The organism is Liquorilactobacillus sicerae (genome assembly GCF_029916425.1).
In the GTDB taxonomy this organism is placed as follows: Bacteria; Bacillota; Bacilli; order Lactobacillales; family Lactobacillaceae; genus Liquorilactobacillus; species Liquorilactobacillus sicerae.
This window is the reverse complement of record NZ_JAHAVQ010000001.1, coordinates 1-115,343: the sequence shown is the minus strand read 5'-3', so window position 1 is coordinate 115,343 and position 115,343 is coordinate 1. Positions and strand designations below refer to the sequence as shown.

The 115,343-nt window shown below is 38.1% G+C and carries 111 protein-coding genes, 5 tRNA genes, 2 rRNA genes, 1 other RNA gene, 1 riboswitch and 1 other annotated feature; of the genes, 18 read left to right on the top strand and 101 right to left on the bottom strand.

Features of this window, described 5'->3' with window-relative positions; all coding sequences use genetic code 11:
* Nucleotides 1–166: 166 nt before the first annotated feature.
* The gene (locus KH893_RS00595; protein WP_281164224.1) at nt 167–565 is read right to left on the bottom strand and encodes a Spx/MgsR family RNA polymerase-binding regulatory protein; all 399 of its coding nucleotides are present in this window, start codon (nt 563–565) and stop codon (nt 167–169) included.
* A 482-nt stretch (nt 566–1,047) separates the two neighbouring features.
* Here KH893_RS00595 and KH893_RS00590 point away from each other — a divergent pair, with 482 nt between their 5' ends.
* Both KH893_RS00590 and KH893_RS00585 read left to right on the top strand, forming a co-directional pair.
* Nucleotides 1,048–1,506 carry a hypothetical protein gene (locus tag KH893_RS00590; RefSeq protein ID WP_281164223.1) on the top strand — a complete coding sequence of 153 codons (459 nt, stop codon included), beginning with the start codon at nt 1,048–1,050 and terminating at the stop codon, nt 1,504–1,506.
* 14 nt (nt 1,507–1,520) lie between these two features.
* A complete protein-coding gene (locus KH893_RS00585) occupies nt 1,521–2,078 on the top strand; it encodes a M15 family metallopeptidase (RefSeq protein WP_281164222.1) in 558 nt (185 codons plus the stop codon).
* An 83-nt stretch (nt 2,079–2,161) separates the two neighbouring features.
* Here KH893_RS00585 and nrdG read toward each other — a convergent pair whose 3' ends face one another.
* Together nrdG and nrdD are read right to left on the bottom strand one after the other, a co-directional pair.
* Nucleotides 2,162–2,752 (bottom strand): anaerobic ribonucleoside-triphosphate reductase activating protein, encoded by a 591-nt coding sequence (gene nrdG / locus KH893_RS00580; protein WP_281164221.1) that lies wholly within the window; start codon nt 2,750–2,752, stop codon nt 2,162–2,164.
* Nucleotides 2,753–2,763: 11 nt separating this feature from the next.
* Complete coding sequence (gene nrdD / locus KH893_RS00575) at nt 2,764–4,914, bottom strand: anaerobic ribonucleoside-triphosphate reductase (protein ID WP_281164220.1); 2,151 nt, start codon at nt 4,912–4,914, stop codon at nt 2,764–2,766.
* A 252-nt stretch (nt 4,915–5,166) separates the two neighbouring features.
* Between nrdD and KH893_RS00570 the strand changes: the two genes are divergently transcribed.
* Entirely contained in the window at nt 5,167–5,736 is a 570-nt protein-coding gene (locus tag KH893_RS00570) for a TIGR01440 family protein (protein WP_281164219.1), read from the top strand.
* A gap of 59 nt (nt 5,737–5,795) precedes the next feature.
* Here the strand turns inward: KH893_RS00570 and tsaE are convergent, their stop codons facing one another.
* Genes tsaE through KH893_RS00555 form a run of 3 tightly spaced genes read right to left on the bottom strand, consistent with a single transcriptional unit; the run spans nt 5,796 to nt 8,041 of the window.
* A complete protein-coding gene (tsaE, locus tag KH893_RS00565) occupies nt 5,796–6,314 on the bottom strand; it encodes a tRNA (adenosine(37)-N6)-threonylcarbamoyltransferase complex ATPase subunit type 1 TsaE (RefSeq protein ID WP_281164348.1) in 519 nt (172 codons plus the stop codon).
* A 23-nt stretch (nt 6,315–6,337) separates the two neighbouring features.
* Nucleotides 6,338–7,312 (bottom strand): phosphate acetyltransferase, encoded by a 975-nt coding sequence (pta, locus tag KH893_RS00560; protein WP_281164218.1) that lies wholly within the window; start codon nt 7,310–7,312, stop codon nt 6,338–6,340.
* A gap of 36 nt (nt 7,313–7,348) precedes the next feature.
* On the bottom strand, nt 7,349–8,041 hold the full coding sequence (locus KH893_RS00555; protein ID WP_281164217.1) for a uracil-DNA glycosylase: 693 nt from the start codon (nt 8,039–8,041) through the stop codon (nt 7,349–7,351).
* 148 nt (nt 8,042–8,189) lie between these two features.
* On the opposite strand from KH893_RS00555, the gene KH893_RS00550 reads away from it, so the two are divergent.
* Genes KH893_RS00550 through KH893_RS00540 form a run of 3 tightly spaced genes read left to right on the top strand, consistent with a single transcriptional unit; the run spans nt 8,190 to nt 10,185 of the window.
* A complete protein-coding gene (locus KH893_RS00550) occupies nt 8,190–9,056 on the top strand; it encodes a Cof-type HAD-IIB family hydrolase (protein WP_281164216.1) in 867 nt (288 codons plus the stop codon).
* Nucleotides 9,057–9,084: 28 nt separating this feature from the next.
* Complete coding sequence (locus KH893_RS00545; RefSeq protein ID WP_281164215.1) at nt 9,085–9,600, top strand: LURP-one-related/scramblase family protein; 516 nt, start codon at nt 9,085–9,087, stop codon at nt 9,598–9,600.
* Between the two features lie 15 nt (nt 9,601–9,615).
* Nucleotides 9,616–10,185 carry a GNAT family N-acetyltransferase gene (locus KH893_RS00540; protein ID WP_281164213.1) on the top strand — a complete coding sequence of 190 codons (570 nt, stop codon included), beginning with the start codon at nt 9,616–9,618 and terminating at the stop codon, nt 10,183–10,185.
* Between the two features lie 47 nt (nt 10,186–10,232).
* On the opposite strand, the gene KH893_RS00535 is transcribed toward KH893_RS00540, so the two are convergent.
* From KH893_RS00535 to rpoN, 10 genes are all read right to left on the bottom strand, one after another.
* Nucleotides 10,233–11,354, bottom strand: coding sequence for a 3D domain-containing protein (locus KH893_RS00535; RefSeq protein WP_281164212.1), 1,122 nt, complete (start codon nt 11,352–11,354; stop codon nt 10,233–10,235).
* 211 nt (nt 11,355–11,565) lie between these two features.
* Nucleotides 11,566–12,012 carry an SsrA-binding protein SmpB gene (gene smpB, locus KH893_RS00530; protein WP_345803720.1) on the bottom strand — a complete coding sequence of 149 codons (447 nt, stop codon included), beginning with the start codon at nt 12,010–12,012 and terminating at the stop codon, nt 11,566–11,568.
* A 50-nt stretch (nt 12,013–12,062) separates the two neighbouring features.
* On the bottom strand, nt 12,063–14,393 hold the full coding sequence (gene rnr / locus KH893_RS00525) for a ribonuclease R (RefSeq protein ID WP_281164210.1): 2,331 nt from the start codon (nt 14,391–14,393) through the stop codon (nt 12,063–12,065).
* Nucleotides 14,394–14,487: 94 nt separating this feature from the next.
* Nucleotides 14,488–14,724, bottom strand: coding sequence for a preprotein translocase subunit SecG (gene secG, locus KH893_RS00520; protein WP_281164208.1), 237 nt, complete (start codon nt 14,722–14,724; stop codon nt 14,488–14,490).
* Nucleotides 14,725–14,870: 146 nt separating this feature from the next.
* A complete protein-coding gene (gene eno, locus KH893_RS00515) occupies nt 14,871–16,196 on the bottom strand; it encodes a phosphopyruvate hydratase (RefSeq protein WP_281164207.1) in 1,326 nt (441 codons plus the stop codon).
* Between the two features lie 99 nt (nt 16,197–16,295).
* A complete protein-coding gene (gene tpiA / locus KH893_RS00510; RefSeq protein WP_281164206.1) occupies nt 16,296–17,051 on the bottom strand; it encodes a triose-phosphate isomerase in 756 nt (251 codons plus the stop codon).
* A 41-nt stretch (nt 17,052–17,092) separates the two neighbouring features.
* Complete coding sequence (locus tag KH893_RS00505; RefSeq protein ID WP_281164205.1) at nt 17,093–18,283, bottom strand: phosphoglycerate kinase; 1,191 nt, start codon at nt 18,281–18,283, stop codon at nt 17,093–17,095.
* Nucleotides 18,284–18,389: 106 nt separating this feature from the next.
* Nucleotides 18,390–19,403, bottom strand: coding sequence for a type I glyceraldehyde-3-phosphate dehydrogenase (gap, locus tag KH893_RS00500; RefSeq protein WP_281164204.1), 1,014 nt, complete (start codon nt 19,401–19,403; stop codon nt 18,390–18,392).
* Nucleotides 19,404–19,462: 59 nt separating this feature from the next.
* Nucleotides 19,463–20,491 carry a sugar-binding transcriptional regulator gene (locus tag KH893_RS00495; RefSeq protein WP_281164203.1) on the bottom strand — a complete coding sequence of 343 codons (1,029 nt, stop codon included), beginning with the start codon at nt 20,489–20,491 and terminating at the stop codon, nt 19,463–19,465.
* 241 nt (nt 20,492–20,732) lie between these two features.
* The gene (rpoN, locus tag KH893_RS00490; RefSeq protein ID WP_281164202.1) at nt 20,733–22,037 is read right to left on the bottom strand and encodes an RNA polymerase factor sigma-54; all 1,305 of its coding nucleotides are present in this window, start codon (nt 22,035–22,037) and stop codon (nt 20,733–20,735) included.
* Between the two features lie 84 nt (nt 22,038–22,121).
* Between rpoN and KH893_RS00485 the strand changes: the two genes are divergently transcribed.
* Both KH893_RS00485 and clpP read left to right on the top strand, forming a co-directional pair.
* Nucleotides 22,122–22,193 (top strand) — tRNA-Arg (locus tag KH893_RS00485).
* 370 nt (nt 22,194–22,563) lie between these two features.
* A complete protein-coding gene (clpP, locus tag KH893_RS00480) occupies nt 22,564–23,157 on the top strand; it encodes an ATP-dependent Clp endopeptidase proteolytic subunit ClpP (protein ID WP_281164201.1) in 594 nt (197 codons plus the stop codon).
* A gap of 37 nt (nt 23,158–23,194) precedes the next feature.
* On the opposite strand, the gene whiA is transcribed toward clpP, so the two are convergent.
* From whiA to KH893_RS00335, 29 genes are all read right to left on the bottom strand, one after another.
* Entirely contained in the window at nt 23,195–24,142 is a 948-nt protein-coding gene (whiA, locus tag KH893_RS00475) for a DNA-binding protein WhiA (RefSeq protein WP_281164200.1), read from the bottom strand.
* Between the two features lie 17 nt (nt 24,143–24,159).
* A complete protein-coding gene (locus KH893_RS00470; protein WP_281164199.1) occupies nt 24,160–25,182 on the bottom strand; it encodes a gluconeogenesis factor YvcK family protein in 1,023 nt (340 codons plus the stop codon).
* The gene (rapZ, locus tag KH893_RS00465) at nt 25,179–26,063 is read right to left on the bottom strand and encodes an RNase adapter RapZ (protein ID WP_281164198.1); all 885 of its coding nucleotides are present in this window, start codon (nt 26,061–26,063) and stop codon (nt 25,179–25,181) included. The genes KH893_RS00470 and rapZ overlap by 4 nt, the downstream gene beginning before the upstream one ends.
* Nucleotides 26,064–26,182: 119 nt before the next feature.
* Nucleotides 26,183–26,656: an S-ribosylhomocysteine lyase gene (locus KH893_RS00460; RefSeq protein ID WP_281164197.1), complete on the bottom strand. Its 474-nt coding sequence runs from the start codon at nt 26,654–26,656 to the stop codon at nt 26,183–26,185.
* A gap of 70 nt (nt 26,657–26,726) precedes the next feature.
* Complete coding sequence (uvrA, locus tag KH893_RS00455) at nt 26,727–29,564, bottom strand: excinuclease ABC subunit UvrA (RefSeq protein WP_281164196.1); 2,838 nt, start codon at nt 29,562–29,564, stop codon at nt 26,727–26,729.
* A gap of 1 nt (nt 29,565) precedes the next feature.
* Nucleotides 29,566–31,587, bottom strand: a complete 2,022-nt coding sequence (gene uvrB / locus KH893_RS00450; protein WP_281164195.1) for an excinuclease ABC subunit UvrB — start codon at nt 31,585–31,587, stop codon at nt 29,566–29,568.
* A 576-nt stretch (nt 31,588–32,163) separates the two neighbouring features.
* Nucleotides 32,164–33,600 (bottom strand): nicotinate phosphoribosyltransferase, encoded by a 1,437-nt coding sequence (locus KH893_RS00445; protein ID WP_281164194.1) that lies wholly within the window; start codon nt 33,598–33,600, stop codon nt 32,164–32,166.
* A 216-nt stretch (nt 33,601–33,816) separates the two neighbouring features.
* Nucleotides 33,817–35,544 (bottom strand): phospho-sugar mutase, encoded by a 1,728-nt coding sequence (locus tag KH893_RS00440; RefSeq protein ID WP_281164192.1) that lies wholly within the window; start codon nt 35,542–35,544, stop codon nt 33,817–33,819.
* 110 nt (nt 35,545–35,654) lie between these two features.
* Entirely contained in the window at nt 35,655–36,587 is a 933-nt protein-coding gene (trxB, locus tag KH893_RS00435) for a thioredoxin-disulfide reductase (protein WP_281164191.1), read from the bottom strand.
* A gap of 91 nt (nt 36,588–36,678) precedes the next feature.
* Nucleotides 36,679–37,692, bottom strand: coding sequence for an NAD(P)H-dependent glycerol-3-phosphate dehydrogenase (locus tag KH893_RS00430; RefSeq protein ID WP_281164190.1), 1,014 nt, complete (start codon nt 37,690–37,692; stop codon nt 36,679–36,681).
* Nucleotides 37,693–37,703: 11 nt separating this feature from the next.
* Nucleotides 37,704–38,543 (bottom strand): prolipoprotein diacylglyceryl transferase, encoded by an 840-nt coding sequence (lgt, locus tag KH893_RS00425; protein WP_281164189.1) that lies wholly within the window; start codon nt 38,541–38,543, stop codon nt 37,704–37,706.
* A 13-nt stretch (nt 38,544–38,556) separates the two neighbouring features.
* Nucleotides 38,557–39,501, bottom strand: a complete 945-nt coding sequence (gene hprK, locus KH893_RS00420; RefSeq protein ID WP_281164188.1) for an HPr(Ser) kinase/phosphatase — start codon at nt 39,499–39,501, stop codon at nt 38,557–38,559.
* 31 nt (nt 39,502–39,532) lie between these two features.
* Nucleotides 39,533–39,886: a phage holin family protein gene (locus tag KH893_RS00415; RefSeq protein ID WP_281164187.1), complete on the bottom strand. Its 354-nt coding sequence runs from the start codon at nt 39,884–39,886 to the stop codon at nt 39,533–39,535.
* 16 nt (nt 39,887–39,902) lie between these two features.
* Nucleotides 39,903–40,217, bottom strand: a complete 315-nt coding sequence (locus KH893_RS00410) for a PspC domain-containing protein (RefSeq protein ID WP_281164186.1) — start codon at nt 40,215–40,217, stop codon at nt 39,903–39,905.
* A 69-nt stretch (nt 40,218–40,286) separates the two neighbouring features.
* Complete coding sequence (gene phoU, locus KH893_RS00405) at nt 40,287–40,967, bottom strand: phosphate signaling complex protein PhoU (RefSeq protein ID WP_281164185.1); 681 nt, start codon at nt 40,965–40,967, stop codon at nt 40,287–40,289.
* Nucleotides 40,968–41,091: 124 nt separating this feature from the next.
* Entirely contained in the window at nt 41,092–41,841 is a 750-nt protein-coding gene (locus KH893_RS00400) for a phosphate ABC transporter ATP-binding protein (protein WP_281164183.1), read from the bottom strand.
* A 13-nt stretch (nt 41,842–41,854) separates the two neighbouring features.
* The gene (gene pstA, locus KH893_RS00395; protein ID WP_281164182.1) at nt 41,855–42,748 is read right to left on the bottom strand and encodes a phosphate ABC transporter permease PstA; all 894 of its coding nucleotides are present in this window, start codon (nt 42,746–42,748) and stop codon (nt 41,855–41,857) included.
* Nucleotides 42,745–43,644: a phosphate ABC transporter permease subunit PstC gene (pstC, locus tag KH893_RS00390; protein ID WP_281164181.1), complete on the bottom strand. Its 900-nt coding sequence runs from the start codon at nt 43,642–43,644 to the stop codon at nt 42,745–42,747. Before pstC ends, pstA begins: the two co-directional genes overlap by 4 nt.
* 18 nt (nt 43,645–43,662) lie before the next feature.
* Nucleotides 43,663–44,517 (bottom strand): phosphate ABC transporter substrate-binding protein, encoded by an 855-nt coding sequence (locus tag KH893_RS00385; RefSeq protein ID WP_281164180.1) that lies wholly within the window; start codon nt 44,515–44,517, stop codon nt 43,663–43,665.
* Nucleotides 44,507–45,940 carry a two-component system histidine kinase PnpS gene (gene pnpS, locus KH893_RS00380; RefSeq protein ID WP_281164179.1) on the bottom strand — a complete coding sequence of 478 codons (1,434 nt, stop codon included), beginning with the start codon at nt 45,938–45,940 and terminating at the stop codon, nt 44,507–44,509. The genes KH893_RS00385 and pnpS overlap by 11 nt, the downstream gene beginning before the upstream one ends.
* Nucleotides 45,900–46,622: a response regulator transcription factor gene (locus tag KH893_RS00375; protein ID WP_281164178.1), complete on the bottom strand. Its 723-nt coding sequence runs from the start codon at nt 46,620–46,622 to the stop codon at nt 45,900–45,902. The genes pnpS and KH893_RS00375 overlap by 41 nt, the downstream gene beginning before the upstream one ends.
* Nucleotides 46,623–46,638: 16 nt before the next feature.
* Nucleotides 46,639–47,787, bottom strand: coding sequence for a PDZ domain-containing protein (locus tag KH893_RS00370; protein WP_281164177.1), 1,149 nt, complete (start codon nt 47,785–47,787; stop codon nt 46,639–46,641).
* 206 nt (nt 47,788–47,993) lie between these two features.
* Entirely contained in the window at nt 47,994–48,881 is an 888-nt protein-coding gene (ftsX, locus tag KH893_RS00365) for a permease-like cell division protein FtsX (RefSeq protein WP_281164176.1), read from the bottom strand.
* Nucleotides 48,874–49,557 (bottom strand): cell division ATP-binding protein FtsE, encoded by a 684-nt coding sequence (gene ftsE / locus KH893_RS00360; protein WP_281164175.1) that lies wholly within the window; start codon nt 49,555–49,557, stop codon nt 48,874–48,876. Before ftsE ends, ftsX begins: the two co-directional genes overlap by 8 nt.
* Nucleotides 49,558–49,655: 98 nt before the next feature.
* Nucleotides 49,656–50,775 (bottom strand): peptide chain release factor 2 gene (prfB, locus tag KH893_RS00355; RefSeq protein ID WP_281164174.1). Its coding sequence is split into 2 segments (ribosomal slippage): nt 49,656–50,702 and nt 50,704–50,775, totalling 1,119 coding nucleotides; the frame shifts between segments, so codons are not numbered across the junction.
* Nucleotides 50,776–50,900: 125 nt separating this feature from the next.
* Nucleotides 50,901–53,264, bottom strand: a complete 2,364-nt coding sequence (secA, locus tag KH893_RS00350; RefSeq protein WP_281164173.1) for a preprotein translocase subunit SecA — start codon at nt 53,262–53,264, stop codon at nt 50,901–50,903.
* A 159-nt stretch (nt 53,265–53,423) separates the two neighbouring features.
* Nucleotides 53,424–53,978, bottom strand: coding sequence for a ribosome hibernation-promoting factor, HPF/YfiA family (hpf, locus tag KH893_RS00345; RefSeq protein WP_281164172.1), 555 nt, complete (start codon nt 53,976–53,978; stop codon nt 53,424–53,426).
* Nucleotides 53,979–54,088: 110 nt separating this feature from the next.
* Complete coding sequence (locus KH893_RS00340) at nt 54,089–54,775, bottom strand: ComFC family protein (RefSeq protein WP_281164170.1); 687 nt, start codon at nt 54,773–54,775, stop codon at nt 54,089–54,091.
* The gene (locus tag KH893_RS00335) at nt 54,738–56,090 is read right to left on the bottom strand and encodes an ATP-dependent helicase ComFA (RefSeq protein WP_281164169.1); all 1,353 of its coding nucleotides are present in this window, start codon (nt 56,088–56,090) and stop codon (nt 54,738–54,740) included. The genes KH893_RS00340 and KH893_RS00335 overlap by 38 nt, the downstream gene beginning before the upstream one ends.
* Before the next feature lie 44 nt (nt 56,091–56,134).
* On the opposite strand from KH893_RS00335, the gene KH893_RS00330 reads away from it, so the two are divergent.
* Nucleotides 56,135–56,773 carry a YigZ family protein gene (locus tag KH893_RS00330; RefSeq protein ID WP_281164168.1) on the top strand — a complete coding sequence of 213 codons (639 nt, stop codon included), beginning with the start codon at nt 56,135–56,137 and terminating at the stop codon, nt 56,771–56,773.
* 64 nt (nt 56,774–56,837) lie between these two features.
* Here KH893_RS00330 and KH893_RS00325 read toward each other — a convergent pair whose 3' ends face one another.
* The 4 genes from KH893_RS00325 to groES form a co-directional block, all read right to left on the bottom strand.
* The gene (locus tag KH893_RS00325; protein WP_281164167.1) at nt 56,838–57,926 is read right to left on the bottom strand and encodes a glycosyltransferase family 4 protein; all 1,089 of its coding nucleotides are present in this window, start codon (nt 57,924–57,926) and stop codon (nt 56,838–56,840) included.
* Between the two features lie 141 nt (nt 57,927–58,067).
* Nucleotides 58,068–59,900: an APC family permease gene (locus KH893_RS00320; RefSeq protein ID WP_281164165.1), complete on the bottom strand. Its 1,833-nt coding sequence runs from the start codon at nt 59,898–59,900 to the stop codon at nt 58,068–58,070.
* A 188-nt stretch (nt 59,901–60,088) separates the two neighbouring features.
* Nucleotides 60,089–61,714: a chaperonin GroEL gene (gene groL, locus KH893_RS00315; protein ID WP_281164164.1), complete on the bottom strand. Its 1,626-nt coding sequence runs from the start codon at nt 61,712–61,714 to the stop codon at nt 60,089–60,091.
* A gap of 51 nt (nt 61,715–61,765) precedes the next feature.
* Nucleotides 61,766–62,050 carry a co-chaperone GroES gene (gene groES, locus KH893_RS00310; protein WP_010580290.1) on the bottom strand — a complete coding sequence of 95 codons (285 nt, stop codon included), beginning with the start codon at nt 62,048–62,050 and terminating at the stop codon, nt 61,766–61,768.
* 175 nt (nt 62,051–62,225) lie between these two features.
* On the opposite strand from groES, the gene KH893_RS00305 reads away from it, so the two are divergent.
* Nucleotides 62,226–62,873 (top strand): CPBP family intramembrane glutamic endopeptidase, encoded by a 648-nt coding sequence (locus KH893_RS00305; RefSeq protein WP_281164163.1) that lies wholly within the window; start codon nt 62,226–62,228, stop codon nt 62,871–62,873.
* A 2-nt stretch (nt 62,874–62,875) separates the two neighbouring features.
* On the opposite strand, the gene KH893_RS00300 is transcribed toward KH893_RS00305, so the two are convergent.
* Nucleotides 62,876–63,523 (bottom strand): redox-sensing transcriptional repressor Rex, encoded by a 648-nt coding sequence (locus tag KH893_RS00300; RefSeq protein ID WP_281164162.1) that lies wholly within the window; start codon nt 63,521–63,523, stop codon nt 62,876–62,878.
* A 238-nt stretch (nt 63,524–63,761) separates the two neighbouring features.
* Between KH893_RS00300 and KH893_RS00295 the strand changes: the two genes are divergently transcribed.
* Nucleotides 63,762–65,705, top strand: a complete 1,944-nt coding sequence (locus tag KH893_RS00295; RefSeq protein WP_281164161.1) for an ABC-F family ATP-binding cassette domain-containing protein — start codon at nt 63,762–63,764, stop codon at nt 65,703–65,705.
* Nucleotides 65,706–65,741: 36 nt separating this feature from the next.
* Here KH893_RS00295 and tsaD read toward each other — a convergent pair whose 3' ends face one another.
* From tsaD to KH893_RS00210, 17 genes are all read right to left on the bottom strand, one after another.
* A complete protein-coding gene (gene tsaD / locus KH893_RS00290; RefSeq protein WP_281164160.1) occupies nt 65,742–66,770 on the bottom strand; it encodes a tRNA (adenosine(37)-N6)-threonylcarbamoyltransferase complex transferase subunit TsaD in 1,029 nt (342 codons plus the stop codon).
* Nucleotides 66,770–67,339: a ribosomal protein S18-alanine N-acetyltransferase gene (gene rimI / locus KH893_RS00285; RefSeq protein ID WP_281164159.1), complete on the bottom strand. Its 570-nt coding sequence runs from the start codon at nt 67,337–67,339 to the stop codon at nt 66,770–66,772. Before rimI ends, tsaD begins: the two co-directional genes overlap by 1 nt.
* Nucleotides 67,314–68,048 (bottom strand): tRNA (adenosine(37)-N6)-threonylcarbamoyltransferase complex dimerization subunit type 1 TsaB, encoded by a 735-nt coding sequence (gene tsaB, locus KH893_RS00280; RefSeq protein ID WP_281164158.1) that lies wholly within the window; start codon nt 68,046–68,048, stop codon nt 67,314–67,316. The genes rimI and tsaB overlap by 26 nt, the downstream gene beginning before the upstream one ends.
* Nucleotides 68,049–68,210: 162 nt before the next feature.
* Nucleotides 68,211–68,735 (bottom strand): folate family ECF transporter S component, encoded by a 525-nt coding sequence (locus tag KH893_RS00275; protein ID WP_281164157.1) that lies wholly within the window; start codon nt 68,733–68,735, stop codon nt 68,211–68,213.
* 39 nt (nt 68,736–68,774) lie between these two features.
* Nucleotides 68,775–68,871: riboswitch (THF riboswitch) on the bottom strand.
* A 35-nt stretch (nt 68,872–68,906) separates the two neighbouring features.
* Nucleotides 68,907–69,671 carry an acyl-[acyl-carrier-protein] thioesterase gene (locus KH893_RS00270; RefSeq protein ID WP_281164156.1) on the bottom strand — a complete coding sequence of 255 codons (765 nt, stop codon included), beginning with the start codon at nt 69,669–69,671 and terminating at the stop codon, nt 68,907–68,909.
* A 6-nt stretch (nt 69,672–69,677) separates the two neighbouring features.
* Nucleotides 69,678–70,559 carry a 16S rRNA (cytidine(1402)-2'-O)-methyltransferase gene (gene rsmI, locus KH893_RS00265; RefSeq protein WP_281164155.1) on the bottom strand — a complete coding sequence of 294 codons (882 nt, stop codon included), beginning with the start codon at nt 70,557–70,559 and terminating at the stop codon, nt 69,678–69,680.
* Nucleotides 70,556–70,897: a DNA replication initiation control protein YabA gene (locus KH893_RS00260; protein ID WP_281164154.1), complete on the bottom strand. Its 342-nt coding sequence runs from the start codon at nt 70,895–70,897 to the stop codon at nt 70,556–70,558. The genes rsmI and KH893_RS00260 overlap by 4 nt, the downstream gene beginning before the upstream one ends.
* A gap of 24 nt (nt 70,898–70,921) precedes the next feature.
* Nucleotides 70,922–71,905 carry a DNA polymerase III subunit delta' gene (gene holB / locus KH893_RS00255; protein WP_281164153.1) on the bottom strand — a complete coding sequence of 328 codons (984 nt, stop codon included), beginning with the start codon at nt 71,903–71,905 and terminating at the stop codon, nt 70,922–70,924.
* A gap of 12 nt (nt 71,906–71,917) precedes the next feature.
* Nucleotides 71,918–72,247, bottom strand: a complete 330-nt coding sequence (locus KH893_RS00250; RefSeq protein ID WP_281164152.1) for a cyclic-di-AMP receptor — start codon at nt 72,245–72,247, stop codon at nt 71,918–71,920.
* A 21-nt stretch (nt 72,248–72,268) separates the two neighbouring features.
* The gene (gene tmk / locus KH893_RS00245) at nt 72,269–72,910 is read right to left on the bottom strand and encodes a dTMP kinase (protein WP_281164151.1); all 642 of its coding nucleotides are present in this window, start codon (nt 72,908–72,910) and stop codon (nt 72,269–72,271) included.
* 132 nt (nt 72,911–73,042) lie between these two features.
* Nucleotides 73,043–73,285 carry a YaaL family protein gene (locus KH893_RS00240; protein ID WP_281164150.1) on the bottom strand — a complete coding sequence of 81 codons (243 nt, stop codon included), beginning with the start codon at nt 73,283–73,285 and terminating at the stop codon, nt 73,043–73,045.
* A gap of 16 nt (nt 73,286–73,301) precedes the next feature.
* A complete protein-coding gene (recR, locus tag KH893_RS00235; RefSeq protein ID WP_281164149.1) occupies nt 73,302–73,901 on the bottom strand; it encodes a recombination mediator RecR in 600 nt (199 codons plus the stop codon).
* Between the two features lie 25 nt (nt 73,902–73,926).
* Nucleotides 73,927–74,238 (bottom strand): YbaB/EbfC family nucleoid-associated protein, encoded by a 312-nt coding sequence (locus KH893_RS00230; RefSeq protein ID WP_281164148.1) that lies wholly within the window; start codon nt 74,236–74,238, stop codon nt 73,927–73,929.
* 23 nt (nt 74,239–74,261) lie between these two features.
* Nucleotides 74,262–75,965 carry a DNA polymerase III subunit gamma/tau gene (gene dnaX, locus KH893_RS00225; protein WP_281164147.1) on the bottom strand — a complete coding sequence of 568 codons (1,704 nt, stop codon included), beginning with the start codon at nt 75,963–75,965 and terminating at the stop codon, nt 74,262–74,264.
* Nucleotides 75,966–76,039: 74 nt separating this feature from the next.
* Nucleotides 76,040–76,126: signal recognition particle sRNA small type (ffs, locus tag KH893_RS00220), an RNA gene on the bottom strand.
* 49 nt (nt 76,127–76,175) lie between these two features.
* On the bottom strand, nt 76,176–76,655 hold the full coding sequence (locus tag KH893_RS00215; RefSeq protein WP_281164146.1) for a nucleoside deaminase: 480 nt from the start codon (nt 76,653–76,655) through the stop codon (nt 76,176–76,178).
* 12 nt (nt 76,656–76,667) lie between these two features.
* On the bottom strand, nt 76,668–77,273 hold the full coding sequence (locus KH893_RS00210; protein ID WP_281164145.1) for a class I SAM-dependent methyltransferase: 606 nt from the start codon (nt 77,271–77,273) through the stop codon (nt 76,668–76,670).
* Nucleotides 77,274–77,425: 152 nt separating this feature from the next.
* Between KH893_RS00210 and nrdH the strand changes: the two genes are divergently transcribed.
* From nrdH to nrdF, 3 genes are all read left to right on the top strand, one after another.
* Nucleotides 77,426–77,656, top strand: a complete 231-nt coding sequence (gene nrdH, locus KH893_RS00205) for a glutaredoxin-like protein NrdH (RefSeq protein WP_281164144.1) — start codon at nt 77,426–77,428, stop codon at nt 77,654–77,656.
* Nucleotides 77,657–77,765: 109 nt separating this feature from the next.
* A complete protein-coding gene (nrdE, locus tag KH893_RS00200; protein WP_281164143.1) occupies nt 77,766–79,937 on the top strand; it encodes a class 1b ribonucleoside-diphosphate reductase subunit alpha in 2,172 nt (723 codons plus the stop codon).
* Between the two features lie 18 nt (nt 79,938–79,955).
* Nucleotides 79,956–80,939 (top strand): class 1b ribonucleoside-diphosphate reductase subunit beta, encoded by a 984-nt coding sequence (nrdF, locus tag KH893_RS00195; RefSeq protein WP_281164142.1) that lies wholly within the window; start codon nt 79,956–79,958, stop codon nt 80,937–80,939.
* 144 nt (nt 80,940–81,083) lie between these two features.
* Here nrdF and mprF read toward each other — a convergent pair whose 3' ends face one another.
* The 16 genes from mprF to KH893_RS00115 all read right to left on the bottom strand — a co-directional run bounded on the left by mprF (nt 81,084) and on the right by KH893_RS00115 (nt 95,250).
* Nucleotides 81,084–83,657, bottom strand: coding sequence for a bifunctional lysylphosphatidylglycerol flippase/synthetase MprF (gene mprF, locus KH893_RS00190; RefSeq protein ID WP_281164347.1), 2,574 nt, complete (start codon nt 83,655–83,657; stop codon nt 81,084–81,086).
* A 123-nt stretch (nt 83,658–83,780) separates the two neighbouring features.
* Nucleotides 83,781–84,149, bottom strand: coding sequence for a 50S ribosomal protein L7/L12 (gene rplL / locus KH893_RS00185; protein WP_010581452.1), 369 nt, complete (start codon nt 84,147–84,149; stop codon nt 83,781–83,783).
* Between the two features lie 50 nt (nt 84,150–84,199).
* Entirely contained in the window at nt 84,200–84,709 is a 510-nt protein-coding gene (gene rplJ, locus KH893_RS00180) for a 50S ribosomal protein L10 (protein WP_281164141.1), read from the bottom strand.
* Between the two features lie 30 nt (nt 84,710–84,739).
* Nucleotides 84,740–84,876 (bottom strand) — a sequence feature (ribosomal protein L10 leader region).
* Between the two features lie 57 nt (nt 84,877–84,933).
* A complete protein-coding gene (gene rplA / locus KH893_RS00175) occupies nt 84,934–85,623 on the bottom strand; it encodes a 50S ribosomal protein L1 (protein ID WP_281164140.1) in 690 nt (229 codons plus the stop codon).
* A gap of 101 nt (nt 85,624–85,724) precedes the next feature.
* Entirely contained in the window at nt 85,725–86,150 is a 426-nt protein-coding gene (rplK, locus tag KH893_RS00170; RefSeq protein WP_010581455.1) for a 50S ribosomal protein L11, read from the bottom strand.
* A gap of 118 nt (nt 86,151–86,268) precedes the next feature.
* Nucleotides 86,269–86,820 (bottom strand): transcription termination/antitermination protein NusG, encoded by a 552-nt coding sequence (nusG, locus tag KH893_RS00165; RefSeq protein WP_281164139.1) that lies wholly within the window; start codon nt 86,818–86,820, stop codon nt 86,269–86,271.
* Between the two features lie 104 nt (nt 86,821–86,924).
* Nucleotides 86,925–87,092 (bottom strand): preprotein translocase subunit SecE, encoded by a 168-nt coding sequence (gene secE / locus KH893_RS00160; RefSeq protein WP_281164138.1) that lies wholly within the window; start codon nt 87,090–87,092, stop codon nt 86,925–86,927.
* 10 nt (nt 87,093–87,102) lie between these two features.
* Entirely contained in the window at nt 87,103–87,252 is a 150-nt protein-coding gene (gene rpmG, locus KH893_RS00155; protein ID WP_281164137.1) for a 50S ribosomal protein L33, read from the bottom strand.
* Between the two features lie 55 nt (nt 87,253–87,307).
* Complete coding sequence (locus KH893_RS00150; RefSeq protein WP_281164136.1) at nt 87,308–87,850, bottom strand: YacP-like NYN domain-containing protein; 543 nt, start codon at nt 87,848–87,850, stop codon at nt 87,308–87,310.
* A gap of 2 nt (nt 87,851–87,852) precedes the next feature.
* A complete protein-coding gene (gene rlmB / locus KH893_RS00145; RefSeq protein WP_281164135.1) occupies nt 87,853–88,602 on the bottom strand; it encodes a 23S rRNA (guanosine(2251)-2'-O)-methyltransferase RlmB in 750 nt (249 codons plus the stop codon).
* On the bottom strand, nt 88,599–89,003 hold the full coding sequence (locus KH893_RS00140; protein WP_281164134.1) for a Mini-ribonuclease 3: 405 nt from the start codon (nt 89,001–89,003) through the stop codon (nt 88,599–88,601). The genes rlmB and KH893_RS00140 overlap by 4 nt, the downstream gene beginning before the upstream one ends.
* Nucleotides 88,996–90,420: a cysteine--tRNA ligase gene (cysS, locus tag KH893_RS00135; RefSeq protein WP_281164133.1), complete on the bottom strand. Its 1,425-nt coding sequence runs from the start codon at nt 90,418–90,420 to the stop codon at nt 88,996–88,998. Before cysS ends, KH893_RS00140 begins: the two co-directional genes overlap by 8 nt.
* 87 nt (nt 90,421–90,507) lie before the next feature.
* Entirely contained in the window at nt 90,508–92,001 is a 1,494-nt protein-coding gene (gltX, locus tag KH893_RS00130; protein ID WP_281164132.1) for a glutamate--tRNA ligase, read from the bottom strand.
* Between the two features lie 106 nt (nt 92,002–92,107).
* Nucleotides 92,108–93,229, bottom strand: coding sequence for a PIN/TRAM domain-containing protein (locus KH893_RS00125; RefSeq protein WP_281164131.1), 1,122 nt, complete (start codon nt 93,227–93,229; stop codon nt 92,108–92,110).
* Nucleotides 93,230–93,259: 30 nt separating this feature from the next.
* On the bottom strand, nt 93,260–94,630 hold the full coding sequence (gene radA, locus KH893_RS00120; protein ID WP_281164130.1) for a DNA repair protein RadA: 1,371 nt from the start codon (nt 94,628–94,630) through the stop codon (nt 93,260–93,262).
* Nucleotides 94,631–94,710: 80 nt separating this feature from the next.
* A complete protein-coding gene (locus KH893_RS00115; protein WP_281164129.1) occupies nt 94,711–95,250 on the bottom strand; it encodes a dCTP deaminase/dUTPase family protein in 540 nt (179 codons plus the stop codon).
* A 128-nt stretch (nt 95,251–95,378) separates the two neighbouring features.
* Between KH893_RS00115 and rpiA the strand changes: the two genes are divergently transcribed.
* On the top strand, nt 95,379–96,062 hold the full coding sequence (gene rpiA, locus KH893_RS00110) for a ribose-5-phosphate isomerase RpiA (RefSeq protein ID WP_281164128.1): 684 nt from the start codon (nt 95,379–95,381) through the stop codon (nt 96,060–96,062).
* 60 nt (nt 96,063–96,122) lie between these two features.
* Nucleotides 96,123–97,457: a C1 family peptidase gene (locus KH893_RS00105; protein WP_281164127.1), complete on the top strand. Its 1,335-nt coding sequence runs from the start codon at nt 96,123–96,125 to the stop codon at nt 97,455–97,457.
* 64 nt (nt 97,458–97,521) lie between these two features.
* Here KH893_RS00105 and KH893_RS00100 read toward each other — a convergent pair whose 3' ends face one another.
* The 3 genes from KH893_RS00100 to KH893_RS00090 all read right to left on the bottom strand — a co-directional run bounded on the left by KH893_RS00100 (nt 97,522) and on the right by KH893_RS00090 (nt 100,704).
* Nucleotides 97,522–98,202, bottom strand: a complete 681-nt coding sequence (locus tag KH893_RS00100) for a 2,3-bisphosphoglycerate-dependent phosphoglycerate mutase (protein WP_281164126.1) — start codon at nt 98,200–98,202, stop codon at nt 97,522–97,524.
* A gap of 148 nt (nt 98,203–98,350) precedes the next feature.
* Nucleotides 98,351–99,511: a C40 family peptidase gene (locus tag KH893_RS00095; protein WP_281164125.1), complete on the bottom strand. Its 1,161-nt coding sequence runs from the start codon at nt 99,509–99,511 to the stop codon at nt 98,351–98,353.
* Between the two features lie 245 nt (nt 99,512–99,756).
* Complete coding sequence (locus tag KH893_RS00090; protein ID WP_281164124.1) at nt 99,757–100,704, bottom strand: AEC family transporter; 948 nt, start codon at nt 100,702–100,704, stop codon at nt 99,757–99,759.
* A gap of 189 nt (nt 100,705–100,893) precedes the next feature.
* Between KH893_RS00090 and KH893_RS00085 the strand changes: the two genes are divergently transcribed.
* Entirely contained in the window at nt 100,894–102,114 is a 1,221-nt protein-coding gene (locus KH893_RS00085; protein WP_281164123.1) for an LCP family glycopolymer transferase, read from the top strand.
* A 137-nt stretch (nt 102,115–102,251) separates the two neighbouring features.
* On the opposite strand, the gene KH893_RS00080 is transcribed toward KH893_RS00085, so the two are convergent.
* The 4 genes from KH893_RS00080 to nadE form a co-directional block, all read right to left on the bottom strand.
* Nucleotides 102,252–103,247, bottom strand: a complete 996-nt coding sequence (locus tag KH893_RS00080) for a beta-ketoacyl-ACP synthase III (RefSeq protein WP_281164122.1) — start codon at nt 103,245–103,247, stop codon at nt 102,252–102,254.
* 84 nt (nt 103,248–103,331) lie between these two features.
* A tRNA-Leu gene (locus KH893_RS00075) sits at nt 103,332–103,418 on the bottom strand.
* Between the two features lie 50 nt (nt 103,419–103,468).
* Nucleotides 103,469–103,915: a SprT family protein gene (locus tag KH893_RS00070; protein WP_281164346.1), complete on the bottom strand. Its 447-nt coding sequence runs from the start codon at nt 103,913–103,915 to the stop codon at nt 103,469–103,471.
* 14 nt (nt 103,916–103,929) lie between these two features.
* Nucleotides 103,930–104,757 (bottom strand): ammonia-dependent NAD(+) synthetase, encoded by an 828-nt coding sequence (nadE, locus tag KH893_RS00065; protein WP_281164121.1) that lies wholly within the window; start codon nt 104,755–104,757, stop codon nt 103,930–103,932.
* Nucleotides 104,758–104,926: 169 nt separating this feature from the next.
* On the opposite strand from nadE, the gene KH893_RS00060 reads away from it, so the two are divergent.
* Nucleotides 104,927–105,664, top strand: a complete 738-nt coding sequence (locus KH893_RS00060; protein ID WP_281164120.1) for a WecB/TagA/CpsF family glycosyltransferase — start codon at nt 104,927–104,929, stop codon at nt 105,662–105,664.
* Between the two features lie 102 nt (nt 105,665–105,766).
* Here the strand turns inward: KH893_RS00060 and KH893_RS00055 are convergent, their stop codons facing one another.
* The 11 genes from KH893_RS00055 to KH893_RS00005 all read right to left on the bottom strand — a co-directional run.
* Nucleotides 105,767–106,468: a GntR family transcriptional regulator gene (locus KH893_RS00055; RefSeq protein WP_281164119.1), complete on the bottom strand. Its 702-nt coding sequence runs from the start codon at nt 106,466–106,468 to the stop codon at nt 105,767–105,769.
* A gap of 21 nt (nt 106,469–106,489) precedes the next feature.
* Complete coding sequence (gene nagA / locus KH893_RS00050; RefSeq protein WP_281164118.1) at nt 106,490–107,626, bottom strand: N-acetylglucosamine-6-phosphate deacetylase; 1,137 nt, start codon at nt 107,624–107,626, stop codon at nt 106,490–106,492.
* A 3-nt stretch (nt 107,627–107,629) separates the two neighbouring features.
* Nucleotides 107,630–108,436 (bottom strand): pyrroline-5-carboxylate reductase, encoded by an 807-nt coding sequence (gene proC, locus KH893_RS00045; RefSeq protein WP_281164117.1) that lies wholly within the window; start codon nt 108,434–108,436, stop codon nt 107,630–107,632.
* Nucleotides 108,437–108,550: 114 nt separating this feature from the next.
* Nucleotides 108,551–108,633: transfer RNA gene (locus tag KH893_RS00040), tRNA-Tyr, on the bottom strand.
* 65 nt (nt 108,634–108,698) lie between these two features.
* Nucleotides 108,699–110,171, bottom strand: a complete 1,473-nt coding sequence (locus tag KH893_RS00035) for a peptide MFS transporter (protein WP_281164116.1) — start codon at nt 110,169–110,171, stop codon at nt 108,699–108,701.
* 565 nt (nt 110,172–110,736) lie between these two features.
* Entirely contained in the window at nt 110,737–110,940 is a 204-nt protein-coding gene (locus KH893_RS00030; RefSeq protein WP_281164115.1) for a hypothetical protein, read from the bottom strand.
* Between the two features lie 52 nt (nt 110,941–110,992).
* Nucleotides 110,993–111,211: a hypothetical protein gene (locus KH893_RS00025; protein ID WP_281164114.1), complete on the bottom strand. Its 219-nt coding sequence runs from the start codon at nt 111,209–111,211 to the stop codon at nt 110,993–110,995.
* A gap of 862 nt (nt 111,212–112,073) precedes the next feature.
* Nucleotides 112,074–112,146 (bottom strand) — tRNA-Thr (locus KH893_RS00020).
* 2 nt (nt 112,147–112,148) lie between these two features.
* A tRNA-Glu gene (locus KH893_RS00015) sits at nt 112,149–112,220 on the bottom strand.
* A 99-nt stretch (nt 112,221–112,319) separates the two neighbouring features.
* A 5S ribosomal RNA gene (rrf, locus tag KH893_RS00010) occupies nt 112,320–112,436 on the bottom strand.
* 74 nt (nt 112,437–112,510) lie between these two features.
* A 23S ribosomal RNA gene (locus KH893_RS00005) occupies nt 112,511–115,343 on the bottom strand; the annotation flags it as partial.

Genomic DNA, 115,343 nt, shown 5'->3' with positions numbered 1-115,343 from the left:
TTCCGAAGCACCCTCTCGCTTTATAATAACTAAAATTTGAAAATTGTAAAGCTCTTAACTCAAAATTATTAAGCAATCTAAAGAAAGTTTTTATAATCAAAAAACTGCTAGCATCAATCTAGCAGTTTTTCACTAAAACTTTACGTTACATTCCAAAAAGTGTAAATTAAATTCCCGCCATTTGCTGAATCCGTTTCAATTCTAATGCTCGCACTTCACGTGGTAAGAAGCGCCGAATTTCATCTTCGTTATATCCAACTTGCAAACGTTTTTCATCCATAATAATCGGTCTTCTCAATAAACCAGGATTTTTTTCGACTAATTCAAAAAGTTTTTGTAATGGGATATCATCCAAATCAATATGCAACTTTTGATAGGCTTTTGAGCGCTTGGAGATAATCTCTTCCGTCCCATTTTCAGTCATTTGTAAAATTTGTTTAATTTCATTAATGCTTAACGGTTCGGAAAAAATATTACGCTCTTTGAAAGGAATATTGTGTTCCTTCAACCACGCCCGTGCTTTACGACAAGAAGTGCAACTTGGTGATGTATATAGAGTAACCATATTTTTTCGCTCCTTTAGATTGAACCAGCTAACAATTAACATTGCCTACAAGCTTATTATACTACTTGTTTCAAAAAATTGATACCTTTATTTTTAAAAAAGACAAATTCTTTTTTAAAGTTTGTGATAAAAGTATTTATAAACCCTTAGCTAGCATGAAAATCAAAGTGAAATCATTTTTGGAGTCTATGGTTGATTATAATACACATAAGAAAAATATTCTGTTAAGTATAAGTTATACTGATTTAAAAAATTATTTATGACTTTTTTTAATCGACTGATTGTAACTTTTTTGGTGGGTTGTGATTGCTTAAATGATCCATCCAGTTCCTGTAATCGGATTCAAAAGTTATGTTCCCTAAAGGTTTCATCAAACTTATCAACTAACAAGTTTCAAAATAATTGGTCTTTAAACTCAATTAAACTATAATCAGAGTATAGCATAGTACTAAAGCGTTTGCGCAGGTTGGAGATGAAATTTAATGAAAAATTTTAATTTGACTTTTGGGTCAGAAAATATTTTGAAGCAAATTATTATAGCTCATCCAGAACGCCAGTTGAAACTGCTTATTTCGTTGACGAATGAAGAAAATTTGATGTTATTTGATTTTTCTGACTTACCAACAATCTTTAAAGCAGGTCTAAGTTACCAAGTAATTGAGCAAAAGTTCGTTTGGCTGGAAAAGAGTCTTTATTGTTTCGACTACTTCAAACTCAATACAATTGAGCAAAAAGAGTTTCAACAGTTGAAAAGAATCTTGTTAGACAATTTAAATAATTATCTTTTAGGGCAGCAGTCACAACATGATTTTGAATTCGTAATTATTTCTAGTTGGCAAAATCTAAAAGATTATCACCATTGGAAAAATCAGAGTTCTTTTTGGGAGTCTAAAGCAGAGTTTTTAAATAGTCAATATACGAGGGTCTTCCAAGCCATTTAAAAAAGAGGAAAGTTATGCAAAAAACAGATTTAGGTTTTACCAACGTTCAAAAATTAGCCCCAACAATTATTGTTGATTTACGCTATGCAACTCCTAATAACTTTACTCATCAAGTGATTTATGATTTTAAGATTGCTATCGCCCGAACTGGTACCGCTAAAAAGTTAGCTCAAGCTAGTCAGAAATTATTGTCAGCTGGCTATCGAATCAAAATTTGGGATGCCTTTCGTCCAGTAACTGCCCAAAAAAAGCTTTTCCAGGTTCATCCTGACCCAACCTTTGTTGCTCAACCCGATCCAAACTTCAGTCACCAAAAAGGGGTGACCTTTGACTTAACTTTAACTGATTTAGTAGGAAATGAATTAACAATGCAAAGCGGCTTTGATGATTTTTCAAAAAAGGCCCACCGAAATTATCCCCGAACCGCTCTTCAAGAAAAAAACTATCAGTTATTAAATCAGGCTATGTTAGCAGCCGGATTTGTTGGTTATTCGGATGAATGGTGGGATTATCGTGATAAACAAATGGATGAATATCCGCCATTACAGGCAAATCCGATTGATTACGCTTAATTAAAAAAGCAATTGGAAAATTAATTTTTCCAATTGCTTTTTTCTGACGTTTTTAAATAATTATGATCAAATACTAACCGATCCTATCTTAAAAGTCGATCCCACAAAACAATTTGACCCGCTTTTAATGACTTGGGAACATCGATTATCCGCTGATTCGAACTTCCTCTAAATTGCAACGTCAAGTCTTTCTTCGCCAGCTCAAAACGACCATCAACTAAAATATCGATCAATGATAAAAGTTCCAATTTATCAGCTGAATCCCTTAACAGTTCATCCCAATAATAACCACTCCACGACCAAACATCTTTTGTATGACCATAGACTCTCCTTAGTCGCTTAACAAGTTGAATGCAAACTTGAGTATTCAAAAACGGTTCACCACCCAGCAAAGTTAGGCCCTGACAATAGGGCTGCCCAAGATCTTTAATAATTGCATCTTCTAAATCTTGCGTATAAGGAGTCCCGTAATGAAAACTCTGAGCTGCTTTGTTATAACATCCCGGGCAGGCAAACTTGCAACCACTGACATAAAGACTGCAACGCACTCCTTCACCATCAACGAAATTAAAGGGCTTGTAATCAGCAATATACTGCTGACTTAAATCGCTGGCCAGCCATTCCTTAGGCTGCGGATCACGTGGCCTACGAATATTTTTTGCTTGTTTGGTCATCTTCATCATCCTTAATTGAATAAGTTTTTCGCACGAGAAGCAATTTCAACATGGCGACCATGAACCATCGGACGAACCAGCGGATTCCCTAAATAACCGCAAGTCCGTTTGACACAATCACAAGTCTTAGGATCGTGATTGCCACAGGTTGGACACTCAAATCCTCTTTCAGTTGCTTTAAACTCACCTTCAAAGCCACATTTGAAGCAATGATCGATTGGTGTATTAGTCCCCAAGTAACCCACTTTATCATAAGCCCAGTCCCAAACAGCTTCCAAAGCTTTCGGATTCTGCTTCAAATTAGGATATTCACAATAATGAATAAAACCACCTGATGCATACTTCGGATAATCCATTTCAAAAGTAAGCTTTTCAAACGGAGTTGGATGTTTACGAACATCATAATGGAAACTGTTAGTGTAATAATCCTTGGCAGTAATATCCGAAATTCGACCAAAACGTTCAGAATCTAACCGACAGAAACGATCAGTCAATGATTCACTTGGAGTTGAGTATAAACTGAAATGGTAGTCATATTCATCTGACCATTCAACACACTTTTTCTTCATTTGCTTAACAATTTCAAGGGTGAACTTATGAGCTTGCTGATTATGTTCCCAATTAGATCCATAAAAAACAGTTCCAACTTCATATAAACCAATGTAACCTAAAGAAACCGTTGCTCGCCGATGCTTAAATAACTCATCAACGTCATCCTCGGGTTTGAGCCGCTTACCAAAAGCACCGTATTCATATAAAATTGGCGCATTATCCGGTCGAGCTTGTTTAACCCGGTTTACTTTGAAAACTAAAGCTTCCTTGCAGGTTTGCATTCGTTCATTGAAAATCTCCCAAAAAAGCTGCTTGTCTCCTTGAGATTCAAGCGCAATGCGTGGTAAATTAACCGTCACGACACCCAAATTCATTCGACCAGAGTTAACCTCATGACCATTTTCATCTTTCCAGCCCTGTAAAAAGCTCCGGCATCCCATTGGAACTTTAAAACTGCCAGTGATCTCTTTAATCTTATCGTACATTAAAATATCTGGATACATCCGTTGGGTTGCACATTCAACAGCTAATTCCTTAATATCATAATTAGGATCTCCAGGATGCAGATTTAAGCCCTGTTTCAAAGTGAAAATTAATTTAGGAAAAATTGCGGTTCTTCTTTCCTTACCTAAGCCAGCGATCCGAACTTTAAGAATTGATCTTTGAATTTCACGTTCAATCCAAGAAGTGCCTAATCCAAAACCAATTGTGGTGAATGGTGTCTGACCTTGAGACGAAAAAAGCGTGTTGATTTCATACTCTAAGCCTTGCATTGCATCATAAATATCCTTCTTAGTCCGTTCAGTAGCAAACTTTTTCTGTTTTGCTGGATTATCAATATAACCCTGAGCTGCCTTAAGGTGCTTAGTATAATTTTTTTGAGCAAATGGCGCTAATAATTCATCAATGCGATCGGCTGAACAACCACCATATTGACTAGAAGCAACGTTAGCGATAATTTGCGACATCTGTGCCGTAGCTGTTTGAATGGAATGTGGGCTTTCCACTTCAGCATTTCCAATTTTAAAGCCATGAGTCAACATTTCTTTAAAGTCGATCAGGCAGCAATTAGTCATCGTGCTCCAGGGAGTGTAATCTAAATCATGATAATGGATATCACCGCGTAAATGAGCCTTGGCTACATGTTCCGGCATCATTTTCAAGCCTAATGTTTTAGCAACTGCGCCTGCTGTCAAATCTCTTTGTGTATTAAAAACCCGACTATCTTTATTTGCATTTTCATGAACTAAAGCCGGATCTTTTTGCTGCAATCTAACTAATCTGCTGGTTGGATCAGTTGCCTTTTGCCATTCAGCTTGACGCCGTTTATGTTCTTCAACAAAATTAATTGCTTGTTGATTGAGTCCCAACTTGTTCAAGGCAACAACCATTTCACGATAAACATCAGCGGCAGCAACTATGGGACGATTTAAATTTTCTAAAACTTCATTAATTACTTTTTTTTGTAGAGTATCAGTAACTTTTAACTGATTTAAAACTAAACCCAACTTATAAGCAGCAAATGGGCGTTTAGCACCATCACGCTTAACCAAAACTGTTGGCACTTCAATTGCTTTATTTTTCACTTCAACTTCCTGTTTCGGTGCCATTTTCGTCCCCTCCATTTATTCTTTAATAACTACATTCTATATCCGTTTCAGTCCAAAAACAATATATATTGTTTATTAAAGTTTGATATATACCATATATTGTGTAAGATGGAACTTGATTTAAGCCAATCACTATCAGCTTTTGATAATGCTCAAACTTTCGCAAGAAAAATTCATTTATGCTAAATCTGGTCAAAGTTTAGTTAAGCGTTATAATAAGTTTAATGATTTTTTGGTAAAGGAGAGATTTATTTGGAAGTCAAACTAGATGAGCTTAAAAGAAAAGTTATCGCTGGAGCCAGTGAGCTGTTGCAAGTTGCTCAATTAGAAGCTGATGATATTTTTGTACTTGGTTGCAGTACTAGCGAAATTCAAGGTGATCGAATTGGTAAAAATTCAAACCTTGAAATTGGTCAAACAGTTATCAAAGCTTTATTATCACTGCTTAAGCCGCAAAAAATCCAACTAGCAGTCCAAGGGTGTGAGCATCTTAATCGTGCTTTGGTTGTTGAGAAAAAAGTAGCTCAAGCCAATAATCTTGAGATAGTTTCAGTCTACCCAGCACTTCATGCTGGTGGAGCAGCTCAAGTAGCAGCTTTTGAATACTTTGAAGAACCAGTTGAAGTTGAACATATCATTGCGCAAGCCGGAATGGATATCGGCGATACTTCAATTGGGATGCAGGTTAAATTTGTCCAGATTCCTGTGCGGACTTCAATCAAGGAAATTGGCGCCGCTCACACTACTTATTTAAGAAGCCGTCCGAAATTGATTGGTGGTCAAAGAGCAAAATATCAATGGGAAGATCCAGTAAAAAAATAGCCAAAGAACCAGCTATGACAAATTAAGTCGTTCATAGCTGGTTTTTTGATAGTACAAATTCATTTAGGATCTGTCACTATTGAATATGTCAGTGTAGGAAATTCCTTTTTTAATAAACTGATAAATTTCACTTGTTGCCGCTGATAATGATCTCCAACAGCCAACAGCTCAATTTCTCTTCGGGAATCGTCAATTTCATTTGTTTGCCGCAAAATCTTAATCAGTAAAAAGGTCCTCGGTAAATCATCAAGTATAAACTGTGGCCACTCAACCACACTAACGCCACTACCATTAAAATATTCCTCTAAGCCTAAATCATTGCCACCAGTCTTTTCAAGACGATAAACATCTAAATGAAATAGTGGAATTCGACCTTGATGGTATTCATTTACAATATCAAAAGTTGGGCTCTTGATTCGATGATCGATTCCCAGTCCAAGTGCAAGACCTTTGGTAAAAGTTGTTTTACCAACGCCCAAGTCACCTTTTAACAAAATTACATCATTTGGCTGGAGCAATCTTGCTAGCAATTGTGCGATTCGTTGTGTTTCTGCAAAATCTCTCGTCAAAATTCTCAGCAAATCCGCTCACACTTTCATTTTTAATTATTAATTGCCTGCAAAGCTGTGATCACAGCCACTTTATAGACATCATCTTCACTTGCACCCCGGGAAAGATCCGAAACCGGTTGATTCAAGCCTTGCAGAATCGGTCCAATCGCTGTAAATCCTCCCATACGTTGAGCAATTTTATAGCCAATGTTACCAGCTTGCAGTTCTGGAAAGACAAAAACATTCGCTTGACCAGCAACTTTAGAACTTGGAGCCTTTTTAGCGGCGACACTAGGAACAAAGGCCGCATCAAATTGTAACTCACCATCAATTAGTTCAGTCGGCGCTAGTTGCTGAGCAATCTTGACAGCTGCAACAACTTTGTCAACAGCTGGCGATTTAGCTGAACCTAGCGTTGAAAAGCTTAACATTGCGATTCTAGGATCAATCTTAAATAATCTTGCTGTTTTAGCACTTTCAACCGCTATTTCGGCTAATTGCTGAGCATCTGGATCAATATTGATTGCACAATCAGCAAACAAATAGCGTTCTTGACCGCGAACCATGACAAAAGCTCCACTCGTTCTGGAAATACCCGGTTTGGTTTTAATAATCTGTAGGGCTGGCCGAACCGTATCCCCAGTCGGATGAGCCGCCCCAGAAACCAGGCCATCAACTTCACCAAGGTAAACTAACATTGTCCCAAAATAATTAACATCTCGTAACATTTGTCGTGCTTGTTCTTCAGTATTTTTACCTTTTCGGCGTGCAACAAAAGCTGCAACCATCTTATCAAAACTTGTAGCAGGATAAGCCGCCGGATCGATCGTTTGAACTTCAGTCGGTAACGTTTGCCCCGCATATTTTTCAATTTCAATCCTTTTGCCCAGAATGACTGGTTTTAAAATTCCATCTTGAGCTAATCGAACAGCGGCTTTGACAATCCTGCCATCATTTCCTTCTGGGAAAACGATTTTTGGGGATGCAGATTTAACCTTTGCAATTAATTCTTCAAACAGATCCATTATTTTTCCTCCTTAACATTTTTCAAGCAACTTCAATTAGTCAACTTTCCCGGGATCAGCTGGCAACCGCCAGTCGACTGGCTTTTCTCCCATCGCCAATAAAGCAGCATTCGTCTTCGAAAAAGGACGTGATCCAAAAAATCCACGATTAGCAGATAACGGACTAGGATGAGCAGATTTCAATACAATATTAGTTTTAGTGTCGATCAGTTTGATTTTATCTTGTGCTGCTTTGCCCCAAAGAATGAAAACAACTGGCCTTTGCCGAGTTGATAAAGCAGCAATTGCTTTATCAGTTAGTTGTTCCCAACCTTTTCCATGATGCGAAAACGCTTGACCATCGCGAACTGTCAAAACTGAATTCAACAACAAAACACCTTGATCGGCCCATTTCTTTAAATAGCCATGATTAACCGGTTTAATTCCTAGATCATTTTCCAATTCTTTGTAAATATTGATCAGTGATGGCGGCAACTTTACTCCTGGTAAAACCGAAAAACTGCAGCCATGCGCCTGATGCGGGCCATGATATGGGTCCTGTCCGAGAATGCAGACTTTGACCGCTTGAAAGGGAGTCCACTCAAACGCTTGAAAAATATGATACATATCGGGATGTATCTGCTGGGTAGCATATTCTTTTTTTAAAAAATCATGTAATTTTAAATAATAGTTTTTTTCAAACTCTGGACCTAAAACTTCCTGCCAATCATTATGAATGAACGTTTTCATAATTTCACCTCGAATTTATTTTAACATAAAATACTTTGCTTGAGTGGCGACAAATTACTTTGACTGCTTAAGGAAAGATGCTAAAAAAAAACACGTTTTCATGGTAGAATGAAGTAAGAGCCTACTATTATTAAGTGAGGGATTGAAAATGATCCAAATTATAGCTTCTGATATGGATGGAACCCTATTAAATGACAAAATGACAATTTCTCCCGAAAATGCAGCTGCTATCAAGCAAGCACAGGCTGCCGGCGTCCATTTTATTGTTTCCTCGGGTCGGCAATACAATGAAATTAAGCCATTGCTTCAAGATGCTGGTATTAATTGCCCGATGATTACTTTAAATGGCGCACAAGTATTTGATGAAACTGGAAAACTTTTGAGTTCTGCCCCGATCAGCAGTCAATTAGCAACGAAAATCATGCATTTTTTAAAACAACAGAAATTGTATTTTGAAGTCATTACTTCACAAGGCATTTATTCTGATAACCGTTCCAAGCGGATTGAAAACTTTGCTGAACTCCTAACGCGCATCAATCCAGAAACGCCTTTTAAACTAGCTGTTTCATTTGCTGCAGCAAGAATGGAATTGATGAAGATCAACTATACCGACAATTATTTTGAATTGATCAACACACCGCATTTGAAAATTTACAAGATCGTTGCTTTTAGCAATGAAGGAAAAAAAGTTCTTGATCCGATCAAAGATAAAATTAAAAAGATTGATTCGTTAGTAATTACTTCATCAGCAGCTTCAAATCTTGAAATCAACCAAATCAATGCACAAAAGGGTATCGCTTTACAAAAATATGCTGATCAACTAAATATTCCCATGGATAATGTAATGGCGATTGGTGATAACAATAACGATCTCTCGATGATTCGTATTGCTGGGGTAAGTTACGCAATGGATAATGCTATTGAGAGCGTTAAACAAGCTGCTAAGCGCTTAACTGTTTCTAATCTTCAACATGGTGTGGCCGTTGCTATTCGACAAGTTTTAAAAGAAGGATAAGTTTAATTCAAAAAGGGGGCGTCGACTATTGCGTACACTTTATGCCCGCAAGTATCGTATGTCTCATCAAGGCGCGACAACTGTAACTGACAAAAATTTTGATACCATCTATTTGGTTGTTGGTAAATGGGGCCGCCATGGTGATGTTTTATCTGTCTACGCGATATCCGGCGAACTCTTGGCTGAGATTCGCCAAGTTGGATTTGGAATTTTTCCACGATTTAATTTGTATTTCAAGCACCGTTTTATCGGCAAGTTACGTAGATATCACTTCGGCAAAAAGGATCTGTTAGTTGTCAAAGAATTAAACTGGTTTGTCGTTGGCGATATTTACTCACTTAATTACCGAATCTTTAAGGGAAGAACACAAATTATGCAGTTGCATGAAGTCCTGCTTGCAAACGGTCGTTTTCTACAGCTTAAAATTGATTCGGTTCACCATGAACCAATCTGTTTGTGTATTGTTGCAATTTTAAATTACTTTGCCCAAAAACCAGCTGGTAAAGTAAAAAAAGTTTATGAAATTAACTTTAATTTTGATTAGGAAGTGCCTTTTATTTTGATAATTCGTTCTGCTAAAAAAGATGATGCTGTGCAAATCGTTCCGCTTTTTAAAATTATTTTAAATGAGATGGAATTGCCATCATTAAAAAAAATTCCCGTTGCAAAACTCGATTACGTCATCGAAAAATCTTTCGCATCACCACAATATCTCAGTAGCCTAGCGCAAACGCTAGTAGCTGAGATTAGTGGCAAAGTGGCTGGTTTTGCCTGGGGATACCCTGATAAAAATGAACACCAAGTTGATGAGGTTATGCGGTCTTTTTTCCCGGAAGTCGGCTTACCTGCTAATACCCAAATTTTTGATGATGATGAGGCTTTTCCAGCTGAGTGGTACCTGGACTCAATTGCTGTCTTGCCAGAATTTCAAGGACAAGGAATTGGAACTGCTCTGTTGAGAAAGTTACCTCAAATAGCAAAAAATTATGGTAAAACAAAAATTGGTTTAAACGTTGATTGGGCAAATCCGGGTGCTAATAGATTATATCGCAAACTTGGTTTTATTAAAATTGGGACGACTAGATTGAGTCAACATGAATATGATCATTTGATTTTAAAACTAAATTAAAAAAAGGATGTTCAACTTATTCAAAATCTAATAGTTGAACATCTTTTTTAGTTAAGAACTTTAACAGTAACGGTCCTTCTTCCCCAACTTGAAGCTTGCTGAACACTTGAAAAGTGCAAATCAATAATATTACCCTTGATTGCTCCACCAGTATCGCCAGCAATTGCTACTCCATAACCAGAAACCCAAAGCAAACTTCCTAAGGGTATCACGCTTGGATCAACAGCCACACATTTTGGATTCTCACTAAGATTAATCCCTAAAGCACTATAACTGCTAGCACCAGCTTCAGCACTAGAATAGCCAGTTGCTTGCATTGTCAAACTTTTATCATTGCTATTATTACTGTTATCATTTGCACTGCTTGAAGTTGACTGAGCTGAAGACTGAGTTTGACTAGCTGTCGTTGAACTACTCGTTTGCTTAGCCGTTTGATTTTGATTTTGTTGTGCAGCGACCGCCGAACTTTGAGCTGCTTGTTCAGCCGCTTGTTGTTTTGCTTGAACATTCTTAGCCCAGGTTACTTTATTAGCTAGTAATTTTATCTCATTTTGATTATCTGCAACCATTTGTTTTAGACTACTGATTGATTCACTCATTTTTGACTTGTCGACTGCCAATTCTTTAGCCTGTTCAGCTTGTTGGACTTTTAACATCGACAGCTGTTTTTTGGTAGTTGTCAATTGCAGAACACTCTGTTTAACAGCTGAAAAGCTTTCATTGTATACCGCTTGCAATTTACTCAGCGCGATAAGGTTTCCGACCCACTGACTAAAGTTCTTTGAGTTTTCTAGGAAACTCAAACCACTTTGTGTCCCCTTTTTCTGTTGTAATTCCCTTAGCCGCTGTTTTGCTTCAACTATGCGTTGCTTTTTTTCACTTTCTGCTTGTTGCAGTTTTTGATTAGTCCTTGCTAATTTCTGTTCAGTGATTTTCTGATGCTGATTAACTTTTGTTAACTGTTGATAAATATCATTAACTGAGGCTATTTTGGCAGCTAACTGATTATTATTTTGATCAAGTTTATTCTTGGCAGTTGATTCTTGCTGCTGCAAGTCACCAATCTCATCAGCCATAATCTTTTGATTTACTACGACTAAGCTAATACAAGTTAAAAGAATAATCAAAATATTTTTAAATCCCCAGGTTTTGAAACCTTGTTTTTGCATAAAAACGCCTCTCATATTATGTTTATAACTTACATATCTTTTATAAACATATTTTTTTCGACACCTCATACCTATCCCTTGTTATATTATAATTATCAATTATTTAGTAGAGGTTGCATTCAAGTTACAAATTATTACCATCCAGTGTCAAAAAGTTAAAAAAAAAGAACCTCCCTTAGAAAAGTTCCTAAAGTGATTCAATAAAGCTTAACTAGCCATAATTTTTCAAAACCCGTTGAATTTGTCGTTGCTGATCACGCTTCTTAATCGTTTCGCGCTTATCATATTCGTGTTTACCTTTCGCAACTCCCAGCAAAACTTTAGCGAAACCATGTTTAAGATAAACTTTCAAGGGAATTAAGGTAACTCCTTTATCATTCAACTGGTTAGCTAGATGTAAAATTTCTTTTTTATGCAATAATAATTTGCGATTTCTTAATGGATCATGATTAAATTGGTTACCTTGAACATAAGGAGAGATGTGAACATTCATCAACCAAACTTCACCGTTTCTGATTTGAGCAAAACCATCTTTCAAATTTACTCTCCGAGCACGAACTGATTTGATCTCCGTTCCTGTCAAAACCATCCCAGCTTCAAAAGTAGCCAAAATATTATAATCATGATTTGCTTTTTTATTTTGAGCTAATGGACGCATCAGAAACTGATTTTTCTTTAACAATTATCTCACTCCCCTCCCTTAATAAATCAATGCGAATTTTTAAACTTATCCTTAAATGGTTTAAAGCCCGTACGTTGGTTTGAATGGAAACTCTTTTTACCATTCCGACCTGTGCGACGATGGTTATTGAACCTCTGACTCTGCTCAGAACTACCGTATTTTTTTAACAAATCGGTTTTAGGTGCAGCTTGAGGGTTCAAAATTTTGAAATTAACTTCCTTTTGATCAACATCAACTGATAAAAGTTTAACTTTGATTGGTTGACCGATTCTAAAGGTCCGTTTTGTTCTTCTGCCAACTAAGGCCATTTGTTTTTCCAAATATTCATAGAAATCATCATGCATCTCACTGATATGCACTAGTCCTTCAACCGTATTTGGTAAAGCAACAAAAATTCCAAACTTAGTCACTGAACTGACTATTGCATCAAATTCTTCACCAACATGATCAGCCATGTACTCAGCCTTTTTCATTGCATCAGTTTCTCGTTCCGTATCAACTGCTTTTCGCTCCATTTGTGAACTATGAACAGCGATTGTTGGGATTTGATCTTTAACTTCCGCCTGAACAGCCTCACTAGTACCGTTCTCTGAGTAATACCTGATCAAACGGTGGACCAACAAGTCTGGATAACGTCTAATTGGTGAAGTAAAATGTGTATAATCAGCTGCCGCCAAGCCAAAATGTCCCAATGGTTCTGGTGCATACTTAGCCTGTTGCATTGAACGTAGCAACATTGTTGAAACCATTGTCTCCTCTGGTTTACCGGCAACTTTTTTAATAATTTCTTGCAGCATTTTTGGCCGAATATCCTTCAGTGAGCCCTTAACTTGAATCCCAATACTTGAAAGAGCCTCAAAAAATGATAGCATTTTTTCTGGCTTAGGATTTTCGTGAATTCGATAAATAAACGGAACACTTAATTTTCGAAAATGTGCTGCAACTGTCTCGTTAGCAGCCAACATAAATGACTCAACCATTTTTTCGCCAATTCCCCGGTGACGTAAAACAATGTCAACTGGATGACCTTTGGAATCAAGAATAATTTGTGCTTCATCATCTTCAAATTCAATTTCTCCACGTTGACGGCGCATTTTTTTCAAAACCTTATGCAACTCCGCCATCGTTTCAAACATCGGAACTAATTGCTGATATCGTTCCATTGTCTTTTCATCATGCGACTCTAAAATATTATTAACTGCTTTGTAAGTCATTCGTTCGCTTGTCTTGATGACACTTGGAAAGATTTCATGTCGAACTACTTGTCCCAACGGATTAATTTCCATCTCGCAACTCATTGCCAAGCGTTCAACTTGGGGATTCAAAGAGCAAATTCCGTTCGAAAGTTTTGGTGGCAACATTGGGATGACACGATCAGCTAAGTAAACCGAAGTACCTCGTTTAAATGCCTCATCATCTAATGGTGTTCCTGGAACAACATAATGAGAAACATCAGCAATGTGCACTCCTAGATGAAAATTTCCATTTGACAGTTTCCAGGCAGTAACTGCATCATCTAAATCCTTAGATTCAATGCTATCAATCGTGACTAAATCTTGCTGCGTTAAATCACGACGGCCACGTTTTTCCTCTTCAGTTACTTGATCTGGAATATTTGCAATTTGGTGCATAATATCCTCAGGAAATGTCGTTGGCAAATCATGTTGGTAAACAACTTGTAGAATATCAATCCCAGGATCATTGACGTTACCAATAACCTTTGTAGCTATCCCCTTTAAAATTCCTGGTAAATGGGAATTTGGATAAGCCGTTATCTCTGCCAAAATAATTTCACCTGTAACTGGATGTAATCCCTGATCAGTTACTAAAAAACGATAATGAGCTAACTTTTTATCTTTTAGCTTAATTTCTCCGATGGTACTTTCATCATAATTTTGGGTCGGATCAATAAAAAATTCCCCGACGACATGTGTTAAAGCATGTTGAACAATGGTGACGATCTTTCCTTCAGGCCCCCGACCAGTTTTTAAATCAGGTGCTTTCAATTCGGCAACTTCAACTTGATCACCATTTAGAGCTGCCATTGTTTGGGTTGGATTAATAAAATAATCCTGTTTTTCAGGATCGACACTGACAAAGCCAAAACCTCGATCTGTTGCGTGAAATTCCCCCGCAACCGTTAACATTGAATCATCTTTAGCAATTGTAAACGCCCCATTTTGATTCAAAATAACCTTTTTCTGACGTTCAAGTTGTGCAAGAGTTTGGACAATTAATTTAAACTGATCTGCACGCTTCATCATTAAATCATCAGCTAATTCCTGTACTTGAAACTCTTGATCGGGAGAATTTTTTAAAATATTTAATAAATTTTCACTTATTTTTTCTTTATCCATTTAATTCCTCGTACTATTTCAAAATATTCATGATAAATTCTTAATTATTTATCAAAATTAAAACCCCCAGCAATTTTTAGCAGGAGGTTTTCGCTCAATGTGATGAAATAAAAACCAAAGCCAATGAAAGTGCAAAGAACAGAATACCTAGAATGACTGTTACTTTCTGCATAAATGCTTCAAATCCACGAGGCTTCTGTTTGCTAAACAAATCCAGCGCCCCTCCAGAAAGTGCGGTCGCAGCATTATCATTTTTAGCTGGCTGCATCATAACTGCTACAATAATTAAAATTGAAACAATTATCAAGAGCGTTAATAGAAAATTGTACAAAGTCCTACCTCCTTAGAATGTAATCTATATCTACTTTAATGTAGCATAAAAACAGTTCTATTTCCAGTTTGAATTCTGGCAAAAAAAAACTATAAGTCATTTTTACAAATGACTTATAGCAATTCTAATCAAAATTTAGATTATAATTATTTGTTTTCGATTGCATCACGGGCAGCAGCGCTTAAATTATAGAATGAATGTACACCCTTGTACTGAGCAACATTTTTACCTAATTGATCTTCAATTCTCATCAACTGATTGTACTTAGCGATCCGGTCAGTTCTACTCATTGAACCAGTCTTGATCTGACCAGCATTGGTAGCAACAACCAAATCAGCAATTGTTGTATCTTCTGTTTCACCAGAACGATGAGAAACGATTGCTGTATAGCCAGCTTCCTTAGCCATTTCAATTGCTTCAACAGTTTCGGTTAAAGTCCCAATTTGGTTAAGTTTAATCAAGATTGAGTTAGCTGCTCCCATTTCAATACCTTTCTTGAGGTATTGTGTATTGGTTACAAAGAAGTCATCGCCAACTAATTGAACCTTTTTACCCAATTCACTCGTAATTGTTACCCAATCATCCCAGTTATTTTCATCAATTGGATCTTCAACTGAAATAATTGGATATTTGTTAACTAAGTTTTCAATATATTTTACAAATTCAGGAGTTGTAAATTCTTCACCCGTTGACCAACGGAGCTTGTATTTCTTAGTATCATTATCCCATAATTCTGATGCTGCAACATCAACTGCAATTGCAACATCTTTACCTGGTTTGTAACCAGCAGCTTCAATTGCTTTGATCAGGTATTGCAATGGTTCTTCATTATTGGCAAAATCAGGTGCGAAACCACCCTCATCACCAACAGAAGTTGCTTTACCGTCAGCTGCCAACAAGTTCTTCAAGTTGTGGAAAGTTTCTGAACCCATCCGAACCGCTTCTTTAACGGTTTTAGCACCAACCGGCATAATCATGAATTCCTGGAAATCAACTTTGTTATTTGAGTGAGCACCACCATTAATAACATTCATCATCGGTGTTGGCAAAACATGCGCATTAAAGCCACCTAAATAGCTGTACAACGGAACTTGAAGTTCATCAGCAGCAGCACGAGCAGCAGCAATCGAAACAGCTAAAATTGCGTTAGCACCAAGTTTTCCTTTGTTAGGAGTACCATCTAATGCAATCATTGCCTTATCAATTGCAACTTGATCAGTAACTTCATAACCAACGATTTCTTTTGCAATTACATTATTAACATTATCAACTGCTTTGGTTACGCCTTTGCCCATATAGCGGGATTTATCGCCATCACGAAGTTCAACAGCTTCGTGTTCACCAGTCGAAGCACCTGAAGGAACGATACCACGGCCAAAACCGCCTGCTTCAGTATAAACCTCAGCTTCAACGGTCGGATTGCCACGTGAATCTAAAACTTCGCGAGCATAAATTTCAGTAATACTAGACATAATACACTCTCCTTTGAGTTTGCTTAGCTTGAGGATTACCTCAAACTTATTTTAAGTGTTTTTGACAAAAGTTTCAATTATTAATTAACTAACGGTCTTTTAATCCTTAAAATGAACTAATTGCAAAAATGATTCTGGTACTAGTGAAGCTCCGCCAACTAGACCGCCGTCAATATCCTCTTTAGACATTAATTCCTTAACATTAGCAGGCTTTACCGAACCGCCATATTGGATCCGTACTTTATCAGCAACAGTTTGGTCGTAAAGACTTGCAACCGTCTTGCGAATTACCGAACAGATTTCTTCAGCTTGATCAGCACTAGCAGTTTTACCAGTTCCAATTGCCCAAATTGGCTCGTAAGCAATAACTAACTGAGCAACTTGATCAGCAGTTAAATCTTTAAGGGCAGCCTTAACTTGTCCAGAAACCCATTCTTCAGCTTTGCCAGCTTCACGTGTTTCTAAGGATTCACCACAGCAAATAATCGGCAATAAACCATTGCGGAAAATCGCATGCGCTTTTTTATTAATATCTTCATCTGTTTCATGGAAATAATCACGGCGTTCTGAATGACCAATAATCACGTACTCGACACCCATATCTTTTAAAACTTTTGGTGAAGTTTCTCCGGTAAAGGCACCTTTATCTTCAAAGTAGCAATTTTCAGCGGCAACTTTTAATTCAGAACCCTTAGCATTTTCTAACAGAGCTGGCAAATCAACTGCTGGAGCAGCAATGACAGATTCAACTGAAGTAGCACTTGGCAAATTATCCTTAACTGCTTTAACAAATTCTGCTGTTTCACTAGGATTCATGTTCATTTTCCAGTTACCAGCAATAATTGGTGTACGCACAAAAATCATCCTTTCATTCAACCTAATTTAAATTTTAATATTTATTTATCTGAAACAGCAGCAATCCCAGGCAATGTCTTACCCTCAAGATATTCCAACGAAGCACCGCCACCAGTTGAAATATGAGTTAATTTATCGGCAACACCTAACTGTTGAACGGCAGCAGTTGAATCACCACCACCAACAATTGTTGTGGCTTCACTTAAAGTACCCAAGAATTTACCAACTTCAAGTGTACCCTTTGCATAATTACTCATCTCAAAAACACCCATTGGTCCATTCCAAACGACAGTCTTTGCATCTTTCAAAACATCTTCAAACAAAGCAATTGATTTTGCTCCAATGTCAAGTGCCATATAACCATCAGGAATTTCACCTTCAACAACTTTATTAGGTACATCATTTGAGAATTTCTCCGCAACAACTGAATCAACCGGAAGAACCAGTTTGTCACCAGCTTTTTCCATAATAGATTTAGCTAGTTCTACTTTATCTTTTTCGACTAATGAATTCCCAATTTTCATTCCCTTTGCTGCATAGAATGTATAGGTCATACCACCACCGATTAAGATTTTGTCAGCTTTGCCCAACAAATGATCAATAACACCGATCTTGTCAGAAACCTTAGCACCACCAAGAATTGCAACAAATGGATGTACTGGATTATCAACTGCATTACCTAAGAATTTAATTTCTTTTTCCAACAAGAAGCCTGCCGCTGCTTGTTCCATATTGCTGGCAATCCCAACATTAGAAGCATGTTTACGATGAGCAGTACCAAAAGCATCGTTGACATAAACATCGCCTAATGATGCCCAGTACTTGCCCAATTCAGGATCATTGCCAGATTCCTTTTTGCCATCTAAATCTTCAAAGCGGGTATTTTCAACTAACAGAATATCACCATCATTCATTTTACCGATAGCTTCTTCTAGTTGTGGCCCACGAGTTGCTGGAACAAAGGTAACTGGTTTTTTGATCAAATCAGCCAAGCGCTCAGCAACTGGACGCAACGAAAGCTTCTTCTTATCATCTTCCGTTTTTACCCGGCCAAGATGTGAGAACAAGATTGCTTTGCCACCATGTTCAGTAACATATTTAATTGTCGGCAAAGCAGCAACAATCCGGTTATCATTGCCAATTACGCCATCCTTAATCGGAACATTAAAATCAACACGAATTAAAACTTTTTTACCTTTTACATCTAAATCTGATACAGTTAGTTTAGCCATAAAATATTCAGCCTCCATATTTATTAAAAGAAAAAGCGAAGAGAGTTTTGCCTCCCCCCGCCTCGATGACTTGCAATCAGTTTATCAACTTAGCGTTTGCTAAATCTTAAAGCATGCTAGCAAATTTCTCTAATGTACGGATCATTTGTGCTGTAAAGCCAGATTCATTGTCATACCATGCAACTGTCTTAACAACTTGTCCTTCACCTTTACCAACAACTTGTGTTTGAGTTGGGTCAAAGACTGAACCAAATGTTGTACCAATGACATCTGATGATACAATTTCATCAGCGTTATAGCCAAATGATGGGTTATTTTCAGTAACTTTCTTAACAGCAGCATTAACTTCATCAGCTGTAACTTCTTTGTTAAGAGTTGTTACTAATTCTGTTAATGAACCAGTAATAACTGGTACACGCTGTGCATGACCATCAAGTTTGCCATTTAATGCAGGAACTACCAAACCAATTGCCTTTGCAGCACCAGTTGAATGCGGAATTGTATTTTCAGCAGCAGCACGTGCATTACGAACGTTACCCTTGCGATCTGGTCCATCTTGAAGTTTCTGAGTAGCTGTGTAAGCATGAATAGTTGTCATTGTACCAGCTTTGATACCAAATGCATCGTTAACTGCTTTTGCCAAAGGTGCCAAGCAGTTTGTAGTACATGAAGCAGCTGAAACAATTTTGTCATCTGGTGTCAATGTATCGTCGTTAACACCATAAACAATTGTCTTCATCTTGCCAGCAGGTGCAGAAATCAAGACTTTCTTAGCTCCAGCATCAATATGAGCTTGAGCTTTTTCTGTTGAAGTATAGAAACCAGTTGATTCAAGAACCAACTGAACACCGTCATTCTTAACCCAAGGAATGTTATGAGCATCTGGTTCAGCGTATACAGGGATCTTCTTTCCGTTAACAACCAATGAATCTTCTGTTGCCGAAATTTCAGCATCAAATTGACCATGAGCTGTATCATACTTCAAAAGATGTGCCAACATTGCTGGTGAAGTTAAATCGTTAATAGCAACAACTTCAAGACCTTCTGAAGTTTCAGCGATACGACGAAATGCAAGACGACCGATACGGCCAAAACCATTAATACCTACTTTAGTAGTCATACTAAAATTTCCTCCTTTAGGAAATAAAAATTTATTTTAAAAAGCGTGCTGGTTAAACACTACTTTTTTAAAATCGAATTTGCGGCACCCTCATCCGTAACTAACCACGTCTGACTTGGTACATGTTTCATGTATGCTACAATTGCTTTCGCTTTTGAAGTCCCTCCAGCAACTGCTAACACACATTTCATCTTAGCGAGATCCTCTAACTGCACACCGATTCGTGGGATCTTATACACTATTTTACCACTTTCATCAAAAAAATAACCAAATGCTTCTCCAACAGCATGTTTTTTTTTCAACATTGCAACAATCTCATTATTCATATCTCTTCTTTCAGCCATTTTCACAGCCTGCCCAATACTATGAATAACTGCATCACTGCTTCTAATTAATTGAATCACCTGTTGGATAGTCGGCTCACTGAGGAGCGGAGTGTAGGCTTGTACACTTAATTGCTCTGGCACATATAAAACTCGGTGTTTTCCTCTGGTTCTACGTGCCATCGCAGCACTAACACTGTTTGCTTGAATCGCAACTGTTTCGCCAATTCCTCCTCGAGCGGGGACAAAAATCAAGTCACGGTTATCAGACAATTTAGGAGTTAAGCAATGAGCAATCTTTGCCATTGTCGTCCCACCCATAACAGCAACAACATTATGACCCAATGGTAGCAAAATCTCAAGGGCTTCTTCAACTAATTTTCCCATTGATTCAATTACCCTTGCTTGCTCATCTGTATTGCCAGGAACAATCATACAATGTGAAATTCCCAAGAACTTAGCCAAATCAACTTCTTGTTGTTGAATTCCAACTAAGTCATCCATTACTTTTCTCAATCCAAAAGTAAGTTCTCTACCTTTTTCAGTAACCGTCATCCCTGAACGGGAAACACTGATCAACTTTTGTTTCTTCAAAAAATCTGTTTCTGTACGTAAAACTCTTTCAGTCAAGCCCATTTCTTGAGCCAAAGTACGCCTACCAACTGGCTGTTCCCAATATATATGCCGAATAATCATGAAACGCTGGACCAAAGTCTCAATCATGTCAGGAGCAATTTGCTCAATCCATTCTAACTCTTGGTTCATTTCATAACCCTTCCTATGGGACAATTTTGAGCCAACGGTGTCACCAAACGATCCAGCTAGTTAAAAAAACAAGCTACCTTTTTGTTTTTATCGCACCTCAACTACACCCTGAATTATAGCAACAATTTACCATTAATGCAAGCAAACTAGTAAATTACGCACCAATCAACTCAACTAATTTTTAGGCTTTTTAAAGCTCAAAAATTCACTTAGGTAATTTGTCTTCATTAAAAAATCCCTTTTACTCTTTTTGCTTTCTTTTTGTCGACGAAGGTATATACAATTCTTCGCGATATTTTGCGACTGTTCGACGTGAAAGAAAAATTTTGCTATCCTCCAATACTTTTACCAACTTACTATCTGATAATGGATGTCTTGGATTTTCTGCTTTGATTAAAGCCTTGATTTGAACTTGGATGCTTTCAGCAGACAAATCCGCATTAGTTTTGCTACTAACTGGCCTCTTGAAAAAGCCCTTCAATTCAAAGATACCAAAATCACACTTTAAATACTTCCCATTAACAGCACGACTAATTGTGGATTCGTGCAATTGTAGCTTTTGTGCTACATCTCTTAATAGAAGTGGCTTTAAGGGATGACTTTTTTCTAAAAAGAAATCTTTTTGGAAGTTGGCAATTTCTCTTCCAACTCTTAAAATAGTAGTTCCTCGCTGTTCTAAATTGTTTATTAACGTTTTATACTCTGACCTTTTGTGTTGCAAAAAATCTTTTACTTCCTGATCAGGTAAATTTACAAACTTTTCGAAGTAACTTTGTTTAAAGACGATTTCGGGATTAGTTTTTTTAGTTAAGACTACCTCAATCTTTTTTTTGAAATAATCAACTTTAAAAATTAAGTCAGGATAGATATAGCCAATTTCCTCAGTTCCAAAAACTGAGCCCGGAGCAGGAGAAAGGGTTTTTATATATTCAACTATTCGATCAACTTCTTGAGTTTTGATTTTTAATTGATTCTTAATTTCAGACCAATCATGCTCGACAAATTCATCAAAGTATTTATCAATCACTTGATAAGCCAGTTTTGGTGCTGATTGATCGGCTTGGATTTGTAATAAAATACACTCTTGCAAGTTTCTTGCTCCAACCCCTGGTGGATCCAGTTGCTGTAAAAGGGTCAATGCATCTAATAAGGTCGTTTGGTCAACTTTTGTTTTATTGCAAATCAAATCCAAGTCCGCCCTCAAATATCCATTTTGATCAAGTTGATCAATTAAAAAAATCACCCAACCACGAATATATGTCCGACGCATTGTTAATTTTACTTGCGATAATAAATAGTCTTTTAATGTTTGTCGATGATGATCAGCTAGATTATCTAAGACAAACTGTTGATCACCAATTGAGGCCTTGGATAGAGTATTTTCTTTAACTTGAATAAATGGATTATCTAATTGTTTTTGATTTAGAAAATTGTGTAAATCCTCAATACCATAACGTAAGACCTTAAGTGATTGTTGCATTTGCTGATTCATTGCTAAACGCTGAACCTGTTTTTGAGTTTGGTTTAGACTCGCTTCAAAGGGCATAATTTTCTCCTTTAATTTTTTAAACCTTGTTTGTAAATCAAAGGTTGCATTTTTCTGCTTCTTCAAGTAAAATAAAATAGTATTGCGCCGCTAGTGTAATGGATCGCACGCAAGATTCCGGTTCTTGTAATGTGGGTTCGACTCCCACGTGGCGCATGGGAAAGTTAACCATACTTTTTCACATTTCCTTAAAGCCTTGATTTTTCAAGGCTTTTTTTGCGATCCTTCAATTTTAGCTAATTACTTGCTGTGCGGTAAAAATAATAATTGGAATTCAATCTCTTAATGAACACGTTTTTAGTATAACATAGATGTTGTGCTGATTCTCGTTTACCAATTTGTTAGTCTAAGGTCTTCTATATCAGTGGAATACAAGCTTGTTTTAAAATTAAGCTACCATCACTGTAATTAAAAATTATCCAGCAATTTCTTTGACCTTTTTTGACCATTAGAGTAAACTAGCCTTAATGATGCCAGAATGATATGATAGAGGTATCAGTTAAATTGATCAGGGAGGTTATTTAACATGAATTTAGTTCCTACTGTCATCGAACAGTCGTCACGAGGCGAACGAGCTTATGATATTTATTCGCGCTTGCTTAAAGATCGAATCATTATGCTATCTGGAGAAGTTAATGATGATATGGCTAACTCAATTATCGCTCAACTGCTTTTCTTAGACGCACAAGATTCTGAAAAAGATATTTATATCTACATCAACTCACCGGGTGGAAGTGTTTCAGCAGGATTAGCAATTTACGATACAATGAATTTTGTGAGTGCAGATGTCCAAACAATTGTAATGGGGATGGCTGCATCAATGGCTAGTGTCTTAGCAACAGCTGGTACTAAAGGTAAACGCTTTGCTTTACCAAATTCAGAGATTATGATTCATCAACCTTTAGGTGGAGCTCAAGGACAAGCAACTGATATTAATATTGCCGCTGAACACATTTTAAAAACTAGAAAATTAATCAATAAGATTTTGGCAGATGGTTCCGGTCAAAGTATCGAAGTTATTAATCATGATACTGAACGTGATAACTTTATGACTGCTCAACAAGCTCTTGATTATGGATTGATTGATGGAATCATGAAAAATAAGAAGAATCTAAAATAATTTGCTAAAAAAACTGCTTTTAAAAAAAGCAGTTTTTTTATAAATTCGAAATTTTTTTACCTTCCCTTAAAGCAGTTGCATACTCGTTAATTTTTCTTAATCGATGATTAACACCTGATTTTGAAATTGGACCATTTGGAACTATTTCTCCCAATTCTTTCAGTGAAATTTCTGGATGGGACAGACGAGCCAATGCAATTTCACGCAATTTAGGCGGCAGTTGATTTAATCCAATTTGTTCTTTAATAAAGTTGATGTTAACAACTTGCCGATTAGAAGCATCAGCAATCTTATTTAAATTGGCATTTTCACAATTAACAATTCGATTCACAGAGTTTCGCATATCACGTACAATTCGAATATCCTCAAATTTTAGCATCGCACTAGTTGCCCCAATTAGCGATAAAAATTCACCAATTTTTTCAGCTTCCTTTAAATAAGTTATATAGCCACTGCGACGTTCAGTTTTTCGGGCATTTAAATGATACCGATTGATCAATTGACAAATCAAATCATTCTGTTCTTCATACAAAGAATAAATCTCCAAATGATAGCGGCTCGTTTCAGGGTTATTAACTGAACCAGCTGCCAAAAAGGCTCCTCTTAAATATGAGCGAATCTGACTATCATGATGAAGTAATCCAACTGCTGCTTGACGAGTAATTTGATGTCCATCAAAAACTCCTAAATCAGTTAAAACTTCTTCTGTTCCTCTTTTTAAGCGGACAATATACAAATTATTTTTTTTAAGCTTCATTTTTCGTCGAACTAGAACTTCACTTTCAATTGCGTAAAGCTCCTTCAGCAAGCGATAGATTCGACGAGCAATTGCTGGATTTTCTGATTGAACATTCAAAACAAAACGATGATTTGCCAAGCTTAAGGATCCACTCATCATAATCAGCGCCATCAATTCAGCCTTAGCATTCATTTGACGAACCTCAAGCAAAGTTAGCTCTTTTTTGACATCACTTGCAAAAGACAAATTTATCGTCCCTTCCTTTAATTAAACTCATCATCAATCCAGGAAAGCGGCCGACTAGTCAACTCCATTAATTCATCGACAACCTGGCTACCGTTATGAAAAACACCATGTCCACGTAATTCAAGAAAATTATCAGAAATTACTCGACATCCCTGTGCACGCAATCCATTAAAATCATGTTTAACTTGATACAAATATTCATCATATTTTTGATGGTCCAAATAATCATGTGGGACTGGTTTTGTATTTACTAAAACAGTGTCAATAAAGTTCTTGCCTAAATGGCGGTTCAAAACCCGAACATGATCAGCATCACTAAAGTGCTCTGTCTCACCTTTTTGGGTCATAATGTTGCAAATATAAACAACTTCAGCTTGTGTTTGACAAATGGCCGCTCCCACGTTAGAAATCATTAAATTTGGTAAAATACTGGTAAAAAGGCTGCCTGGTCCTAAAACGATTTGATCGGCATGCAAAATGGCATCGATCACTTCTGGCACCGCTGCCGGCTGCTTATTTGCTACAGAAGTTACCCAAACTCGCTCAATTGTTTTTCCAGCTGCAGAAATTTCAGACTCACCGCTAAGCTTAGTGCCATCCTTAAAAGCAGCATTCAAAATTAAAGGCTCGTTTGCTACCGGATAAATATGACCATCAACTTTCATCATTTTAGCCAATTCTTGAACTGCATTGAAAATTCCGTCACCATTCATTTCCGACAAAGCAGCAATAATTAAATTGCCAATTGCATGACCAGAGAAAAATTGATCTTGTGAATCAAAGCGATATTGAAAAATCTTTTTGTATATTTCTGGAAGATTTGAAAGTGCCACTAACACATTCCGAATATCTCCAGGTGGCACAACATTGATAAAGTCACGGATTACGCCGGAAGATCCTCCATCGTCAGCAACAGTTACAACGGCAGTAATCTCAGCATGCTGTTGGCGAAAAGCCCGTAGGATCACTGGCAAGCCCGTTCCACCACCAATAACCACAATTCGCGGTGAACGACGCTTGGCTTTCGTATAAAATGTCATGAGCGATTAACAGTCTCCTTTCTGCGAGCAATGTCTCGATGATTGATTTTAACTGGATAATCCCTCTTCAATTCACTGCCAACTCGTTTAGCTAAAGCGACCGATCGATGCTGTCCACCCGTACAGCCAATCGCAATTGTTAAACTAGTTTTACCTTCTTGCTCATAACCAGGAATTATTTCCTTAAGCATTTTGATAAATAATTGATAGAATTCTTCTGTCTTGGCTGAATTCATTACATAATCATAAACCTTTTGGTCCAAGCCAGTCTTGCTTTTCAAAGCTGGTACATAGTAGGGATTTGGTAAAAAGCGAACATCCATAATGATATCAGCATCAATAGGTAAACCATATTTAAATCCAAAAGAAAGCACTTCAATATGGAACGATGCCGTTTCCGCAGTTTGAAAATTGTGGAAAATTTCTTCTCGCAGCTGGCGAGGTGTTAAACTGCTTGTATCGACTACTAGTTGAGCCCGCATTTTAATTTCCCGCAATAAATCTCTTTCCAAACGAATTCCATCCATCAAGCGACCTTCCATCGCCAATGGATGAGAACGACGAGTTTCTTTATAGCGTGCAACAAGTTCCGCATCTGAAGCATCTAAAAATAAAATTTTAGCATCAACAAATTCTCGATTACCTAAGTTACGTAACATCTCAACAATTTCGTCATAAAAGGCTCTAGAACGCAAATCGATCACCAAAGCAACTTTGTCGACTTTGCCAGATTCACGTACTAATTCCCAAAATTTTGGCAACAGTGCTGGCGGCATATTATCAACACAGAAATAGCCCAGATCCTCGAAGCTTTGAACCGCCACGGTCTTGCCGGCACCACTCATTCCTGTGATCACCACCAATTGAATTGCTTTTTTCATTTTCTTCGTCCCTCTTTCAAACTCCAATGTATTATATCATGCAAGATTTATTTTTGGCTATTAATAAAATAAACTAAAACCGGCTTCAAATTCAAGCCGGCTTCAAATTTATTCTTAAATTATTCAACTACTCGTCGTTCAAATGGGTCAGAAGAAATTCCTTCTGCTAAAATCTTCTTGCACCATTCCTGAGCCGAGAATAATGAATGATCACGGTAATTGCCGCAACTCTTAATATCGGTAGCTGGAACATCTTCCCAGGATGCCTTGGCAATTTGCTCGAGTGACCATTTCAAAGCTTTGGCAACTGTCTGGGTGTCATGTTCACCCCAAACGATCAAATGAAAACCAGTTCGGCAACCAAATGGTGAGCAATCAATGACCCCTGGCAATTGATCACGAATATAACCAGCCAGCATATGCTCAATGGTATGCAAACCGCCTGTTGGAATTGCATTTTCATTGGGTTGTACCAAACGCAGATCGTAATTAGAGATTTTATCACCCTGAGGACCTGTTTCAACCGTGATTAACCGAACATAAGGTGCCTTGACTGCAGTATGATCTAAAGTAAAACTTTCAACTTTTGCCACTTAAATCCCTCCAATACATATTCATCTTAACTCTAGTCATTTTAAGTTAAAAATGCAAGCACTGCTTTGTTTAACGTAAAGTTTTCATCCGTTCCAACACTTGCTTTAAATAAAAACCAGTATAGCTCTCCTTAACTTGGGCAATTTCTTCCGGCGTTCCAGTAGCCACAACGGTTCCACCGCCATCGCCACCTTCTGGACCTAAATCGATCAAATAATCGGCACTTTTGATCACATCTAAATTATGTTCGATCACTAAAACTGTATTACCCTTAGCAACTAAACGCTGCAAAACTTGCAATAAACGGCGAATATCTTCACTATGCAAGCCAGTCGTTGGTTCATCAAGAATATAAAAGGTTTGACCATTTGATTTGCGATGTAATTCAGAAGCAAGTTTCATTCGCTGTGCTTCACCACCAGATAAAGTTGTTGCCGGCTGACCTAACTTAACATATCCTAAACCAACATCAGCAATTGTTTGCAGCTTATGATTAATTTTGGGAATTGCTTTAAAGAATTCAAGTGCCTCCGTGACGGTCATATCTAAAACTTGGGCAATATTTTGGCCTTTATATTCAATTTCCAAAGTCTCAGAATTATAGCGTGTCCCATGACAGACTTCACAAGGAACGTAAACATCTGGTAAGAAGTTCATTTCGATTTTAATGATTCCATCACCATGACAAGCTTCACAACGACCACCTTTAACATTAAAACTAAACCTCCCTTTTCCATAACCTCGCATTTTAGCTGCATTAGTTTGAGCAAATAAAGCCCGAATATCATCAAAAACACTAGTGTAGGTTGCAGGGTTACTGCGTGGCGTCCGGCCGATTGGTGTTTGATCAATATCGATCACCTTTTCCAAATTTTCAAGGCCAGTGATCTTACGATACTTTCCTGGTTTGGCTGAACTGCCATTTAACTTTTGCGCTAAAGCTCGTTTTAAAATCAAGTTAACTAAAGTTGATTTGCCTGATCCTGAAACACCGGTAACAACCGTCAGCGTACCCAATGGAAAACTCACGTCGATTTTTTTTAGATTATTGGCGGAGGCTCCAAAAAGCTTAACAAACTTGCCATTGCCACTGCGCCTGTTAGCCGGCAACGGAATAAAACGTTTACCAGCTAAATATTTACCCGTCAAGGATTTGCTTGAACGAGCAACTTGTTTGGGAGTACCTGCCGCCATTATCTGACCACCTTGACTGCCAGCGCCCGGACCCATATCAATTAGATAATCGGCGGCTTTCATCGTATCCTCATCATGTTCAACAACGATCAATGTATTTCCTAGGTCACGCATTTGCTTTAAAGAAGCAATTAAACGATCATTATCACGCTGATGCAAACCAATTGATGGTTCATCCAAAATATATAAAACACCCGACAAATTTGAGCCGATTTGTGTTGCTAGTCGAATTCGTTGAGCTTCCCCGCCCGATAAAGTTCGCGCTGAACGACTTAATGTCAAATATGCTAGGCCAACATTAACTAAGAAAGTCAAGCGATCAATAATTTCCTTTAAAATGGGTTGGGCAATTTTTTGACGCTGAGCTTTAAATTTAAGCTCTTTAAAAAAGGCCAGCGTTTGCTGAATATTATAATCGGAAACCTCGCCAATATTTTTTTGAGCAATCTTGACGGCTAACGCTTGCTGATTTAATCGATAACCATGGCAAGTTTGACAAGTTAAACTTGTCATATATTTTCGCATTACATCACGCGTAAAATCACTATTGGTTTCATGATAGCGGCGATTAATATTCGGAATTACTCCTTCAAATTGAGCATCAACATCGCGCACCCCGCCAAAATCACTTTCATAATGAAAATGAAAAGTTCGCCGCGGCTGTCCAAATAAAATCTGCTTTTGTTGAATGGCAGAAAGCTGATTAAATGGCACATCCAGCGGAATCCTAAACGCCTGACAAGCTTGTTTTAATAAAGCCGGATAGTAGTTAGAACTAATCGGATTCCAGGGAATAATTGCTCCTTGGGCAAGGGTTTTAGTCGGATCTGGAACGACCAAATCTTGGTCGACTTCTAACTTGACTCCCAAGCCATCGCAATCTGGACAAGCTCCAAATGGGGCATTAAAAGAAAACAACCGTGGTTCCATTTCACTAATTGTAAAGCCGCAATACGGGCAGGCAAAGTTCTCTGAAAATTGTAGCATTTCACCATTGATCACATCAACCTTCAAATAACCATCAGACAATCTTAAAGCTGCCTCAACCGAATCAAATAATCGCGAACGAATCTGCGGTTTAATAATCAAACGATCAACTACCACGTCAATTGCGTGCTGCTTGTTTTTTTCAAGTTGCGGTACTTGATCAAGATCATAGGTCTGCCCATCGACTTTGACACGGACAAAACCTGATTGTTTAATCTTATTCAGAACAATTTTTTGCTGACCTTTTTTAGACCGCACAACCGGAGCTAATAATTGAACTTTGGAAAGTGCGGGCAATTCTAAGATTCGATCGACCATTTGTTCCGGTGACTGACTCGTAATCAAGTGACCGTCATTCGGGCAAATTGGCGTTCCGACCCGGGCCCACAGCAAACGCAAATAGTCATTGATTTCAGTAACTGTTCCGACCGTCGAGCGTGGATTTTTAGACGTCGTCTTTTGATCGATCGAAATTGCTGGTGACAAACCATCGATCGCATCAACATCTGGCTTGTCCATTTGTCCTAAAAACTGCCGCGCATAAGCCGATAAACTTTCAACATAACGGCGCTGTCCTTCAGCATATAAAGTATCAAATGCTAATGAACTTTTACCTGATCCTGATAGACCAGTAATAACTACCAATTTATTCTTGGGTATCGTGACGTCAATATTCTTCAAATTATGTGCCCTGGCACCATGGATCACTATCTTATCTTGACTCAAGTTAGTGTTTGCCTCCCTTTTTGATCTGGCCCTTTAGTTCAATAATTGTATCGCGCAGAGCCGCGGCCGCCTCAAAATCAAGTTTCTTAGCCGCTAAACGCATTTGTTCTTGCAGATCGTTTAACATTTGCTGCTGCTCGTTTGGTGTTAAATCAGTAAAAGCTTTCTCAGTTAGACTTTGTTGACGCTTATCTTTTTTCTTGACCGGTTTGCTGATTGAAATTAAATCACGAATTTTCTTTTTAACCGTGTGTGGAGTAATCTGGTGCTCATCATTATATCCTTTTTGAATTTGCCGGCGCCGTTTAGTTTCCTCAATGGCTGCTTGCATCGAATCAGTGATCGCATCAGCGTACATAATCACCTTGCCGTGTTCATTTCGGGCTGCTCGACCAATCGTTTGAATCAAAGAGCGCTCACTGCGTAAAAAACCTTCCTTATCGGCGTCAAGAATCGCCACTAATGAAACCTCTGGCACATCGATTCCTTCACGCAATAAGTTGATCCCGACTAACACATCAAACTTTCCTAAGCGTAAATCGCGAATAATTCGCGTCCGCTCAAGTGTTTTAACATCTGAATGCAAATACCTGACTTTGATCTGTAATTCTTTAAGATAATCAGTCAGATCTTCAGCCATTTTCTTGGTTAAAGTTGTCACAAAAACACGCTCATGGCGTTCAATCCGCAAATTGATCTCACCAACTAAATCATCCATTTGCCCCATGATTGGCCGAACCTCGACCACTGGATCCAACAAACCAGTTGGTCGAATGATCTGCTGCACAATCTTATCTGTCTGAGCTAATTCATAAGGACCTGGTGTGGCTGACATATAAACTACTTGATGGACATGTTTTTCAAATTCACTTAAAGTCAACGGTCGATTATCAAGGGCACTTGGCAACCGGAAACCATAATCGATCAGCATCTGTTTCCGCGCCCGATCGCCATGATACATTCCGCGGACTTGTGGCATCGTCACATGTGATTCATCGACGACTAATAAGAAATCTTTAGGGAAAAAGTCCAACAAAGTATATGGCGGTTCTCCTGGTTTTCTTCCATCCATATGCCGCGAATAGTTTTCAATTCCAGAACAATAGCCCATTTCACGCATCATTTCAATGTCATAAGTCGTCCTTTGCTCTAAACGTTGTGCTTCAAGCAACTTGCCAGCTGCTTTTAGTTCTGTTAGACGAACTTCTAGCTCAGTCTGAATTTGTTTAAGTGCTCGTTTCATTGTTTCTTCATTCGTCATAAAATGTGTTGCTGGAAAAATTGAAACATGTGTCCGTTCAGTAACGATCTCGCCGGTTAAAGCATCAAACTCGCAAATTCGGTCGATCTCATCACCAAAAAATTCAATCCGTAAGGCGCGTTCGTCCCGCGAAGCTGGAAAAATATCAACAATATCGCCATGGACACGAAAGCGACCACGTTGAAAATCAATATCGTTCCGCTCAAATTGAATACCGACTAATTGACGTAGCAACTGATCACGGTCGAGCTGCTGTCCCTGACGCAAGGACAAGGTATGTGCTTTATATTCATGAGGATCACCTAAGCCAAAGATCGAGGAAACTGAGGCAACGACGATCACATCATTACGTTCTAACAGCGAGCTCGTTGCTGAATGACGCAGTTTATCGATCTCATCGTTAATACTTGCATCCTTTTCGATATAAGTATCACTCGATGGCACATATGCTTCTGGTTGGTAATAATCATAATAACTAACAAAATATTCAACCGCATTATGCGGAAAAAACTCTTTAAACTCACTATACAACTGCCCAGCCAGTGTCTTGTTGTGAGCCAAAACTAAAGTGGGCCGATTAACTTTTTGAATGACATTTGAAATCGTGAAAGTTTTACCCGTTCCAGTTGCTCCCAATAGGATCTGTGCTTTTTGACCAGCTAAAACACCTTGAGTGAGCTGCTTAATTGCTTGCGGCTGATCACCAGTTGGCTGATACGAAGATACTAATTCAAACTTGCGATCTGTTTGTCTTTCAATCACTGACTGTCCCCTCACTTTTTCTTTCAAAAATCAGTACATCCCGCCGTTCTCTCACACCATCATACGTATGGTTCCTTATACAGTTAGACACTCTAGATTTGCTGGAAAGTCTTGGTTATATTCATCAGCCCAAGGTTCGCCAGCTTTTCGTTCGTTAAGGTCTATTCCAATACGCCCGCGTGGTTTGTATCAAGCCGCTTACGTGCCATTTGCGTAAATATAAGTCTCTCTTAATGATTCACTAGTTGTCTCAGTCGCTTATTAATTCGAGTTTTGGTTTTCTTCCATGATTTTCAAATCCACTGACGAATACGCGCACGTAACCACAGGTCCAGTCGTTTGATGAAAACTTGCAGCTTGCCTAGGGCTTCCTTCAGATTCCATCTCACGGTGGAAACTTTTGTCTTTGGTTCGTGGTTCCGACCACTACCGCCCACAGGACTTTCACCACCTAGTTAGTATTCATGTCGGGCGCACTAAAAGATGGGCCATGACAAGCACCTTGTCACAGTCCATCATCATGCTTATTCATTTTAACACAGCGAACATACTTTCGCACGCAACGACTACTAAGCATTATTTACTGGCAAATTCTTCAATCATTTTAGTCCTTAACTCGCGAATTCGTTTTGACCAAAATACATCATAAATATCAGGATTCTTCAAACGCAGGCACGCTTCTGGCAACTCTTTGATCTTAGCTTGAGAATAAGCTTTAACTTCCAAAGTCCTTGGTTGTTGATAGACCAGCTCGCCAGCAGCATAGATTTGCTGGTGTAATGGTTTTAATTTCCAATTTTTTAAACGACGGAGCTGAATCGTTTTGTTTGGATCTGAATTGTAGATTCGACTATTAGCTCGAACCTTTTCATCAGCCGCCAACAACAAATCACCGCGGGCCTTGCCTTCTTCATCGTATAAACGATAAGGATGTTTAAAACCAGGGATCGTAGTTTTTTCAACTGTATTGCTGAGCTTGATTTTAGGGATAATTTTACCATCTTCTTGGATCGCAACCATTTTATAAACGCCACTGAGGACTGGATCCGAAGCAGCAGTAATCATTTTTTCACCGACACCAAAACTATCGACCTGTGCCCCCTCTTCTAAGACATTTTGAATGACCTCTTCATCAAGAGCATTTGAAATCGTGATAGTGGCTGATTCAAAACCGGCTTGGTCGAGCATTTTACGTGCTTGACGTGTCAGGTAGGTAATATCCCCGGAATCAATCCGAATTCCAAATGGTCCATCGATTCCTTGCTGTTTTAACTGGCGGAAAATTTCGATTGCATGCAAAACACCAGAGTTTAAAACATCGTACGTATCGACCAATAACAAACAATTATGTGGGTAAACACGCATCCAAGCTTCAAATGCTTCCATTTCACTTGGAAAAGACTGAACCCAGCTATGAGCCATTGTTCCCATCGGCTTTAAACCGAATTCTTTAGCGCTTAAAACGTTAGCTGTTCCGGAACAGCCGCCAATCACCGCAGCCCGTGCTCCATAGGTAGCAGCGTCCGCCCCTTGTGCTCGTCGGGAACCAAACTCCATAACTTTACGACCGCGAGCAACCATACAAACTCGGCGTGCTTTAGTCGCAATTAGGGATTCGTGATTGATAATATTCAGCAGCATCGTTTCTAAAAGCTGGACCTGTAGCAACGGTCCTCTAACCGTCAACAATGGTTCATTTGGGAAAGCCGGTGTACCTTCTTTCATTGACCAAACATCACATTTGAAATCAAAATTTTTCAGGTACTTCAAAAATCTTTCTTCAAAAGTTCCCAGCTGTCGCAGAAATTCAATATCTGAATCACTAAAGTGCAGGTTACTGAGATAGTTAATAACTTGATCTAACCCTGTATAAACAACTAAGCCCCCTTGATCAGGGACTTTTCTAAAGTACAAATCAAAGTATCCAATCTTTTCAGGATTTTCTTTAAAAAATCCATTAGCCATCGTTAATTCATAAAAATCTAACAACAGCGTCAAATTACGCGTCTTCATCTTTTCCTCCAAACAGTTCTGTCAAGACATCCTAAAAAACAAGGTATACTAATGTGTCTAACATGTCAAGTCTGACAATTGCCAATGCTGTTCAACAAAATTTGTCAACTACCAACTTAGTTAAATTGTTTTATAAATTAAAAATCCGACTTCAAGTTACTTAAACTAACATCCTAGTTTAAGTAACTCAAAACCGGATCAATCATCCAAAAAATTTTATTGTTCAGCAAATTTATTCAAGGCTGTTTCAAATGCTTCACGCTTAGCAAAAGCCTCAGCCTGTTTGTTAGCTTGGGTCCCAATATAAAATTTAATTTTTGGTTCAGTCCCGGAAGGCCGAACAGCAATCCAAGAACCATCAGCCAAATAATATTTCAAAACATTTGACTTTGGTAAATCAATGGCCGTGATGGTCCCATCAGCCAATTTTTTTTGTGAACTTTGGAAATCAGCTGTTGCAACGACTTTTTGCCCAGCAAAATCTGTTGGGGCCTCTTGACGGAATTTATTCATCAAGTTAGCAATTTTTTCTGGGCCATCAATTCCATCAAAGGTAATTGGTGTCGTTTTTTCAGCAAAAAAGCCATACTTTTTAAATAATTCCTGTAAACCATCATATAAATTCATACCACGACTCTTATAATCAGCAGCAACTTCTGCTAACATCACTAATGACTGGATCGCATCCTTATCACGTACAAATGGACGAATCAAGTAACCATAACTTTCCTCAAAACCAAACATAAATGTGTGTGAACCAGTTGCTTGAAAATTCTTAATTTGTTCTGCAATAAACTTAAAGCCTGTCAAAACATTGATCATCTTAACTTGATAATGTTGAGCAATCGCTGTAGCAAACTCACTTGAAACTATTGATTTAACTGCTGCTGCATTTTCAGGCAATCTCTGAGCTGCTTTGCGAGCCTTCAAAATGTAATTCAACATTAAGGCTGCAATCTGGTTACCCGTCAACAATTGGTATTCGCCATTTGGCTGACGAACAGCTACTCCTAAGCGATCAGCATCTGGGTCGACTGCAATCAATAAATCAGCATCTTCTTTTTTGCCCAGCTTAATTGCCAAATCAAAGGCTTCTGGAAATTCTGGATTAGGATGAACGACCGTTGAAAATTCAGGATCTGCAACTGCTTGTTCCTTAACCATGGTGAAATTAGTAAAACCCGCTTGCCTTAAGGCTTTTTCGCCTAACATTGCTCCCGTCCCATGTAAAGGAGTAAAAATTAGTTTCAAGGTTTTGCCTTCTTTAGCAACTAACTTATGATTGATCGTAATCTGATCAAGTTCTGCTAAGTAAGCCTGATCAACGTCATTACCAATAATTTTCATTAAACCTGCTGCTTTTAGCTGCTGTTCATCAGCCACTTCAATTGCAAATAGATCAGCAGCTTGACGAACATATTTAGTGATCAAATCTGATTCCTTAGGAGGCATCTGTCCACCATCAGGACCGTAAATTTTATAACCATTATACTGTTTAGGATTATGACTAGCAGTGATCATAATTCCTGCATATGTTTTTAAATGGCGAACAGTAAACGACAATTCTGGAGTCGGACGCAAGCTTTCAAAAACAAAACTCGGAATTTGGTGTGCTCCCAAGACACGAGCTGCTTCATGTGCGAAGTCTTCTGAATGGTGACGGGAATCAAAGCTGATTGCTACGCCTTGTTGCTTAGTTTTTTCATCAAGTGTATCCATAAAACGGGCTAATCCTTCGGTTGCTTGACGAACGGTATAGATATTCATGCAATTAATTCCAGCACCGATCACACCCCGCATCCCAGCAGTACCGAACTCAAGTGGTGCGTAAAAAGCCTCTTCTTGCTTTTCAGGCTGATCCTTGATTGCTACTAATTCGGCCTTTAATTCGGGGTCAAGTTTTGGATATTCGACCCAAGTTTGGTAAGTATTTTGCCAACTCATGATACCACTCTCCTTAAAAAATAATCACAATTTATTTCAAGTTAAGTATACTATAAAAACGCTTTGAAATAAAAAACATCCTAAAAAGGATGTTTACAGAACATTTAAAATTAATCTTTTAATGACTCTAAATAATTATAAGCATTTTGACCTGCTATTCCGCCATCACCGACCGCCGTAGCAATTTGACGCAATTGCTTTTTCCGCACATCACCAATTGCAAAGACTCCTGGCACGGAAGTCTCCATTTGATCATTGGTTAAGATCCAACCATCTTGATCAGTGATTCCTAAATCAGCAAAAGGTTCACTGACTGGCAATAAACCAACATAAATGAAAACTCCATGAACTGGGACTTCCCGATCTTCACCAAGCTTTTTGTTATGGGTCATAACACTGGTAACCTTTTTCCCATCACCCTTAATCTCGGTCACGATCGTATCCCAAGTAAACTTGATTTTGGAATTAGCAAAAGCTCGATTCTGTAAAATTTTCTGAGCCCTTAACTGATCACGGCGATGAATAACATTGACCTCAGAGACCAACTGAGCTAAATATGAGCTTTCTTCAATTGCTGAATCACCACCACCAACTACGGCAACATTTTGATTTTTGAAAAAAGCACCATCACAAACTGCGCAGTAAGAAACACCTCGGCCACTGTAATCTTTTTCACCGGGGACACCCAATTTTTTATATTGCGAACCAGTTGCAATAACCAAAGCAGCCGTTTCAAATTCACCATTATCCGTTTTGATTAATTTTTTTCCAGCTTCGTCAACCGTTACCTTTTCAACGTTTCCATAGGCAAATTCTGCTGAAAATTGAGTTGCACTGGCATACATTTCTTTGGCCAAATCAGGACCTAAGATAGATTTAAATCCTGGGTAATTTTCGACTTCGGCAGTATTGTTCATTTGACCACCATAAATTCCGCGATCAAGCAGCAGCACAGACAAATTAGCTCTTGAAGCGTACAAAGCAGCCGTCATTCCGCCGGGACCGGCGCCAATGACGATCACATCATAATGTTTTGCTCCCACACTTGCTCCTTCTTTCTTCTGTAATTTTGTATCCAAACTAAGCACAAGTTAGATTATATCTAACAAATAACTTAAAGCAATTTTTCTGCTCTTATTCCGATCTTCCTTCGCGCTGCATTAATTCCGCAATTACTTGCTTGACATTCCGACCATTGTATAAGACATCATAAATAGCTTCAGTGATTGGCATTTCAATTTGCTGTTGTTGGGCCAACTCATAAGCAGCCTTAGTGGTTGATATTCCTTCAATGACCATTCCCATATTATTTATAACTTCTTTTAAAGGAACGCCTTTGCCAAGCTGATTGCCGGCCCGCCAGTTGCGTGAGTGAACACTAGTACAGGTTACAATTAAATCGCCAACACCAGACAAGCCAAGAAAAGTCTTGGCCTTTGCACCCATTGCGACGCCTAAACGTGAAATTTCAGCTAATCCTCGCGTCATCAAAGCTGCCTTGGCATCATCGCCGTAACCTAGGCCATGCAATGCACCCGCTCCTAAAGCAATAATATTTTTAAAAGCTGCCCCTAATTCAACGCCAATGATGTCATCATTGGTATAAACTCGGAAATAATTATTCATAAACAGCTGTTGAACAGTCTTCGCAGCGTTCAAGCTTTTGGCAGCCGCCGTAATCAAAGTAATGTCTTTGCGGGCAACTTCTTCAGCATGACTTGGCCCTGATAAGACAACAACTCCGGCACAGTCATTGACTGGTATTTCTTCTTCAATAACTTGTGAAATCCTTTTGTGTGTTCCAAGTTCCAGTCCCTTGCTAACATGAACAATCAAAGGCTTTTTAGTTTGTTGTCGCAAAACTTGATCAATTTTACCAGCTACATCACGAATAGCCTTCGTTGGCACCGCAATGATTACCACGTCTTTACTGGTCACTGCTGCTTGAAGATCAGCTGTGGCAACTAAACGTTGATCATATTTTAACTCCGGCAAATAATGTCGATTCGTATGCTGCTCATTTAATTCCTTAACTTGATCGCTTTCTCTAGTCCAAATTTGAACCTTTAAACCATTTTGGACTAAAACATTAGCCAAAACGCTCCCCCAAGAACCAGCACCGATAACAGCCACTTTATCAATTTTCAAAATATCCACTCCTAAACTTCTTGATCAAATCGTGTAATTCCATCCAGGTACCAAGGCTCTAACGGATGCCAATACCGTCGTGCCAATAGCCAACAGATTGCCCCGATAAACAGCATCACGGATAGCCACTGCGAAACCCGCAATGATCCAAGCATTAAGCTGTCAGTCCGCATTCCTTCAATAAAGAAACGGCCAAAAGAATACCAAATAACGTAACTAAAGAAAACTTCACCACGCTTAAATAACTTTGGCCGATGACGCAAACTGATCAAAACAATAAACCCTAAAATATCCCAGAGTGATTCATATAGAAAAGTTGGTTGATAGTAAACTCCATTAATTTTCATCTGCTGAATAATAAAAGTCGGCAAATGCAAGTCTTGTAAAAAAGCCAAAGTCGTTGGTCGCCCATGAGCTTCTTGATTCATAAAATTGCCCCAGCGGCCGATTCCTTGTGCCAAAATAACAGTTGGGGCCGCTACATCTAAAAACAGCCAGACTGGTACATTGCGGCGCTGGCAAAAAAAGATGACCACAACAATTGCACCAATCAAACAACCATAGATAGCAATTCCACCATCCCAGATCCGGTAGATCTCATCTAAATGCTGGCTGTAATATGACCACTGAAAAATTACATAATATAAACGAGCTGTAACGAGTGAAATTGGAATTGCCCAAAGAATATAATCATAAAAAACATCTTCATCTAATCCACGGCGTTTCCCTTCCCGGACTGCCAAAAAAACTGCTAAGACAACGGCACTGGCGATAATAATACCATACCAATGGACTTCAAGCTCACCTAGCTTAAAGGCAATTGGATTTAATGCACCTAATAGAAAATTCAAGCTTTGCACTTCCTTAATCATTATTTGTAGAGTTTTCTTTGATCAAAGCATTTAAATTCCTTTCAAATGCCCTAGTTGCATCATAACCCATTGTTCTTGCACGATAATTCATTGCTGCTGCTTCAATAATGATTGCTAAGTTACGGCCAATTTTAACAGGAATCGTAATTTTAGGAATATCCACATCGAAGAGCCGTACTTTTTGTTCAGCACTGCCCAAACGATCAAATTGTTTATCAGGACCCCAATTTTCTAGATGAACAATCAGTGAAATTTCTGTTTCTGTCCGAACAGCTCCTGCCCCGAACAGATTCATTACATCAATGATTCCAATCCCTCTGATTTCCAATAGATGTCGCAAAATCTTGGGAGCCTCACCCATAATCGTCTGTTCATCCTTTTGATACACTTCAACTCGATCATCAGCAATCAAACGGTGTCCACGTTTAATCAGATCGAGTGCTGTTTCAGATTTACCAACCCCAGAATCACCCGTGATCAAAACACCCAGACCATAGATGTCGACTAAAACCCCATGCATTGAACGCCGTTGTGCCAAACGTGATTCTAAAAAATCTGTCATTTTAGACGAAAGCCGGGTAGTTGGTAATTTCGAACGTAAGACTGGGATCTGAACGGCTTGGGCAGCTTGATTAAGTTCTTCTGGAACTGGCAGATAACGTGAAATCACAAAGCAAGGAGTCACATCAGCTTGACAAAGATTTTTCATAACAGCTTGCTTTTTATTTTCTTCCATTTTGCGTGCATATGAAATCTCCGTCATTCCCAGCAGTTGAATCCTTTCAGCTGGATAATATTGAAAATAACCGGTCAATTCCAACCCCGGTCGCGAAATATCACTTGTAGTGATCATTTTGCTTTTTAAGTATTCTTTACCTGAAAAAACCGTCATCCCGGTTTCTTTTACCATTTCTTCAACACTAACAGCGCTTGTCAAAATATTGCCTCCCCTTAAAGCTTCGAATTCATTATAGCCTGTGAAAACTGAAGTGATTGGTAATTACCAAATTAACTAGGCTCAAAATCAATGCAACAAAAAAGGCCGCCCCAAAACTAGAAAACTGGAATCCTGTCCCAACAAGCTTAGCGGTTAACTCCAGCATAAAACCATTGATCACGAAATAAAAGATCCCTAAACTCATAATCGTGATTGGTAATGAAAAAATAACCAGGAGCGGTTTAACAAACATATTTAAGACCCCTAAAACAACTGCGGCGATCAGTGAGATCCAAATGTTTGAAACATGCAAGTATTGGGGAAAAAAACCTGCAGTAGCGATAAAAACAACTGCATTCAAGATCACTCGCTGCCAAAAGTACATAATAACTCCTCCAAATTTAGTCCTTTATATTTTTTTCACGAACATCGTGAATTATTTTTCTTCTTTTAGGTTGCCGTTCGTCAGTTGAATCTTTTGGCTTGGTTGCATCTCGCCACAACTGCCAAAAGCCCCGATTCTTCGGTGGAATCAACACGATTAAAATTAAATAGCAACTGATCGTTAAAAAAGTTAAATGCGGAATCACTGCAAGAATTAAAAAAATAATTCGAACTATCCAAGGCTCAATTCGAAAATATTCTGCTAAACCGCTACAAACTCCGGCAATTATCCGTTGATCTGAGCGTTGAATCTTTCTACCATTACTTTTCACAATCTTTCCTTCCTTTCAGCAACTTTATAATTAAAATTGTACATTTAGCAATTAAATTTGGCAAATCGTTTATTCCTGTAAATCATCATTTCTACCAGGATTCAATTCAACAATTTCACCTTTTTTTAAAAATACGATCCATTCACAAAGATTTGTCACGTAATCACCGATCCTTTCTAAATAAGTCGCTACTAAAGTATAATCTGACCCACTCACAACTGACTGCTGATCAATTTGCATAATCTCGACACATCGCTGCCGGATTTTAGCCAGCTCATGATCTAGAAATAAATCTTGCTGCGCGATTTTCAGCGCTTGCTGCAAGCTACGCTTAACATAGGCATCGAGTGCCGCTTCAAACATTTGATATGCATAATGACCCATTTTAGCAATTTCAACTTCGATTTCGGCAATTCGGTATGTTCCTTTCATTTTGATAGTGGCTCGAGAAATGCTAACTGTATGGTCACCGATTCTTTCAATATCCGAGCTTGCTTTCAAAATTGTAATTACTTCACGCAAATCAGAAGTTACTGGTTGATATAAAGCAATCAACTCAAGTGTCATTTTTTCTAAGTCAGTCTCACATTGATTGATTGACAGGTCACGCTCAATGACTTGGTTGGCTAAATCTTTATCATGGTCCGCAAAAGCTTTGACCGACCGAAAAATTGCCTCACTGACTAGCATTCCCATCTCAGCAAACCGAACATGCAGCTGATCCAATTCATGATCAAATGTTTCTCTCATGGTTTCACTTCCTCAAGAGCTAATATCTTTGTAATTCCCAACAAATCAAATATTTTTTCCTTTTAGACATTTTTATTAGCTTGATTTTATACTTTAATCTTTCAAAACGCAATTAGCTTGCTGATCAAGAGCCAAACTTTTGCGCTAAATAATTATCAGTTTGGCTTTTTTGAGGAGCTGTAAATAAATTTGAAGTTTTCCCGGTCTCAACCAGTTTACCAGTTTGAAATAGTGCCGTATAATCTGAAATTCGAGCTGCTTGTCGTAAATTATGAGTTACCAAAATAATTGTTAATTGATTTTTTAACTCCAATAGGACCTGCTCAAATTTATAAGTTTCCTGTGGATCAAAATTTGCCGTTGGTTCATCTAACAACAAAATTTGCGGCTGCAATAACAAGATTCGAGCTAAACAAAAAAGTTGTCGTTCACTGGTGGATAGGTTGACTTTTTTTTGAAACAATTGATTTTTTAGCCGACTCCATAAATGAACCTGTTGAAGAACCTTTTCAATTTCGATCATTAATTGGGAATGACTAATTTTTTGATTATATTTAGGAACTAAAGTCAAATTATTGTAGAGAGACATTGGAAAGATTTCCGGTGTTGAAAATAACATTCCGATCAGCATCCGCAGTCGATAACGATCGATTAAAGACTGATATAAATCGACCCCCTGAAAAATAACTTTTCCTTGAACCAGATAATTTTGTGGATTCATTTGATTTAAAGCAGCCAAGAAAGTGGTTTTACCTGCCCCTGAAGGACCAATAATCGTCGTAATTGTATGTTTAGGAAAACTCAAAGAAATATCTTGCAAGATGGATTTGCCATTAAATACCGATAGATTTTGAGTTTTAAGTATGTATGCCATAAAATTATCTTCCCTACTTTGACTGTTGCATATCAGCAGTTCTTTGCCACCAAAGCCAACTATAAACTAATAGGTCAAAACTAACGATTAACAATACCAGTAAAGCAGCTGCGCCAGTTGAAACTTGTAAACTATTTATGCCTGATCCTTCAGTATTGATTCTCCAAATATGAACAGCCAACGTTTCAGCTGGTCGAAACGGACTTAAAGGACTGGCCGTATTCAACGGATCAAGATTAGTCCAGTCTAGTTGCGGAGCACTTTGACCAACTGTATAAATAACTGCTGCCGTTTCGCCGATGATCCGCCCAGAGCTTAAAATGATCCCGGTCACGATTGCTGGACGAGCATTAGCAATTACAACTTTTCGAACACAATCCCAACGAGACAAACCTAGCGCTAAACCAGCTTTTAGTTGACGCGGATCAACTGCTCGTAAAGCATTTTCAGTCGTTCTGGTTAATAATGGCAAATTTAAAATTGTGAGCGTTAAGCTTCCAGACAACAGAGAAAAGCCCAAATTTAATTTGACCACAAACAATAGAAAACCAACTAGTCCAATAACAATTGCTGGCAATGAGCTCAAAACTTCAAGCATTATCCGGATCAAATTCGTTAACCAAGATTCTTTAGCGTATTGATATAACCAAATTGCTGTTCCAAGAGCTAAAGGAACAGATATCAATAGGGTTAATATCAACAGATAAAATGTATTAAATAGTTGAATACCGATACCGCCACTAGTTAAATAATTACTACTTCCAGTTAAAAAGCTCCATTTTAATTGAGGTAATCCAAGCCAAAATATAACTGTTAATAGACCAATTGTCAGCACAATTACAATTAAGGAAGCCAAATATAATAAAAAATTAAAAATCTTTTCTTTTGATTTTCGGTTAAACTTCATTTTTTTCTTCTCCAAATCAAATAATGTGCAATTAAATCGAATAACAAGGAGATAACTAATAATAATCCGGCTAATGCCCACAAAGCGTTACTTTCTCGACTCCCAACAACTGCATCACCCAATTCAATCGTTATGACACTAGTCAGGGTAGCTGCTGGTGAATTAATTCCAGTCGGAAATAAAGTTGCATTGCCAATAACCATTTGAACGGCAATTGCTTCACCAAATGATTGTGCAAAAGCCAAAATCAACGCCGTTCCTAAGCGGGGCCAAGCCAGGGGAAATACGATTGTTTGCCAAATTTGAAACCGATCGGCACCCAAAGCTGCAGCTGCCAACCGTAAACGATCTGGAACATCAACCAAAGCGTCTAAACTCAATGATACTAAGGATGGCAAAATCATAATTGCCAGGACAATTGCGGCTGCCAACCAACCATACCCAGTTCCACCAACAAGCAATCGTAACATCGGAACAACTAGCAACATTCCCAACAAACCATATACCACTGCTGGAATTCCAACTAATATTTCCAAAATCATTTTTAACCATTTTGCTAGCTTTGACGAAACAATTTCACTCAGCATGATTGCAATCCCTAGAGCTAAAGGAGCAGCTAAAAGCAAACTTACTAGTGAAACTAATACTGATCCAGTTAATAGCGGCAAGGCACCAAAATCACCCTCCGCAACTTGCCACTTAATTCCAAACAAAAATCGAGATAGTTTAACGTGATCGTGAAAAAAAAGCCAACTGCCCTTAAAAATTACAAATAAAAAGACTATTAAGACGCAAGCTATAATTATTGCTGCACAAGTTGCCGTAACAAATTTTCCAAGTTTTTCCCGTTTAGCAGCTGCTGATTTTTTGAATAAATTTTCTTTGCTTGAATCCATTTACTTTACCTCAATTATTCATTTAAGATAAATTACTTTACCTTGCTGATTGCGGACAACTTTCATAGAACTGATCGGTATAAAGCCAAATCTTTTAAGCAGTTTGTTGATTGAAGGCGAAGTGAGATATTTTAAAAAAGTTTTTGTTTGCGAATTCACTCGCTTGCGGGTGTACAAATGTTCATACGACCAAAGCTTCCAGTGATTAGTCAAAACATTGTGTTCATTTGGACTAACTCCATCAATTTTAGGTTTAATAACACCAGCTTTAGCATCTGGAAAGGCTACATAAGAAATTGCTCCTGGGGTATCTTTAACTGTCTGATACGCAGTTAAAGATGAAGATTGCTCCTGAGCAATCAGACTAGGTTTTCCTGATAAAGCTAGTTTTTCAAAATTTAAACGTGTTCCGCTACCAGCAGCTCGATTAATAACCGTAATTGGTAGTTTTTTTCCACCTAACTGTTGCCAATTAGTCAACTTTCCAGTAAAAATTTCGCTAACTTCTTGTCTAGTCAAATCTTTTACTCCTGCTTGCGGATTGATGATCAAAGTAATTCCCATTACTGCAATCTTGTAATCACGCAATTTTTTTTGATCAATATTAGATTTTTGACTAGCAAAAACATCAGATGTGCCAATATCAATTGTTCCTTCTGCAAGCTGACTTAAACCTGTACCTGAGCCTCCACCTTGAACGTTAACATAAAAATGCGGATCAGATCGACGTATTTGAGCTGCCGCTGCTTCAATGATTGGCTGAGCAGCAGTTGACCCAGCAACCGTTAACGAGCTCTGTGATAATTTTCGACAGCCACCCAATCCTAAAACTAAAAATAATAACAATAAAACCAGTTTACGCTTACTTAACACCACTGTCCTGCTTTCTTTTTTGGGTTAGAGGCAAAGTCACTGTAAACTCTGAACCAACGCCAACTTGGCTAGTTACTTTGATTGTTCCTCCCAAGGCCGCAACATATTCTTTAACAACTGATAAACCTAAACCTGTACCACCTGTTTGTCTGGAGCGCGAAGTATCAATCCGATAAAATCGTTCAAAAATCCGTTCTCTTTGATCGTTAGCAATTCCCCATCCATTATCACGAACTTTAAATTCCCACGATTTAGAAAGCTGAGTACTTGATAACCAAACCGAGCCAGTTGGATCATTATATTTAATTGCATTTTGCAAAAGATTATTTACTACGTGGCGAAATTTATTATAATCAACCACTACTTTAAAAGCAGGTGGGACATCATTAAATATGCTAATTTGTTTCTTATCTATTTCAGGCTTAAAAGTTTGAATAATTTCCTGCAAATATGGAAATAAAGCAATTTGATCAGTCTTTAATTCTGCATCAGCACTAATTCGAGCAAGTGACAGAATATCTTCAACTAAAGCTGTTAGTTTTTGACTCTCCTGATGAATAATCCTCAAAAACTCTTTTAAAGCTGTCGGATCGTCAGCTGCACCATTTAACAAAGTTTCACTAAATCCGGTAATTGCTGTAATGGGGGTCTTCAATTCATGACTGACATTGCTGACAAAGTCCAGTTGCATTTGTTCAATCTCTTTTAACTCCGTAATATCATACAATAAAACCATGACTAGAAAATGGTGTTGGCTAACTGGTACAAAAACAATGTGCGAATCAACAATTTTATCATTAAAGTCGAGCTTGATTTCTGCATGCTGTTCTTTTTTTGTTTGGTAAGTTTTTTCAATTAAGCGACTTAAATCATAATTGCGCAATTCATTTGCATAAATCTCTCCTGGTAAGTTCATTTCTCGCTCCATCAACTCACTCATTGCATGATTACTCAAATAAATTTTTTGATCTTGATCCAAGACCATCACTCCAATTGTTAAATACTCGATCAAGGAAAAATAGCCGCGTTGTTGAGTAACAAAGCTTTTAGCTAAATCTCGCTGCAAGCTTTGGATTTGATTGATCGAATGGGCCAACTGATAGTAACGATCGGTTGGTGCTAATAAAAGGTGCTTAGCTTTTTGACCTGCCAAAATTTTTTGCAATTTATTATTTAAAAGTCCGATTTCTTGTCGCTGTTGCTTTTCTTCAAAATTAATCCAACTAAAGGCAATCACACTCAAACTCAGACTGATCAGAACTAGCCAAAACCAGCTTCTTTTGGTAAACATAACGACCAAAGAAAAATTATTGGTGATAATCGTTAGTGACGAGCCAACCATTAACAACAAAAGAATCATTAAAAAATAAATAAAAAAGCGTTTAATTGTTTTGATTGCTTTCACCTTCAAAACGGTAACCAAAACCGCGAACTGTTTGAATATATTGTGGATCTTTCGGATCATGCTCAATTTTTTCACGCAAATGACTAACATGCATGTCGACCATTCTTGTTTGACCGACATAATCATAGCCCCAGACGCCGTTCAATAATTTATCACGACTCAAGACTCGTTGCGGCCGTTTAACAAAATACGCCAACAGTTCAAATTCCTTAGGAGTTAGTTTAACTTTCTCGCCATTTTTTTCAACTGAATAATTTGTTAAATCAACTATAAAATCAGGAAATCGATAAACATCCCTTTGTTTTTCTTGATCCTCGGTTTCATTTGACTGCTCATCTTCAGTTCGGCGGGCGATTGCTTTAATTCGCGCTAGGACCTCACGTGGTGAAAATGGCTTGGTTAAATAATCATCCGCTCCTAACTCAAGGCCAATAACTTTGTCATATTCCTCACCTTTAGCCGTTAAGATCATAATCGGAGTTTTAATTTTTTCTTGTCGTAAACGTTTAGTAACTTCCAAGCCATCCATTTTGGGCAGCATTAAATCCAATAGAATAAAATCATAATTATTCGTCAAAGCCTGCTCAAAAGCACTTTGTCCATCCATAGCGATTGCAACCTCATAGCCAGCACTTTTTAGGTTATACTTCAAAAGTGTCACGATTGCCATTTCATCATCAACAACTAAAACTTTTTTCATGATCTTTTCCTCCAAATCAATGAAAAATAATCATACCAATCTCATGGGGTGCTCCAGCAAAAATTGCTCCCTGGGTCAATTTTAATTTTCCAGCATAACTTCGGACCTTTAAGCGACAATATGTTGGTTCTTGTTGCAAAGCATGATATAACTCCCTTTCATTTTGTACTTTTAAACCATTACAGGTTAAAATCACATCTCCAGGCTGTAAATTCATTTTAGCTGCTGGTGTTTTAGGTTTGACAGCAACTATACGAATCCCGTCATGTGTTTCAAAATACCAGTTGCTTTGTTGACGCATAAAACGATAACGCACTCCAGCAACGGTCAAAGTTACGCCTAAAAGAACTAACCAGGCAATTGGGACCAGCTTGATCCATAGATAACAACTAATAGCAGCTAACAAAAAGACTATCATCAACAATTGCAGCTGATGTTTTTTAAATTTTAATGTTTCACCAGCTGCTTGTCGTGAAAAACTTATTCCACTGGAGATTACTGCTGGCAAAATAAAAATTGCAAATGAGTGACCGGCTAAAGTTAAATACGGCCAACCAGGAACCAAAGTTTGAATTTGTGAACCAGGTATTAAACAAACCAAGGGGATCAAAGTTAATTCACGCCATGAATAATTAACCAACCTCCGACCACGTTTTCCAGCTTTGATAATTGGCAAGAGCATTGTCGGATCAAATCTCCAGAGCATTAGCAGCTTGAAGCCTGACAAGATCGCCCCTAAAACCATTAATGCCACACCGCTTTTCAAAAAATTATCCCAAGTTGAAGTCAGCAGCCCCCCCTGCAAAGGTTTAATGATTCCCAGACTATTTAAAGCAAACAACAAAATACTCAAAAAATAAAACCAAATACTGTCGATCGTCAATAATCCAAAACAAAGCAGTTCAACAATGATCAAGATTTGATAAACTACGATCCATGCTGATGGTAACATTATCCCAATTGAAATCATAATCAGACTACCAATCAAAGCAAATAATATACCATTCTTGATCAAATGCCGACCTTCATAAAAGTCATTATTGATAGCAATCCTAAATTGCTTTCTTTCAATTTTAATGCGTTTAAAATAGCTAATAATTACTGCAATGATCGTTAGCCAAACTACCGGCTGTAAAATAAACTCTGCCAAGGCTTTTATTAACATTTTTGACACCTTTCCTGGATTTCATTCTTATCTTCAGTATAGCAATTCTCCATTGATAGTACAAAATGATTCTTTTACTAAGCTAAAAACAGCAAGTTAAATCGCTAGTTGGAGTCGCAAAAGTTTCAGGATGAACCCTAATTTTAAAACATTATAAAAAAAGACTAGAAAGAAATAGCTTTCCTAGCCCTTTTGAACATCCTTAGCTAAATTTTTAAAAAGCGTCTCATTGATAAGCCCGAACCCAAGGCACCAATAATAATCCCAATTAAGATCAACAATAAATCAATTTGCACCAGAAACGTTCCCGGTGTCAATAAGCGGTAGCCTGTACTTGCTAATGAAGCACTTAAAATTCGATAAAGCCAAACATAGCCGAAATCAACAATAATTATTGGAACAATTGCACCAAACAATCCTGTCCAAGCACCTTCAAGAATAAATGGCCAGCGAATAAAACCATTGGTTGCCCCGACTAATCGCATGATTCCAATCTCATCTTTGCGTGACAAAATGGTGATACGAATTGTGTTAGAAATCAAGAAAACTGCCACAAACAATAATAACAAACTAATTCCAATTCCCCAAGTTCGAATATTATCAATAATCTTAAATAACTTTTTAGCTGAAGCACCACCGTATTTAGCTGTATAAACATATTTCATTTTCTCAGCCTGCTTAGCTACTTTAACGGTCTGTTCAGGTTTTTTAGTTTTAACCACAAAAACATCATTTAAAGGATTATCATCGCCGCTAAAGAGTTTAAATTCCTTACCATAACTACCGATCACATTTTTAAGTTCTTGTTTCTTACTCGAATAACGAATACTTTTAACTTCATCAAGTTTCGTTAAATTCTGGCGAAGATTATTCTCTTGTTTTTTAGTTGTTCCACGATTGATCAAAACTCGAACTTGGACATCGTTTTCAATATCTGAAGCTACTTTATTGACATTCATCAGAATTGATAACAAAACACCAACCAATAAGAGGGTTACCGCTACTGCACTTAAGGCAGCAACTGTCATCCAGCCATTGCGTTTTAAACTCTTAAAACTTTCGATCAGATGACGTTTGAACGTTAAACTATTCATGCTCCGAAAAACCCCCTTCTTGTTGATCGCGAACAATTTTACCACTTTCGATTTCTATAACTCGATGTTTTCTTTCATTAACGATCGTACTATTGTGAGTAGCCATAACAATTGTTGTTCCCTGTTGATTGATTCTTTCTAAAATATCCATAATACCACCAGCTGTTTCTGGATCAAGATTTCCAGTTGGTTCATCAGCAATCACAATCTCTGGCTTATTAGCAATCGCTCTTGCTATTGAAATTCGTTGCTGCTCACCACCAGATAATTCATTTGGAAAAGAATCAGCTTTATCTGCTAGTCCGACTAACTCTAAAACATGTTCAACTCTATCTTTTGTTTCTTCAGGCTTTTTACCAATTACTTGCAGGGCATAGGCCACATTTTCAAAGACTGTCAAGCGTGGTAATAATTTAAAATCTTGAAAAACCACTCCTAATTCACGACGCAAATAAGGAATCTCATGACTTTTGATTTTATCAAGTTCAAACTCATTAATTTTAATTTTACCCGAAGTTGGTTTTTCTTCGTGATACATCATTTTAATAAAAGTTGATTTGCCAGCACCACTTGGTCCAACAACATAAACAAATTCCCCTTGTTTAATCTGCAAAGTAAAATCAGTTGCAGCAGTTGTATTATCATATTTTTTGTAAACATGAGTAAATTCGATCACCTAAACTCCTCCTTACCAAACTTGACACTGATGTATTATAATCCATTAAAGGCACTAGAAAGTTGCAACCAAGTTACAATTGAATTTCAAATGACCTTTTACTGCGGATTTTGATTGCTCAACTGGTACTGTAAATATGCATTAATAAAACCATCCAAATCACCATCCATAACCGCTTGAATATTACCAGTTTCATAACCCGTTCGATGATCCTTAACTAGTGAATATGGGTGAAAAACATAGGATCGAATTTGTGAACCCCACCCAATTTCCAATTGTTTGCCTTGAATTTGAGCTTTTTTCTTTTCCTGTTCTTCAAGCTTTAATTCATATAAACGCGAACGCAGCATACTCTCAGCTGTCGCTCGATTTTGAAATTGCGATCGCTGAGCTTGACTAGAAACAACGATTCCAGTTGGGATATGGATCAATCTGACTGCCGATGAAGTTTTATTGATGTGCTGACCACCTGCTCCACTTGAACGGAAAACTTCCATTTTAATATCTTCCGATCTTAACTCGATTTCAACATTATCATCAAGTTCTGGCATAACATTAACTGAAGCAAATGACGTATGCCGCCGACCAGCTGCGTCAAATGGCGAGATGCGAACTAAGCGATGAACACCTTTTTCACTGCGCAAATAACCATAAGCATTTTTTCCTTTGATTTGCAAGGTTACACTTTTAATTCCAGCCTCTTCTCCAGCTAGATAATCCAGTACTTCCACTTTAAATTGATGCTGTTGAGCCCAACGATCATACATTCGCAATAGCATTGAACCCCAATCCTGTGATTCAGTGCCGCCTGCTCCGGGATGAATTTCTAATAAGGCATTGTGCGCATCATATTTACCATTCAGGAGCAATTCCAACTGATAGTCCCGTAGTTTCTGCTGAACTTTAACTAATTTACTACCCAATTCATGCTGTAATTCTTGATCAGTTGGCTCCTCTTTTAGCATTTCAACTAAAACTTTTAAATCATCTGTTGCATCACTCAATAATTTAAAATTATCAAACTTGGTCTTTAAAATATTGTTTTCATCAATGACCGTTTGAGCTGCTTTTTGATCATTCCAAAAATTGGGATCGGCCATTTTAACTTCATTTTCGGAAATCTTCTCATTTAAAGCATCTAAGTCAAAGAGACCTCCCAAAGTCTTGGACTTTTTGTTCAATTTTTTCGATAATTTTTTTGGCTTCACTTAATTCCAAAAGTTTCACTCCTTTGATAAATTACAATTCCTTTTTTTATCCATCTTAAATTAGTATGCCTTAAGTGTTACTTGGCACAATAAAAGCCGGTCAATTATCAAAATTAATCGGCTTTTAAAGTTTGTTTACCGGCGAATGTTCTCACGAATTTCAGCCTTTAAGAAAATTCTAGTAACATCGGATTCAATGTCACCAATCATCTGTTCAAACATTCGATAACCATCAGTTTGATATTCAACTAGCGGATTCAACTGTCCATACCCTCGCAAACCAATTGATTGCCTTAGCTGATCCATTTCGTCAATATGATCTGTCCAATGTGAATCAACTACTCGCAAGATAACAACTTTTTCAAACTCTAACATTTGTGCTGGATCATAAAGTTGTTTTTCCTTAGTTTTATAATTAGCTTCTGCTCGGTTCATCAAGTAATCAATGATTTCATTAGGTTTTTTGCCAACTAAATCATTCATTGAAATACTATTTTCGTTGACCATTGCTGCAATCGCAAAGTCAAGGACTGCTTGCAGATTCCAATCTTTGCGTTCGCCTTGAGTATGCATTTCAACTACATGAGTTACATTTCTTTTGATCATCGGCATAATAATTGGTTTCAAGGACTTATCTTCCATAATTACTTGTTGCCGTTCGGCATAGATAACCTCACGTTGTTCCCGCATTACATCATCATAGTGTAAAACCTGTTTCCGCGTATCATAATTGTTACCCTCAACCCTTTTTTGAGCTGATTCAACTTGACGACTGATCATGCGGCTTTGAATTACTGCATCATCTTCAGCTACTTTAAACCTTTCAAGAAGGGCCTTGACACGATCTGAACCAAACCTGATCATTAAGTCATCTTCTAGGGACAAATAAAATTGCGAAACCCCTGGATCTCCTTGCCGACCTGAACGACCACGCAACTGATTATCAATTCGCCGTGACTCATGCCGCTCCGTACCAACAACTGCTAAGCCGCCCAATTCACGAACACCAGGTCCTAGCTTGATGTCAGTACCACGACCAGCCATATTAGTCGCAATCGTAACCGCTCCTCGTTGACCAGCATTCATAATAATCTGAGCTTCTTTAGCATGGTTTTTAGCATTTAAAACTGCATGTGGAATACCCTCATGATCTAACATTTGCGATAATTTTTCTGAGGTTTCAACGGCTACGGTTCCAACTAGAACTGGTTGGCCCTTTTCATGTCTTGTTCGAATATCATCAACAACTGCCTTGAATTTACTATTTAAAGTTGGATACAACAAATCCGGCCGATCATCACGAATCATCGGTTTGTTAGTTGGAATTGAAATAACTTCCATATTATAAATTTCCCGAAATTCCTCATCTTCGGTTTTGGCTGTCCCAGTCATTCCGGCAATCTTTTTGTACATCCGGAAATAGTTTTGATAAGTAATGTTGGCCATCGTCTTGGTTTCTTGCTGAATTTCAACTCGCTCTTTGGCTTCAATAGCTTGATGCAGGCCATCTGAGTAACGACGACCCTCCATAATTCTTCCAGTAAATTGATCAACAATTAGCACCTGCCCATTAGAGACCACATAATCCTTATCACGCAGCATAATGAAATTAGCTCTTAGCGCATTATCTAAATGATGATTTAATAGTGTATTATCGGGATCATACAGATTCGAAAGGCCAAAATATTTTTCAGCTTTGCGAATGCCTTCTTCTGTCAAAGCAACGGTTTTGGACTCCCAATCAATTTTGTAATCTTTTTTTTCTGTTAATGTCTTGGCAAAACGATCAGTTCGAAGATATAAAGATGTTGATTGTTCTGCCTGTCCAGAAATAATCAATGGCGTCCGTGCCTCATCAATCAAAATTGAATCGACCTCATCAACAACAACAAAATTTAAAGGTCGTTGCACCATATCCTCTCGATAAACGACCATATTGTCACGCAAATAATCAAATCCCAACTCACTATTGGTTGAGTAGGTAATATCACAATTATATGCTTTCCTTTTTTCATCGGGGGTCTTATTAGAAATATTCAACCCAACTGTTAGGCCAAGCCATTTATACAATTCACCCATTTCAGTTGCATCACGTTGTGCCAAATATTCATTAACTGTAACAACATGTACGCCATCACCCGTTAAGGCATTTAAATATACTGGCATAGTTGCTGTTAAAGTTTTACCTTCACCAGTTTTCATCTCAGCAATATTGCCTTCGTGCAAGACAACACCACCATAAATTTGTACTCGAAATGGGTAAAGACCTAAGACGCGCTTAGCCCCTTCACGTACCACCGCAAAAGCTTCCGGCAACAAATCATCGAGTGTCGCGCCAGCTTGATAGCGTTTTTTTAACTCCGGAGTCTTAGCTTTTAATTCGTCATCACTTAAAGCAGACATCTGATCAGCAAAAACTTCAACTTTATCAGCAATTTTGCTAAGACGCTTTATTTCTCTTTTGTCACTTTCAACCCATTTTTTTAGGACATTTGCCATGTCTTTAATCCTTCCTTAAAACCTAAAATACTTAAAAATCGAATATCCAATATACCATTTTTTATTCTAGCATTTATTAAATCAATTTAAAACTATAATATAAAAACAAGCGATAAAATAATCGCTTGTCTTTTTCTCTATTCTGCTTAAAAAAGCAACTTAATCTTCGTTTGCTTCAATTAAACCATATCGTCCATCATTCCGCCGATAAACGATATTAATTCCATTAGTTTCAGCATCCTCGTAGATAAAGAAATCATGCCCGAGCATATCCATTTGTAAGATAGCTTCTTCGCTATCCATTGGTTTGAGTGAAAAGCGCTTGGTTCGAACAATATCGAACTTTTTGTCAGACTTTTCCTCATTTGCAGCAGGCACAGTAGGCGTTTCCAGCCCTTTGAAACCTTTTTCGCGAGACTTGCGATTAATTTTTGTTTTATATTTGCGAATCTGTCTTTCAAGTTTATCAGTCACCAAATCAACACTCGCATACATATCAGGTGAGGTTTCTTCAGCACGCAACACTAAATATGGAAGTGGAATGGTTACTTCAACTTTAGCAGTTTTATCTGAATAAACTTTTAAATTTACGTGGGCAGTTGAACTCGAAGTATCTTCAAAATACTTTTCCAATTTCTTCAACTTTTTTTGAATATAAGTGCGAATGGCTGCAGTTACTTCAATATTCTCTCCACGGATACTGTACTTTAACATAACAAACCTCTCCTTTCACAACTAGCATTGCCGACAACTTTTTTAAGTTGCTTTAATGCTACTTCTATTATAAAGGAAAGCGTTCTATTAAACAATTAATATCTTTAAATTCATCGTGCCAATGTCAGAGATTTGATTGAACTGACACCAGCAGCCTGCAAAACTTTACTAGCATGATAAAGTGTTCTTCCCGTGGTATAAACGTCATCTATCAGCAGACAGTCTTTTTGTTGCAAATTTATTTGCGATTTTAAAGTAAATGGTTGTGGTAAAGCCAACCGCTGATAGCGCTTTTTATGTGACTGTGAATCTTTAAAAAAATCTGGTTTAACAATTAAAACATCAAGATAATCAGTTCCCGCCAAAAAGCCCTCGACCTGATTAAATCCTCTTTGCTGCCAAGTGGTTGGTGAAACTGGAATTGGAATTATAATTTTTTTATTTCCAATTTGTTTAATTACTTGTTGAAATTTCTTTTGGAAAATCAATCTCAGCTGATAGTCTCCTTGAAATTTGTATTTTTCAAAATATTTTTTCATTTGCAGATTATAGCAAAAAAGTGCTCGATTATTCAACAGCTGCTGTGAAGAATTTTTGGCCCAGCTTTGACAATCCTGACATATTTTTTTAACTGCTTGTTTGCGCCCACATCCAGGACATGCTGTTTGTGGATTGATTGGAATAAACTGTTGTTGACATTTTTGGCAAAGATATTTCTCGTGGCCGGTAAAATCAAACAGCCAATCCAATAAATTACTTTCAATACTGTTTTGCTGACAAAGCAGACAAATTCTCATTGCTTATTTTTTCCCCCTGTCGATTTAGAAATTTGATTTGCTTGACCGCCCTTTTAACTGCTTGATTGAGCATCGAACAAACAAAGATAACTTCTCCAGTTGGTCGTTTTAAACTGCGGCCTGCCCTTCCGGCAATTTGAACTAATGATTCCTCACGAAAAACTTGTTCATCGGCACCTAAGATAACGACATTTAGTTTGGCAAAAGTTACCCCGCGTTCTAAAATAGTTGTAGTGATCAAAAACTGATATTTTTCTCGTCTCATTGTCTGAACCTTTTGTTCGCGCTTTTCATCGCCAGCATAAACCGAAGAAAAAGCTAATTGCGGAAAACATTTTTTGATTGTTTTTTCGATTTCAACCAATAATCTGATTTCCGGCGAAAAAATCAGGACTGGTAAACCGGCTGCAAACCAATCTTTTAAGGCTTTAAACAATCGGCGATTTAGCTGGTAATGCAGCAAGTCTCGTCGCCAGTTTGGCAAAGTCATAATTCGTGGAACAGGCAATAAATGGCCGTGAAATCTTAAAGGTAAGTAACCAAAAGCTAGTTTGTGCTGCTTGATCTTAGTTAGCAACTGTTTGGTTGGCGTTGCTGTCAACAATAATAATGAACTGACCGGCTTACGTGCTTTAGCAACTGCCATTTGCAATAACTGATTATTAACAAATGGAAAAGCATCAACTTCATCAATGATCAACAAATCGAAAGCTTGATAAAAGCGGATCAATTGATGCGTTGTGCAAATTACTAACTGGCTATAATGATATTTCATTGGACTGCTAGCGTGTAATAGGACAATTGAGGTTCGATCGAAAGCTTGCTGCAATCGAGGAAAGAGTTCATTGCAAACATCGATTCGAGGCGTTGCAATACAAATACGTTCTTTTCTCTTGATTGCCTCGCTAATTGTCGGAAACATAATTTCTGTTTTACCAGCTCCTGTCACGGCCCAAAGTAAAAATTCTTTTTTGACTGCAGCTTGTTCTTTTAAAATCAGTGCACACTTTTGCTGTAGCGGCGACAGCTTGCCTTGCCAAGATAATGGTTGTTCGTTAACCGGAAATAAATTTGGTTCTGGAATCGTGTATAATGAATCCTGTGATGTTAAACGACCAAATTGCAGACAATACGGGCAATAATCAGCTCCATTTGGTAAATGAAATCGTTCTTTAGAAAAAGTTTGCTGGCATCGCTGACAATAAAGCTGCTTGCCACTAGTTTTTATCGCTGGCAGTTTAGTAACTTGGGGAAGCCTTAAGTCAGTTGTTGATTGAACAGTTACCAAACGACCATAAAAGTCTGAAACTTTCATATTTTTCCTCCACAACTATAACTACGCAAAGATGGTGATTTTAATTGGAAAAACCTTTTTTATTATTAGCTAAGTCAGCTCAGGCGCAACAGACTATCAAAAAATCGATTTTTATTGCCTACGTCAGTCCAGCAGCTTCAAAAACGGCGGCTTTGAATTTTATTGAATCAATCAAGCAGCTTCATCCCAAAGCTCGCCATCATTGCTATGCCTTTTTAATTGGCGAACAAAATCAAATCCAACGTGAAAGTGATAATGGTGAACCAGCAGGCACTGCTGGCGTTCCAATTTTGGAAGTCTTAAAAATGGAACAATTACATAATGTCATTGCTGTAGTTGTTCGTTATTTTGGTGGCATCAAATTAGGAACAGGAGGATTAATTCGTGCTTATAATTCAACTACCAGTCTAGCAATTGCTGCCTCTAAGATTTGTCAGCGTGTCAAAGTCAGCCAATTTAAATTATTAATCGATTATCGTCAATTGGCTATCCTACAGCATTTTTTAGACCAACAGCAGATTAAAATTAATCAGATCACTTACCAAGAAAAAATCACCCTTGTTTTTTCGGTTCCCGTGTTGCAAGCAAAGCAACTGAAAAAATCAATCATCAACTTGTTAAATGCTAGACTGACTTTAACTGTTAGCAATGGTGGATTTGAAAAAATACCCTATCAACCTTAAAAAATAGCAATTTTTTCAAACAGGTTAATGACAAATAAGGAAGCTGAGCATTTACTCAGCTTCCTTATTTTTTGTTATTATGATCGATTTTAAATAACCGCCCAATCCAATTGATCAACGGCCTGCGCTGACTGCCAACTAAGCCAATTGATTCCACAAACAATTCTAAGCCAAACAGTGTCGCCACGGTTAATAAGACTGATCCCAAAACATTTGAGAACGGATAAAGCAATGCAATGAACGAAAAGATCAACGCGATTCCGTAAATTACTAATACCGTTTGCGTATGACTTAAGCCAATTTCCATTAAACGATGATGCAAATGATGTTTATCAGCCTGAGAAATCGGCTTTTTATTCAAAATTCGTCTCAAAATTGCATAAACTGTATCGGTAATTGGAACACCCAAAATAATTACCGGAATAACGATTGTAATAAAGGTCGCGTTTTTCAAGCCATACAATGAAAAAACTGCAATCATAAAACCAATAAACAGAGCACCCGTATCACCAAGATAGATTTTAGCTGGATGGAAATTGTATGGTAAAAAGCCTGCAATTGCTGCAACCAGCGTAAACATCATGACCGATACATACGTTCCAGCAACATTTAAAAACAAGTAACCTGTTATTCCGCTAGTTGTTAGGGCAATTACCGCTACTCCTGCTGCTAAACCATCCAAACCATCAATCAAATTGACCGCATTTGTGATTGCTAAAATCCAAATTACTGTAACTGGTAAACTTAACCAACCTAATTCAATACTACCTAAAAAAGGCAGGGTCAAAGTTGTCATCTTAATGTCACACAGAAAAAAGACCACTAAAGCAGCCACAGTTTCCCCAATTAATTTTTGCCTGGGTTTCAATTCATAAATATCATCAATAATGCCTGTTGCTAAAATTACAATTTCTGCAACTAATAAAGTCCACAACTGTCGCGATGGATACTGCTGACGCAATAAGAAAAAATTTACAAAGTTAAATGATAAAAAAATTGCCAGTCCACCCATTGTTGGCATTGGAATTTTATTAACTCGTCTTGCATTGGGATTATCGACGGCTCCAATTTTAAAAGCCAATCTGCGCACGAGCGGAGTTAAAACAAGAGAAAGTACCCCAGCCACAATTAATGACGCAATTATAGTGTACATACGCCGTCCTCTTTCTTTTAAGATCTCAAAGAAGAACCCTTGCCGGCTTTAATTAGAAAACCCGCTCTTAAGCTCATTATGCTTTATTATACCATAGTTGACAAATCAAGTTTTACTCATTCAAAAAATTTACCACCCAGATTATTTTTTTAAATGATAACTATAAGTTGCAACAATAATATTCTCACGGGAATTCAGAACAGCTCGTAAACGCAGACTTGTTTGATTATGCAAAATATTCTGCCATGGTTTCCGCGGTACGAATTGTGGAACCAGAACCGTCGTCGAATAATTTTTTTCTTTAGAATTTTTGGCTATTACATCACAGAAACGTAAAACTGGCCCAGCTACCGAACGATAAGAAGAATGCAAGTCAACGAACCGCACATCTGGGAAAGAATCCTTAAACTCTTTAGCCGTTTCATGTTCTTTTTGGGGATTAGTGTCAAAAGAAACATGCATAGCAATCACGTAATCACCAATTGAACGTGCATAATTAATAGCCCCCGTTGTGACATGAGTTACCGAACTAACTAAAACTATAACCGTTGCTCCATTGTAATTATGCAACTTAGCCTGTTCATTATTTAAACGTAATTGAGCTGCAACTGTTACATAATGGTCATGAATCTTATAAAAACCAAATAATAAAACTGGCATAATGATCAGATATGGCCAAACATTAGCAAAATGCAACCAGAACAAAAAGATGACCAAAGCTAACGAAATTACGGTTCCTAACAAATTAATCAGGGCATTAATAATCCAGTTTCGACCACGCTCACGGAACCAATGAATGATCATCCCTGATTGTGACAGGGTAAATGGTACAAAGACACCAACTGCATACAACGGAATCAATAAATTAGTTTTGCCGTGGAAAATAAAAATCAAAACAATTGCCCCGACTGCTAAAGAAATGACACCATTTGAATAAGCTAAGCGGTCACCCTTGTCCATATACATATGAGGCATAAACTTATCTTTAGCTAAATTGTAAGCCAAAATTGGAAAAGCTGAAAACCCTGTATTAGCGGCCACCGCTAAAATTAAAGCTGTTGATAGCTGCAGCAAGTAATAAAAAATTCCTCTGCCAAAAACTGTTGAACCAATTTGTGATAAAACTGTTTCTTTAGAATTAGACATAATTCCTAAGTAATAACTGAGAAAAGTTACCCCAATCAAAAAGGTTCCCAATAGAACCGCCATAATTGCTAGTGTATTGGCTGCATTTTTACGCTTGGGCTTTTTGAAATTAGGAACAGCATTACTAATTGCTTCAACTCCAGTTAATGAAGAAGAACCGGCTGAAAAGGCCTTTAAAAATAAAACCATTGTCATCCCGGGGACAGCGCTACCAATTGCTGCGGCAGCGTGATAAACTAGCTTGCCAGCTAATATATTGTAAGTACCCCAGCCAATCATTCCAATCAAAACGATTACAAAAGTATAAACCGGAATCGTCAAAAAAGAAGCCGAATCCTTCATACCACGAAGATTCAAAGTCATAATAAACAAAACAATAACAACCGAAATCGCAATGCTATAAGGTCTTAACAACGGAATCGCCGAAGTAATCGCCTCTGTTCCTGAAGTTACAGAAACGGCCACCGTCAGCATATAATCGACTAGCAGTGAGCCACCGGCAATTAGGCCGGTCCATGTCCCCCAATTCTTGGTAGCGACCACATAAGCACCACCGCCAGATGGATAAGCATGGATGATCTGCCGATAAGACATCGTAATTGCAAATAACAAGACCAAAACAATTGCCACAGCTGGTAAAGTATACCAGGTAGCTGCTGCTGACAAAGCAAATAAAACTGTCAAAATTTGTTCAGTGCCATAAGCCACTGAAGACAAGGCATCTGAAGACAATAGTGCCAATGCTTTAAACTTGGTTAAAGCTTGGCCGCCTTCATCTGTAGTTTTAAGTGGTTTGCCAATCAGCAAACGTTTTAGATAATGCCACATTCAATCTTCTCCCTTGACTATTCAATTCATCAAAAAAAGCTAAACAACCAAGATTTTTTCAATCTTTCTTTTTCCTTAACAAACAATTTATCACAAATTTAAATTAGATGCACCTTTTATTAAAATAAAAAAGCTAAGGCTGTTAACCTCAGCTTCATTTGAAAGTACTTTTTAATAAAACTAATTAATTACATTGCACCATTCATGCCATTTACGCCAGCTGCACCACTATTTGGAGCTTTTGGTTCAGGCTTGTCAGCAACTACTGCTTCGGTAGTTAACAATAAAGCAGCTACACTAGCAGCATTCTGCAGAGCTGAACGCGTTACTTTGGTTGGGTCAACGATCCCAGCATCAACCATATCTACCCACTGGTTGGTGGCTGCATTATAACCAATGCCTTGTTTCTGAGACTTAAGTTTTTCAACAATTACTGAACCCTCAAGGCCTGCATTTTCAACAATTTGGCGAACTGGTTCTTCAAGAGCACGCTTGACAATATTGATTCCAGTTTGAACATCGCCACTTTCTTTCAAGCTAGCAACATCCCCAATTACATCAACTAAAGCAGTACCGCCACCAGGAACAAAGCCTTCTTGAACAGCAGCCCGTGTTGCATTTAAAGCATCTTCGATCCGATACTTGCGCTCTTTCAATTCAGTTTCAGTTGCTGCACCAACTTTTACAACTGCTACGCCACCAGCTAATTTAGCCAAGCGTTCTTGCAATTTTTCGCGATCAAAATCAGAAGTTGTTTCACTGATTTGTTTCTTGATCGTTTGAACACGTTCAGCAATTGCATCCTTATCTCCAGATCCTTCGACAATCGTTGTCTTTTCTTTAGTGATTGTTACTCGACCAGCTGAACCTAATTGCTCAAGGGTAGTATCTTTCAATTGTAAGCCAAGATCATCAGTAATAACTGTTGCGCCGGTTAAAGTTGCAATATCTTGCAGCATTTCCTTGCGACGGTCGCCAAAACCAGGTGCCTTGACAGCAACTACATTGAACGTTCCACGGATCTTGTTTAAGACAAGTGTTGGCAAAGCTTCACCAGTTACATCGTCAGCAATAATCAACAGCGGGCGTCCTTGTTCAACGATTGATTGTAGCATGTTCAAGATTTCTTGAATGTTGGAAATCTTTTTATCAGTTATCAAAATATATGGATTTTCAAGGTCGGCTTCCATCTTATCATTATCAGTTACCATGTATTGTGATAAGTAACCACGATCAAATTGCATTCCTTCAACTACATCAAGTGAAGTATCAATTCCTTTTGATTCCTCAATTGTAATAACTCCATCGTTACCGACTTTTTCCATTGCATCAGCAATCAACTTGCCAACTTCTTCATTAGCAGAAGAGATTGAAGCAATCTGAGCAATATCACTCTTTGATTCTACCTTGTGAGACATTGCATGCAACCCATCTACAGCCTTTTTAGTTGCTAATTCAATACCTCGACGAATACCAACCGGGTTTGCACCAGCAGTTACATTCTTCATGCCTTCATTAACAATTGCTTGGGCTAAAACTGTTGCTGTTGTTGTCCCATCACCAGCAACATCATTAGTCTTAGAAGCAACTTCTGAAACCAATTTAGCACCCATATTTTCAAAATGATCATCTAAATCAATTGCTTTAGCAATCGTAACACCATCATTCGTAATCGTTGGTGAACCATAAGACTGTTCCAAAACAACGTTCCGTCCTTTAGGTCCTAAGGTTGACTTAACTGTATTTGCCAGTTTGTCAACTCCAGCTAACATTCTTGTTCTTGCATCTTCAGAAAATTTAATTTCCTTTGCCATTAAAAATTCACCTCATTAAGTATTTTAAAAATTTTTCAAGTATTTAAAACTTTATTCTACGACAGCAACAATATCTTTTTCGTGAACTACCAGATAATCCTTGCCTTCATATTTAACTTCAGTGCCAGCATACTTGTCAAAAACAACTGTGTCACCTGTTTTTACTGACAAAGCTACCTTTTCTCCGTTATCAAGTACGCGGCCATCACCTGTAGCAACAATTTTACCAGTTTGCGGTTTCTCCTGGGCGTTGCTTGCTAAGACAATACCACCGACTTTCCTTTCTTCTTCTTTCTGAACTTCTAAAATAACGCGATCTCCTAAAGGTTTAAGCACTTTGTATCCCTCCAATTTAATTATGCTTTTAGCACTCTATGTTCCTAAGTGCTAACCACAATTAATACTATAACCACTTCAATTAACAATTGCAAGCATTTATCACTCACTAACTGAAAGTGCTAATTTTATGCTATACTGTTCAGAAGTAAGTTGAGATAAAGGAGTTGCCAACATGACTTTAAAAAAGAACTCACTTTGGTTACTGATCGGATATTTAGTAATCGTCAGTCTATTTTCATTGATAAGTGTTTTTTTTAAAACTAGCTCAATGCTTTATACGCTGTTAAGTTTGACCGCAATTATTGGAGTTTTGATCTTATTGTACTTTAATTATAAAAAAGCTCGCTATCGCAACTGGCTGGAAAAAAGCACCCGTTCCTGGTCAATTAGTTTATTGATTGCTTTGGGAGGGGTACTAGCCGTGTTAGTTGCTCAGCGAGGTTGTTTGTGGATTGAAGTCAGCTGGCTGCACCAATCTGCAGTTTCACAAAATACGGCGGCCATGTTGACCATTATTTCACACTATCCAATTTATTTACTGTATGTTTTATTAGCAGCACCCATTATGGAAGAATTAATTTTTCGCAAGGTATTATTTGGAAACTTGATCACATTGATCAGTCCTAGGCTAGCTGGCTTGATTTCTTGCTTGCTTTTCACCATTGTTCACGCAGACGGTCACTATTTAACTTACGCAGCGATTGGGGCAATCTTGTGTTTTGTCTATTATTTGACTGGACGAATTCAAGCTTCAATGCTAACTCATATTTTAATGAACTTAGTGATCGTTTGTCTCAATATATGGCCCTTACTCAAGTGAACTCAGGCTTCGGCATCATGTGAACCAAATTTATCAAGGAAATAAATTAAGGTCTGTAGCTCATTAGTTAAATCAACATTTTGAACTCTAACGGTATTTGGTACCGTGATCCGCATCGGCGTAAAGTTTAAAATTCCTTTAATCCCGACTTCGACTAACTCATTAGTTACTTTTTGAGCAACACTGGCTGGGACGGTTAAAATAACAATTTTAATTTGCTGGACAGTCAGTTGCTCTTTCATGTCATTCATATGATAAATTGGAACACCGCTTTGAATCGTACCAGTGATGTCTTCATTGATGTCAAAAGCTGCACTAATACGGACATTATTGCTTTGATGAAAATTATAATTTAACAGGGCATGACCTAAATTGCCGACCCCAATTAAGGCAACATTTGTCAACTTATCTTGCTTTAAGGTCTTACGAAAAAATGATAATAAGCTATTAACATCGTAGCCATAGCCACGTTTGCCCAGTGCGCCAAAATATGAAAAATCGCGGCGAATAGTTGCTGAATCAACCTTAACAGCATCAGCAAGTTCTGTTGAAGAAACTCTTTTTTTGCCAGCATCTGACAAAAAATGTAAATAACGATAATAAATTGGCAGCCTTTTAGCGGTTGCATGTGGTATTTTAGTGTTTGGCATGAATATTGTCTCCTAAATTATCAAATTGTTTTTTAATTGGAATCATCGCCGACTCAGCTTATTGTGAAAACAAATTATTAACTTTTTTCACAATAAACTGGGTCATGCAATCATTGATTTTTCCTACTTTATGCTACACTATATTATATTAAGTTGCAATTAAAATAGGAATCGTTGAAAAAATTCACAAATGAAAAGCCGACTTTTCACAATAAATAAGATTTTAGGAAGTGAAAATATGATTTTATTACAAGTTCAACAAGTTGCTCGGCTATTTGGAGCCGATATTTTATTTAAAAAGGCTAATCTAGATATTCAAGAAAATTCACGCCTTGCCCTTGTCGGCCGAAATGGAATTGGCAAATCAACTTTATTAAAAATTATCATTGGTCAAAATGCGCCTGACGAAGGTCAAGTAATCAAAACTAAGGATTTAACAATCGGCTATCTAGCCCAAAATACTGGATTGGAATCTGCTAATACTATTTATGATGAAATGCTGTCGGTCTTTCAGCCGCTGCAGGAACTAGAAACAAGGATTCATCAACTCGAGCAGCAAATTGCTACCCGCCAAGACACTGGATCTGAAAACTATGAACGGCTTTTAAACCAGTATGATCAATTAATGCATGATTTTAAGGAAAAGAACGGCTATGGTTATCAAGCAGAGATTCGTTCTGTCTTACATGGCTTTAAATTTTTTGAAGAAGATTATGACAAAAAAATAGCTAGTTTATCTGGTGGTCAAAAGACTCGGCTTGCTTTAGCCAAACTATTGTTAGAAAAGCGTGATCTTTTGATTTTGGATGAACCGACCAATCATTTAGACATTGATACCTTAAATTGGCTGGAAAATTATTTGCAAAGTTATACTGGAGCTTTATTGATCGTTTCACATGATCGCTACTTTATGGATAAAACCGTCAATGAAGTTTATGAGTTGACCCCACAAGGAACAGTTCATTATCCTGGTAACTATACAAAATATGTTCACGAAAAAGGAGAACGACTTTTACAAGAACAAAAGGCTTACGCCAAACAACAGGCGAAAATCAATAAGCTAACAGACTTTGTTAATCGTAATTTAGTTCGGGCATCAACTACTAAACGCGCTCAAAGTCGGCGAAAACAATTAGAAAAAATCCAACGACTGGAAAAACCACAGACTGAATTAAATGGCCCACGTTTTTCTTTTCAAAGCGATCATGACAGCGGCAATGTTGTTTTAAAAGTCAATGATTTAAAAATTGGTTACAACAATCAGGTTATTGCCGGACCAATTAATTTTGAATTGCGTAAACGCCAAATCATGGCAATCGTTGGACCAAATGGAGTGGGAAAATCAACTTTTTTAAAAAGCATTCTCGGTAAGATCCCGGTGATTAGTGGTGAATGCCATTTTGGAGCTCAAGTAGATCCTGGTTATTACGACCAAGAGTTGAAAAATCTTCATGATCAAAAGACTGTCTTAAATGAAGTCTGGGATGATCATCCAACTATGCCAGAAAAAGATATTCGCTCAATTTTAGGCAGTTTTCTTTTCAGCGGAGATGATGTTTTAAAAAGTGTCCATCAATTATCTGGCGGAGAACGAGCACGTTTATTACTGACTAAATTAGCTTTAAATCATCATAATTTTCTTTTATTTGATGAACCAACTAATCATTTGGATATTGAGAGCAAAGAGGTCCTAGAAAATGCTTTGCTTGATTTTGATGGAACAGTGCTTTTTATTTCACACGATCGATATTTTATTAATAAAGTTGCTGCCACAGTTTTAGAAATAACTCCTAAAGCTAGCCAATTATATCTAGGAAATTATGATTACTATTTAGAAAAAAAATCCGAACAGCAATTATTAGCCCAACAAGCTGAAAATCAAAAGCCAGCAGCAGTACTACCAGCAACCAATACTTCTGCTGCCAATGAATATCAGCGCAGTAAGGAAAATCAAAAAGCCAAACGCAAGTTAAAACGCGAGATCACTCAGCTAGAAACTCAATTAGAAAAGCTTGAACAACGGGCAGCTTTGATTCAACAACAAATGGCAGAACCAGCGAATTACTCTGATCCAGAAAAAATCAAAGACTTGCAAACAAAATTAACTGAAAACTCCACTCAACAAAAGCAAGCTGAACAAGCTTGGGAAGATAAGTCAATCGCCCTAGATAAACTACAATAGCAATTTATGCTAATTACGGCTAATTAACATAAATTGCTATTTAATCCAATCGAATTCTAAACCTGGAACTGCATTGAGACTTAAATCAGCTCGTTGTCCGCCTTTCCAGGCTACATAACCAGCTGCGCCGATCATGGCTGCGTTGTCACCACACAATTTTAACGGGGCCTGCAAAAAGTCGGTTTGAGGAAATCGCTGCATTGCTTGCGCTAATGAGGTCCGCAAGCCTGTATTGGCCGCAACTCCACCAGCTAAGATCAATTGTTTTACGGGATATTTCTCCAAAGCCTTGACTGTCTTGCCAATCAAGACCTCAATGACGCTTTGTTGGAAACTGGCAGCCAAATCAGCTTGATCAAGATTTTGGTGCAGTTGTTCAGCATGATGAACTGTATTAATAAAAGCACTCTTCAAACCGCTAAAACTAAAATCAAAATTATCCTCATTGAGCATCGCCCGCGGAAAATTGAAGGTATCTTTTCCTTGATGAGCCAATTCGTCGATTTGCCTACCAGCCGGATAAGGGATCCCCATAACTCGACCAATTTTATCATAAGCCTCCCCGGCAGCATCATCACGTGTTTCACCAATAATTTGGTAGCAATTAACTTTTGGCAGATAAACTAATTCAGTATGGCCGCCGGAAACTAAGAGCGCCAAAGCAGGGAATTTGATTTCACCAGCAAATCTGGCGGCATAAATGTGACCCGCCATATGATTAACAGGAATCAGCGGCAAATGGTGAGCAAAAGCCACGGCCTTAGCAGCTGTGACACCCACTAATAACGCCCCTACTAGGCCTGGGCCATACGTAACAGCAACCGCGCTTAAATCATCATAAGTTACTTGAGCACGTTGCATTGCATCAGCCAAGCAGATTGTAACTTGTTCAATATGATGACGACTGGCAACCTCAGGAACGACTCCACCAAATCTCTTTTGACTGTTAATTTGAGTCGCAACAACATTGGCTAAGATTCGCTTACCATTTTCGATTACAGCGACACTCGTTTCGTCGCAACTTGATTCAAAGGCTAAGATCAAGTCTCTTTTTTCTTTTTTCATTATCTTTCAGTCTTCCCTTTAACTAAATACTTCATTATCACTGCATCTTCATGATTTGATTGGTAATAACTTTTGAGTGTTCCAATCGCTAAAAAGCCAAATTTTGTATAGAGTTTTTGTGCAATCAAATTACTTTTTCTGACTTCTAGACTCATCGTCCGATAGTTATTTTGTCGTCCTAATTTTTCAAGACTCACTAATAAATTAGTTGCTAAATCTTGACGCTGAAAGCTTTTAGCAACTGCCAAATTTGTTATATGCATTTCTGCTTTGTGTGGGTAGAATTCCGCTCCAATAAACGCTACCAACTGGTCCTGAAATCTTAAGAGTAAATAAAGTTTCTGCTGAGTATTTTTTACTTCTGCTTCAAAAACTGAAAAGTTCCAAGCTGTTTCAGCAGGAGAAACCTGCTGGCGCAATGTTAGCATTTCTGGAATATCTGGGACTAAAGCATGGCATAACAAATATTTTCGATTGTGAATGTAAAGCACGCAATTGCTAAAAGACGGGACTTGGTTTTTTCGATCATGAAAGATCAATGATTTAAAATTTTTCAACAAGTGGCTCATTTAATTTCTCCTGATGCTTTGCTAACCACTGTGTTTCAGCTTGCGTTAAACGCAAATACGCCGGAACATATGCATGAATATTTTCCAATGGCTGCTTTTTTCTACCTAACAAGCCTAATTGATAAGCTTGCGGATAATTTAAAATTCCCGTTGACCAGCTCAGAATTTTTTGTGGCAAACTCTTTTGCAAAAAATCACCAAATTTGTGAGCAGCGCAACCAACGAAAACTATTTTTGAATAAGCTGCTAAAATTTCAACCAGCTTAGTTAGGGCTAGATGCTGATCAGCAACTAAATTAACTAACTGTCCCTTCGAATAACAATAAACACCCGCAAAAACATTCTGGCGTCGCGCATCAAATACTGGAACAATGACCGTTTGAGAATCAATCGAAGTGAGTGGAGCTGCTAAGACTGCTAAGCTCGAAACACTGACTAATTCTTTTTTTAAAGTAAATGCCAGCATTTTAGCGGCCGTCCCACCGATCCGCAGTCCGGTATAAGAGCCAGGTCCTTGGGCAATTACAATTCGATCAAGCTGATCAGGACTCAATTCTGCTTGAACAAGCAACTGATTTATCACTGGAAACAGTAAAGTACTATGATCCTTTTGCTGATTATTCAACGTGACAGTTGCTAATAAATTTTCATCTTTTAATAAGGCAACACTCAAAGGCTGGTTTGAAGTGTCAATTGCTAAAATAATCATTTGGGTTATCCTTTCCATTTTGCTTCCGTGAATTATCATATCACATTTAACAATAATTTAATTACAAGTTTTGATCAGCTTAAATCTTTCTCGGCTTAATAATTAGCTATTCAAGCAAAAAGTCGGAATGATTATTATTCCGACTTTTGATAAAATTAGCAATCAAATTTTATTTTTCAAGTAAAGCAAAGTTTGATTTTTGCTGATTAATTTTAAAACTATGAATTGAATTGGCAACATCAATAATTCCTTAAATGCTCTTAGTGGAAAAATTGCCATGAATGAAGCATGATATAGTATCGTCAGCCACCAAGTATTTAGCAAACTGTCAATGACAACCAAATTGATCAAAATTGCCACTAATAAACGCCAACTGGTAATTTCCTTTTGATAAAAAAAGATCCCATAGACCAAGCCTGCCAAGACAGCTGAAATCGTAAAGCCAAAGAAGTACCCTCCCTGACCACTACTCAACAGTGTCCCAACAATATCGGCACATCCGTTCGCCAAAGCTGCTAATACTGGTCCAAACCAAGCAGCCATCAAAAAAGTGACCACAAAGGTAAAACTGATCCTGACCGACCAGATACCAAAAGACAAAAACTTGGCAACGACCAAATTTAGTGCCACCAATAATCCAAGCAACACAATATTTTTCGTTGTCAAGCGTGAAACAAGACTATTCATTTAGACATCTCCCTATATTGGAGCTGCCACAAAATTAATTGCGGCGAATGCGAAAATAAAACCGCAGGATGATTCCTTTCGTCTGGAAGACACATTCCGTCCTTCCAGCACTTAACGCTTTATTTTCTACCCCGAAATTTGTACTTAAGTACTTTATCAGTATACCACAATTTATTTTGTTAAAGTCGCTATTTTTTCCCAACGACATTCTGCACGACAATTTTCCAAATCTTGTGTCAAAATCTGGTGGTAACTGATCAACTGCTGTCCTAGGTTAGTTACTGAAACTTGACTAGTAACCAACTGGCCATAATAAACTTCACGCTTATAGCGAATATTAACAGCTTTCAAACGATGTGTCAGTAAAAATTCCCGTGGCAACGCATCAATCAGCCAGTCAAAGTAATGAACATTATTAACATGATGGTTGCCATCCAAATCCATAAATCTTACTCGATAAGTTTTGGCGGGATAGGTCGGTTCTATGTTTGCTTTCTTAGGCTCTGGCAAATGTTCGACCTTATTCGTATAAACTGATCCATAAGGTGCTACCAATTCTGGCAGGACTTTAGTTAACTTACGTTCTTTTTGATTAATCAAGACAAAAACACTATGCATCTTAGCTAACAGCTCACCAGATTGATTTTCTAACCAAAAATACCGATGGCAAAAGAACCGATTGTAACTTTGTGCCTGGGTTTTAATAACAACCTTTTCACCTAATTTAGGCAAACGATCAATTGTCACTAAATGCTGAGTTACTACCCAACCAAGATTCATTGACTGAACCTTTTGAGCAGTCAAATTTAAATGATTGCTTTGTTCTTGAGAAGCCAGCATAAATAAATTGACCAGCATCCCTGCTGTTAACTGGCGTGTCTGATCCGTTTCATAAAATACAATTTGATGATCGAGCGCAAAAATCCCTGCTGTCATTAAGTTTCACTCTCCTAAATGATGAAAAGCATTATAAACGATTTGTTTTTTTAGGTTATTTTCCTTGGCAACTTGTTTGATTGCAACATTTGGCTTAAGTTTTCCATCAGCTAGCAGCCCCTTAACTTGAGCCTCAATTTGATTGACTGAAAGCTGTTCAACCTTAGGAGTTGCTATTTTACCTTCAATAAGCAGACAAAACTCTCCCCGCACATTTTCTGTTTGACTCCAAGCCAATGCGTCGGTTAAATTCCCCCGGAGATACTCTTCAAATTTTTTGGTCAATTCGCGTCCTAAAACAATTTTTTCCTTTGGTCCAAAAACAGTCAGCAAATCTTTTAATGTTTGACTTAAATGATGAGGGGCTTCGTATAAAACCATTGTTACTTGTTGCTGAGCTAGAAAAGCTAGCTGTTGCCGACGTTGCTTTTTCTGGCGACTTAAAAAACCAAAAAATAAAAACGGCTGTGGTGCCAGACCCGAGGCAATCAAAGCTGTTAAGCCTGCATTGGCTCCCGGCAAAGCTACAACTGGAATCTTTTGCTGAATACAAGCTCGCACTAATTCATGTCCCGGATCGCTAATCGAGGGCATCCCAGCATCACTGACTTGGGCGATTTTTTGACCAGTTGCTAATTTTTTCAGCAACAACGGGATTCTTTCTTGAGTATTATGTTCATGAAAACTAACCTGCGGAGTTTTAATTTCAAAATAATTCAACAGTTTTTGCGTATTGCGTGTATCTTCTGCAGCAATTAAATCGACTATTTTTAACGTTTCAACTGCCCGAAATGTCATATCAGCCAAATTTCCAATCGGTGTTGGCACTAAATAAAGTGTTCCCGATTGATCTGTCGGTTCAAAACTGCTAATTGCTTCAAGAGTCATGCATGTCGCTCCCCATAAATAATATTTTGACAAAAAACACAAGGTTCATCATTCAAGCGCCGTGTCCCATACATATTGTCAACATTGCAGACATGAAAACCTTCCTCATAAAGCTTTTCTAAATTTTTTCGCGACTTTGACAAACCACTGCCATTTGACTGCTTTTGTTGTTCCAATTCTTGCAAATGATCACGCAAATGCTGATTTTCGATTTCCAACTCTGCATTTCTTTCAATGACATTCATTAACTTTTCTTTGATTTTGTTAATTTGCTCGACTGAGCGATTTGTCTGCTTTTCCAATTCAGAAAAATCATCATACAGTTTACGATTATTCAAAAAAAGCACCTCGATATTTGCTTACTATCCATGATAACACTTGATCAGTTGCAGCGTCAGCGCCTCGAGTAGATTTTGAAAATTGATGTTTTCCTGCTGTAGCTTAGACTGATTCAAAAGCAACTCTACTGCCGTTAGCTGTTTAGTCAAAGAGTACCTTTTTAACCGTTTATTAAGCTGTAAAGCTTGATCTTGAAAGTAAACCATTTTAGTCCCAATTGCACAGCGCAGCAAATCCTTGCTAAATAGTTCCAACAGCTGTAAAAATAAGTTTTGTTTTTTTCTATCGGTGATTAATGGCATAAATTTAACTTGTACGTCAACTAATGCCAACCATTCATTGTTCAAAATTTTTAAAAACCACTGCGTCAATAGTTTGCTCAATTCAAAAACAGTTTTTTCATCCGCTAATTGCCGAGCAGTTTGCATGTCGACCGTTAGACCAGCTAAAAGTGCACTCAAACCCACCCGCTGATAAGCCAGAATTCGTCGTTCTTCAGAAGGTAACTGCATTTTAAATAACTGACAGCGTGAAACGATCGTTGGCAGCAGCTGACTGAGACTGGCAGCCAGCAAAAAAACCGTCACTTGACCATTTGGCTCCTCAATAAACTTCAACAAACTATTTGCTGCACTCGCCGTCATTTTTTCAGTATTCTCAATAATAATAACCTTTTGACGACTTTCAACACCGCTGCTACTGAATTCGCTTTTTAAAAATCTAGTTTGTTCAACCTTGATGCTATTACCAGTTGGCAACAAGTCAATAACATCTGGATGATTACCAGAAAAAATTCGCTGACATTCAGCACATTTTCCGCAAGGGTGTCCCATCATTGGGTGTTGACAAAAAAGTCCGGCTGCAATCCACAAAGCCAGTTCATGTTTTCCACTGCCAGCTGGTCCAACTAATAAATAAGCATGGACTAATTTTTTTTGCTGAATCAAATCAGCAAAATACGCTGTTAATCGCGGCTGTTGAGCAACAATGTCTTCTTTTTCTTCCAAGCTTAACACATCCTAAAACTGATAAAAAGAATCAATTGGCAAAACAAAGACTGTTGCTCCACCAACTTGAACTTCAATTGGATAGGCAGCTGATGAGTCCATTGAGGCATCAATGTTGACTGGCGGAGTCATAAATCTTTTTCTTGCTCGTGAAGATTCTTTGATCAAATCAAGGATTTTTTCGACCCGTTCATTTTCAACGCCAATCATAAACGTCGTATTACCAGATTTTAAGAAACCACCAGTAGTCGACAATTTGGTGGCCCGCACATTCTCTTGAATAAATAAATTGCTCAAACGATTGCTATCTTTATCTTGAACGATTGCAATAATTAATTTCATCTTGCTTTCCTCCCAAATGTTTCAGCTTAATAGTTCCGGTAGATGTTCCTTTAAAGTTTTCCTAGCTTGTTCAATAACCCTTGTCAAAGTTGTCGTAGCATCAATTTTTACGACTCGTTTTGGTTCTTCAGCAACTAAGCGCAGATATGAAGCTCTAACTCGCTGATAGAAATCCATTTTTTCCTGATCAAGACGATTAATTTGATTTTGTCGATAATGACTAATTCGTTGCAAACCAATCTGCGGTGGTAAATCAAAATAAAGCGTTAAATCAGCTTGCAGGCCGGCTGTTGCAAATTGATTAAGCTCAGCGATTGTCGTTTCCCCCAACTGACGCCCTGCTCCTTGGTAGGCAACAGAGCTATCAACATAGCGATCACAAAAAACAATTTTCCCGGCCGCCAAGGCTGGCAAAACATTTTCAACCAAATGTTGGCGCCGAGCGGCGGCATATAATAATGCTTCAGTACGTGAATCCATTTTTAATGAATTTGCGTCTAACAATAATTGACGAATTTTTTCAGAAATCTGGTTGCCACCGGGTTCACGGGTAACTATCACGCGATGCTTTTGCTGTTCATCCAAAGCTTCCATCAACTTCTCTAAGACAGTTGTTTTACCTGAACCATCTAATCCTTCCAACGTTATAAATTTTCCTTCCAAGCTGATAACTCCTAACTGTCATTAACTATACATTTATTTTACTTTACTAGTCAGCGCCTGTCTAACGAATCAAGTAATAAAAAACCTGACTTTTAATCCTTTTAAAAAAGAAAATAAAGTCAGGAGCATTCATCAATCACTTTCCAGCATTGATGTCCGAAAATGAGCTTTAACTTTTCGCCGTCGTGCCTCACGATATAAGAATTCATATTTAGCTGCTGCTAATTCAACAACTGCATTTAATTCATCATCTGCCTCGCGAACTGCTATTAGAGTTTGCTTCGAACGATTCCAATCTTCAGTCGCAATCTCAATTGCATCAAGCAAATACTCATCATATTCTCGCCGCAATTTATGTTTTGTTCGTCCAAACATTTTGCAATCACTTCCTTTAAATCTCTTGCCGTCCTTCAATTGCTTTATACAAAGTCATTTCATCAGCGTATTCAATATCGCTCCCGACAGCTAAGCCATGTGCCAAGCGAGTAACCTTGATTCCCGCCGGTTTTAACAAGCGTGATAAATACATTGCTGTTGCCTCTCCTTCCGGGGTTGCATTCGTTGCAACAATTACTTCGTTGATCTCGGAGTGCGTTTGCAGACGCTTAACTAAAGCGGTAATGTTTAAATCATCTGGACCTTTACCTTCCATTGGTGAAAGGACCCCGTGTAAAACATGGTAGAGGCCATGATATTCATTCATTCTCTCCAGCGACATAACATCTTTGGAATCTTCGACCACAATCACTTTGCTCTGATCACGACTTTGATCGCGACAAATTTGACAAGGATCATCTTCTGTAACATTTCCGCAAATACTGCAATATTTCAAATTACGTTTAACTGCCTGTAAAGCAGCCGCAAACTGATCAACATCTGCTTGCGGCAGATTAATCGTATAAAAAGCTAACCGGGTGGCAGTTTTTTCGCCGATCCCTGGTAAATGCATATAGCTATCAATCAACTTAGCGATTGGTTCTGGATACTGCATACTCTGTTTCCTTTCTTAACTGATATTACATTCCAGGAAGATTACGCGTATATTTGCCCATCGTCTTTTGAGTCTCGGCTTCAATTTGCTTAAGTGCATCATTGACCGCCATAATGATCAAATCTTGCAGCATCTCAATATCATCTGGATCAACCGCTTCAGGTTTGATTTGAATATCGGTCATTTCTTTTTTTCCTGAAAATTTAACTACAACAGAATCGTCAGCTGCATGACCGCTAAACTCCTTTTTTTCCAGTTCAGCTTGATCTTGTTTCATACTTTTCTGCATTTTTTGCATTTGGTGCATCATACCTTGCATATTCATTCCACGCATCATAATAATTTCATCCTTTCAATTAATTAATCATCTTTAAATTCAACTAATTTTTCAGCTGCTTTTCCCCAAATTTTTTGCGCAGTAAGCGCTTGTGGATCTTTGGCTGACGCGACTTTTTTTGTGACGGTTTTGGTTGGTTGCTCTTTATCATGCTGATATTCTCTTAAATAATTTTGTCTAATTTGTGGCCATTGTTCCTGCGGCAAAAAAGTCAATTTGACTTGGCGTCCTAACAAAACAGCCAGGTCTGTCACCAGTTGCGTTCGCAAATGCTGATTTTCAACAGCTTTTTCAAATAAGAAAGCATATTGAAAACTGATCACAGCAGCAGTTTGACTAGCAGCAACTGGCTGGCTGACGTTCATGATTGCCCTTTGAGTGACTGAAAGCTTTGCCATTAAATCTTGCCAGACATCTTTGAGCTCATCTAGACTCTCCCGTGAAGCACTGCCTAAAACTGCATAAATTTCTTTGAGATTTGGGTGAATTTTAGTCTGTTTTGTTACTGAAACTTTTTTGGGTTCACGGACCTGATTTTCTACAGGCATCGGTCGTTGTACTAACTGATCTAACTGCTTTTTTAAAGCTGTGACTTCAGTTTGTAGCTTAGTAATTTCCGCTTCGGCTGGTGCGGTCGCGGTGGATCGGTTATTTGGCTTGAGTTGACAAAGTTTGACCGTCGCCACATCCAAGTATACTGCTTGATGGGTCGCAAAACGCATTGCCTGTTGTTCTTGACTTAAAATATCTAAAGCCTGATAAATAACTTTCGTTGGTATTTGTTTAGCCAAAGAAACCAACTCTTCTTTTGCCTTTCCTTTTTGATCCTTGAAAACCGTCTGCTGTAGCAACAATTGCCGACAATAATCGATTAGACCTTCAAATAATTGATTGGGATCTTTGCCATCAGCCAGGAGTTGTTGGAGCTGCTGAAAAGCTGGCGCTGCTTGCTGCGAAAAAACTGCCTTTAAATAAGCTGCCAATTGTTCTTGGGCAACACTGCCAGTAACTAATAAAGCATCCTTCAGAGTTGCCTGATGATTACCAAATGACAAAACTTGATCCAACATACTCAAAGCATCACGCATACCACCAGCAGCAGCTTTAGCAATCACTTCTAAAGCTGCTGGGTCAAAAGTGACCTTTTCTTGTTTTAATATATATTCCATCCGCTTGATCAAAGTTTGATCATTAATGCGATGAAAATCAAAACGCTGGGTCCGTGAAATAATCGTTGCCGGAATTTTATAGGGTTCAGTTGTTGCCAAAATGAAAATCACATTAGCTGGCGGCTCTTCCAAAGTTTTTAATAATGCATTAAATGCTCCGGTTGAAAGCATGTGCACTTCATCGATAATATAAATTTTATAATCAGCCTGGGTTGGAGCATACTTAACTTTTTCACGAATATCGCGAATCTCATCAACACTGTTATTAGAAGCAGCATCGATCTCAATCACATCATTCAAACGTCCTTCGGTGATTGCTTGGCAAGTATCACACTGATTGCAAGGCTCACCATCCTTTTGAAAATGACAATTGATTGCTTTGGCAAAAATTTTAGCTGCCGAAGTTTTTCCGGTACCACGTGGCCCAGTAAAAAGGTAAGCATGACTCGTCTGCTTAGCCGCAATTGCATTTTTTAATGTCTGTGTAATCAATTGCTGGCCGACCAAATCAGCAAATTGTTGTGGCCGCCAAACTCGATAGAGTGCCCGATACCCCATGTCAAATGCTCCTTTTTTGCTTATTCACTTAAAAAAAACTCCCGACCAGCACCGATCGAGAGGTTAATTACCAAATTAACTTGGAACACATGCAATACTCCGCTTAGTGCTGCTTCCTTCCGGATCTGACACGCTTCACCGAGATCACATTGTCCCAAGGCCTTACGGCACTCTCTATCTTACATGAAATTGATCAAAAATTCCAGTCCCTTATTTTGTTTTTCGCTTTTTTTGTCGAATTTTTCTAAAAAAGTTCTGTAAACGCTCAGCTGCTTCTGCCTCTAAAACTCCGGCAATAACTTGAGCTTGATGGTTAAACCTTTGATCAGTCAATAAGTTCAACAAGCTGCCAGCCGTTCCAGCCTTAGGATCGGCGGCACCATAATATACCTCAGCAATCCGTGCATTGATAATTGCTCCACTGCACATCGGACACGGCTCTAAGGTGACAAACAATTGCGCCCTTTCCAGCCGCCAGCTATGCAAAAAAGCATTTGCCTCTTCAATTGCCAACATTTCAGCATGGAGCGTAGCATTTTGACTATGCTCGCGCAGGTTATGGCCACGACCAATAATTTGTCCCCGATAAACAATTACGCAGCCAATCGGAACCTCGCCGATCTGAGCTGCTTGATCGGCTTCAAAAAGTGCTGCGCGCATATATTTTTGCTGCTCCATTTTATCCAACATTTTATCCCTCGCTTACCTTGTTGCCAGCAAAACATAATACCCCTTCTGTCGTAACAGGACTTGCGTTCGACCATAAACAGCTTCTAACTGTTTTTTGGCTGAAGGAGCCCCCTGTTTTTTTTGAATAACGATTATTAGCTTTCCGTTTGGATTTAAATGCTCACGCGCTTCTGTAATGATTTTTTTGACAACTTTCTTCCCAGCTCTGATTGGTGGATTAGAAATGATCAAATCATAATCTGAATCGCTAATTTGCTGATAAACGTCTGAAAACCAGATCTTAACATTCGTCAGTTGATTTAACGCAGCATTTTTTTTGGCCAATTCCAAAGCTCGCTGGTTGATGTCGATCAAGTCAACTTGGTTTTCGGGAAACTTTTTGGCCAATGCTAATCCTAAAGGACCATAGCCACAACCCACATCCAGTATCTTTTTAACATTGGTCAAGTCGAGCTGGTTAATAGCCGCCAACAAAGTTCGACTACCAAAATCAACAGTATTTTTTGAAAAAACACCATTATCAGTAGTAAAATAAAATCTGTTGCCCAGTAAGTCAAAAGTCCATTCTTGTTCATGATGACTTGCTGAGGGATTTTGAGAATAATAATACTCTGTCATTGTTAATTCAACCTGCCTTAGTAAGGTTTTTACTTTGATACTATATATTGTTTGCAATTTGCAATTCAAGCCAATATGTTGTGCTTTGAACTTGAAATTTTTGAAAGATGTTGTATACTAAGCATACAATACATTTAGACGAGGTGCCAATCATGACTTTATCAATTTATACAAAAAATAATTGTATCCAATGTAAAATGACCAAGAAATTTTTAGCTGAACACCAAATTGCCTATGAAGAACATAATATCAATCGAGAGCCAAAATACATTGATTACCTAAAAGAAAAAGGCTTTCGCAGTGTTCCTGTAATCGAAAGAAACAGCAACCCAATTATTAATGGTTTTCGTCCAGATTTACTGAAAAATTTGATTGTACGCTAAATTTTAGTTGAATCAGTCTTAAACAAGAGTTTCGTTGATAATTAGTCTGCGAAACTCTTGCTAATTTTAACCGTCTTACTTTAAAAATCTAAAGAAAGTGGTGGCAAATTTGACACTTAAAGATATCGATGTCGATAAAGTTACTTATTATGATTTGAACAATGAAATCAACATTCCCGTCAATGGTCAAATTCCTTTAAATAAAGATCAAGAGGCGCTAGCAGCTTTCTTAGCAGAAAATGTCAAGCCCAATTTAATGACTTTTGCTTCATTGAAAGAACGGATAAATTACTTAATTGCTAATGACTATTTGGAAAAAGAATTTATTGAAAAGTATGATTTTTCATTTATTGAAAAGCTCGGTGACTTTTTAAAACAAGCTGATTTTCATTTTAAAACATTTATGGCCGCTTATAAATTCTATGCGCAATACGCTTTAAAAACTAATGACGGCAACTATTATCTTGAAACCTTTAGTGATCGAGTAGCAGCCAATGCGCTCTACTTCGCTGATGGTGATGAAAAGCTGGCAATGCAATTAGCCGATGAAATTATCCATCAACGCTACCAACCGGCAACACCAAGTTTTTTAAATGCCGGCCGCAAACGGCGAGGTGAATTAGTTTCATGTTTTTTGATTCAAATCACTGATGACATGAATTCGATTGGTCGCGGCATTAACTCAGCTTTGCAGCTTTCACGAATTGGCGGTGGTGTTGGCATTACTTTAAGCAATTTGCGCGGCGCTGGTGCTCCAATCAAGAACATCCAAGGCGCTGCTTCGGGTGTAGTTCCAGTTATGAAACTTCTAGAAGATAGTTTTTCGTATTCTAATCAGTTAGGTCAGCGTCAAGGAGCTGGTGTAGTTTATCTTAACGTTTTTCACCCTGATATCATTGCTTTTTTAGCTGCTAAACGCGAAAATGCCGATGAAAAAGTTCGGATCAAGACTTTGTCGTTAGGTGTGATCGTCCCGGATAAGTTTTATGAACTGGCTCGCAAGAATGAAGATATGTATCTGTTTGATCCATGGGGAGTTGAACGAGTTTATGGCGTTCCATTCTCCTATGTTGATATCACTAAAGAATATGATCACATGGCAGCCAATCCTAAAATTCCCAAAAAGAAAATCAGAGCCCGTGATTTGGAAACAGAGATCAGCAAGCTGCAGCAAGAGTCCGGCTATCCATATATAATCAATATTGATACTGCTAATCGGGAAAATGCTATTGCTGGCAAAATCATTATGAGCAATCTTTGTTCTGAAATTTTGCAAGTTCAAAAACCATCTAAAATTAATAACCAGCAAGATTACGATGTTTTGGGAACTGATATCAGTTGTAATCTTGGTTCAACCAATATTGTCAATTTAATGACCTCTCCTGATTTTGGAAAATCGGTTGAAACAATGGTTCGTGCTCTGACCTTTGTAACTGATCATTCCGATATTGATGTTGTGCCTTCTGTTCAAAATGGTAACCATCAAGCACATACGATCGGTCTGGGAGCGATGGGCTTACATGCTTTTCTCGCTAAAAATCAAATTCGTTACGGTTCGCCTGAGGCAATTGATTTTACTAGTGTTTACTTTATGTTATTGAATTATTGGACCTTAACAGCTTCAAATCGCATCGCCAAGGAACGTCAAGAAACTTTTGTTGGTTTTGAAAAGAGCCGCTATGCTGACGGCAGTTATTTTGATCAGTACTTGAAAAAAGATTTTACTCCCCAGACCAAACGTGGTCAAGAACTTTTCCAAGGAATTTTCATTCCAACTACTAATGACTGGCAAGCATTAAAAACGGCGGTGATGAAAGATGGTTTATACCATCAAAATCGGCTGGCGGTCGCACCTAATGGCTCAATCTCATATATTAACGACACAACAGCCAGTTTGCATCCGATCATTAACCGAATTGAAGAACGTCAAGAACGGAAAATTGGTAAAATCTATTATCCAGCACCTTATCTTTCCAACGAAACCTTGCCATATTATCAATCAGCTTATGATACTGACATGCGGAAAGTTATTGATACGTATGCTGCCGCTCAGCAGCATGTTGATCAAGGGATGAGTTTGACATTATTCATGCGTTCAACAATCCCTGATGGCTTATATGAATGGAAGCAAGGACGAACTAACAAAATGACGACCCGCGATTTGACCATTTTACGCAACTATGCCCATGCTAAAGGGATCAAATCAGTTTACTACGTTAGAACTTTTACCGATGATAAAACTGAAGTTGGGGCAAACGAATGTGAAAGCTGTGTCATTTAAAAATAAGGAGCAAGCATCATGACAGAAGATTTTTATCGCGCAATTAATTGGAATGAATTAGAGGATCAAATTGACAAAGCTACTTGGGAAAAATTGACCGAGCAATTCTGGTTAGATACTCGGATTCCATTATCTAATGATTTAGCTGATTGGCGAAAAATGTCGCTGAAGGATAAATTAGTTGTTGAACATGTTTTTGGTGGTTTGACCCTTTTAGATACCCTGCAATCACAAGATGGCATGGCATCTTTAATGAAAAATGTTCGCACTCAGCATGAACGTGCTGTCTTGAATAACATTCAATTTATGGAATCGGTCCATGCAAAAAGTTATTCTTCAATTTTTTCAACGTTGAACACTCCCAAAGAAATTGAAGAAATCTTTGCTTGGACTCATCATAATCAATATTTGCAATATAAAGCCCAGAAAATTGATGAGATTTATTTACACGGAACTGCCTTACAAAAAAAGGTGGCTTCAGTTTTCTTGGAAACTTTCCTTTTTTATTCTGGCTTCTATACTCCACTTTATTGGCTGGGACATAATAAATTGGCAAATGTCGGCGAGATTATTAAATTGATCCTGCGAGATGAATCAGTTCATGGGACTTACATCGGCTATAAGTTTCAGTTAGGATTTAATGAATTGAGCACTGAAAAACAAGCGGATTTAAAGTCATGGATCTATAATTTGTTATACGACCTTTACGAAAATGAAGAGAAATATACCCATGAACTTTACGATCAAGTTGGTTGGGCTGAAAAAGTTTTGGTATTTCTTCGTTATAATGCTAACAAAGCTTTAATGAATCTCGGATTAGAACCACTTTTCCCAGATACAGCTGATGATGTCGATCCGGTCGTCATGAATGGTATTTCAACTTCAACTGCCAATCATGATTTCTTTTCTCAAGTCGGTAATGGTTATTTGCTTGGTGATGTCGAACCAATGAATGATGCTGATTACTTGATTGGAAGCAACACACAAGCCCCTAAACATTAGTTAGTATAATTAAAGAACCACCCATTTAGGATTCCGTGAGGTACTGCATCCTAAATGGGTGGTTCTTCTTTAGTTAAAAAATCCTAAAATCAATTATACTTTCAGAATAACCAATTTTGCGATCTGTTTCCGTATTCGTTTAACTTAAATTTTATTAAAAAACAAAATACGCCGCAATTTTGACTTGGCAGTTACTTTTTCATGATGATTGATCACACTTGTTAATTGTGCCATGGTAATCAGCAGTGAACTCCGACGGCGATAAGCGGTATATTTAGGTCGCCAAAGAGTCACATATTTATCTTTGAAAGAACGCAACCCTTGGAAACCATAGAAGTGTGAGCCGTACTCATAAATCAAATGAGCGGCCTTTTCTTCTAAAAAACTATAGCGCGACTTACCAACATTAGCTAAAGGTGCCATTCCCATATTAAAGTAATGATAACCTTGTTGTTTGCCGTAATTAAATAGCTCAATAAAAATCATGTCCATCGTACCATCAGCTACATCACGCCGATAACGCATCAGATCAATCGATAAAATTGCTTGATTGACTGGCATCAGCGAAGCAAAAGCAACAACTTCATTTGTCTGATCTTTAACTGTCGCGATCGGCGCTTGGTTCAAATAATCAGTATCAAAAAAGCCCATGGAAAAACCTTTTTCTGTTTGATCATTCAGCCATTCTTCAGAAATTTGATCTAATTTTTCTAAGAAACCTTTTGTAAATGGTGGCTGCAAAATTTCAAAATGATAGCCTTGACGTGCTAAACGATTCATAATTGCCCGCTGAGCACGCTGCTTTTTTCCAGTCAAAGTAAACTGATCTAAATCAACGAGTCCTTCTTCACCAATTTTAATAAAGTCAAATCCCAGTTCATGTAAATATAAAGTCAATTCTGAGTTAACTTCATAAAAGACTAACTGACAATTTTCTAAATCTGCTAATTTTAAAAGTTGACTAACAGCTTGCGGCAAAAACTGCTGATTGCCAACTGGCTCTCCCATGATCATTATTTTATTGGCTTTACGCCGGTACATGAAAAATAGTTGATCACACCCTTGGGACTGATAAAAATATAAGAACTTATCATTTAAAAAAGCTAAGTGGCTAGTTTCGTTACCATCATATTTTTCAATAATAGTTTTTGCCCGTGCCAAATCTAGTGAACGTTCAATTTGTCGCGGACCAGCTGCTAAATAACTAAAAGTTAATAATAAAACGCCAGCAGCTAAAATCAAACCGATAAAACCTGAAAACCAGACCTTTTCTGACGGAAAGAGCAGTATTTCAGGAACATGATGGTGCAACATATATTGGGGTGAGTTAACTGCTCCAATAATTGCGTAAAGCAGAAAAACCAACATAAAAAGACCACCATCAAGGGTTAACTTTTCCGCCGAGTAAACAAATCTCTGACGATAAAGCTCACTATGTGAAAAAATAACTAACAATAAAACTATAGCCAAAAAGGCTAGCAAACCATCAGAAACTCCATAGCGTAATGTATCCGCCATTCCAATCACCAAAAAGACAATTGTTGGCCAATAAGCTCGACTGATCTTAGACTCAATACCGCGTGCTAATCCGAGCAGCATGAATCCACATAAGATGGTTGTCAATTGACTAAGGAAAAATAAGGTGTAAGGATAAAATCTTATTAAAAAGGAATTATTAAATGTAAAACCTGGTACAATTGCTTCTAATAAGATCAAGATTCCAGCCGCATACAGTAAAAGTGTCAAAACTCCATGAGCCAGCTTACGTAGGATTGAAACAGGTAATCCGTCCAAAAAATGATTGATCTTCTGTCCTAAACCATGAATAAAAAAAACTAGACCAACAATAAACGGAACGACATAATAAAATAACCGATAAAACAATAACCAAATAACGATTTTAGAATTACCGATCCCTAGTGGTGCTAAACTTAACAGCATAAAAACATCAAATGAGCCCAAACCACCTGGAACCATCGAAACAATTCCCAAAATCGTAGCCACAATATATAGCATGAAGACTTCAGCTAAATGTTGTTGAACGCCTAATGATCTGCCAATTAGCAAAAAGAAACCACTAACCGCCAACCATTCAAAAATCGAACCAATCGTCAAAGTTACTTCTTTTTTCAAAGTCAAACCATTTAAAAGTTTATGATTTTTAAAAAAAGTTGCTAACAAAACTAAAGGAAAATATAAGCCACCACCAATGATCCAAACTAAATACTGTGAATAGCTACCTGCAATCACGTTACTAACCATTAATCCTAAAACTACCCAACAGCAGAAAGAAAGGCCTGATAACAAAAACAAAGCGATTTTAGATAACGCACCCAAAATATCAGTTTTGCTAGCACCTTTGCTATAAAAGTTTGCCCGTAAAGTCGCGCCAATGAAGCCACCAAATCCTAAAAGATTAGTAAATGTATTGGTGATCAAACCGCTTTTTAAAATGTATTTTCGTGGAAATTTTTCTGACAAAAAACTGACCATCACGAAATCATAAACAAACATTGGAGAAATTGCAATAAATCCTCCGATTAGTAATAAAATAATGATTTGGGGGTCCGTTTGTGCTAAATCAGTTGAGATTTTTTCCCAAGACATTTGGCGAAAAATTCTTCCTAATTCAAAAAAAACGAAAATTAAAACTGAGAGAACAAAAATCAGTTTTAAGATCAACATTCTTTTTTCTAACCAGGTTATCAGCCGTCTCATTAAATTCAATTTAATCCGCTCCAATTTTTCTAGCCATACTTATGCTTATATTTTACCAGAAAATAGACGGTTAACAAAAAAAGCCACAAGCAAAGGCTCATGACTTCTTGCTAAAACTAAAAACTATTTAAGAGTAACAACTCCACCAACAGCTTCAAGTTTAGATTTAAGATCTTCAGCTTCGTCTTTAGAAACGCCTTCTTTAACGATTGAAGGTACGTTATCGACTAAGGCTTTAGAATCCTTCAAACCAAGACCAGTAATTTCACGAATAGCTTTGATGGCTTTGATCTTTTGATCACCAGATTCAGTCAATTCAACATCAAATGATGTCTTTTCTTCTTCAGCAGCACCGCCTGCTGCACCTGCAGCTGCAACTGGAGCAGCAGCTGAAACACCAAATTCATCTTCAATAGCTTTAACTAGGTCATTCAATTCAAGAATGCTAGCATCTTTTAAATCAGCAATGATTTTATCCTTATCCAATGCCATTTTTATTTCCTCCGATTTTATATGTTTTAAATTATTAATAACTAACTGCTCTATGCTGCATCGCCGTTTTCTTCCTTATTCTCAGCAACGGCTTTAACTGCATATGCAAAGTTGCGAACAGGTGCTTGCAAGACTGAAACAAGCATTGATAACAAGCCTTCGCGATTTGGCAGTTTGGCAATTTCCTTGATTTCTTCCAATGAGGCAACCTTGCCTTCAATAATACCGCCTTTAAGTTCAAGAGCATCAATATCCTTAGCAAATTTAGCTAAGATTCTAGCTGGAGCAACAACATCTTCACTTGAAAATGCAACTGCTGTTGGACCGGTAAATGTTTCATCCAAACCCTCAAAGCCAACTTTATCCGCTGCACGCTTCAAATAGGTGTTTTTAACAACCCGAAGTTCAACGCCCTCCTCACGTAATTGCTTACGTAATTCGGTAACTTCTTCAACAGTCACTCCACGATAGTTAACAACGATAACAGAAACTGAGTCCTGAAACTTCTTTGCAAGGCCATCAACGATTTCAGCCTTTTTAGCAATAACTTCTTTACTCACAAATTTCACCTCCCATCTTGAATTGGTCAGGCTTTCTACAAAAAAACTCTATGTCACCCAAGACATAGAGTAAAAGATTCCAAGTAAATAATCATTCATTACTCCTCGGCAGGTAGATATTAAGGCAACAACGCCACCTGAGTCTTAGGTAGAGCCATAAAAATTGACCTCAATCAATTTAACATATAAATTGATCAAAGTCAACTAATAATCAATAATTAATTTTATAATGCACTAATATCAAGTGTGACACTTGGTCCAAATGTTGAAGCCAGTGAAACATGCTTAATATACTGTCCCTTTACAGATGCTGGACGTGACTTAGCAATAATATCTTGAATTGCTTTAAAGTTTGCAGCTAAAGCGGCAACTTCAAAAGATACTTTACCTAATGGAACATGAACATTACCAGCTTTGTCGGTCCGGTAAGTTACCTTACCGGCTTTTGATTCACTGACTGCTTTTGTTACATCCATCGTAACAGTCCCAGTCTTAGGGTTTGGCATTAAGCCCTTTGGTCCTAAAACTCGTCCCAAGCGACCAACTTTAGCCATCATATCAGGAGTAGCGATAGCCACATCAAAATCAAGCCAACCATCCTGAATTTTTTGAACCAGGTCATCATCGCCAACAACGTCAGCACCTGCTGCTTCCGCTTCTTTAGCCTTTGCCCCGCGAGCGAAAACAATCACCTTTTGTTCTTTACCAGTACCACTTGGCAAAACTACTGCTCCACGTAATTGTTGATCAGCTTGTTTTGTATCCAAGTTTAAATTATAAGCAACTTCGACTGTTGCATCAAAGTTTGCAAAATCAATTTTCTTAACTAGTGTTAACGCATCCTCAACACCATATACCTTATCTGCTTCAATCTGTTTAGCAGCTTCGAGATACTTCTTACTTTTTTTAGCCATTGGTTTTTTCCTCCTTGCAAAATGTGGTGTAACGGATATACCTCCCACTTGACTTAATTGCTTTTACAATCAGTCCGTCTGAGAAGCATGGCCGTAGAAAATTAGTCTTCTACAACAAAGCCCATGCTTCGTGCAGTACCTTCAATCATGCGCATCGCAGCTTCAACATCTGCAGCGTTTAGATCTTGCATTTTTGTTTCAGCGATTTCCTTAACCTGAGCTTTAGTTACAGTTGCAACTTTTTTGGTATTAGGTTCGCCAGAACCATGTTCAACCCCAGCAGCTTTTTTCAGCAAAACAGCAGCAGGCGGTGTTTTAGTAACAAAATCAAATGAACGATCTTCATAAACATTGATCACAACAGGAATAATCATTCCAGCCTGATCAGCCGTCCGAGCATTAAATTCTTTGGTGAAACCCATAATATTGATTCCAGCTTGACCTAACGCAGGTCCAACTGGTGGTGCCGGAGTTGCCTTACCGGCAGGAATTTGTAACTTAACAACGTTAACAACTTTTTTAGCCACGGTACATACCTCCTTAAAGTCCGTGCGTGGTACGGATGGCTAGCTAAATTTAGCCTCCCACATGTACACAAAGCATACTCTATTAGTATACAATTTCTCAATCAAGAAAACAATCCCTTTAAACTAATTTATCAACTTGATCAAAATTTAATTCAGTTGCTGTTTCGCGACCAAACATATCAATATTGACCCGCAATTTCATTTTCTCTCGGTCAATCGCCGTAACTTTGCCAACTAAGCCCTTAAAAGCTCCTTCAACGATTGTGACTGATTCACCAACTGAAACATCAAAATCTTGATGACGCGAACTCATCCCTAGCCGCCGCAAAATCAATTCAACTTCATCATCCAACAACGGCGCTGGCTTGCTGCCGGCACCATGTGAACCAACAAAGCCTGTTACTCCTGGTGTATTTCTAGCAACATACCAAGATTGATCAGTCATGACCATTTCAACTAAAACATAACCAGGAAATGTTTTTTTATTTTCTACCTTTTCCTTACCACCCTTTGTCGTTTCATGTTCCTCTTCTTCTGGAACAACGACCCGAAAAATATAATTTTCCATTCCCATTGATTGTGCTCTTGATTCAAGATTTGTCTTAACTTTATTTTCATAGCCGGAATAAGTATGCAAGACATACCATCTTTTTTCCAAAGTTTCTGCCACGATTTTTCCTCCTCAATTTGAAATCAAAATAAAAAAACTTCGACTCCTCGAAGTTTCCCATCCAAAGTTAAGTATAACATAAAAAATGCTTTTCAATCAAAAAGTTAAACAAACAACTGTAAAATTTCTTGCACAACGTAATCCACGATTGCAAAAAAAATCGTGAATAAAATTGAAGTCACAACAACAGCTTTGATGCCCAAAGCTGCTTTTTTGCGATCGGGCCAGGTAGTATCCTTCATTGTCTGAATAACACTTTTATAAAATTTCATTACTTTTCTCCTATCGGGTTTCTTGATGCAGCGTATGGCGATTGCAATGCTTACAAAACTTTTTAACTTTTAATCGTTCTGTACGATTAGGATTAGCAGTGATCATGTAATTACGTGAACCACATTCTGAACAAGCCAGAGCTAGTTTTTTTTGTGCCATCTTTATTCTCCCTATATCTACTTAATTTGACTCTATCACGCTAATAAATGGTTTGTCAATTACGAGAGTCTTTCTTTTGCTCCAGTTGCCGGCGCAAAACTTCCATTTTTTTTAGCTGCTGTTGATTCCAAGGAATATGACGCATGCTTGCTTGATCTTGGTATTTTTTTGATTGGTCACGAATTTCTTGCTTGGCATGTTTGATATCCTGATGAAACTCCCAAGCCGGAATGCGAATTGCTCCCTTAGAAAAAATTGTCCATTGTTCTGCTTGATCGCTAGTCGCCACCGTGACCAAAGTTAATCGCGTTTGCAGCTTGCCGGTCAATGCTTCGATATAAGAATCCGCTGTTTGGTCTTCTGCTGTCCAAACTATTTCTAGACCTGATTTGCGGTATTCTTTCGCCAACCCCGGCACATACATTGCATCAAAAACAACGATCATTCGCTGATAATTTCGCAAGCGACGATAATTAACTAAAGTGTGTAATAAACGCTCGCGAGCAGCAGCTAAATGGCCGGATTTTTTTAATTTGGCCAACTCAGGCCAGTTGCCAATCATATTATAAGCATCAACGATTAAAATATTGTTTTTCATTCTTAATTTCCTCGTGAAGTGAATCCTTGATAAATCAGCAAACTTGCCGCAACGCTAGCATTTAGGCTTTGCACATGCCCAACCATCGGAATCGTCAGCAATTCATCACACTGTTTTTTTAACAACGGACTGATCCCCTTACCTTCATTACCAATCACTAAAGCAACGGATCCTTGAGCATTCCACTGACGATAGTCTTTACCCGCCACATCAGTTCCAAAAATCCAAAATCCAGCTTTTTTCAATTGTTTGACAGCCTGAACTAAGTTAATTACCCGAGCAACTGGAACATATTCAATTGCCCCGGTTGAAGTTTTGGCAACAATTGAGGTCAATTGAACTGCTCGCCTTTGAGGAATAATTATTCCCGTAACGCCAGCTGCATCCGCTGTTCGAATAATTGAGCCTAAATTATGGGGATCTTCAATATTATCCAAAATCAATAAAAATGGTGCTGGTGCCGACTGAGCTTTTTCTAGTAAATCAGTTAATGGCGTATACGCAAAGGCAGCCAACGTTAAAACAATCCCCTGATGATTTTGTCGAGGTGCCAATTCGTCTAACCGACTTTTAGGAACCCGGGAAATAACAATTTTTCGCTGTCTAGCCAATTTTTCAATTTGGGTAGCAAAACTTTTTTGCAGACCCTTTTGTAAAAAAATTTTGTTGATCGTTGTTTGCTGATTGTTTAACGCTGCAATTGCTGGATGGCGTCCAATGATAAATTCACTTTTCTGGTTATCTGCTGTCATTTTAACTCCTCATCTACTTGTTGAAGACACCAATTAGCCAACTTTTCTAACCGTGACTGTTCATTTTGCAAGAACAAATAGCCAAAGACTGCTTCAAATCCAGTTGAGATTCGATAAGTTATTACATCCGTATTTTTAGCACTGGTATGACTTTTGGCATTACGACCACGTTTAAAAATCTCTAACTCTATTGGCTCTAAAAGCTGTTCTTTGGTCATCTTTTGAATCAGCTCGGCCTGGGCTTTCGCTGAAACATAATGAGTTGCTAAATGCTGTAATTTAGTTGGTTTACTAATTCCCTTTCGTAGCAAGTGACGACGAACATAAACTTCGTAAATTGCATCACCCATATAGGCTAAAGCAATTCCATTGATTTGATCAGCAACATTTTCTTTATCCATTAGCTAGTTTCCACCTAGTTCCTTGTGGAGTGTCTTCCAAAATAACACCTGCCGCTTTTAATTGATCACGAATCGAATCACTTCGAGCAAAATCGTGGTTTTGCCGAGCTATGTCACGCTGTTGAACTAAATCATTGATTTTGCTAGTAAATTCTTCGCCCTTTTGTGGCAATGTTAGTTTAATCCCCAAAACCTCGGTCAATTGTTGCAGCTGTCCTTGCAGGCACAAAAGATCTTGTTTAGAAACTTCGGTTGTTGCAACTGAAATATTCAATTGCTTGGCCAACTCATAAATCGCCATCACCGCATTTTGCACATTGAAATCATCGTCCATGGCAGCAATAAATTTTTGACGTTGCAAGCCAGCAAATTCTTGGAGCTTAGGAGCTAAAGGACCGTCATTGGCAGAAGCCAAGCGATAAGCTGCATTTTGATAAGCTGTTTTTAACTTATTCAAGTTAGCGGCAGCATCAGCTAAGTTTTCCCGACTATAGCGAATTGGCCGGCGATATTGCGTTGTCGCCATGAAGAATCGTAAAACCTGTGGATCAACTTTTTTAATCAATTCATGAACGGTAATAAAGTTACCCAATGATTTACTCATTTTCTGATCATCCGCACCAATTGTCACAAAACCATTGTGCAACCAATAGTTAGCAAATTTTTTACCAGTTTTAGCTTCACTTTGAGCAATTTCATTTTCATGATGTGGAAATTCTAAATCCTGTCCTCCCGCGTGAATATCGATCGTCTCACCTAAAAAACGAGTCGCCATGACTGAACATTCAATATGCCAACCAGGTCGTCCTTTTCCCCAAGGTGATTGCCAATAGATTTCATTTGGTTTAGCTTGTTTCCACAAAGCAAAGTCGAGTGGATCTTCCTTTTTGGCTTCGTCAACTGCTGTTACCCGTTGACTAGCCCCTTGTTCCAATTCATCGATTGACTGACCAGATAGTTGCCCGTAATTTTTAAATCGGCGTGCACGATAATAAACATCCCCGCTCGCCTGATAAGCATACCCTTTATCCAGCAAGACTTGAATAAAATCAATTATCTCAGCCATTGTTTTGGTAACTCGTGGATTAAGCGTGGCCCGCTGAATATTTAAAGCATCTGTATCGGCATAAAAAGCTTTGATATATTTATCAGCCACTTGCAAAGCTGTCAAATGTTGCTGCTGAGCGGCTTTAATGATTTTATCATCAACATCGGTAAAATTTGAAACATAGTTGACTTTGAATCCACGGAATTCAAAATAGCGGCGAATTGTATCAAAAGCAATTGCACTCCGCGCATTGCCAATATGGATATAGTTATAGACAGTCGGTCCACAAACATACATATTAATCACACCAGGACTTAGTGGTCGAAAAGATTCTTTTTTATTAGTCAGAGTATTATACAGTTGAATCAAACTAACGCCTCCTTCAATCGTTTTATGACAACTAAAGGTTCGAAACAAGCCTTCCTGTTTCGAACCTTTTCATTCAAAAACATTTCTTTAGAAATTCTTCATTTCAGCTAAAGTTTGTTTCAGATGAGCAAGTGCTTTCTTACGACCAAGCAACTCAATTGCGGCTGCTAATTCTGGTCCCTGTGTCTTGCGAGTTGTCCCAATTCTGATTGGCATATACAATTTACGTCCTCGTACACCCGTTGCCGCTTGAATATCATAAATCGTATTTTGAATTTCTCCAGCATCAAACAATGGCATTTTTTCAACTCTCTTAATGAACTCTGCCAAAACTAAAGCTGCATTTTCATCAGCCAATTCCTGCTTGCATGCATCATCTAAAACTGGTGGATCATTAAAGAAAATCTCAGATAATTCATTGATTTGACCCATATAAGACATCTGTTGCTTAAATAAACTTGTTAGTTCGCGGGCCCAAGCAACGGTCTTCGAATCTGGATTTTCCGGCAATTTTTTAGCCTTGATCAGCTGTTTGATCGATTCATTAGCGATTCGATCCATTTTAGCATTTTTAACATATTGATTATTGACCCATTCAAGCTTCTTTGCATCAAACGAAGCCGGTGAACGACTTAAGCGCTTAGGATCAAACATTTTGATCAGCTGTTTGCGCGTAAAAATCTCTTTTTCACCAACTGGCGACCAGCCTAGCAAGGTAACAAAGTTAAACATTGCGTCCGGCAAATAACCAAGTTCACGGTACTGTTCAATAAATTGCAGCACACTTTCATCACGTTTGGAAAGCTTTTTACCAGTCTTGGTATTGATGATCAATGTCATATGGCCAAAGACTGGCGCTTCCCAACCAAAGGCCTCATAAACTACTAATTGCTTAGGTGTATTAGCAATATGATCATCGCCTCTTAAAACGTGAGTGATCTTCATCAGATGGTCATCCACAACAACGGCAAAGTTATAAGTTGGCATTCCATCACGCTTTTGAATGACAAAATCACCGCCGATCGTATCAGAGTCAAAGCTGATTGGCCCCTTGACCAAATCGTCGAATTCATAAGTCCGATTCTTAGGAACTCTGATTCGCACAACTGGTTTTAGCCCTGCTTGTCGGCATGCTGCTTGTTTTGCTTTGATTTGTTCATTAGTCAAGCCTTCATATTCATAAACATAATGCGGAGCAATTCCGTTAGCTTTTTGTTCCTCACGCTGTTTTTGCAACTCATCTTCAGTTACAAATGATTCATAAGCCAAGTTTTGATCTAAAAGCTGTTGGATCAACGGTTTATAAATCGCCATTCTTTCTGATTGACGATAAGGTCCAACCTCACCAGGTTTATCAGGTCCTTCATCCCAATCAATCCCTAACCACTTTAAGTTTTCCAGTTGGCTTCGCTCACCATCTGCTATATTCCGTTTTAAATCAGTATCCTCAATTCGAATTACAAAAGTCCCATTATTATGACGAGCAAATAAATAATTAAACAATGCAGTCCGGGCATTGCCAATATGCAAATGGCCGGTTGGACTCGGAGCATAGCGTACACGAATCTTTTTATCTGCCAATGTTAGCGCCTCTTCCTTCTTTATTAATTATTACTATCAAAATAGTTTACACAAAAATATTTTACACTGAAAGTCAATAAAAATAAACAGTTTAAAACCAGCAGCTTTAATTTTTGGCTTTGATTTCACGAGTAGCATGCGTTGGTTTAGCAAAAATCATTCGCCCAGCGTCTGTTTGCAAAGCGCTGGTTACCGTGACCTCGACTGGCTGATTTAAATAGTATCGACCATCTTCGACAACAATCATCGTCCCATCATCTAAGTAGGCAACCCCCTGCTGCCTTTCAGTTCCATTTTTGATTACTGTCACCGTCATTTTTTCGCCGGGAATAACTCTTGGTCGCAAGGCTTTAGCTAAGGCATTAACATTTAAAACTTCAACATTTTGAAATTCGCTGACTTTGTTTAAATTATAATCGTTTGTCACGATCACCGCATCCAACAATTTTGCCAATTTAATCAGTTTGCTGTCGACTTCTTGAATGTCCTCAAAGTCACCTTCATACATTTCAACGGGTACTTTTTTTTCTTTGCGCAATTTATTTAAAATGTCTAAACCACGCCGGCCGCGAACCCGTTTGATGCTATCAGCGGAATCGGCAATATATTGCAACTCATACAAAACAAAATTTGGTACTACGAGTGTTCCCTCAATAAAGCCGGTTTGAATCAAATCATAGATTCGACCATCAATCAAAATATTGGTATCCAGTAATTTTAAGCGATGAAAGTTCTCACCGGCTTTACGTTCAAGTACCTTATTTTTTTCATTTTCGCCAACTAAACCATCCTTTTTCCGAATTACCAAAAGCTTTTTTAAATCCTCAAGGTGATTCTTACCAAAAATGAAACCAAGGTAACCTAAAATCAGCATTAAAATGATTGGCAAAATCGTGTTTAAAATGAATAATTGCGAATGCGAAAATAAAGTCGATATCAATACAGCGATCAGCAGGCCAATAATCGTTGAAATACTGGCTGAAATAATTGTTAAAGGATTTTGCCGTGCTAAATTCATTTCTAACTTTTTGATTACAGCCTCAACTGGATCAGTTGCAATTAATGACACCAGCCACATGATCAATAAACCAACTAACATATTAACAAATGCATTATTGATCCAAACATTGGTCTGCCAACCAATTAGCAACCAAAAATAGGGTAAAAACGAATATCCTGCCCCAATTCCAAGAGCAAAGAAAATAATCTTAATAATTTTTTTTCTCAACTAATTCACTCCCTTCAATTAAGATCAATTTCATTTACCAAAAACTAATTTTAAAACTTGATTCAAGGTAACGACTGGAATAACCTTAATTTCTGTTGGCAACTGCCAGCCGCCAAAATTATTTTTGGGAATAAAAACACGCTTAAAACCAAGTTTAGCTGCTTCAGCGACTCGACTGTCAATCCGATTCACCCGTCGAATTTCACCAGTCAAGCCCAGTTCACCGATAAAGCAATCGCTGGCTTGTGTTTCTTGATCACGATAGCTGGAAACAATACTGACTGCCAAACCTAAATCTATCGCGGGTTCATCAAGTTTAACACCGCCAGCCGCTTTAAAATAAGCATCTTGATTTTGTAACAGTAGACCGGCTCTTTTTTCTAAAACTGCCATGATCAATGATACCCGATTATGGTCCAAACCAGTTGTTGTTCGTTTGGCATTACCAAAAGCCGTCGGAGTGACCAATGATTGGACCTCAACCAATATTGGCCTCGTTCCTTCAAGCGAAGCAACAACTGCTGAACCCGTCGCCCCTTTTAGACGCTCCTCCAAAAAAATTTCCGATGGATTTAAAACTTCCTGTAAGCCATTTTCCTTCATCTCAAAAATTCCAATTTCATTGGTTGATCCAAAGCGATTCTTCACTGCACGCAAAATTCGATAAGCGTGATGCAAATCACCCTCAAAATACAAGACCGTATCAACCATGTGTTCTAAAATCTTTGGTCCAGCAATGGCACCGCCCTTGGTCACATGACCAACAATAAAAATTGTGATTCCTTGCGATTTTGCCAGTTGCATTAATTCAGCGGTAACTTCTCTGATTTGGGAGACACTGCCAACCGCTGTTTGCATATCTGGTTCTTGCATTGTTTGGACCGAATCAATTACCATAAAATCAGGTCTTACGTCCACTGCAGCTTTTTTGATCAACTGCATATTTGTTTCTGGATATAAATAAAACTGATCGTGACTGACGGCCAAACGTTTAGCTCGTAATTTGATTTGAAGTGCACTTTCTTCACCAGAAACATAAAGAACTTTTTTACTACTGGCTAATTGACCAGAAACTTGCATCAAAAGTGTCGATTTGCCAATCCCTGGATCACCGCCAATCAAAACCAATGAACCTGGAACGATCCCGCCACCGAGTACACGATTAAGTTCTGGTGAAGCAGTTTGAATCCGCGGATTTTGCTGCAAACTGACCTCGCTAATCAATTGCGGTCGTTGATATTTAGCAGAGTTAGCAAGCCAAGCTCCAGGCTTTGAAGCAGCCGATTGTTGAACTTCTTCAACTAAGCTATTCCAGCTGCCACAGTTAGGACATTTCCCTAAATATCTAGATGACGAATAACCACATTTTTGACAAACATACTGTGTTTTAATTTTAGCCAACTTTTGGCCTCCCTCAGTCTAAATAATACTAGCATAATCTTTTCTTTTTAGTTAACTTAGACAAGTTTTTTTAAACTTTCTTATTTTCCCGATGAGCCAAATCCTCCTTGACGAGTTAACTGTGGCGTCTGCTCATCATCAGCCAATAAGAATGGGATAAAAATGCCTTGGCCAATTTTTTCACCCTGTTTAATTTTTTGATCTTTCAAGCCAAAATTAATTAATTGAAAAAATATTTCACCTTCATTGTTAGAATTATTATAATAATCCGCATCAACGATCCCAACACCATTAGGTAAAATCAGACTGCGCTTAAGAGGATTGCTGGAACGATTAGCCAGCATTAAAAATTCATCTGGCTGCATATAGGCTTTGATCCCCGTTGGTACTAAAAACGGTCGCAAAGAGTCTTGCGCCGCTTGTACTTCAAGCGACGTCAAAGCCTGCTTATTTTTGTTTAATTGCCATAAAACTTTGATGAATTCTAGACGCCAAATACTTGGCAAAACAAAATCTTGAGCAGCAAAAAAATCATAGCCAGCTGCATTTTTGGTTGCCCGAACTGGTAATTTGACCTTTTCTTGACAGTAGCGACCAACGACTTCAAATCCACGTTTCACTAAAATCACTCTTTCTCAGTATAATTGTCAGTATCAATATTATTTTAGCATAGTGTCGGCTGATTCTAAAACCTCAGCTATGTTATAATTCCAATAGAATTAATAATTTTCTAGCGAGGAGTGAGCTTATGAATCAAGATCAGCTAAAACAACAAGTTGGCAGCAAAGCCGTCGATTTGATCCATGATCAGATGATTGTTGGTTTGGGTACCGGATCAACCGTTAAGTACATGGTAGAAGCACTAGGCGAAAAAATCAAACACGAAAATTTAACTATTACTGGTGTTGTAACCTCAAAAGCAACTGCTTCTCTGGCCAAAAAATATGGGATTCCATTACGGACTGTTGATCAAGTCGATCATATTGATTTAACCATTGACGGGGCAGATGAAATCAGTTCTGACTATCAAGGAATCAAAGGTGGTGGCGCAGCCTTATTATTTGAAAAAATTGTTGCAACTAATTCACAAAAAAATGTCTGGATCGTTGATCAAAGTAAATTAGTTGATAAGCTAGGCAAATTTCCATTGCCAGTTGAAGTCATCCCTTATGGCAGTCAAAAAATTTTTGAACGCTTTGTTAAAAAAAATTACCAACCAACTTTTCGATTAACTTCAACTGGTCAAAAGAAAAGAACTGATTCCGGCAACTATATTATTGATTTGCATTTGCAGCAGATTGAACGCCCCTTTCAATTGGCTCAGGAATTAAAACAGCAAGTTGGCGTTGTCGAACAAGGACTTTTTCTTGATTTAGTTAATACAATTATTATAGGAACCGTTAATGGTCCAAAGATTATTCAGGCACGTTAATTTTATTCTCGATGCCATTTATCCTATAATGGGATTATTAGATTAAAGGAGCTGATTTATTTGTCAAAAGCAATTGATACTTCATTATTAACAGAATTTCAAACAGATCTTGAAAAACGCCCTGAACATCAAGTGATTGAACGGACTGTGACTAAAAATGGAATTTTTGCCAGTGCTACCGATTTTCAAAGTCAAACAGCAATGACACCAGTTTTTTCGATCGATCTTGATACTGGGGATGTTGCTAACCAAAAACAGTCCGGTCGCTGTTGGATGTTTGCAGCTTTAAACACTATGCGGCACGAAATTAAAAATAAATTCAAGGTCCCTAAGGATTTTGAATTGTCGCAGAATTATACCTATTTTTGGGATAAATTAGAAAAGGCTAATTATTTTTATGAAAATGTGCTAAAAACTGCTCAGCTACCATTAACTGATCGTAAAATTGCTTGGTTAATGGCTACTCCACAACAAGATGGCGGACAATGGGATATGATTGTGGCAATCATCCAAAAATATGGTGTTGTTCCGCAATCCGTGATGCCTGAAACCTACAATTCTTCAAAATCTAGCGAGTTCAATCGGACATACAATTTAAAACTACGCAAAGATGCCATTACACTGCGGGCTTTAGTTGCTAAAAAAGCTAGTGAAGCAGAAATTGCTAAGCAAAAAGCTGCGATGCTCAGCGATGATTACCGGATGTTGACTTACAGTTTTGGTGAGCCGCCAACAACTTTTGATTTTGAATATCGTGATGCCGATCAGAATTATCATATCAAACAAAATTTAACCCCGCAAAAATTCTTTAAAGAATATGTTGGCTGGAATCTTGATGATTACGTTTCAATCATTAATGGTCCAACTGCTGACAAGCCATACAATCAGATGTATACCGTTGAAATGTTGGGAAATGTCGTTGATGGCCGCCAAGTTCGACATTTAAATGTTGATATGAATACTTTCCGTTCAGTAGCTTTAAAGCAGCTTCAAGCTGGTGAAAGCGTTTGGTTTGGCTGTGATGTTGGTCAGGAATCGGAACGACAAAAAGGCATTATGGATACTAAACTTTACCGTAAAAATGAGCTTTTTGACATCAACTTTGATTTGACAAAAGCACAACGTTTAGATTATGGCGAAAGTTTAATGACGCATGCCATGGTTTTAACAGGAGTTGATGTTGTTGATGGTCAACCAACCAAATGGAAAGTTGAAAATTCTTGGGGCAAAAAAGTTGGCAACGATGGATTCTTTGTGATGAGCAACGATTGGATGAATGAATATTGCTATCAAGTTGTGGTTAACAAAAAGTACTTGTCAGCTAATTTGCAACGAGTTTTAGCTGAAAAACCGAAAGTTTTAGCTCCTTGGGATCCAATGGGAGCTTTAGCCTAATTTTCTTTAAAATAAAATAACTTTCAAAAAAACAGCAGTGGGGTTAACCCCACTGCTGTTTTTTTCAGCTACCTAATTCAGTTTTATGCTTTATCTGCAACCGGTCATCCAAATCATAAATAATTGGTGCCGCATTTTCGACTTCGACTCCATCGATTGATTGGTCGTCAATGTCCTCTAAATATTTGATTAGTGCTCTTAAAGTACTGCCATGTGCAACTACGAGCTGATTCTTACCATGTAATAAATTCGGTGCAATTTGATCTTGCCAATATGGAATAATTCTTTTGGAAGCCATTTTTAAACTTTCTGCTCGCGGTAAAATCGTTTCTGGCCAATTTTGATAACGTCGTTGATGATTGTCAGGTCGACTCAATAATGGTGGTATCGTGCTATAACTGCGCCGCCAAAGTGCAACTTGTTTTTTTCCATAAATCTCACGAGTTTTGTCTTTGTTTAAGCCACGCAAAGCACCATAATGCCGCTCATTAAGCCGCCAAGTTTTTTTGATTGGAATCCAACATTGATCAATTTGATCAAGAATTATATAAGACGTTTCAATTGCTCGGGAAAGCATTGAAGTGTGCAACTGAGAAAATTTGATCTGAGTTGACGCCAATAATTTTCCCGCTTTGATTGCTTCTTGCCGGCCTTGAGCTGTTAAAGGTGAATCTGTCCAACCGGTATATTCATTCAGCCGGTTAGCCAAACTTTGCCCATGACGTATGATTACTAACTTTACCATCTAACCGCTCCCCGTATTATATGCTTCCCTTATCATAACAAAAATTATTGTGAAAGAGAAGACAAGCCGTTTGATTAGAAAAGGGAATGTAATTTTAAAATTACATTCCCTTAATCTATACTTATTTAATTTTATAACGCTTGTTTTTCTAATTCAAACGGCCAGCAAAACTTGGTGGAAATCCAGAGATTGAACCCACACTGACATTTGCTCCCGAGTGCGGAGCATGAACAAATTGTCCACCACCAATATAAATAGCGACATGGTATACTCCGCCGCTATTTTGCCAGAATAATAAATCTCCTGGCTGAGCAGCTGAAACACTTTCACGAGTTGTCATTGCAGCTTGTGAAGCAGCATTATGCGGTAAGCTAACGCCAAACTTACTATAAACGTACTGCGTCAAACCTGAGCAATCCATTCCAGATAAACTTGCTCCACCATATACATAAGGAATATTCATTTTGGTCAAGGAAATAGCTGCTGCAACGACTGAACTAGTATCCACACTTGAAGCATTCGCTGTACTTGAAGCTGAACTTGAAGTTGCAGATGTTGTCTTATTTGCCACTTGCTCCTGGTTTGTCGTTGAACTGTTACTGCTATCAGTCGTTGTGCTTGAAGTAGCATCATTTGCTTCACTGACTGCTTGATCTGCTGTCGTGAGAGCTTTAACAACTGTACTCTGATTTTTAGATGTTTTAACTGTTTTGGCTGCTTGTTGAGCTTTTTTAAGAGCACTTTGGGCAGCTTGCCGTGCAGTTTCATCTTCTTTAGCTTTTTTAACTTTCAATTCAACTTTTTGCACTGCCAAATTAGCCATTTGTTCATTTAATTGATCATTAAGTTGCTTTTGTTTATCTGCCGCTGATTCAACTTTGGCTTTATCGGCAACCACTTTTAGCTTGTCATTTTTTTGTTCAGCTAAAGTTTGATTATTGGCTTTGACCATAGTAACAACTGCGGCAACACGATCGATTGCATCACTGAAATTTTTAGAATTTGTTACAAACTGAATTATCGATCCGGCATCATTTTCTTGAGCTGAACGAGCTTGTTGTTCCAAATGCTTTTTTCGAGCATTGATATTAGCAGTTAAAGAATAAATCTCTTCTTCATCTTTAGTTTGCTGTGATTGAAGTTTTGAAATATTCTTTTGCGCCTGATCAATCGAACTCTGCGTTGCCTCGATTTTTTGATTCACAGCTGTAATTGCATCATCAGTTGATGATGCAGCAGCTTTAGTTGTTATTCCAATTCCTGTTAACAAAAACGTCGCTGCTAAAACGATTCGTGATACTTTTTTCACCAAACTACACCTCGCGTCTATTTCAATTAAATAAGTTAAATAAGTATTAAAATTAAATTCGCTTAATCACTTCTTTAATACTAGCATTTTAAAGTCCAAATAACGTTTACATTATTTTTACAAATATAGCATTTTATTAGCACTAAGAGCGTATATATTTCATTAATATTTCAAATATTACAAAAACAGTCAAGCTCAATTAATTTATTGAGCTTGACTGTGAAAATCAATCTTAAATAAGTACATTAATTAATCGTTTGTGTCAAAACCATTAAAACTGGAACCATTACTAAAGATAAAATTGTTGTTTCAGTAACCATGATCGCAGCATAATCTGCATCTGCGCCATATAAACTAGCAACCACTGGCGCATTAGTCATAACTGGCATGGCAGATTGTAGAATAAAAACCTGTTTCATTAAAGTTGGCATTGAAGCTGGAATGACTAATAAAGTCATCAGTAACGGGGCAAACAAGAACCTTCCTGATAAAACAAGTAAATTATCCTTGCCAAAAGCTAGCTTAGATAGCCCAGCATGTGAAATTGAATAGCCAATAAAAATCATTGATAAAGGAATTGTCAAGTCACCAACGTATTGCAAATCGCTATCAATAAAATTTGGTAAATGAATTTTCAGCAAAACTAAGATCACACCTAGAATAAATCCCAGTAAAGGTGGAGAAAAAATTTTCCCCAAGGTCTTTTTCCAACTAAATGCTGCGTCCACCGTGCCATCTCGTTGGATCAAATATGTCCCAATTGTCCAAAAAATTGTAGTGTTAGCCATATAATAAACTAAAACATACGGGACACTGGCATTGCCAAACAAAGCTTCATTAATCGGCAAGCCAACAAAAACCGTATTTGAATTAAAAAACATTGATGAAAATAAACCCGCATGTTCGTTTTTAATATGAAACAGTTGCACAAAGGCGAATGCTAATAGCATCAAAATCATCATTGAGATAACTGGATAACGTAAATCAGGAATCATCTTTAGTAATTGACTAGCAGTAAACTTATGCGTAATCGTAATAATCATATAACAAGGTAAAGCAATTTGAGTAACTAGCCGGGCAATCAGACGACCAGAGTTCTCATCAAACCAATTTCTTTCAGTTAAAATATATCCCAGCACGATCATAACTAAAATTACTAGCACCCCAGCAACACTATGTAGAAAAACTTCCATATTTTTCCCTCTTTTGTAATCTGATATTAATCAATGTATTTTTTAGTATAACATAATAATTTCTTAGCAGATTGAAGAAGCAGCTTTCATTTACAAAAAATTAATTTATTTTTAAATAATATTAGCAAATTAATTGTTATACTGATTAGTAGTATAATTTTCTTATATTGTTTGTTAAGGAGCCTATCCATGGATAAAAATGATAAAAAAAATTTTGATTTTGTAGAAACTCCCCTGCGACGAAGTTCGTATAATAATCTGCATCGGAAAGTCCCGGCACATATATTAAGGAAAAAAATCTGTGGTGTATTATTAATCATTTTATTAATTTCATTTTATAGCGCCGGTGCTTATGCTTACCATCTATTAAGTGAAGCCAAAACGACGATCCACCAAACTTACCAAAAGACAAATGTCAAAAAACTCAGAAATGTTTCGCAAGTCTTAAAGCAGAAAAAACCGGTATCGATTTTGTTACTTGGAACTGATACTGGAGCTTTAGGACGAACCGATAAAGGGCGAACCGATACATTAATTGTGGCAACTATTAATCCAACAACCAAAAAAGCAACTTTAACCAGTATTCCACGTGATACTCAAGTTAAAATTGCTGGTGATAGCAGTTCATATGGAAAAATAAACTCAGCTTACACAATTGGCGGTGTCAGTTCAACTATCAAAACTATTCAAAATACTTTACACATTCCCATCGATTTTTATTTACTCCTTAATATGGGAGGCTTAAGAAAAATTGTTGATGATTTAAATGGGATCACAATTAAACCATTGCTGACTTTTAATTATAGTTACGCACATGTTAAGAAAGGTAAAACCGTCACTTTAAATGGTAAACAAGCTTTATCTTATTCCCGAATGCGCTATTCTGATCCTGAAGGTGATTATGGGCGGCAAAAGCGGCAAAAACAAGTTATTAAAGCGATTATTAATAAAGCCTTATCAACAAAAACCATCACCAATTACAAATCAATTTTAAAAACAGTTAAAAGTAACATGCAGACTGACCTAACTTATAATGATATGATTACACTTGAAACAAATTATAAAGATGCTGCTGGTTCAATCAAATCATATGTTTTACAAGGTGAAGATGCTACTATTGGCGGATTATCATACCAAGTCGCAACGGCTGAAGAGAAAAGAAAAACCTCTAATCGAATCCGAGCATCTTTGGATCTAAATCCATCAACCGCTAACTTTGTGGGTCAAATAAATAGTTATTCTTCTAATTACGGAAATTCTTATAACAGTAATCGTTCAAGCACTAGTCATTACTATGAAAACAGTGCTTCAGATAATGATCAGTATTATGGAAAAAGTTCCGAAAGTTATTCAAAATATAGCCAAACGTTTTCTAGCGACACTTCAAATAGCTACGGCTTTGGTAATTAGAGTCCCAATATACTTAATTTAAAAAGAACGGCAGGAAAAATCAAAGATTTTCCTGCCGTTTGATTTTTATTCAGTTAATATAACGCCCGCCTGAAATCAGCGGATCGAACTTTAATAGCCATGTGTTTTTAGCTACATCATTTATCAAGAGTTACATTTGCTAAATTCACCAACAAACAGCCAAAAGCCAATCCTGCTCCAAAACCTGTCAATAAAGCATGTCGTGGGTGCTTGCCAGCTTTGAGTGCTTGATCAAGTCCGATTGCAACTCCAGCTGAAGAAGTATTGCCAATTTGATCGACATTAATTGCGAAACGGTTTAAAGGCAAATTCAAACTACCAGCCAAGTTCTCGATTAAGCGCAAATTAGCTTGATGCGGAACAACTAAACCTAATTGTTGGGAACTAATTTTTTGTGCTTTTAGAAATTCATCAATATAACGAGGGACCGTTTGTGAAACAAACTCAAAAACTGCGTGTCCATCTTGGTAAAAAGCATCAATCTGCGGGTACTGATCAGCTGAGATCTTTTGAATAACTGGAATTCGACCGCTATGAATGACCTCAGGAGCTGGTTGAGTCAAAAGCTTTTCTCCTAAAAAGAATTCTTCATTATTTTGATCAGTTGCTGACAGTAAAACTCCGCCAGCACCATCACCAAAGAAAACGGCTGAAGTTCGATCGTGGAAATCAAGCATTTTAGAATTAACTTCTCCAGCAATTACCAGCGCATGCTGATATTGACCAGAACGTAAAAACTTTTCAGCAGTGCTTAATGCAAACACGAATCCCGCACACGCAGCACTTAGATCAAACGCAAAAGCATGACTGGCACCAATTTTTTGTTGAACTAAAACGGCTGTTGCTGGTGTTAAAGAATCTGGCGTAATCGTTGCAACAATGATCAAATCAATCTTTTCAGCCGGCAAATGACTTGCTGACAGTAATTGTTGCGCTACATGAGTGCACAAGTCAGAAGTGTTTTCGGCTAGCGCAAAACGTCGCTGTTGGATCCCCGTATGCTGTTGGATCCATTGATCACTCGTTGCCATAATTTGGCTTAAATCATGATTTGTAACTACCTTCGTTGGTAAATAATGAGCACTTGCTGCTAATTTAACTGCAACTGTCATAAGAGCTTTCTCCTTTTAAAATTATCTTAACTAAAAATTAAGGACTAGGAACAAAAAAACGTTCCCAGTCCTTTTAACTTTTACTGCGGGTAAATGGATTCGAACCATCACGAGTCTCAACAACTCACCAGATCCTTAGTCTGACGCGTCTGCCAATTCCGCCATACCCGCAACAACATTCATCATTATAGCAAATTTGAATCGTAAAAACAAGTGATAGTTTAGTTTGGATTAACTAATTTCAATTTTCCACGACAAATACCGCAAACCAGCCGTTTAGTATTAATACGCCGCTGTCTTTGATATTGACGACCGCAATTTTGACAGACGTATAGATAATGATAATTGACCACTGTTAACCATGGAACATAACGAATTCCGCCAACTGAGCTCAGAAGGTGTTTAAAAGCTGCTGAGCGATGAGAAGCATCTTGTTGCTGCAAGTGAAGATGATAATGACACAGTTCATGTTTAATCACTCCGACCAACAGTTGGCGACCACCTTGCTGCCAAACTTTGGGATTGATCTCAATATTATGATTTTTCAACAAATAACGACCACCTGTTGTTTGCAAACGCCGATTAAAATAGATTTGGTGTTTAAACGGCCGTTGAAAAAAATCTAATGAGATCTGCCGTGTCATTTCAGTTAATATCTGATCATTCATTGCTTTGAACAATTTTATTTCCAAAAATCATCATAAACGTTAATTGGCAGATGACGTTTATGTTGGGTCTTTAGATACCAAGTTTCAATTTTTTCGGCTGACGAAGTTGATACATCTTTCCCTTCAAGATAATTATCAATGTCCTGATAGGTTACTCCTAAAGCAACTTCATCAGCTAAAGCCGGACGGTTTTCTTCCAGATCAGCGGTTGGAGTCTTCAGATATAAATGTTCTGGCGCATTTAAAACTTTTAATAATGCCTTTCCCTGCTGCTTATCTAAGCGCCATAATGGAGTAATGTCTGCTCCACCATCACCAAACTTGGTAAAAAATCCTGTAACCGCCTCTGCTGCATGGTCAGTGCCGACTACTGCACCTTGAAAAGCACCCGCGATTCCATACTGAGCGATCATTCGTTGGCGCGCTTTAATATTACCCTTGTTGAAATCACTAATTACGAGGCCATTGCTTTCCAAACTAGCAACGGTAGCATCAGTTGCAGGTTTAATGTTGACTCGAACTGTTCGATCAGCTTGCATAAATTCAATCGCATCCAGAGCATCTTGTTCATCAGCTTGGTTACCATAAGGCAAACGGACGGCAACAAACTGATATTCTTGATCCCCAGTCTCTTGACGAATTTCATTGATGGCCAATTGCGAGAGTTTCCCCGCCAAAGTAGAATCCTGTCCACCTGAAATTCCCAACACTAGGCTTTTTAAAAATGAATGCTTCTTTAAATATGCTTTCAAAAAATCTATACTGCGGCGGATCTCTTTAGCTGGATCAATTTCTGATTTAACGTGCAATTCTTTGATTATTTCTGCTTGTAATTTACGCATACTTGTTCCTCCGTAATTGAATGTAATATTTTCTATCATCACTTACATTTTACCTTTTTTTTAAGCAAATTTCACGATTTTCTTGTAAATGTTGTTATAACGGCTAATTTACTTGTTCAAGTCAATTCTGGTATACTATTAACAGTTTGATATGAAAGTGAGAATTAAAATGTCCAACATAAAACGAATCTCGATCTTAGGTATCGATTTTGATTGCCTGACTAATGCTGAACTTTTTCAGCAACTGCAGCGCGATCTTAAAAATCAAACTCGACGTTTTATCGTTACTGCCAACCCAGAAATAGTTCTGTATGCCCGTCAACATCCCCAATATGCTCGAATCATCAAGCATGCCAATTACGTAACGGCCGATGGAACTGGCATTGTCATTGGCTCAAAAATTCTTAAACGACCATTACCAGAAAGAGTTACCGGTTTTGATACTATGAAAAAGTTGCTGCATTTGGCAAATGATCGGCAAAAAAAAGTTTACTTTTTAGGTGCTAAACCTGAAGTTCTCAAAACAACTTTAACAGTCATTAAAAAAAATTATCCTAACTTGATCATCGCTGGAGCTCACGATGGTTACTTTAAAACAGATCAAGCCATTACCGACTCGATTCAACAAACGAATCCAGACATCGTATTTGTTGCACTAGGTTTCCCAAAGCAAGAAAAGTTTATCTACCAGTCATATTCAAATTCGCATGCCATTTGGATGGGTGTCGGCGGCAGCTTTGATGTTCTAGCAGGTAAAGTTAAGCGCGCTCCAATTTTTTGGCAGCAACACCAAATCGAATGGCTTTATCGCCTGTTGCAGGAACCTTCCCGCTTACCGCGAATGATGGCCTTACCTAAATATCTCTGCTTGGTACTTGCCGAAAAATTCCACTTGATCAAAAAATAAAAAGCTGAAGCAGTGAAACTAGGCACCTCGAAAAAGTGGTTAGCACGGAATGATCACCTGTTTCAGTTTTTCATTAGCTTTTGAATTCCAAGCCCGACAACTTTACTTTTCAAGATAAAATTCAAAACGTTCGCCGACATATTGAGTTCGAACATATTCAAATGGTCGTTGATCTGTTAACCAAGTTACTTGATGCAGTCTTAGGATGGCTTCTCCGCGTTTGATCTTCAAATATTCAGCAATTTTTTCGGAAGCTAACATCGCAGAAACCTTTTGCTGGGCATGACCGATTGCATAGCCATGCTCTTCTAAAACATGATAGAGTGAGCTTGTAACCTCTTCTTTACTGAAGTTTTGGACTAATTGATGGGGAACGGTGGCTACCTCAAAGCAAATTGGTGTTTGATCAGCATATCTGATCCGTTCCATTCTTAAAACCAGCTGTTTTTCATTCAGCTGCAACTTTTCCATTTCACTCAATGAAGGTGTCGTTATCCGATATGAAACTGTCTTACTGGAAGGTACCTTGCCTTGTGCACGTGTCAATTCAGTAAAGCTAGTGATTCCCGACATCTTTTCTTGCACCTTTTTTCGAGCAACAAAAGTTCCTGAACCAACCCGTCTTTCTAAAATTCCTTCATCAACGAGCGTTTGAATTGCCTGTCGTAAAGTCATGCGACTAACACCAAAATCAGTCGCTAATTTTCTTTCTGCTGGAATCCTTTGACCAACGACCCACTTGCCGGATTCAATTTCTCGTTTGATCTGATTATGAATTTGAATATAAATTGGTGATGCTGTCATTGGTCAAGCTCCTTTTCTTAGCTAATTGATATACCTTCTGCCTTGACTATAAGTCTCTTTTAAGTTTAATCCTTGGTCAAAAATATTCAAGTCTGCATCTTTACCAATCTCTAGGGTCCCTTGCTGAGCTAACTTAAACTCTTTGGCCTGATTGACTGAAGTCATCCAAACAGCTTCTTCTATGCCGCAACCAGTAAAGCGCATAATATTTTTAAAGGCATCCTGATATTGCAAGACTGATCCAGCTAAGTTGCCAGATTCAAGACGTGCTTGCTTGTCCTTAACAATGACTTTTTGACCGCCTAATTCTGAGATTCCTTCTGACATGCCCTTAGCCCGCATTGAATCCGTAACTAACTCTATTTTATGCGGACCTTTTAATTGGTAAGCCAAGCGAACCATGTCCGGGCAAACATGAAAACCATCGGCGATCATTTCACAGTAAATATTGTCTTCCAATAATGCATGACCGGTAACCCCAGGCTGACGATGCTTAAATTCCCGCTGAGCATTATACAGATGAGTCACGTGCGAAGCTTTAGAATGCAACAAATCTTCTCGCGTAGCATTACTATGTCCAACTGAAGGAACAATTCCATGGCTTAAACAATAATTTTCAAATTCTGCTGCATTTTCATTTTCGGGTGCGAAAGTCACTAACTTGACCAAATGACCGGATAATTCATTCCAGTGATCAAAAAGTTCAATATCTGGAGCTTGAATATATTTTTCGGGTTGAGCACCTTTAAAGACTGGTGAAATAAAGGGCCCTTCCAAATGAATTCCTTTGATAACAGGATTTCTCGCCGCTGCTGTTCTAATTCCGATCATCGCTTTGGCAATATTTTCATGTGACTGTGTCATAGTAGTTGCAAAATAGCTCGTAATGCCTTCATGGATCATTTGTTCGACCATCTGATCAATTTGATCAGAATCGCCGTCCATGGCATCAAAACCATAGCCACCATGACTATGAACATCAATGAAACCTGGCACAATTTTTGCCCCGGCTAAATCAAAAGTTGCTTCATCGGCAACTTCAGCTTGATACTCGCTAATTGGTCCCACATTCAAGATTTTTTGGTCAAAACGCAAATAACCATCCTCAATTACTGAAACTCCGGTATAAATTTTCGCATGTTTTAAAACTGTCTGCATAATTTAATCCTTTCCTTGATCCTTAGCAATCGTTGCATCAATTCCTTTGACAATCGATGTCATAAATCCTGCCTCTTCCATGGCCAATAAACCGGCAATCGTTGTTCCGCCTGGAGAAGAAACTGCATCGATCAAATCCCAAGGAGTCTGTTCATCACTTGCTAAAACTTTTTTGGCACTGCCGAGAACAGCCTGAGCAGCAATTTTGGTAGCTTGTTGTTTGTTAAAACCATATTTCACTCCCGCTCTTGACATTGCATCAATAAATAGATAGACAAATGCCGGAGAACTACCGGCTAAGGCAACAAATAAGCTGAAATCTTTTTCAGCTACTGTCATTGTTTGACCAAGTTTACCAATTAACTTTCGACAAAGTTCAAAATCTGCAGCTGATAAATTCTGATTAGCAGCTATTGCCGTCATTCCCGCATTGATTTCGACATTCACATTTGGCATAATTCGCAAAATTTTTAAATCATGATTTTGAAACTCTTGTTCCAGCTGTTTAAGCGAAAAACCAGTTACCATCGAAATGATGATTGGGTGTTGCTGAACCACTGTTGCCCTAATCTCTTGCAAAACAGCCGCTAAGGTTTGCGGTTTAACTGCCAACAATAGTAAATCAGCTTGCTGAGCAACTTCTATATTATTTTTGGCAGATCTTAAACCATATTTAGCTGCATATTTTTCATAATTACTTGGATGTGCGCTATGAATCACAAGTTCATTTGGTGAAACTGCTTTAACTTTCAACCATCCTTGAATGATTGCTTTAGCCATATTTCCAACACCAATAAATCCAATTTTCATTTTCACGCCGCCTTTGAAATTGATATATACCAATATCTTGAATTTACCTCATCTTAGCAGTAAAAGTCAATAAAAAAAGCCGTTCCTAATGAACGACTTACAATCAACAAGTTATGGAAGGGAGTGGATTCGAACCACCGAACCCGAAGGAGCGGATTTACAGTCCGCCGCGTTTAGCCAGACTTCGCTACCCTTCCAAATAGATGTTAATTAACACCTGACTTAAATAAGTATACGCTACTTCAATCAAAATTGCAATCAACTATTTGACACCACTCATTAATTTTTCGATTCTTGGTGAAATAACTAGTAGCAACAAGCCAAAAATGATCGTGATCGTACCGATAATTCCAAAATAGGCAATCTCTGTACTATGATTATAAAATCTTACTAACTGTGAATTCATCGCTTGAGCAGCAGCATCGCTTAAAAACCACATACTCATCATTTGCGACTGAAAAGCTTTAGGAGCCAATTTGGTCGTTGCCGATAAACCGATTGGTGAAATTAACATTTCACCAATAATAACTATTACCCAGCTCATAAAGAGCCAAAGTGGAGAAACCCTTGAATTCGTTCCGTAAAAGAACACCGGCAGTATCATCCAAAGAAATGAAATTCCAGCAAAGAATAAACCATACGAGAATTTCTTTGGCGATGACGGCTGATGCTTACCAAGTTTAGTCCATAACACTGCAAAAATTGGCACATAGATCATAATAAAGAATGGATTTAAACTTTGAAAAAGGCTTGATGGAAATTTGATTAGTCCAAAGAAGGACAGCCGTGTTTGCTCATTAGCAAATAAAGCCAGCACAACCGATCCTTGTTCTTCAATCGACCAAAACAAAATGCTGGCAATGAATAAGGGAATATAAGCTTTAACCCGTGAACGCTCGACTTTGCTAACTTTGCGGCTGGCAATCATCATAATAAAATAAAAGATCGGGATAAAAATCGCAACTATTGTAATTAAAAAAATAATATTTTGTAAATTTAATAGCTCAAATAGTTTCATAATAGTTAAAATTAGTCCAGTCGCAATTATTGCTAAAAGTGACCAACGTAAAACTTTTTTTAAATCCTCTGGTTCTAAAGGATCAGTTGGATATAAACTTTCACGTGAAAGATATTTTTTTCCATCAAAATAATACTGTAATAAGCCGAAAAACATTCCAATCGCTGCTAGGGAAAAACCTAAATGGAAATTAACATTTTGACCAAGATATCCAACTATGATTGGCGCAATAAATGCTCCCATATTAATCCCAAAAACAAAAATACTAAAACCAGCATCACGTCTTGGATCATTTTCTTGATATAATCCACCGACCATTTCAGAAATGTTTGGTTTCAATAAACCAGTTCCAATCACGATCAAAGCAATCGAAATAAATAAAGCAATTTTTCCAAATGGAGTAGCTAAAGCAATATGGCCAAACATGATTAAGATACCACCAATAAAAACCGTTTTGCGACTACCTAAAATTCGATCACTGACAAAACCACCCAAGACACTTGAAAGATACACCAATGAACCATAGATTGACATGATCGATGCTGCTAAAGATTTGTCTAGCCCAAGGCCACCCTTAGAAACCGCATAATACATGTAAAAAAGCAAAATTGCACGCATACCATAATAGCTAAAGCGCTCCCACATTTCAGTGAAAAAAAGTGTTGCTAAGCCACGAGGATGGCCTAAAAATTGCTGGTCATTTTTTTCTAAATTCATTTAAAAATTCCTCCAAAAAATACTTTTGAAACTTCTTAAAACAATAAATGTCACTCAATTTATAAGAATTAATCAATTTACTGCTTACTTAAATAAATTAATAATTTCTTGCAAATTTTAAAAGAACCAATCACCGTTTAACAAAGTTTTGATTTAATCTTACTGCTGATATTATTCATGAAAAAAATAATTAGTAATGTACATAATAACTAAATAAAAGTAAATCTATTCAGCAACCATAAACAACTCAGATTACTCTTATTTAAACTTCTTTAGTTCTTATTTGCAATAAAGAGCTCATTTTAAAACACAACCTATTAATTGTAACACAATAACTTTCTAATTAGCAAAACTTTAAGGGAACAATAATACTTACATTAAAAAACAAATTTTATATTTTATAATTGACAACCTTAATAATAATGATCAATTCAAACAGTAAATTTACAGTTTAATGATTAGTGTGGATTTATAAACGCTTCTTTTTGCAAACAAGTATAAGTTTGTCTACATAAAGAAAAATTTTTTATATAGACATCAACATTATTGATTACTTTAATAACAATTAAGTTGCAAGGTAAATATCTGCATAATAGTTAGAACTCTTGATAATAATCTCATAACGTGTTCTTCTTTCTGTTACTATCATGCGAGCTGGTTCACTAGTTTGACGTTTACCTTTAACTAGTAAAAGTGAAGATTTCCAAGCCTCAAAACGTTCTCGGTTATTAATGCAATCCGGTCGTTTTTCAATTGAGGTCTTAGCCAACAGCTTATTTTTTGTGAGTTTCTTACGATCGGGCTTTACATAACAGCACCGTTTAGAACAAATTGATGTTCTTCGTCTCTAAGTGGCCTTGATCAATATAACGATAACCAGTCGGAGTTGATGGATGAGGCTTATCTGGAGACTGATGCTTAAAAGCATGGACCAATGCTGTCAATCTGAGATCGACATTTAGGACCCGTTTTGAGCATTTTAAAAAGCAGTCAACAAGTTCTTTAACCATGAAAATGACATTTTTGCTGGTCTTGTTCATAATCTGACTTACATCCGTAAAATATTGTTTAAAGAAAAAATAGTCAGAATTACTTTCTAAAATAGTCCTACATCTGATTTTTCAAGAAATAGTACTGGCGGCTTCATCTAATTAAATGAGCAATATCCGCTTGAGATTTTTCCGATCTTCAAGTAAGCTTCAAATTTGTCTCTTTCTTCTAATAAGAGTTGCTGATAATGTTTGGCAGTTATTATCGGATTGGATCATCAAATTTTCTTTCTGTAAAGCCTTGACACTTTAAGGGTCGGTTTGTACATTTTTTGTTTGTTGCACTTAGACTGTAAATCATCGAACTAAAAAGCCCTATATTCAAAGGACTTTATCTTCCACCAATCCGATTGACAAAGACCCAGAAATTATTACTGAAAAGCGTAATGTCCACTATCCTAACAGGTATGTGATACTGACAGTTATTTTCACAGCGATACGTTTAGATGAGATCCAAGCTCTTGCTGGAAAAGACATCAATCCGACATGGAAAACTATCAGCGTCAATCAACAACTGATAGATTGGTTTTCAAAATTAAAAGTTAATCATTCTGAAATGGTATTTATGAGCTAGTTTGGCACAATTCCAGGAATCTTCATTTGCTTCGTCATTTGTACATTGCTTTCATGCTTTTTTAGGATGTTTCAATTTACGCAGTTATAAAAGATTGGGTCATTCAAATATTTCAACAACGATCAGTACTGCTTATTTGCTTAAAAGGTTGAACAAATTGCAACACTCAGAGCCCAAAATTGCGACATCATTGTAACAAAATTTTAAACTAGGCCCAATTAAAAAAAGCCTATATAAAGGCTTTTTTTATAAAAAGGCAAAGCTAAAATAAAGTATTTATGCCAGCTGCAGGATTCGAACCTGTGACCCTCGGTTTACGATACCGATGCTCTACCAACTGAGCTAAGCTGGCAATGACCCGTACGGGATTTGAACCCATGTTACCGCCGTGAAAGGGCGGTGTCTTAACCACTTGACCAACGGGTCAAATAGGCCTTTTTCAGGCCTACCACCAAAAAAGCCCGGAAAATAATCGACAATAATCAGTGAAATACTAGTTATCCTCATTTTCACGAGCTACATCAAGCACGGCAGCTTCCTACCCTCGCAGGGGGCGATCCCCCAACTACTCTTGGCGTTAAGAAGCTTAACTTCTGTGTTCGGCATGGGTACAGGTGTATCCTTCTTGCTATCGCCACCGCACTTCTCTTTGAGAAAAACTTGTTCCCTCAAAACCAGCTAATATCTCTTTTTCCCTTAAACACTTTGTCTTTTCTTTGGTTAAGTCTTCGACCGATTAGTACTGGTCCGCTCCATGCATCGCTGCACTTCCACTTCCAGCCTATCTACCTGATCTTCTCTCAGGGGCCTTATTTCCTACGGAATGGGAAATCTTATCTTGAGGTGAGTTTCGCACTTAGATGCTTTCAGCGTTTATCTCATCCACACTTAGCTACCCAGCTATGCTCTTGGCAAAACAACTGGTACACCAGCGGTGTGTCCATCCCGGTCCTCTCGTACTAAGGACAGATCCTCGCAAATTTCCTACGCCCGCGACGGATAGGGACCGAACTGTCTCACGACGTTCTGAACCCAGCTCGCGTACCGCTTTAATGGGCGAACAGCCCAACCCTTGGGACCGACTACAGCCCCAGGATGCGATGAGCCGACATCGAGGTGCCAAACCTCCCCGTCGATGTGGACTCTTGGGGGAGATAAGCCTGTTATCCCCAGGGTAGCTTTTATCCGTTGAGCGATGGCCCTTCCATACGGAACCACCGGATCACTAAGCCCGACTTTCGTCCCTGCTCGAATTGTAACTCTCGCAGTCAAGCTCCCTTCTGCCTTTACACTCTGTGAATGATTTCCAACCATTCTGAGGGAACCTTTGGGCGCCTCCGTTACCTTTTAGGAGGCGACCGCCCCAGTCAAACTGCCTACCTGACACTGTCTCTCGCCAAGTTGATTGGCGCAGGTTAGAGTGTTCATCCAACGAGGGTAGTATCCCACCAATGCCTCCGCCGAGACTAGCGTCCCGGCTTCTATGGCTCCTACCTATCCTGTACAAGTTAAACAAACACCCAATATCAAGCTACAGTAAAGCTCCATGGGGTCTTTCCGTCCTGTCGCGGGTAACCCGCATCTTCACGGGTATTATAATTTCACCGAGTCTCTCGTCGAGACAGTGCCCAGATCGTTACGCCTTTCGTGCGGGTCGGAACTTACCCGACAAGGAATTTCGCTACCTTAGGACCGTTATAGTTACGGCCGCCGTTTACTGGGGCTTCAATTCTGAGCTTCGCCGAAGCTAACCCATCCTCTTAACCTTCCAGCACCGGGCAGGCGTCAGCCCCTATACTTCATCTTACGATTTTGCAGAAACCTGTGTTTTTGATAAACAGTCGCCTGGGCCTTTTCACTGCGGCTGAGCTTTCGCTCAGCACCCCTTCTCCCGAAGTTACGGGGTCATTTTGCCGAGTTCCTTAACGAGAGTTCTCTCGCTCACCTGAGGATTCTCTCCTCGACTACCTGTGTCGGTTTGCGGTACGGGCAACTTTGATCTTACTAGAAGCTTTTCTCGGCAGTGTGACATCAGCACCTTCACTACTTAAATTTCGCTACTCATCACAGTTTGTCCTTAAATAAGCAAGCATTTGACTCGCTTAAAGACTTGCTGCTTGAACACACCTCCAACAGTGTGCGTGCTTAGCCTCCTGCGTCCCTCCATCGTTCAAACGATCATCGCTGGTACAGGAATCTCAACCTGTTATCCATCGCCTACGCCTTTCGGCCTCAGCTTAGGTCCCGACTAACCCTGGGTGGACGAGCCTTCCCCAGGAAACCTTAGTCATTCGGTGGACAGGATTCTCACCTGTCTTGCGCTACTCATACCGGCATTCTCACTTCTAAGCGCTCCACCAGTCCTTACGATCTGGCTTCACCGCCCTTAGAACGCTCTCCTACCACGCAGCCTAACGGCTGCATCCACAATTTCGGTAATATGTTTAGCCCCGGTACATTTTCGGCGCAGGGTCACTCGACTAGTGAGCTATTACGCACTCTTTAAATGGTGGCTGCTTCTGAGCCAACATCCTAGTTGTCTATGCAACTCCACATCCTTTTCCACTTAACATATATTTAGGGACCTTAATTGGTGGTCTGGGCTGTTTCCCTTTCGACTACGGATCTTATCACTCGCAGTCTGACTCCCGAAGATAAATCAATGGCATTCGGAGTTTATCTGAATTCAGTAACCCAGGATGGGCCCCTAGTTCAAACAGTGCTCTACCTCCATGATCCTAACTTCGAGGCTAGCCCTAAAGCTATTTCGGAGAGAACCAGCTATCTCCAAGTTCGTTTGGAATTTCTCCGCTACCCACATCTCATCTCAGCATTTTTCAACATACACGAGTTCGGTCCTCCAGTGCGTTTTACCACACCTTCAACCTGGACATGGGTAGGTCACCTGGTTTCGGGTCTACGTCTACTTACTTATTCGCCCTCTTCAGACTCGCTTTCGCTACGGCTCCGTTATTTCCAACTTAACCTTGCAAGCAAACGTAACTCGCCGGTTCATTCTACAAAAGGCACGCTATCACCCGTTAACGGGCTCTAACTACTTGTAGGCACATGGTTTCAGGAACTATTTCACTCCCCTTCCGGGGTGCTTTTCACCTTTCCCTCACGGTACTGGTTCACTATCGGTCACTAGGTAGTATTTAGCCTTGGGAGATGGTCCTCCCGGATTCCGACGGAATTTCACGTGTTCCGCCGTACTCAGGATCCTGAACTGAGAGAGTTTGATTTAGTCTACAGGGCTGTCACCAACTTTGGCTGACCTTCCCAGGTCATTCGACTATCAAACTCCTTGGTAACTCAAATGTTCAGTCCTACAACCCTAGGAAGCAAGCTTCCTAGTTTGGGCTTTTCCCTCTTCGCTCGCCGCTACTGGGGGAATCGAAATTTTTTTCTTTTCCTGCAGGTACTTAGATGTTTCAGTTCCCTGCGTTTACCTCCAACTAGTCTATGAATTCAACTAGCGGTAATAGCTTGTTACAGCTACTGGGTTGCCCCATTCGGAAATCTCCGGATCACAGCTTACTTACAGCT

Bases quoted from the DNA above. Each gene is read 5' to 3' on its own strand.
- KH893_RS00595 (WP_281164224.1), bottom strand. From the start codon at position 565: ATGGTTACTCTATATACATCACCAAGTTGCACTTCTTGTCGTAAAGCA.
- KH893_RS00590 (WP_281164223.1), top strand. From the start codon at position 1,048: ATGAAAAATTTTAATTTGACTTTTGGGTCAGAAAATATTTTGAAGCAA.
- KH893_RS00585 (WP_281164222.1), top strand. From the start codon at position 1,521: ATGCAAAAAACAGATTTAGGTTTTACCAACGTTCAAAAATTAGCCCCA.
- nrdG (WP_281164221.1), bottom strand. From the start codon at position 2,752: ATGACCAAACAAGCAAAAAATATTCGTAGGCCACGTGATCCGCAGCCT.
- nrdD (WP_281164220.1), bottom strand. From the start codon at position 4,914: ATGGCACCGAAACAGGAAGTTGAAGTGAAAAATAAAGCAATTGAAGTG.
- pta (WP_281164218.1), bottom strand. From the start codon at position 7,312: ATGGATCTGTTTGAAGAATTAATTGCAAAGGTTAAATCTGCATCCCCA.
- KH893_RS00555 (WP_281164217.1), bottom strand. From the start codon at position 8,041: ATGAAAACGTTCATTCATAATGATTGGCAGGAAGTTTTAGGTCCAGAG.
- KH893_RS00550 (WP_281164216.1), top strand. From the start codon at position 8,190: ATGATCCAAATTATAGCTTCTGATATGGATGGAACCCTATTAAATGAC.
- KH893_RS00535 (WP_281164212.1), bottom strand. From the start codon at position 11,354: ATGCAAAAACAAGGTTTCAAAACCTGGGGATTTAAAAATATTTTGATT.
- smpB (WP_345803720.1), bottom strand. From the start codon at position 12,012: ATGCGTCCATTAGCTCAAAATAAAAAAGCAAATCATGATTATAATATT.
- rnr (WP_281164210.1), bottom strand. From the start codon at position 14,393: ATGGATAAAGAAAAAATAAGTGAAAATTTATTAAATATTTTAAAAAAT.
- eno (WP_281164207.1), bottom strand. From the start codon at position 16,196: ATGTCTAGTATTACTGAAATTTATGCTCGCGAAGTTTTAGATTCACGT.
- KH893_RS00505 (WP_281164205.1), bottom strand. From the start codon at position 18,283: ATGGCTAAACTAACTGTATCAGATTTAGATGTAAAAGGTAAAAAAGTT.
- gap (WP_281164204.1), bottom strand. From the start codon at position 19,403: ATGACTACTAAAGTAGGTATTAATGGTTTTGGCCGTATCGGTCGTCTT.
- KH893_RS00495 (WP_281164203.1), bottom strand. From the start codon at position 20,491: ATGAACCAAGAGTTAGAATGGATTGAGCAAATTGCTCCTGACATGATT.
- rpoN (WP_281164202.1), bottom strand. From the start codon at position 22,037: ATGCCCTTTGAAGCGAGTCTAAACCAAACTCAAAAACAGGTTCAGCGT.
- clpP (WP_281164201.1), top strand. From the start codon at position 22,564: ATGAATTTAGTTCCTACTGTCATCGAACAGTCGTCACGAGGCGAACGA.
- KH893_RS00470 (WP_281164199.1), bottom strand. From the start codon at position 25,182: ATGACATTTTATACGAAAGCCAAGCGTCGTTCACCGCGAATTGTGGTT.
- rapZ (WP_281164198.1), bottom strand. From the start codon at position 26,063: ATGAAAAAAGCAATTCAATTGGTGGTGATCACAGGAATGAGTGGTGCC.
- KH893_RS00445 (WP_281164194.1), bottom strand. From the start codon at position 33,600: ATGAAGACGCGTAATTTGACGCTGTTGTTAGATTTTTATGAATTAACG.
- KH893_RS00440 (WP_281164192.1), bottom strand. From the start codon at position 35,544: ATGAGTTGGCAAAATACTTACCAAACTTGGGTCGAATATCCAAAACTT.
- KH893_RS00415 (WP_281164187.1), bottom strand. From the start codon at position 39,886: ATGTACTTTTGGCAGCGAGTGATCTTGAATGCAGTTGTTTTTATCGCT.
- phoU (WP_281164185.1), bottom strand. From the start codon at position 40,967: ATGAGAGAAACATTTGATCATGAATTGGATCAGCTGCATGTTCGGTTT.
- KH893_RS00400 (WP_281164183.1), bottom strand. From the start codon at position 41,841: ATGGCATACATACTTAAAACTCAAAATCTATCGGTATTTAATGGCAAA.
- pstA (WP_281164182.1), bottom strand. From the start codon at position 42,748: ATGAAGTTTAACCGAAAATCAAAAGAAAAGATTTTTAATTTTTTATTA.
- pstC (WP_281164181.1), bottom strand. From the start codon at position 43,644: ATGGATTCAAGCAAAGAAAATTTATTCAAAAAATCAGCAGCTGCTAAA.
- KH893_RS00375 (WP_281164178.1), bottom strand. From the start codon at position 46,622: ATGAAAAAAGTTTTAGTTGTTGATGATGAAATGGCAATCGTGACACTT.
- KH893_RS00370 (WP_281164177.1), bottom strand. From the start codon at position 47,787: ATGTTAATAAAAGCCTTGGCAGAGTTTATTTTACAGCCGGTAGTTTGG.
- ftsX (WP_281164176.1), bottom strand. From the start codon at position 48,881: ATGAATAGTTTAACGTTCAAACGTCATCTGATCGAAAGTTTTAAGAGT.
- secA (WP_281164173.1), bottom strand. From the start codon at position 53,264: ATGGCAAATGTCCTAAAAAAATGGGTTGAAAGTGACAAAAGAGAAATA.
- hpf (WP_281164172.1), bottom strand. From the start codon at position 53,978: ATGTTAAAGTACAGTATCCGTGGAGAGAATATTGAAGTAACTGCAGCC.
- KH893_RS00340 (WP_281164170.1), bottom strand. From the start codon at position 54,775: ATGAGAATTTGTCTGCTTTGTCAGCAAAACAGTATTGAAAGTAATTTA.
- KH893_RS00335 (WP_281164169.1), bottom strand. From the start codon at position 56,090: ATGAAAGTTTCAGACTTTTATGGTCGTTTGGTAACTGTTCAATCAACA.
- KH893_RS00325 (WP_281164167.1), bottom strand. From the start codon at position 57,926: ATGTACACTATAATTGCGTCATTAATTGTGGCTGGGGTACTTTCTCTT.
- KH893_RS00320 (WP_281164165.1), bottom strand. From the start codon at position 59,900: ATGTGGCATTATCTAAAACGTTTGCTGATTGGCAAACCACTTAAAACT.
- groL (WP_281164164.1), bottom strand. From the start codon at position 61,714: ATGGCAAAGGAAATTAAATTTTCTGAAGATGCAAGAACAAGAATGTTA.
- KH893_RS00305 (WP_281164163.1), top strand. From the start codon at position 62,226: ATGACTTTAAAAAAGAACTCACTTTGGTTACTGATCGGATATTTAGTA.
- KH893_RS00300 (WP_281164162.1), bottom strand. From the start codon at position 63,523: ATGCCAAACACTAAAATACCACATGCAACCGCTAAAAGGCTGCCAATT.
- KH893_RS00295 (WP_281164161.1), top strand. From the start codon at position 63,762: ATGATTTTATTACAAGTTCAACAAGTTGCTCGGCTATTTGGAGCCGAT.
- tsaD (WP_281164160.1), bottom strand. From the start codon at position 66,770: ATGAAAAAAGAAAAAAGAGACTTGATCTTAGCCTTTGAATCAAGTTGC.
- rimI (WP_281164159.1), bottom strand. From the start codon at position 67,339: ATGAGCCACTTGTTGAAAAATTTTAAATCATTGATCTTTCATGATCGA.
- tsaB (WP_281164158.1), bottom strand. From the start codon at position 68,048: ATGATTATTTTAGCAATTGACACTTCAAACCAGCCTTTGAGTGTTGCC.
- KH893_RS00275 (WP_281164157.1), bottom strand. From the start codon at position 68,735: ATGAATAGTCTTGTTTCACGCTTGACAACGAAAAATATTGTGTTGCTT.
- KH893_RS00270 (WP_281164156.1), bottom strand. From the start codon at position 69,671: ATGACAGCAGGGATTTTTGCGCTCGATCATCAAATTGTATTTTATGAA.
- rsmI (WP_281164155.1), bottom strand. From the start codon at position 70,559: ATGACTCTTGAAGCAATTAGCAGTTTTGAACCGACAGATCAATCGGGA.
- KH893_RS00250 (WP_281164152.1), bottom strand. From the start codon at position 72,247: ATGAAATTAATTATTGCAATCGTTCAAGATAAAGATAGCAATCGTTTG.
- KH893_RS00240 (WP_281164150.1), bottom strand. From the start codon at position 73,285: ATGTTTGGACGAACAAAACATAAATTGCGGCGAGAATATGATGAGTAT.
- recR (WP_281164149.1), bottom strand. From the start codon at position 73,901: ATGCAGTATCCAGAACCAATCGCTAAGTTGATTGATAGCTATATGCAT.
- KH893_RS00230 (WP_281164148.1), bottom strand. From the start codon at position 74,238: ATGATGCGTGGAATGAATATGCAAGGTATGATGCACCAAATGCAAAAA.
- dnaX (WP_281164147.1), bottom strand. From the start codon at position 75,965: ATGGGGTATCGGGCACTCTATCGAGTTTGGCGGCCACAACAATTTGCT.
- KH893_RS00215 (WP_281164146.1), bottom strand. From the start codon at position 76,655: ATGTTGGATAAAATGGAGCAGCAAAAATATATGCGCGCAGCACTTTTT.
- KH893_RS00210 (WP_281164145.1), bottom strand. From the start codon at position 77,273: ATGACAGAGTATTATTATTCTCAAAATCCCTCAGCAAGTCATCATGAA.
- nrdH (WP_281164144.1), top strand. From the start codon at position 77,426: ATGACTTTATCAATTTATACAAAAAATAATTGTATCCAATGTAAAATG.
- nrdF (WP_281164142.1), top strand. From the start codon at position 79,956: ATGACAGAAGATTTTTATCGCGCAATTAATTGGAATGAATTAGAGGAT.
- mprF (WP_281164347.1), bottom strand. From the start codon at position 83,657: ATGAGACGGCTGATAACCTGGTTAGAAAAAAGAATGTTGATCTTAAAA.
- rplL (WP_010581452.1), bottom strand. From the start codon at position 84,149: ATGGCATTGGATAAGGATAAAATCATTGCTGATTTAAAAGATGCTAGC.
- rplA (WP_281164140.1), bottom strand. From the start codon at position 85,623: ATGGCTAAAAAAAGTAAGAAGTATCTCGAAGCTGCTAAACAGATTGAA.
- secE (WP_281164138.1), bottom strand. From the start codon at position 87,092: ATGAAATTTTATAAAAGTGTTATTCAGACAATGAAGGATACTACCTGG.
- rpmG (WP_281164137.1), bottom strand. From the start codon at position 87,252: ATGGCACAAAAAAAACTAGCTCTGGCTTGTTCAGAATGTGGTTCACGT.
- KH893_RS00150 (WP_281164136.1), bottom strand. From the start codon at position 87,850: ATGAAAAACAATATTTTAATCGTTGATGCTTATAATATGATTGGCAAC.
- rlmB (WP_281164135.1), bottom strand. From the start codon at position 88,602: ATGACAGCAGATAACCAGAAAAGTGAATTTATCATTGGACGCCATCCA.
- KH893_RS00140 (WP_281164134.1), bottom strand. From the start codon at position 89,003: ATGGATAAAGAAAATGTTGCTGATCAAATCAATGGAATTGCTTTAGCC.
- rpiA (WP_281164128.1), top strand. From the start codon at position 95,379: ATGAATCAAGATCAGCTAAAACAACAAGTTGGCAGCAAAGCCGTCGAT.
- KH893_RS00100 (WP_281164126.1), bottom strand. From the start codon at position 98,202: ATGGTAAAGTTAGTAATCATACGTCATGGGCAAAGTTTGGCTAACCGG.
- KH893_RS00090 (WP_281164124.1), bottom strand. From the start codon at position 100,704: ATGGAAGTTTTTCTACATAGTGTTGCTGGGGTGCTAGTAATTTTAGTT.
- KH893_RS00085 (WP_281164123.1), top strand. From the start codon at position 100,894: ATGGATAAAAATGATAAAAAAAATTTTGATTTTGTAGAAACTCCCCTG.
- KH893_RS00080 (WP_281164122.1), bottom strand. From the start codon at position 103,247: ATGACAGTTGCAGTTAAATTAGCAGCAAGTGCTCATTATTTACCAACG.
- KH893_RS00070 (WP_281164346.1), bottom strand. From the start codon at position 103,915: ATGAATGATCAGATATTAACTGAAATGACACGGCAGATCTCATTAGAT.
- nadE (WP_281164121.1), bottom strand. From the start codon at position 104,757: ATGCGTAAATTACAAGCAGAAATAATCAAAGAATTGCACGTTAAATCA.
- KH893_RS00060 (WP_281164120.1), top strand. From the start codon at position 104,927: ATGTCCAACATAAAACGAATCTCGATCTTAGGTATCGATTTTGATTGC.
- KH893_RS00055 (WP_281164119.1), bottom strand. From the start codon at position 106,468: ATGACAGCATCACCAATTTATATTCAAATTCATAATCAGATCAAACGA.
- nagA (WP_281164118.1), bottom strand. From the start codon at position 107,626: ATGCAGACAGTTTTAAAACATGCGAAAATTTATACCGGAGTTTCAGTA.
- proC (WP_281164117.1), bottom strand. From the start codon at position 108,436: ATGAAAATTGGATTTATTGGTGTTGGAAATATGGCTAAAGCAATCATT.
- KH893_RS00035 (WP_281164116.1), bottom strand. From the start codon at position 110,171: ATGAATTTAGAAAAAAATGACCAGCAATTTTTAGGCCATCCTCGTGGC.
- KH893_RS00025 (WP_281164114.1), bottom strand. From the start codon at position 111,211: ATGAACAAGACCAGCAAAAATGTCATTTTCATGGTTAAAGAACTTGTT.